Annotated in this window: 101 protein-coding genes, 2 tRNA genes and 1 riboswitch (2 of these 104 running past the window's edge); of the genes, 44 read left to right on the forward strand and 59 right to left on the reverse strand. The window is 71.3% G+C overall.

Features of this window, described 5'->3' with window-relative positions:
* From eno to AQJ54_RS37255, 10 genes are all read right to left on the reverse strand, one after another.
* On the reverse strand, positions 1-1,043 hold the 5' portion of the coding sequence (gene eno, locus AQJ54_RS37210) for a phosphopyruvate hydratase (protein WP_062029974.1). It extends 244 nt beyond the left edge of the window; the window shows 1,043 of its 1,287 coding nt (coding positions 1-1,043); the start codon lies at positions 1,041-1,043; its stop codon lies beyond the left edge, outside the window.
* A 290-nt stretch (positions 1,044-1,333) separates the two neighbouring features.
* A complete protein-coding gene (locus AQJ54_RS37215) occupies positions 1,334-2,017 on the reverse strand; it encodes a LysM peptidoglycan-binding domain-containing protein (RefSeq protein ID WP_062029976.1) in 684 nt (227 codons plus the stop codon).
* Positions 2,018-2,020: 3 nt separating this feature from the next.
* Positions 2,021-2,183: riboswitch (cyclic di-AMP (ydaO/yuaA leader) on the reverse strand.
* A 205-nt stretch (positions 2,184-2,388) separates the two neighbouring features.
* Positions 2,389-3,369: a LysM peptidoglycan-binding domain-containing protein gene (locus AQJ54_RS37220; protein ID WP_062245275.1), complete on the reverse strand. Its 981-nt coding sequence runs from the start codon at positions 3,367-3,369 to the stop codon at positions 2,389-2,391.
* A gap of 192 nt (positions 3,370-3,561) precedes the next feature.
* The gene (locus AQJ54_RS37225; protein WP_062245278.1) at positions 3,562-4,884 is read right to left on the reverse strand and encodes a cytochrome P450 family protein; all 1,323 of its coding nucleotides are present in this window, start codon (positions 4,882-4,884) and stop codon (positions 3,562-3,564) included.
* A gap of 132 nt (positions 4,885-5,016) precedes the next feature.
* On the reverse strand, positions 5,017-6,030 hold the full coding sequence (locus AQJ54_RS37230; protein WP_079070187.1) for a nucleoside triphosphate pyrophosphohydrolase: 1,014 nt from the start codon (positions 6,028-6,030) through the stop codon (positions 5,017-5,019).
* A 219-nt stretch (positions 6,031-6,249) separates the two neighbouring features.
* The gene (locus AQJ54_RS37235) at positions 6,250-6,897 is read right to left on the reverse strand and encodes a SurA N-terminal domain-containing protein (RefSeq protein ID WP_062029982.1); all 648 of its coding nucleotides are present in this window, start codon (positions 6,895-6,897) and stop codon (positions 6,250-6,252) included.
* A gap of 148 nt (positions 6,898-7,045) precedes the next feature.
* Complete coding sequence (locus AQJ54_RS37240; RefSeq protein ID WP_243659629.1) at positions 7,046-7,810, reverse strand: glycoside hydrolase domain-containing protein; 765 nt, start codon at positions 7,808-7,810, stop codon at positions 7,046-7,048.
* Positions 7,811-8,048: 238 nt separating this feature from the next.
* Positions 8,049-9,542, reverse strand: coding sequence for a serine/threonine-protein kinase (locus AQJ54_RS37245; protein ID WP_282959645.1), 1,494 nt, complete (start codon positions 9,540-9,542; stop codon positions 8,049-8,051).
* A 38-nt stretch (positions 9,543-9,580) separates the two neighbouring features.
* Complete coding sequence (locus AQJ54_RS37250; RefSeq protein ID WP_062245283.1) at positions 9,581-10,216, reverse strand: hypothetical protein; 636 nt, start codon at positions 10,214-10,216, stop codon at positions 9,581-9,583.
* 111 nt (positions 10,217-10,327) lie between these two features.
* Positions 10,328-12,478 carry an N-6 DNA methylase gene (locus AQJ54_RS37255; protein WP_062245286.1) on the reverse strand — a complete coding sequence of 717 codons (2,151 nt, stop codon included), beginning with the start codon at positions 12,476-12,478 and terminating at the stop codon, positions 10,328-10,330.
* A gap of 280 nt (positions 12,479-12,758) precedes the next feature.
* On the opposite strand from AQJ54_RS37255, the gene AQJ54_RS37260 reads away from it, so the two are divergent.
* Positions 12,759-13,553, forward strand: coding sequence for a hypothetical protein (locus AQJ54_RS37260; RefSeq protein WP_062245289.1), 795 nt, complete (start codon positions 12,759-12,761; stop codon positions 13,551-13,553).
* A gap of 54 nt (positions 13,554-13,607) precedes the next feature.
* Here the strand turns inward: AQJ54_RS37260 and AQJ54_RS37265 are convergent, their stop codons facing one another.
* Positions 13,608-14,351: a GNAT family N-acetyltransferase gene (locus tag AQJ54_RS37265; protein ID WP_062029992.1), complete on the reverse strand. Its 744-nt coding sequence runs from the start codon at positions 14,349-14,351 to the stop codon at positions 13,608-13,610.
* A 73-nt stretch (positions 14,352-14,424) separates the two neighbouring features.
* A complete protein-coding gene (locus tag AQJ54_RS37270; protein ID WP_107121217.1) occupies positions 14,425-15,144 on the reverse strand; it encodes an HNH endonuclease family protein in 720 nt (239 codons plus the stop codon).
* A gap of 201 nt (positions 15,145-15,345) precedes the next feature.
* On the opposite strand from AQJ54_RS37270, the gene AQJ54_RS37275 reads away from it, so the two are divergent.
* Positions 15,346-15,540, forward strand: a complete 195-nt coding sequence (locus AQJ54_RS37275; protein WP_062245293.1) for an antitoxin — start codon at positions 15,346-15,348, stop codon at positions 15,538-15,540.
* A gap of 303 nt (positions 15,541-15,843) precedes the next feature.
* On the opposite strand, the gene AQJ54_RS37280 is transcribed toward AQJ54_RS37275, so the two are convergent.
* Complete coding sequence (locus AQJ54_RS37280; RefSeq protein ID WP_062245296.1) at positions 15,844-16,440, reverse strand: nucleotidyltransferase family protein; 597 nt, start codon at positions 16,438-16,440, stop codon at positions 15,844-15,846.
* 18 nt (positions 16,441-16,458) lie between these two features.
* A complete protein-coding gene (locus AQJ54_RS37285) occupies positions 16,459-17,370 on the reverse strand; it encodes an SCO6745 family protein (RefSeq protein ID WP_062245299.1) in 912 nt (303 codons plus the stop codon).
* Between the two features lie 106 nt (positions 17,371-17,476).
* On the opposite strand from AQJ54_RS37285, the gene AQJ54_RS37290 reads away from it, so the two are divergent.
* Positions 17,477-18,100, forward strand: coding sequence for a TetR/AcrR family transcriptional regulator (locus AQJ54_RS37290; protein WP_062245598.1), 624 nt, complete (start codon positions 17,477-17,479; stop codon positions 18,098-18,100).
* A gap of 632 nt (positions 18,101-18,732) precedes the next feature.
* Here the strand turns inward: AQJ54_RS37290 and mfd are convergent.
* From mfd to AQJ54_RS37305, 3 genes are all read right to left on the reverse strand, one after another.
* Entirely contained in the window at positions 18,733-22,263 is a 3,531-nt protein-coding gene (mfd, locus tag AQJ54_RS37295) for a transcription-repair coupling factor (protein WP_030317417.1), read from the reverse strand.
* A gap of 363 nt (positions 22,264-22,626) precedes the next feature.
* A complete protein-coding gene (locus tag AQJ54_RS37300; protein ID WP_062245302.1) occupies positions 22,627-25,206 on the reverse strand; it encodes an ABC transporter permease in 2,580 nt (859 codons plus the stop codon).
* Positions 25,203-25,991, reverse strand: coding sequence for an ABC transporter ATP-binding protein (locus AQJ54_RS37305; RefSeq protein WP_062030006.1), 789 nt, complete (start codon positions 25,989-25,991; stop codon positions 25,203-25,205). The genes AQJ54_RS37300 and AQJ54_RS37305 overlap by 4 nt, the downstream gene beginning before the upstream one ends.
* A 449-nt stretch (positions 25,992-26,440) precedes the next feature.
* Here AQJ54_RS37305 and AQJ54_RS37310 point away from each other — a divergent pair, with 449 nt between their 5' ends.
* From AQJ54_RS37310 to AQJ54_RS37320, 3 genes are all read left to right on the forward strand, one after another.
* The gene (locus AQJ54_RS37310) at positions 26,441-27,940 is read left to right on the forward strand and encodes an MFS transporter (protein WP_107121218.1); all 1,500 of its coding nucleotides are present in this window, start codon (positions 26,441-26,443) and stop codon (positions 27,938-27,940) included.
* A 242-nt stretch (positions 27,941-28,182) separates the two neighbouring features.
* Entirely contained in the window at positions 28,183-28,590 is a 408-nt protein-coding gene (locus AQJ54_RS37315; protein ID WP_062245306.1) for a DUF485 domain-containing protein, read from the forward strand.
* Positions 28,587-30,197: a sodium/solute symporter gene (locus AQJ54_RS37320; protein WP_062245309.1), complete on the forward strand. Its 1,611-nt coding sequence runs from the start codon at positions 28,587-28,589 to the stop codon at positions 30,195-30,197. The genes AQJ54_RS37315 and AQJ54_RS37320 overlap by 4 nt, the downstream gene beginning before the upstream one ends.
* 166 nt (positions 30,198-30,363) lie before the next feature.
* Here the strand turns inward: AQJ54_RS37320 and AQJ54_RS37325 are convergent, their stop codons facing one another.
* From AQJ54_RS37325 to AQJ54_RS37335, 3 genes are all read right to left on the reverse strand, one after another.
* Positions 30,364-31,251, reverse strand: coding sequence for a DivIVA domain-containing protein (locus AQJ54_RS37325; RefSeq protein WP_062245311.1), 888 nt, complete (start codon positions 31,249-31,251; stop codon positions 30,364-30,366).
* Between the two features lie 272 nt (positions 31,252-31,523).
* Positions 31,524-34,409: an SUKH-4 family immunity protein gene (locus AQJ54_RS37330; RefSeq protein ID WP_062245313.1), complete on the reverse strand. Its 2,886-nt coding sequence runs from the start codon at positions 34,407-34,409 to the stop codon at positions 31,524-31,526.
* A gap of 9 nt (positions 34,410-34,418) precedes the next feature.
* On the reverse strand, positions 34,419-35,414 hold the full coding sequence (locus AQJ54_RS37335; protein WP_030317434.1) for an SMI1/KNR4 family protein: 996 nt from the start codon (positions 35,412-35,414) through the stop codon (positions 34,419-34,421).
* 325 nt (positions 35,415-35,739) lie between these two features.
* On the opposite strand from AQJ54_RS37335, the gene AQJ54_RS37340 reads away from it, so the two are divergent.
* Entirely contained in the window at positions 35,740-36,312 is a 573-nt protein-coding gene (locus tag AQJ54_RS37340; RefSeq protein WP_079070189.1) for a YwqJ-related putative deaminase, read from the forward strand.
* A 128-nt stretch (positions 36,313-36,440) separates the two neighbouring features.
* Positions 36,441-36,935, forward strand: a complete 495-nt coding sequence (locus AQJ54_RS37345; RefSeq protein ID WP_062245316.1) for an SUKH-3 domain-containing protein — start codon at positions 36,441-36,443, stop codon at positions 36,933-36,935.
* Positions 36,936-37,027: 92 nt separating this feature from the next.
* Here AQJ54_RS37345 and AQJ54_RS37350 read toward each other — a convergent pair whose 3' ends face one another.
* On the reverse strand, positions 37,028-38,335 hold the full coding sequence (locus tag AQJ54_RS37350; RefSeq protein WP_062245319.1) for a sensor histidine kinase: 1,308 nt from the start codon (positions 38,333-38,335) through the stop codon (positions 37,028-37,030).
* A gap of 229 nt (positions 38,336-38,564) precedes the next feature.
* Here AQJ54_RS37350 and AQJ54_RS37355 point away from each other — a divergent pair.
* From AQJ54_RS37355 to AQJ54_RS37385, 7 genes are all read left to right on the forward strand, one after another.
* Positions 38,565-38,639: transfer RNA gene (locus AQJ54_RS37355), tRNA-Gln, on the forward strand.
* 123 nt (positions 38,640-38,762) lie between these two features.
* On the forward strand, positions 38,763-40,211 hold the full coding sequence (glmU, locus tag AQJ54_RS37360) for a bifunctional UDP-N-acetylglucosamine diphosphorylase/glucosamine-1-phosphate N-acetyltransferase GlmU (protein WP_079070190.1): 1,449 nt from the start codon (positions 38,763-38,765) through the stop codon (positions 40,209-40,211).
* 77 nt (positions 40,212-40,288) lie between these two features.
* Entirely contained in the window at positions 40,289-41,269 is a 981-nt protein-coding gene (locus AQJ54_RS37365; RefSeq protein ID WP_030317447.1) for a ribose-phosphate diphosphokinase, read from the forward strand.
* Between the two features lie 198 nt (positions 41,270-41,467).
* Positions 41,468-42,064, forward strand: coding sequence for a 50S ribosomal protein L25/general stress protein Ctc (locus AQJ54_RS37370; RefSeq protein WP_062245325.1), 597 nt, complete (start codon positions 41,468-41,470; stop codon positions 42,062-42,064).
* 73 nt (positions 42,065-42,137) lie between these two features.
* Positions 42,138-42,740 (forward strand): aminoacyl-tRNA hydrolase, encoded by a 603-nt coding sequence (gene pth / locus AQJ54_RS37375; protein WP_062245328.1) that lies wholly within the window; start codon positions 42,138-42,140, stop codon positions 42,738-42,740.
* 62 nt (positions 42,741-42,802) lie between these two features.
* Positions 42,803-43,306 carry a hypothetical protein gene (locus AQJ54_RS37380; RefSeq protein WP_062245331.1) on the forward strand — a complete coding sequence of 168 codons (504 nt, stop codon included), beginning with the start codon at positions 42,803-42,805 and terminating at the stop codon, positions 43,304-43,306.
* A 137-nt stretch (positions 43,307-43,443) separates the two neighbouring features.
* Positions 43,444-44,151 (forward strand): LPXTG cell wall anchor domain-containing protein, encoded by a 708-nt coding sequence (locus tag AQJ54_RS37385; RefSeq protein ID WP_062245333.1) that lies wholly within the window; start codon positions 43,444-43,446, stop codon positions 44,149-44,151.
* A 69-nt stretch (positions 44,152-44,220) separates the two neighbouring features.
* Here AQJ54_RS37385 and ppc read toward each other — a convergent pair whose 3' ends face one another.
* A complete protein-coding gene (gene ppc / locus AQJ54_RS37390) occupies positions 44,221-46,962 on the reverse strand; it encodes a phosphoenolpyruvate carboxylase (protein WP_062245337.1) in 2,742 nt (913 codons plus the stop codon).
* A gap of 308 nt (positions 46,963-47,270) precedes the next feature.
* Here ppc and AQJ54_RS37395 point away from each other — a divergent pair, with 308 nt between their 5' ends.
* The 3 genes from AQJ54_RS37395 to AQJ54_RS37405 are packed head-to-tail and all read left to right on the forward strand — an operon-like array spanning position 47,271 to position 49,239.
* Positions 47,271-48,281, forward strand: coding sequence for an acyl-CoA desaturase (locus AQJ54_RS37395; RefSeq protein ID WP_062030040.1), 1,011 nt, complete (start codon positions 47,271-47,273; stop codon positions 48,279-48,281).
* Complete coding sequence (locus tag AQJ54_RS37400) at positions 48,278-48,958, forward strand: TetR/AcrR family transcriptional regulator (protein WP_030317466.1); 681 nt, start codon at positions 48,278-48,280, stop codon at positions 48,956-48,958. The genes AQJ54_RS37395 and AQJ54_RS37400 overlap by 4 nt, the downstream gene beginning before the upstream one ends.
* Positions 48,959-48,972: 14 nt before the next feature.
* Positions 48,973-49,239, forward strand: a complete 267-nt coding sequence (locus tag AQJ54_RS37405) for a hypothetical protein (protein WP_062245340.1) — start codon at positions 48,973-48,975, stop codon at positions 49,237-49,239.
* A 69-nt stretch (positions 49,240-49,308) separates the two neighbouring features.
* Here AQJ54_RS37405 and AQJ54_RS44230 read toward each other — a convergent pair whose 3' ends face one another.
* Positions 49,309-49,482, reverse strand: coding sequence for a CsbD family protein (locus tag AQJ54_RS44230; protein ID WP_020137821.1), 174 nt, complete (start codon positions 49,480-49,482; stop codon positions 49,309-49,311).
* Between the two features lie 73 nt (positions 49,483-49,555).
* Positions 49,556-50,350 (reverse strand): trans-aconitate 2-methyltransferase, encoded by a 795-nt coding sequence (locus AQJ54_RS37410; protein WP_062245343.1) that lies wholly within the window; start codon positions 50,348-50,350, stop codon positions 49,556-49,558.
* 104 nt (positions 50,351-50,454) lie between these two features.
* Here AQJ54_RS37410 and AQJ54_RS37415 point away from each other — a divergent pair, with 104 nt between their 5' ends.
* Positions 50,455-50,952 (forward strand): MarR family winged helix-turn-helix transcriptional regulator, encoded by a 498-nt coding sequence (locus AQJ54_RS37415; protein ID WP_007382615.1) that lies wholly within the window; start codon positions 50,455-50,457, stop codon positions 50,950-50,952.
* A gap of 147 nt (positions 50,953-51,099) precedes the next feature.
* Here the strand turns inward: AQJ54_RS37415 and AQJ54_RS37420 are convergent, their stop codons facing one another.
* On the reverse strand, positions 51,100-51,867 hold the full coding sequence (locus tag AQJ54_RS37420; RefSeq protein WP_020137819.1) for a LuxR C-terminal-related transcriptional regulator: 768 nt from the start codon (positions 51,865-51,867) through the stop codon (positions 51,100-51,102).
* A gap of 275 nt (positions 51,868-52,142) precedes the next feature.
* Here AQJ54_RS37420 and AQJ54_RS37425 point away from each other — a divergent pair, with 275 nt between their 5' ends.
* Positions 52,143-52,601, forward strand: coding sequence for a GNAT family N-acetyltransferase (locus tag AQJ54_RS37425; RefSeq protein WP_062245347.1), 459 nt, complete (start codon positions 52,143-52,145; stop codon positions 52,599-52,601).
* Here the strand turns inward: AQJ54_RS37425 and AQJ54_RS37430 are convergent.
* The 4 genes from AQJ54_RS37430 to galT form a co-directional block, all read right to left on the reverse strand.
* Positions 52,591-53,379 carry a hypothetical protein gene (locus tag AQJ54_RS37430; protein WP_062245350.1) on the reverse strand — a complete coding sequence of 263 codons (789 nt, stop codon included), beginning with the start codon at positions 53,377-53,379 and terminating at the stop codon, positions 52,591-52,593. The two genes, AQJ54_RS37425 and AQJ54_RS37430, sit on opposite strands and share 11 nt — an antisense overlap.
* Before the next feature lie 88 nt (positions 53,380-53,467).
* On the reverse strand, positions 53,468-54,619 hold the full coding sequence (galK, locus tag AQJ54_RS37435) for a galactokinase (RefSeq protein WP_062245353.1): 1,152 nt from the start codon (positions 54,617-54,619) through the stop codon (positions 53,468-53,470).
* Positions 54,619-55,581, reverse strand: a complete 963-nt coding sequence (galE, locus tag AQJ54_RS37440; protein WP_062245355.1) for a UDP-glucose 4-epimerase GalE — start codon at positions 55,579-55,581, stop codon at positions 54,619-54,621. Before galE ends, galK begins: the two co-directional genes overlap by 1 nt.
* Complete coding sequence (gene galT / locus AQJ54_RS37445; RefSeq protein ID WP_062030054.1) at positions 55,578-56,639, reverse strand: galactose-1-phosphate uridylyltransferase; 1,062 nt, start codon at positions 56,637-56,639, stop codon at positions 55,578-55,580. The genes galE and galT overlap by 4 nt, the downstream gene beginning before the upstream one ends.
* Positions 56,640-56,750: 111 nt before the next feature.
* Here galT and AQJ54_RS37450 point away from each other — a divergent pair, with 111 nt between their 5' ends.
* Both AQJ54_RS37450 and AQJ54_RS37455 read left to right on the forward strand, forming a co-directional pair.
* Complete coding sequence (locus tag AQJ54_RS37450; protein WP_062245359.1) at positions 56,751-58,457, forward strand: sodium:solute symporter family protein; 1,707 nt, start codon at positions 56,751-56,753, stop codon at positions 58,455-58,457.
* Positions 58,458-58,478: 21 nt separating this feature from the next.
* A complete protein-coding gene (locus AQJ54_RS37455; RefSeq protein WP_062245362.1) occupies positions 58,479-58,778 on the forward strand; it encodes a hypothetical protein in 300 nt (99 codons plus the stop codon).
* A 337-nt stretch (positions 58,779-59,115) separates the two neighbouring features.
* Here the strand turns inward: AQJ54_RS37455 and AQJ54_RS37460 are convergent, their stop codons facing one another.
* The 8 genes from AQJ54_RS37460 to rsmI all read right to left on the reverse strand — a co-directional run bounded on the left by AQJ54_RS37460 (position 59,116) and on the right by rsmI (position 67,606).
* Positions 59,116-59,802, reverse strand: coding sequence for a helix-turn-helix transcriptional regulator (locus tag AQJ54_RS37460; RefSeq protein WP_078851945.1), 687 nt, complete (start codon positions 59,800-59,802; stop codon positions 59,116-59,118).
* Positions 59,803-60,056: 254 nt separating this feature from the next.
* The gene (locus AQJ54_RS37465) at positions 60,057-61,859 is read right to left on the reverse strand and encodes an ABC-F family ATP-binding cassette domain-containing protein (RefSeq protein ID WP_062245365.1); all 1,803 of its coding nucleotides are present in this window, start codon (positions 61,857-61,859) and stop codon (positions 60,057-60,059) included.
* A 49-nt stretch (positions 61,860-61,908) separates the two neighbouring features.
* Complete coding sequence (locus tag AQJ54_RS37470) at positions 61,909-62,808, reverse strand: 4-(cytidine 5'-diphospho)-2-C-methyl-D-erythritol kinase (protein WP_062245369.1); 900 nt, start codon at positions 62,806-62,808, stop codon at positions 61,909-61,911.
* The gene (gene rsmA / locus AQJ54_RS37475; RefSeq protein ID WP_062245372.1) at positions 62,805-63,686 is read right to left on the reverse strand and encodes a 16S rRNA (adenine(1518)-N(6)/adenine(1519)-N(6))-dimethyltransferase RsmA; all 882 of its coding nucleotides are present in this window, start codon (positions 63,684-63,686) and stop codon (positions 62,805-62,807) included. The genes AQJ54_RS37470 and rsmA overlap by 4 nt, the downstream gene beginning before the upstream one ends.
* A 54-nt stretch (positions 63,687-63,740) precedes the next feature.
* Positions 63,741-65,063 (reverse strand): resuscitation-promoting factor, encoded by a 1,323-nt coding sequence (locus tag AQJ54_RS37480; RefSeq protein ID WP_062245374.1) that lies wholly within the window; start codon positions 65,061-65,063, stop codon positions 63,741-63,743.
* A 99-nt stretch (positions 65,064-65,162) separates the two neighbouring features.
* Positions 65,163-66,047: a TatD family hydrolase gene (locus tag AQJ54_RS37485; RefSeq protein WP_062245377.1), complete on the reverse strand. Its 885-nt coding sequence runs from the start codon at positions 66,045-66,047 to the stop codon at positions 65,163-65,165.
* A 67-nt stretch (positions 66,048-66,114) separates the two neighbouring features.
* The gene (locus tag AQJ54_RS37490; protein WP_062030070.1) at positions 66,115-66,510 is read right to left on the reverse strand and encodes a hypothetical protein; all 396 of its coding nucleotides are present in this window, start codon (positions 66,508-66,510) and stop codon (positions 66,115-66,117) included.
* A gap of 247 nt (positions 66,511-66,757) precedes the next feature.
* Positions 66,758-67,606, reverse strand: coding sequence for a 16S rRNA (cytidine(1402)-2'-O)-methyltransferase (rsmI, locus tag AQJ54_RS37495; protein WP_062245380.1), 849 nt, complete (start codon positions 67,604-67,606; stop codon positions 66,758-66,760).
* An 85-nt stretch (positions 67,607-67,691) separates the two neighbouring features.
* Between rsmI and AQJ54_RS37500 the strand changes: the two genes are divergently transcribed.
* The 3 genes from AQJ54_RS37500 to AQJ54_RS37510 all read left to right on the forward strand — a co-directional run bounded on the left by AQJ54_RS37500 (position 67,692) and on the right by AQJ54_RS37510 (position 72,940).
* On the forward strand, positions 67,692-69,431 hold the full coding sequence (locus tag AQJ54_RS37500; RefSeq protein WP_062245383.1) for a dolichyl-phosphate-mannose--protein mannosyltransferase: 1,740 nt from the start codon (positions 67,692-67,694) through the stop codon (positions 69,429-69,431).
* Between the two features lie 125 nt (positions 69,432-69,556).
* The gene (locus tag AQJ54_RS37505; protein WP_062245386.1) at positions 69,557-71,179 is read left to right on the forward strand and encodes a penicillin-binding transpeptidase domain-containing protein; all 1,623 of its coding nucleotides are present in this window, start codon (positions 69,557-69,559) and stop codon (positions 71,177-71,179) included.
* 96 nt (positions 71,180-71,275) lie between these two features.
* Positions 71,276-72,940, forward strand: coding sequence for a penicillin-binding transpeptidase domain-containing protein (locus tag AQJ54_RS37510; RefSeq protein WP_062245390.1), 1,665 nt, complete (start codon positions 71,276-71,278; stop codon positions 72,938-72,940).
* Between the two features lie 20 nt (positions 72,941-72,960).
* On the opposite strand, the gene AQJ54_RS37515 is transcribed toward AQJ54_RS37510, so the two are convergent.
* Positions 72,961-73,308 carry an SsgA family sporulation/cell division regulator gene (locus AQJ54_RS37515; RefSeq protein ID WP_030317517.1) on the reverse strand — a complete coding sequence of 116 codons (348 nt, stop codon included), beginning with the start codon at positions 73,306-73,308 and terminating at the stop codon, positions 72,961-72,963.
* A gap of 168 nt (positions 73,309-73,476) precedes the next feature.
* On the opposite strand from AQJ54_RS37515, the gene AQJ54_RS37520 reads away from it, so the two are divergent.
* The 6 genes from AQJ54_RS37520 to AQJ54_RS37545 all read left to right on the forward strand — a co-directional run bounded on the left by AQJ54_RS37520 (position 73,477) and on the right by AQJ54_RS37545 (position 78,296).
* Positions 73,477-74,520 carry an energy-coupling factor ABC transporter permease gene (locus AQJ54_RS37520; protein WP_062030081.1) on the forward strand — a complete coding sequence of 348 codons (1,044 nt, stop codon included), beginning with the start codon at positions 73,477-73,479 and terminating at the stop codon, positions 74,518-74,520.
* A 1-nt stretch (position 74,521) separates the two neighbouring features.
* A complete protein-coding gene (gene cbiQ, locus AQJ54_RS37525; RefSeq protein WP_062030083.1) occupies positions 74,522-75,283 on the forward strand; it encodes a cobalt ECF transporter T component CbiQ in 762 nt (253 codons plus the stop codon).
* Positions 75,271-76,029, forward strand: a complete 759-nt coding sequence (locus AQJ54_RS37530; protein WP_062245393.1) for an energy-coupling factor ABC transporter ATP-binding protein — start codon at positions 75,271-75,273, stop codon at positions 76,027-76,029. The genes cbiQ and AQJ54_RS37530 overlap by 13 nt, the downstream gene beginning before the upstream one ends.
* The gene (locus tag AQJ54_RS37535) at positions 76,026-76,487 is read left to right on the forward strand and encodes a MarR family winged helix-turn-helix transcriptional regulator (RefSeq protein WP_062245396.1); all 462 of its coding nucleotides are present in this window, start codon (positions 76,026-76,028) and stop codon (positions 76,485-76,487) included. The genes AQJ54_RS37530 and AQJ54_RS37535 overlap by 4 nt, the downstream gene beginning before the upstream one ends.
* A 167-nt stretch (positions 76,488-76,654) precedes the next feature.
* The gene (locus AQJ54_RS37540) at positions 76,655-77,101 is read left to right on the forward strand and encodes an organic hydroperoxide resistance protein (RefSeq protein WP_020137792.1); all 447 of its coding nucleotides are present in this window, start codon (positions 76,655-76,657) and stop codon (positions 77,099-77,101) included.
* A 34-nt stretch (positions 77,102-77,135) separates the two neighbouring features.
* The gene (locus AQJ54_RS37545; RefSeq protein ID WP_062245398.1) at positions 77,136-78,296 is read left to right on the forward strand and encodes a serine hydrolase domain-containing protein; all 1,161 of its coding nucleotides are present in this window, start codon (positions 77,136-77,138) and stop codon (positions 78,294-78,296) included.
* 27 nt (positions 78,297-78,323) lie between these two features.
* Here AQJ54_RS37545 and AQJ54_RS37550 read toward each other — a convergent pair whose 3' ends face one another.
* The 6 genes from AQJ54_RS37550 to AQJ54_RS37575 all read right to left on the reverse strand — a co-directional run bounded on the left by AQJ54_RS37550 (position 78,324) and on the right by AQJ54_RS37575 (position 85,183).
* The gene (locus AQJ54_RS37550) at positions 78,324-78,599 is read right to left on the reverse strand and encodes a DUF1876 domain-containing protein (RefSeq protein WP_020137790.1); all 276 of its coding nucleotides are present in this window, start codon (positions 78,597-78,599) and stop codon (positions 78,324-78,326) included.
* Positions 78,600-78,661: 62 nt separating this feature from the next.
* Positions 78,662-81,391, reverse strand: a complete 2,730-nt coding sequence (locus AQJ54_RS37555) for a bifunctional YncE family protein/alkaline phosphatase family protein (protein WP_062245399.1) — start codon at positions 81,389-81,391, stop codon at positions 78,662-78,664.
* Between the two features lie 4 nt (positions 81,392-81,395).
* A complete protein-coding gene (locus AQJ54_RS37560; protein ID WP_062245401.1) occupies positions 81,396-82,745 on the reverse strand; it encodes an ABC transporter permease in 1,350 nt (449 codons plus the stop codon).
* Positions 82,742-83,686 (reverse strand): ABC transporter ATP-binding protein, encoded by a 945-nt coding sequence (locus tag AQJ54_RS37565; RefSeq protein WP_062245403.1) that lies wholly within the window; start codon positions 83,684-83,686, stop codon positions 82,742-82,744. Before AQJ54_RS37565 ends, AQJ54_RS37560 begins: the two co-directional genes overlap by 4 nt.
* A 160-nt stretch (positions 83,687-83,846) precedes the next feature.
* Complete coding sequence (locus tag AQJ54_RS37570) at positions 83,847-84,692, reverse strand: DMT family transporter (protein WP_062030097.1); 846 nt, start codon at positions 84,690-84,692, stop codon at positions 83,847-83,849.
* Entirely contained in the window at positions 84,689-85,183 is a 495-nt protein-coding gene (locus tag AQJ54_RS37575; RefSeq protein WP_062030445.1) for a YbaK/EbsC family protein, read from the reverse strand. The genes AQJ54_RS37570 and AQJ54_RS37575 overlap by 4 nt, the downstream gene beginning before the upstream one ends.
* A gap of 125 nt (positions 85,184-85,308) precedes the next feature.
* Here AQJ54_RS37575 and AQJ54_RS37580 point away from each other — a divergent pair, with 125 nt between their 5' ends.
* Positions 85,309-85,938 carry a GNAT family N-acetyltransferase gene (locus AQJ54_RS37580; protein WP_062245406.1) on the forward strand — a complete coding sequence of 210 codons (630 nt, stop codon included), beginning with the start codon at positions 85,309-85,311 and terminating at the stop codon, positions 85,936-85,938.
* 79 nt (positions 85,939-86,017) lie between these two features.
* On the opposite strand, the gene AQJ54_RS37585 is transcribed toward AQJ54_RS37580, so the two are convergent.
* Positions 86,018-86,623, reverse strand: a complete 606-nt coding sequence (locus tag AQJ54_RS37585) for a TetR/AcrR family transcriptional regulator (protein ID WP_062030100.1) — start codon at positions 86,621-86,623, stop codon at positions 86,018-86,020.
* Between the two features lie 208 nt (positions 86,624-86,831).
* On the opposite strand from AQJ54_RS37585, the gene AQJ54_RS37590 reads away from it, so the two are divergent.
* Positions 86,832-90,113: a S41 family peptidase gene (locus AQJ54_RS37590; protein WP_062245409.1), complete on the forward strand. Its 3,282-nt coding sequence runs from the start codon at positions 86,832-86,834 to the stop codon at positions 90,111-90,113.
* Between the two features lie 144 nt (positions 90,114-90,257).
* On the opposite strand, the gene AQJ54_RS37595 is transcribed toward AQJ54_RS37590, so the two are convergent.
* The 4 genes from AQJ54_RS37595 to AQJ54_RS37610 form a co-directional block, all read right to left on the reverse strand.
* Complete coding sequence (locus AQJ54_RS37595) at positions 90,258-90,452, reverse strand: hypothetical protein (protein ID WP_062030102.1); 195 nt, start codon at positions 90,450-90,452, stop codon at positions 90,258-90,260.
* Positions 90,453-90,539: 87 nt separating this feature from the next.
* Positions 90,540-91,436 carry an SDR family oxidoreductase gene (locus AQJ54_RS37600; protein WP_062245412.1) on the reverse strand — a complete coding sequence of 299 codons (897 nt, stop codon included), beginning with the start codon at positions 91,434-91,436 and terminating at the stop codon, positions 90,540-90,542.
* Positions 91,433-92,380 (reverse strand): alpha/beta fold hydrolase, encoded by a 948-nt coding sequence (locus AQJ54_RS37605; protein WP_062245416.1) that lies wholly within the window; start codon positions 92,378-92,380, stop codon positions 91,433-91,435. The genes AQJ54_RS37600 and AQJ54_RS37605 overlap by 4 nt, the downstream gene beginning before the upstream one ends.
* Complete coding sequence (locus tag AQJ54_RS37610; protein ID WP_062245419.1) at positions 92,377-93,912, reverse strand: flavin-containing monooxygenase; 1,536 nt, start codon at positions 93,910-93,912, stop codon at positions 92,377-92,379. The genes AQJ54_RS37605 and AQJ54_RS37610 overlap by 4 nt, the downstream gene beginning before the upstream one ends.
* A 157-nt stretch (positions 93,913-94,069) precedes the next feature.
* Here AQJ54_RS37610 and AQJ54_RS37615 point away from each other — a divergent pair, with 157 nt between their 5' ends.
* A complete protein-coding gene (locus tag AQJ54_RS37615) occupies positions 94,070-94,690 on the forward strand; it encodes a MerR family transcriptional regulator (RefSeq protein WP_062245422.1) in 621 nt (206 codons plus the stop codon).
* 77 nt (positions 94,691-94,767) lie between these two features.
* Positions 94,768-95,175, forward strand: a complete 408-nt coding sequence (locus AQJ54_RS37620; protein ID WP_062245425.1) for a hypothetical protein — start codon at positions 94,768-94,770, stop codon at positions 95,173-95,175.
* 19 nt (positions 95,176-95,194) lie between these two features.
* On the opposite strand, the gene AQJ54_RS37625 is transcribed toward AQJ54_RS37620, so the two are convergent.
* On the reverse strand, positions 95,195-95,998 hold the full coding sequence (locus tag AQJ54_RS37625; RefSeq protein ID WP_062245428.1) for an exodeoxyribonuclease III: 804 nt from the start codon (positions 95,996-95,998) through the stop codon (positions 95,195-95,197).
* A gap of 29 nt (positions 95,999-96,027) precedes the next feature.
* On the opposite strand from AQJ54_RS37625, the gene AQJ54_RS37630 reads away from it, so the two are divergent.
* Complete coding sequence (locus AQJ54_RS37630; protein ID WP_062245430.1) at positions 96,028-96,513, forward strand: GNAT family N-acetyltransferase; 486 nt, start codon at positions 96,028-96,030, stop codon at positions 96,511-96,513.
* An 89-nt stretch (positions 96,514-96,602) separates the two neighbouring features.
* Here the strand turns inward: AQJ54_RS37630 and AQJ54_RS37635 are convergent.
* From AQJ54_RS37635 to galU, 7 genes are all read right to left on the reverse strand, one after another.
* Positions 96,603-96,676 (reverse strand) — tRNA-Ala (locus AQJ54_RS37635).
* Between the two features lie 73 nt (positions 96,677-96,749).
* Complete coding sequence (gene sepX / locus AQJ54_RS37640; RefSeq protein ID WP_062245432.1) at positions 96,750-98,018, reverse strand: divisome protein SepX/GlpR; 1,269 nt, start codon at positions 98,016-98,018, stop codon at positions 96,750-96,752.
* 172 nt (positions 98,019-98,190) lie between these two features.
* Positions 98,191-98,835 carry a GNAT family N-acetyltransferase gene (locus AQJ54_RS37645; RefSeq protein WP_079070192.1) on the reverse strand — a complete coding sequence of 215 codons (645 nt, stop codon included), beginning with the start codon at positions 98,833-98,835 and terminating at the stop codon, positions 98,191-98,193.
* A complete protein-coding gene (locus AQJ54_RS37650) occupies positions 98,832-99,338 on the reverse strand; it encodes a MogA/MoaB family molybdenum cofactor biosynthesis protein (protein ID WP_062030121.1) in 507 nt (168 codons plus the stop codon). Before AQJ54_RS37650 ends, AQJ54_RS37645 begins: the two co-directional genes overlap by 4 nt.
* Entirely contained in the window at positions 99,335-99,814 is a 480-nt protein-coding gene (gene moaC / locus AQJ54_RS37655; RefSeq protein WP_020137770.1) for a cyclic pyranopterin monophosphate synthase MoaC, read from the reverse strand. The genes AQJ54_RS37650 and moaC overlap by 4 nt, the downstream gene beginning before the upstream one ends.
* Before the next feature lie 61 nt (positions 99,815-99,875).
* Complete coding sequence (gene glp / locus AQJ54_RS37660) at positions 99,876-101,207, reverse strand: molybdotransferase-like divisome protein Glp (RefSeq protein ID WP_062245436.1); 1,332 nt, start codon at positions 101,205-101,207, stop codon at positions 99,876-99,878.
* Between the two features lie 4 nt (positions 101,208-101,211).
* A complete protein-coding gene (gene galU / locus AQJ54_RS37665; RefSeq protein WP_062030125.1) occupies positions 101,212-102,114 on the reverse strand; it encodes a UTP--glucose-1-phosphate uridylyltransferase GalU in 903 nt (300 codons plus the stop codon).
* Between the two features lie 92 nt (positions 102,115-102,206).
* Here galU and AQJ54_RS37670 point away from each other — a divergent pair, with 92 nt between their 5' ends.
* Positions 102,207-102,830: a 5-formyltetrahydrofolate cyclo-ligase gene (locus AQJ54_RS37670; RefSeq protein WP_079070193.1), complete on the forward strand. Its 624-nt coding sequence runs from the start codon at positions 102,207-102,209 to the stop codon at positions 102,828-102,830.
* Positions 102,831-102,917: 87 nt separating this feature from the next.
* Here the strand turns inward: AQJ54_RS37670 and AQJ54_RS37675 are convergent, their stop codons facing one another.
* A complete protein-coding gene (locus AQJ54_RS37675) occupies positions 102,918-105,788 on the reverse strand; it encodes a penicillin acylase family protein (protein ID WP_062245438.1) in 2,871 nt (956 codons plus the stop codon).
* 267 nt (positions 105,789-106,055) lie between these two features.
* Here AQJ54_RS37675 and AQJ54_RS37680 point away from each other — a divergent pair, with 267 nt between their 5' ends.
* From AQJ54_RS37680 to mscL, 6 genes are all read left to right on the forward strand, one after another.
* Entirely contained in the window at positions 106,056-107,648 is a 1,593-nt protein-coding gene (locus AQJ54_RS37680; RefSeq protein WP_062245441.1) for a potassium/proton antiporter, read from the forward strand.
* A 205-nt stretch (positions 107,649-107,853) separates the two neighbouring features.
* Positions 107,854-109,119 (forward strand): MFS transporter, encoded by a 1,266-nt coding sequence (locus AQJ54_RS37685; RefSeq protein ID WP_062245444.1) that lies wholly within the window; start codon positions 107,854-107,856, stop codon positions 109,117-109,119.
* 68 nt (positions 109,120-109,187) lie between these two features.
* Positions 109,188-109,517 (forward strand): FmdB family zinc ribbon protein, encoded by a 330-nt coding sequence (locus AQJ54_RS44235; protein WP_079070194.1) that lies wholly within the window; start codon positions 109,188-109,190, stop codon positions 109,515-109,517.
* A 160-nt stretch (positions 109,518-109,677) separates the two neighbouring features.
* Positions 109,678-110,511 carry an S-methyl-5'-thioadenosine phosphorylase gene (locus AQJ54_RS37695; protein ID WP_062245449.1) on the forward strand — a complete coding sequence of 278 codons (834 nt, stop codon included), beginning with the start codon at positions 109,678-109,680 and terminating at the stop codon, positions 110,509-110,511.
* Between the two features lie 145 nt (positions 110,512-110,656).
* On the forward strand, positions 110,657-111,226 hold the full coding sequence (locus tag AQJ54_RS37700; RefSeq protein WP_062245451.1) for a hypothetical protein: 570 nt from the start codon (positions 110,657-110,659) through the stop codon (positions 111,224-111,226).
* Positions 111,227-111,364: 138 nt separating this feature from the next.
* Positions 111,365-111,820: a large conductance mechanosensitive channel protein MscL gene (gene mscL, locus AQJ54_RS37705; RefSeq protein WP_062030142.1), complete on the forward strand. Its 456-nt coding sequence runs from the start codon at positions 111,365-111,367 to the stop codon at positions 111,818-111,820.
* A 7-nt stretch (positions 111,821-111,827) separates the two neighbouring features.
* On the opposite strand, the gene AQJ54_RS37710 is transcribed toward mscL, so the two are convergent.
* A complete protein-coding gene (locus tag AQJ54_RS37710) occupies positions 111,828-112,010 on the reverse strand; it encodes a hypothetical protein (RefSeq protein WP_062030144.1) in 183 nt (60 codons plus the stop codon).
* A 186-nt stretch (positions 112,011-112,196) separates the two neighbouring features.
* On the opposite strand from AQJ54_RS37710, the gene AQJ54_RS37715 reads away from it, so the two are divergent.
* Positions 112,197-113,418: the 5' portion of a low temperature requirement protein A gene (locus AQJ54_RS37715; RefSeq protein WP_062245453.1), read on the forward strand. Its footprint extends 11 nt past the window's final position; the window shows 1,222 of its 1,233 coding nt (coding positions 1-1,222); the start codon lies at positions 112,197-112,199; its stop codon lies off the right edge, out of view.

Genomic DNA, 113,418 nt, shown 5'->3' on the forward strand with positions numbered 1-113,418 from the left:
AGGGTCTCGGTGAGCGAACCGATCTGGTTCACCTTGACCAGGAGGGCGTTGGCGGTGCCCTCCTCGATGCCGCGGGCCAGGCGCTCCGGGTTGGTGACGAACAGGTCGTCGCCGACCAGCTGGACCTTGTCGCCGAGCTTGTCGGTGATGACCTTCCAGCCGGCCCAGTCATCCTCGAACAGCGGGTCCTCGATGGAGACGAGCGGGTAGGCCGCCACGAGCTCCTCGTAGTACTCCGTCATCTCGGCGGCGGAGCGCTCCTTGCCCTCGAACTGGTACTTGCCGTCCTTGTAGAACTCGGAGGCGGCGACGTCGAGGGCGAGGGCGACCTGCTCGCCGGGGATGTAACCGGCTTCCTTGATCGCCTCGAGGATGAGGTCCAGGGCGGCGCGGTTGGACTCGAGGTTCGGGGCGAAGCCGCCCTCGTCGCCGAGGCCGGTCGACAGGCCCTTGCTCTTCAGGACCTTCTTGAGGGTGTGGTAGACCTCGGTGCCCCAGCGCAGCGCCTCGGAGAAGGACTCCGCGCCGATCGGGGCGATCATGAACTCCTGGATGTCCACGTTGGAGTCGGCGTGCGAGCCGCCGTTCAGGATGTTCATCATCGGAACGGGCAGCAGGTGCGCGTTCGGGCCGCCCAGGTAGCGGAACAGCGGCAGGTCGCTGGCCTCGGAGGCGGCGTGGGCGACGGCGAGGGAGACGCCGAGGATGGCGTTGGCGCCGAGCGAGCCCTTGTTGTCGGTGGCGTCCAGGTCGAACATCGCCTGGTCGATCAGGCGCTGCTCGGTGGCGTCGTAGCCGACGAGCTCCGGGCCGATCTGCTCGATGACCGCGAGGACGGCCTTCTCGACACCCTTGCCCTGGTAGCGGTTGGGGTCACCGTCACGCAGTTCGATGGCCTCGAAGGCGCCGGTGGAGGCGCCGGACGGGACGGCGGCACGACCGGTGCTGCCGTCGTCGAGGCCGACCTCGACCTCGACGGTGGGGTTGCCTCGCGAGTCGAGGATTTCCCTGGCTACGACGACGTCGATGGACGGCACGAGCATCTCCTTCTGCAATGGTGAGCCTGGCGACTAGAGCCTAACCGGCTCCGGGGTATCGGCCACCGTGTGGACCGACCTGTGGACGAAACCGAGAGTAAATTGTTTCTGAACTGAACAAAGACGGATGCGCAAGCGGGCGCAAAGGTCGGGGAGCCGGCGCACAAAAAACCCCGCCCCGGTGCGTACGGGGGAACACGCACCGGAGCGGGGAGCCCGTGGGGACGGGGGGTGGCCCTCACAAGGCCTTCAGTATGAGGACCACGGGTGTGAGGGCGCTGTGGTTCAGGTAGGAATCACTTGAGGTGCAGCTGCTGACCCGGGTAGATCAGGTTCGCGTCCTCGATGATGTCCTTGTTCAGCTTGAACAGCGTCTGGTAGCCGCCCTTGACCTTGTGCTTCGCGGCGATCGAGCTGAGGGTGTCACCCTTGACGACCTTGTACTCGCCGTCGCCCTTCTTGACCTTCTTGCCGGTCGGGGTGGTGACGGTCTTCTTGGCCGCCGGACGCTCGGAGGAGCGGGAGGCGCTCTGCTCGTTCGTCGAACGGGTGCTGGAGCCCGAGTTCGAGGAGCCGGCGGAGGACGAGCTGCTGCCGCCGTTGTACGCGGCGCTGGACAGGCCCGTGCCGCAGACCGGCCAGGCGCCCTTGCCCTGGGAGGCGAGGACCTTCTCGGCGACGGCTATCTGCTGCGCCTTGCTGGCCTGGTTGGCCTGCGGGGCGTAGGCGGTGCCGCCGTACGCGGCCCAGGTGGAGGCGGAGAACTGAAGGCCGCCGTAGTAGCCGTTGCCGGTGTTGATGGACCAGTTGCCGCCGGACTCGCACTGGGCGACGGCGTCCCACTCGGAGGCGGTGGCGGCGGAGGCGTTGCCGGCCGCCATCAGCGGGGCGGCGATGGCGACACCGGTGACGCCGGCGAGCGCGGCGGCGCGGGTGGCCTTGGACGGACGACGGTGCTTGCCCTTGCCGGAAAACAGCATGGTGGATCCCCTCACCGACGCCTGCGAGGTGAGCTGTCGGGTTCGGGCCGGTTGAGTTGCCCGGTCACGCGCACTGCGTGACTTCACCCCAAGCCGGTCCAGCGTGAACTGCTGGGCCCGGCGCTTACCTTGGGTCCCCCGCTCCTGCCTACGGCGCTTGACGCGACGACTGTTCCCGTACGGCCGCTGGCAGGATTCGGCGTTGCGACAGACGGGGCTCGGGTTGCCGAGCGGTGACGACGGTAGACATGCGCTCGGCGGAATTTCAAAGACGATCAGGGCTTCTGAGACTCATCCCACACTTTCACCAAAGTGGACATTCGGCGCGAAGTGTGACGTGAACTCCCGCTGTTTTTCAGGCCTTTTCGGCCCTATTCCACCCCTGTGTCGAGCGTCTGACCGGCGGAGATGTCGCTCGGGTCGGCTCCGATGCGGTCCTTGTTCTTGGCGTAGAGGGCGCGCCATCCGCCGTCGAGGCCAAGGGAGTCGGCGATGGAGGCGAGGGAGTCGCCCTCCTTGACGGTGTACGTACGAGCGGCGTGACGACCCGAGGAGGTGCCCGCGCTCTTCGTCGCGACCTCGTCCCCGCTGTCGCCGCGGTGCTTGCCGGTGCCACTGAGGGAGCCGACGTCCACGAGGGCCGAAGAGCCGCCCTCCTGCCAGGACTTGTCCGCTTCGTCCTCTTCTGGACTGACCACCGGGGAGTCGTCGGGAGACTGTGCGTTTTCTTTACCGGAGGCTTCGGAACCCTTGGTGTCGCTTTCGCCCGACTTGGAGGCGCTTTCACCACTCTTGGACGGGGTGGCCGACGGCGAGGGAGTCGGGGACGAGCCATCCAGGGAGTCGAGCAGACCGGGAGAGTCCTCGGTGCCCGAGGAGTTGGACGAATCAGACGATCCAGATGATTCCGACGATCCGGACGCGGAGGACGAGGGTGTTCCGCTCGCCAGGCCCGTGTCGACGCCGGCCGAACTCGAGTCCTTGCTGAGCCCGGAGAGCAGACCGCAGGTCGGCCAGGCGGCGATGCCCTGGTCGGCGAGGAGCTTCTCCGCCACGGCTATCTGCTGGTTGCGGCTGGCCAGGTCCGCGGTCTTGGCGTACTCGAGGCCGCCGTACTTCTCCCAGTTCTCCTGGGACATCTGGAGGCCGCCGTAGTAGCCGTTGCCGTCGTCGGCGCTCCAGGAGCCGCCGCTCTCGCACTCCGCGACCCGGTCCCAGGTGGTGCCGGTCGCGGCGCTCGCTCCGGACGCCGCGAGCAGGGGGATCGCGATGGCGGATCCCGTCACACCGGCCGCCACGAGCAGCGCCGGAGCCTGACGGGGGCGACGGTGACGACCGTTCCCGGAGAGCATGAAGGGACCTTTCCCGAGACTTCAGAGACCCACGCGGCGAGTGGTACGGACCACCGCGTTGGTCCGTGAACGTATAGGGGTTCGATCACTTGTCACAAGTTAATGCCGCGTAGATCACGTGAAGATCACAGACTTGAGGCCGCGTCATGTTTAGGCCGCCACGCTGTGGGGTTCAGGGGACCCCTCGGTCGATTACCGGACGGGAGTGAACTCCACGGGCAAAGTACGCAGTCCACGCATGATGAGCCCACCCCGCCAGCGCAAATCAGCTGAATCCACCGCGAGTTGCAGATCGGGGAGCCGGGTGAGGAGCGTGGCGAGCGCGGTCTGGCCCTCCAGCCGGGCGAGCGGGGCACCGAGGCAGTAGTGGATCCCGTGGCCGTAACCGAGGTGCTGATTGTCACGGCGGGACAGATCGAGCACGTCGGGGTCGGCGAACCGCTCCGGATCCCGGTCCGCCGAGGCGAGCACGACGAGCACGGGATCGCCGGCCGCGATGTCCCGCCCTCCGATCGTGAGCGGCTCGGTGGCGAACCGCCAGGTGGCGAGCTCGACCGGGCCGTCGTAGCGCAGCAGCTCCTCCACGCCGGTCTCCAGCAGGTCGCTGCGCCCCTCGGCGAGGGACCGCTGGAGCCTCGCACGCTGGTCGGGGTGGGTGAGGAGGGCGTAGGTGCCGTTGCCGATGAGGTTGACGGTGGTCTCGAAGCCCGCGAAGAGAAGGATGAAGGCCATGGCCGCGGCCTCGTTCTCGGTGAGGTGCTCGCCGTGGTCGGAGGCGCGGATGAGCCCGGAGATGAGGTCCTCGCCGGGGGTCGGCTCGTCGGGCAGCGCTTCCCGCTTGCGGTGGATGAGCTCGGCCAGATACCCGCGCATCTTCTTCACGGACCGCGCGACCCCGCCCCGCGGGCCTCCCCCGTGGCGGATCATCATGCCCGCCCAGTCACGGAAGTCGTCCTGATCCTCTCGGGGGACGCCCAGGAGGTCGCAGATCGCGTAGATGGGGAGCGGGAAGGCGAAGTCGTGGATGAGGTCGGCGGATCCCGTGGCCGCGAACCGGTCGATCAGGCGGTCCGTCAACTCCTGCACCCGCGGGGCGAACTCGGCGACCCTTCTCGGCGTGAACGCCTTGCTGACGAGCCGTCGGAGCCTGGTGTGGTCCGGCGGGTCGATGTTCAGCAGATGCGTCATCAGCTCCGCCTTGCGCTCCCCCGGGATGCCGGTCTTCCCCTTGGCGTGCTCCGGCTCGTCGTGGTGCGCCGGGTTCTTGCTGAGCCGCTGGTCGGCGAGCGCCTGCTTGGCGTCGGCGTAACGGGTGACCAGCCAGGCCTCCACCCCGCTGGGCAGCCGCGTCCGGTGCACGGGGGCGTGCTCCCGGAGCCAGGCGTAGGCGGGATAGGGGTCGGTGGCGAACTCCCAGGTGAAGAGCTCGGGGGCGGGGGGTGGGGCGGGGCGCGAGGATGGGGCGGGGTCAGGGGTGGCTGTGGGATCGGAGGCGGCTGTGGGGTGGTCGGTCACTCCTTGACGTTAGCCGGGTTTGGCGGAGGGCCATTCCGGCCACCGGCAACGACGCCCGCCCCTGCCCTGCCCAGCCCCGCCCAGCTAATCCGGGCCCAGCCCAGCCCAGCCCAGCCCCTGTCGCCCTACCGCTCAGCTCTCCTTCTCCGTCTGGCGGATCGCGTCCCGGTACACCCGTGCCGCCGCTCTCAGCGCTGCCTCCGGGTCCGTGCCCTCGGCTTCCGCGCGGGCGGCCAGGGCGAGGAGTTCGTAGCCGATGCCCTCGCCCTTCGGGAGCGGGACCGTCAGTCCCGCCGTGCGTGCGCGTGACGCCAGCTTCGCCGCGAGGGCGAGGCCGGGCTGGTGGAGCGGGACGCCCTCGGTCACCGAGGTGCGCTGCTTCTCCATCGCCTTCATGCGCAGCCAGTGCGCCTTGACCTCCTCGGGGGTGGTGGCCGTCTCGTCGCCGAAGACATGGGGGTGGCGGTGGATGAGCTTGGCGACGATCCCGCCGGCCACGTCGTCGATGGAGAAGGGGGTCTCCGGGTCGTCCTCCGCTATACGGGAGTGGAAGATCACCTGGAGCAGGACGTCCCCGAGTTCCTCGCGCAGTTCGTCGCGGTCGCCCTCCTCGATCGCCTCGACGAGTTCGTAGGCCTCCTCGATCCCGTACTTGGCGAGCCCCTTGTGGGTCTGCTGGGACGACCACGGGCACTCGGCCCGGATGCGGTCCATGACCTGCACGAGGTCCAGGAGCCGGGCGCCGGGCAGGTCGTAGGAGGCGGGGAGCAGCTCCAGCTCGGGCATCTCGACGCGTCCGGAACCGGCCAGGCGGGCCAGCCCGTCGGTGAGCGCCGGCTCTCCCTCTCCCGTGGCCACGACGACCACGGTGTTGCCGCCCGCGCACACGCCGACCAGCTCCTCGGCGGTCGGTGCGGCCTCGTCCACCCGTATCCCCGCCTCCCGCAGGTACGGCAGCTGGGGATGCGCACCGTCCGCGCAGAGAACGCGGTCGGCCGCGTGCAGCGCCTGCCAGGCGGGCCAGGAGAGCAGGCCGGGGGCGACGCGGTGGCTGGTGGTGAGCAGGACGATACGGCCGGGGGCGGGGGCCGTGCGGGGGCCTTGGCCGTGCTGGTCGGGGGCGGGCTCGAAGCCGGTTGCGTTCACAGTTCGAAGCTAACGCACGGCGTCCACGGGGAGATCGAGTTGTCCACAGGGCAGGGGTGGCGGTGTGATCGTACGACCTATGGCCTTGGGTGTGGGTCGGGATGCATCGGCGTGTGGGTCAGGGTGCTTCGGCGTGTGCTCGGGGTGCGTCGGTGTGTGGAATCGGATGCGGGTCGGGTCGGCCGTGATCCACCGCGTCCGGCGTCCCCCACCGCGTCCCTACGCCGTCCGCTCGCCGCCCGCCGCCGTGACCTCCCGTACCCACGGGGTCTTCGCGTCGGCCCGTGCGCTCTTCTGGGCGTCCCACGTGCCGTAGCGCGGGTTGAGGTCGACGTCGAGTTCCTTCGAGGCCTTGGTCAGGGCGCCCCAGAAGGCGGGGTCGCTGGTGTCGGTGCCGAGCTTCGCCGCGAGCTTCTGGGCCTCCAGCTGGAGACGGAGGCTCTCGTCGAGGCGCTCGGGCGCGATGCCGTACTGCTGGAGCCAGGCCGTCTCCAGGCCCTTCGACCCGCCGGCCTGCTCCTCCAGGCCCGCGCGCAGCTGCTGGACCTCCTTGCGGGTCACGCTCACGTGCGCGTCCTCGGCCGCCCGGTGCAGCACCCGGTCGAGGACCATGCCGTGCAGCACGTCCCGGGTGAGGGTGCCGGTCTTGGCGATGGCCTGCGCGTACTGCGCCTCGTCGGTGACGGCCGCCCGCTGCGCGTCGCGGACCTCGGTCACCCGGTTCTCCAGCTGCGCGACGGTGATCCGCTGGCCGCCGACGACGGCCGCAGCCCCGGGATGCGCGTCGTTCGAGCAGGCGGTGAGGAGGGGTGCCGCGCAGGCGAGGGCGGCGGAGAGGACTAGCGCGGTGCGACGACGGCGGTGCAAGGAAGCCTCCCGAGGAGATTGTGCGACGGTGCACAAGGTCTTGCGGTGATCGATGGTAGGCAGGTGACCGGCTCTGGCCAACCCATTCGACCAACGATTCACCGGGACTTCGGGCACCGGCGCGCCGCCCGCGCCGCGCGGGCGGGCCTCAGCCGGTGATCGCCACCGGCCCGTCCCAGGCGTCCCGGTCCACGGTGATCGTGTAGCCGCCCCGCGACTCCTTGCTGTTGACCAGGTACTGGTGACCGCGGCTGTGGTCGGTGTACTGGGTCTTGCCGAAGGGCCAGTCCGCCGTCGTGGTGTTCTGCTTGTCCCACAGCGCGTACCAGAGGTTGCCCGGCAGGTCGGTCTTGTCGGTCGCGTTGGCGATCGCCTTGGCGCTGGAGCTGGTGAAGCCGTAGAAGCCCGCGCGGTAGATCTTGCCGCGCAGGGTCTTGTCGAACGCGCGCACATAGGTGAGCACGGCGTCGTTGCACGCCTTGTTCGTGATGTCGTACGACTCCATGTCGAGGTAGATCGGGCTGCCGGCCTTCATGCCGAGCGCGGAGGCCTTGGCCACCGCGTCCGCGCCGTCCTTGGCGCCCAGGGAGGCGGCGGTGGAGGCGGTGAGCTTCTCGGGGCTGGAGCCCGTCTGGCAGGACGGCTGGGCGCCGACGTACAGCGGGATGAGCTTCCAGCCGACCGCGCTGACCGACTTGACCCAGGAGGCGGTGAGGTTGGGCTGGGCGCAGCCGCGGTTCTTGCCGCCGATGTAGACGGCGGCGGCGCCGTAGAGACCGCCGTGCCAGGCCTTCATCGCGGAGAGGGAGGGGGCGGCGCAGGTGTCGAACGCGCGTCCGGTGTACGTCTTCTGCGCGGGCCAGGCGGTGGCGGCCATCGAGGTCTGCGCAGCGAGGCCGGCCCCGGCGACCACGGCGACCCCGGCGATGCCCCAGGTGACGTATCTGCGCTTCTTCGACTGCCGGTGACCGGACCGGCCGGTCCGGCTGGACCCGGACGGCGCAGACGACTCGGACGACGCAGATGACTCAGATGACTCAGATGACTCAGATGACTCAGATGACTCAGATGACTCGGACGACATGGACGACCCCACCCCTGGTTGTGCTGTGCATGGCTGAAACGCAGCGCAAAGGTACCCGGTGTCCGCTTCAGCCTCGCACCTGGCCCAGCCATTGCAGGGTCCGGCGGACCTCGGCCGCGAGCGGGTGGCCGGGGCCCTGGAGCCGTTCGACGTCGTGCAGCAGCCGCGCGAGGGTGTCGTGGGCGGCCGGACGGTCGCCGAGCGCGAGCAGGAGGTGGCCGATCCGGCGGCGGACGTCATGGGCGAGCTCGGGGTCGCCTGCCACGTACTGGTTCTCGTAGTACGGCAGCAGCGCGCGGTACTCGGCCAGCGCGGCCGCCGGCTCGCCGAGTTGTTCCAGGCACTGGGCGGCGTCGTAACGGAAGCGCAGGGACTGCGGGTCGGCATGGCCGGCCTCGGCGGCGCGTTCGTCGGCGAGGTGGCGCAGTTCGGGCAGCGCGCGCCGGTACTGGCCGTCGTCCATAAGGGTGGCGGCGTACTGCTTGCGCAGGGTGCGGACGACCGGGGAGTTGACGCCGTGCTGTTCGGCGGCCGTGGGCAGGATCGCGCCGAGGATGTCGACGGCCTGGGTGATGCGGCCCTCGCCGAGGAGCCGCTTGACCTCGTCGACCGCACGCGCGACGTCGGGCTTCTCGGCCTTGTCCGGGACGGGCGTGACGGGTGCGGGCTGGGGCGCGGGGGTGCGCGCGCGGTCCGGCCAGGGGGCGTGCGGACGCAGGAAGGGGCGGGTGGGGTCGAGGGGCGCTCCGGTCGGCATCCCGCGCGCGGGCAGCAGCAGCGCCAGTTCCTCGTAGACGTCCTGTGCGGAGGCCGGGCGGTGCTGGGGGTCCTTGGCGAGCAGTCGCAGGACGAGCGCTTCGAGCGTCTCGGGGACCTCGGGGCGGGTGCGGCGCACGGGCAGCGGCGGCTCGTACAGGTGCCGGTGCAGGACGCCGAGGGCCGTGGAGCCGGCGAACGGGACGTCTCCGCTGAGGAGTTCGTGCAGCAGCACGCCGAGCGCGTACAGGTCGGTGTACGGGCCGACCGAGCCGCCCATGGCCTGCTCCGGCGCCATGTAGGCGGGCGAGCCGATCGGCGAACCGGTGTGCGTGAGACGGGTGGTGTCGGTGTCCATGACCGAGGCCACGCCCAGGTCGAGGACGGTGACCGTGCCGTCCTGCTTCACCATGACGTTCCGCGGCTTGAGGTCGCGGTGCACGATCGGCACGGCGTGCACGGCGCTGAGCACGGCGCACAGCTGCGCGGCGACCGCGACCGCCCACTGCCAGGGGTACGGGTCGTGCTCGGCGAGATGGTCGGAGAGGTCCGCGCCGTCGACGTACTGCATGACGAGGAACAGCTCCTCGCCCTCGCTGCCCGCGTCGTGCACGGTGACGAGCCCCGGGTGGTCGACCTGCGCGGTCACCCGGCACTCCCGCACGAACCGGCGGCGCAGTTCGTCCGCCTCCTGCCCGGCCACCTTGTCGGGGCGCAGCAGCTTCACCGCCACGCGCCGGTCGAGCCGCTGGTCGTAGGCCGTCCAGACCTGGCCCATGCCGCCCTGTCCGATGAGCGTGGACAGTTCATAGCGGCCTGCGACGACACGCCCTGTCGCCACGGTCACCTGCCGCCGTCGTGGTGGCCGCCGGTGCTGTCGCCGCCGATGCCGCCGCCCGTGCCGCCCGTGCCGCCGCCGTGGCCGCTGTCGTGCTTGCGCAGGTAGTCGCTGAGCTCGTCGAGTTCGGCGCGCACCTGGTCGATGCGGGCGGGCGCGGGGCGCTGCGGCGGGGGCGGGACGACTCCGGGTGCGGGAACCGGCGGCTGCGGCTGCGGCTGCGGCTGCGGCGTCGACGTGAACGGCGGTGTCGGCTGCGGGTAGCCGTAGCCCGTGTGGACGGTCGGGCCCTGCGGCGGCGGATAGCCCGCGAACCGCCGCTGCTGGTGCACCCGGATGTCCATCACCAGGAAGTACACACTGCTGAACAGGCCCAGGAGCAGGACCAGCGACATGGCGACGTCGGTCCTGTGGTCGGCCTCGGGCAGCGCGCCGACCACCGCGAAGCACGCGATGGACATCGGAAGGCTGGCCCAGGCCAGTACCCAGTCGACGGCCCGTCCGCGCAGGAACGCGACCCGGAACAGGGGCGCGCAGGCGAGCAGGCCGCACGAGAGGAAACCGACGGCGGCGAGCACCACGCGCAGGGTGATGACCGTGCCCGAGTCGCGAGCGGGCGGCGCCGCGCCGTGGCCGTACATGAACGCTCCTGAACCGGGATTCGATGTGGGGTTCGAGCGTATAGGCCGATACCGACAACAGGTCACGGGTTGTACCGAACCGTTGTCGTCCTGATCAGTCGGGTGCGCCACTCAATGGGGCGCGACCGTCCCGTCCGTGAGGCCGTCGTACATCCCGCGCACGAGTTGCTCGCCTAGGCGGCCCGCGTGCCTGAGGGCGCGCTCGAACTCGTCGAGCGCGCGGAAGCGTTCGCCGTAGCGCAGTTGCTCTTCGAGCGGCAGCCGGGGCAGTTGGAGCCGGCGCACGTCCAGGCGGGTCGCGGTGGAGGCGTAGCTGCTGGCCTGTCGGTTGTTGGCGGTGCCGCGCAGGAAGCCGGCGAGGAACCAGGGGTCGAGGGCCGCGGGGTCGGGGCGCAGGAGCACGAGGTTGCGCCCCAGGGCGGCGCCGCCGGTCGCCCCGTCGATCACGCGCGCCACCGAACCCCCGCCCAGCACCGGTACGACGACATCGCCGGGCTCGGTCAGCACGGCCTCCTCGTCGCTCTCGGGGAGCGTGCCGGAGGGGGCGGTCCCGGAGAGGACGTCGTGGTCGGTGAGGACGGCCACACGCGCGTGGCCGCCGCTTCCGCCCGTGCGCAGCACCAGGGCGCCCCCGCGCGCGAGTTCGCCGATGGTGGTGAGCGGCCACCGCGCGGGACGCGCGCCGGCGGCGGGCGGCGGGGTGAGGTCGGCGGTCAGCCGCAGGGTCTCGCCCAGGCGCTCGCGCACGGCCGTGAGCTGTTCGGCCCCGTCCGCGGCGGTGGGCGGCGGCAGATGGCGGGCGGGAGCGAGGTCCACGTCGTCGTCGAGGAGGTCGATGACGGGCAGCGCCCGGGCCAGACCGGGGCGTTCGGCGAAACGGCCGGCCCGGCCGAAGGCCTGCCAGGCGTCGAGGACGGCCTCGCGCACGGCCCGCCAGTCCGGCCCACCGCGTCCCTCGCCCGCGAACCGGCCCACGTCGACGAGCAGCACCTCCGGCTGCGCTGGCGCCTTCTCCGGGCGGCGCAGCACCCACAGATGCAGCGGGATGTTGTACGGCGGTGCCGCCCCGACCGGCAGGGCGATCACGGCGCGCAGGGCACCGCGGCGCAGCAGGTCGGCTCGGATACGGCGGCCCGAGCGGCGGGAGGCGGCGGCGGGCGGCATGAGCAGGACGCCGGCGCCGCCGTCCTTGAGGCGGGCGAGCGCGTGCTGGACCCAGGCGAGCTCGGACTCGGTGCGGGCCGGGAAGCCGTACTCCCAGCGGGGGTCGTAGGCGAGTTCGTCATGGCCCCAGTTGCGCTCGTTGAACGGCGGGTGGCACAGGACGGCGTCGGCGTGCAGGTGGGGGTAGGCGTCGGCGCGCAGGCTGTCGCCGGTGGCGCCGCGGACGGTGGACCAGGTGTGCAGGGCGAGCCGGAGCATGGTGAGCGCGGCAAGTTCGGGGACGCTGTCCTGGGCATGGAGCCGCTGGTCGGGGCGGGTGGCGGCGGCCCGCAGCAGGGCGCCGGTGCCACAGGCCGGGTCGAGGACGGTGCGGGCGGGCCCCACGAGATCGGCCATGAGACCGGCCAGCTCGGCGGGCGTGAGCGTGTACTGGCGCGGGTTGGCGTCCAGATGCCGTCCCAGCAGGAACTCGAAGGTCTGGCGGGCGCCCAGCTCGGCGGCCAGTTCGGCGACACCCCGCAGGAGGGGGGCGGAGGGGAGGAGTTCGGAGGCGGTCGGAGTGCGAAGCGCCGTTCGGGTGTTCACGGCGGCCGAGGTGTTCACAGCGGAGGGGCGAGGGGTGCCCGGCGATCCGTGAACGGTACCGGGAGTGTTCACAGCAGCCGGGGTGTCCGGGACTCCCGAGGCGTCGGCGGCCGGCTCCTCCCCGAAGCGCGGTGTCAGGACGTCCCGCAGCGCTCCGGGCAGCATCGATGCGAGGCGTTCGTCGGAGCCGGCGCTCACATCCAGCCAGACCGGCGGACGGTCGTGGATCAGCAGCAGGGCGCAGCCCGCGTGGGTGAGGGCGGTGACCGGGCCGTCGGGATGCCCGGAGAGCTGCTGCCAGACCCGCTCCCGCAGCGGCACCTCGGCAAGTTTCCCCTGCTTGCGCAGCCACGATTCGACCTCGGCGAGCGCGAAGGACGGGCTGGTCTCGGTGCCGCCGACGGGTCTCGGGAAGTCCGCGTGGCGGCGCCGCCAGTTGCTCACGGCCGCACGGCCCACCCCGGCCAGCCGTGCGATACCGGCGGCGGTCACCTCCGTCGCGTTGTCCCGCACCGCCCGCTCCCCTCGTCGTGCCGCGCCACCCGTGCGGCCCGCGTGTGTCGCCGAGCATACCGACGCATGCAAGATCTACCCCTTCACGGCCGTGTACACATCCCATCTTGTGAATCGTGTTGACTCGGTTCACAGGCTCTGGTCTTATTGACCCAGCGAACGAAGCGGCCGCCGGATCAGGCGGTGGCCATCACGTGAGGAGGGGGTCACCCCTTTCGGCTCGCCTCGCCTCTTCACCGCACTTCACTCCATCTCGCCGTTTCACCACCAAGGAATCGCCATGCGTCGTACCGCACTTGCCGCCCTCTGCATCGCCGCCGCGGCCACCGCAGGACTCACCGGATGCCAGCCGGGCCAGGACACGGCGGACAACGGCACGGGCACGTCCAGCGCGTCCACCGCGACGGGCAAGCCGACCGCCGAGAAGGACCCGTTCGCCGGGCTGACCGGCGGGGAGATAGCCGACCGGGCCGCGAAGGCGACCACCGGCGCCTCCGCACTGCGCATGAAGGGCGACATCCCCGACGAGGAGAGCGGTGGCACCATCAGCCTCGACGTGGCACTGAACAAGAAGGGCGAGTGCGCCGGCACCATCGGCATGGGCAGCAAGGGCCAGGTCGACCTGATCAAGACCGGTGACCTCGTGTACATGAAGTTCAACGAGGCGCTGCTGCGCGAGCAGAGCAAGGGCGAGCCGAAGGCGAACACCGACGCGGCCGTGGCCATGCTGGCGGGCAAGTGGACCAAGACGAAGGCGACGGGCGCGAACGGCAAGGAGTTCGGGGACTTCTGCGACCTGACCAAGGTGCTCGGAGGCGCCGAGGACACCGCCTCCGACGCGAGCCGCGGGAAGACCACCACCGTCGACGGGGCGCCGGCCATCACGCTGCACGAGAAGGACGGCAAGGACCGCTACACCCTGTACGTGGCCACCGAGGGCAAGCCGTATCTGCTGCGGGTCGACAGCACGGCGGGGGCGGACCAGGGTTCGGTCGCGTTCAGCGACTTCGACAAGCCGGTCCCGGCGCAGAAGCCCGCGGGCGACATCCTGGACCTGGACGCCCTGGGCGGCTGAGCCGCCGGTGCCGAGGCGCCACGCCTGACGGCACGGCACCAGGACGCGGCACGCTCACAGGGCGTGCCGCATCCACACGTTGGGCTCCACATACACCGCGTACCCGCGCTCCGGCTCGCACCGCACCGGCACCAGCGCCCCCGGCACCTCGATGTCGCCCCGGGTGTCGAAGGGCAGCCCGGTCCAGTGACGCCACTGCTCCAGCGAACCGGCCACCGTCATCGAGGCGGGCGCCACCGCGTGCACGGCGGCACCGGCCCGGGCGTGCACACGCAGCCAGGGGTCCGCGGGCAGGCCGTCGGGCCGTACGCGACGGGCGTACTCCTCGATGGGCGTGTGCGGTTCCAGGTGCTTGGCGCTGGGACGGACCGGGGCGACGACCTCACTGAAGCCGTGCGCACGGGCGTTGTCGCGCATCGCCGAGAGCATCAGGGCGGACAGGCCCCGCCCCTGGAGCCGCGGATCGACGACGACCGAGACGGCACCGACCGTGTCGGGCCGCACGCCACGGCGCAGGTCCCCGAACGCCCACACCAGCATCTCGTCCCAGCCCCGGGCGGGCAGTTCGCCGCGCCCCTCGGCGTGGAGGGCGAACGGCACGCTGTGGGCGTGCGCGACGACCTCGCCCCGCTCGTCCTCGGCGAACAGCACGTACTCGGGGAGTTCGTCGGAGATCCGTCCGTAGTGGGCGTTGCCCACGGGGTCCTGTGTCACGAACTCCGGCCAGCTGTTGGCCATGCCGAGGACGCGCTCCCGCATCTCGGGACGCTCGGCGAGACTCGACAGCTTCGGCTCCATGCGATCACCGTAATGCGCGGTCCGCGCACCGGAAAGCGCATTTCCCCGCCCGTGGCCGATGCGCTGCGGCCTCTCAGTCCGCGTGGAACCTCGGCGGTGCCGCCGTCGGGTTGCCGCCGGTCGGCAGCTTCTGACCGGGGCAGCCCGAGAGGACCTTCTCCATCGCGGACTTCTCGGCGGCCGTGACCCACAGCTCGTACTTCTTCTTCACGGCGACCTGGGCGGCCACGTAGGTGCACCGGTACCGCTTGTTGGGCGGCAGCCAGGTCGCCGTGTCACCGTCCCCCTTGGAACGGTTGGTGCTCGCGTCGACGGCGATGAGGTTGAGCGGGTCGTTGGCCAGAGCTATGCGCTTGCCGGCGTCCCAGTACTTGGCGCCCTTCTGCCAGGCGTCGGAGAGCGCGACCACGTGGTCGATGTCGACCTGGCTGCGGCCCCGCCGGTAGGTCACCTCCTTGCCCGAGTAGGGATCCGACTCCAGCACGCCGTAGGAGACCTTGCACCTGCCGCGGGTGAACTTCACGTCCTCCAGGTCACGTTTGAGTATGTCGTCGCGGGTGTCGCAGTCGTTCGAGTCCGTGTCGGCCCACGCGGTGCCGAACCTGTCACGGTCGTAACCCGTCTTGGGCGCCCGGCCCTTGACAGTGAGCGACTTGGCGGCGCTGAGCGCAGCACCCGAGGCGCCCCCGGTCTCCTCCGGGCCACCCGACCCTGTGGTCGTCGTCTCCGCCTTGCACCCTGCCACGGCGAACACCATCACGACGGCAGCCGTGACCCCGCCCCTCAGACGCATCACGTGCGCCCCTCCCCTTGCAAACCGGTCCGCCCCCGCAAGGAGCGCCTTCCCTGACAGGGCGTTGCGCACACCGTAGCGATCGGGCGCACCGCGGCACACAGAGATGGGCCGGGAGGCCCTTCCGAGACCCCCTCGAGTGGGCATCAGGGACATAACGGCCGTATCGTCATTCTGAGTCACCTCTGGAAGGAGCTCTGGATGGGCATCTTCGACAGGTTCAAGAGCAACCGCCAGGTCCAGGACAAGGCCAAGGATCTGTCCGACATGGCGGAACGCAAGGCCAACGACCGGACGGGCAACAAGTACGAGAGCCAGGTCGACGACGCGCAGCAGAAGATCGAAGGGTCGCTCGGCATGGACCGCGAACGGCCCGACCGGCCCGACCAGCCGTAGACAGAGGCTCCAAGGCGGGCGGACGGACGCCGGCCTGCCGGGCACGGCCCGAGCGGGCCATTCCGCCGCGAGTTGAACCAGGCTGACCGAGAGGTCGCCCAAGGGCTCCCACGTTCCGCGGGCGGCCTCCCGCGTCCAACTAGCAACGGCCCGCCGAGCCAGAGCAGTTCAGCCGGCTCGAAGCGGCCGGTCACCCCTGGCCGGTCACCTCAGGCGGGTCTCCTCAGCGGCGCCCCCTGGCCGGTCCCCTCAGGCCGGTCACCTCAGCGGCACCCCCTGGCTGGCCACCCCAGCCCGGTCGCCTCAGGTCGGCCACGGCAGCACCGTCAGCTCCGGCCATTCCTCCTTCCAGCGGGCGGCCTTGGACTCGTAGACCTCCCTCGGGGCGAGGACCGGGTTGGGGCGGAGCACGAGGTTGAACACGTCCGAGAGGCCGTGCGGAGCGTAGACGCGCCACTCGCCGCCCGGCTCCAGCCGCACGCCCAGGCAGCAAGTCGTCGCGGCGAAACGGTCGATGGCGGACTCCGTGGAGTCGTAGGGCGGGCAGGGCACGCCGAACTTCCGCTCGTACCAGAGGTGCACCCGGGCCTCGTTGCGGATCTCCACCTCGGCCGGCAGCCCCTCGAACACCTCGCACCCCGCCTTGATCGCGGCGTCCTCGGCCTCCCAGGACAGATCGGTGTCGTCGAAGTAGAAGACGTCGTAGTCCCTGATGCCCTGGGTCGGAGGTCTGTCGGTGACCACGTTCCACACGGTCTGGAACAGGCAGCCCGCCGTCACGTACCAGCCCGGCAGGTCAAGCCTCGCCGCTCCGGCCATGACCTCGGTCAGGACCTCGTTGCGCTCCAAGGCCGAGCGGAATCCGTCCAGTTGTTCCCCGAGAGGGAGTCGTCCGAGCACCCGCCCTGCCTATCACGGTCAGACCCTGCCTATGCCCAGTGTGGTCTCCGAGGGGAGCAGTCCGGAGGAGAGCACCGCGACCCAGAAGTCACCGAGCAGGTCCGCGAGTCGGTCGGTGTCCGTCGCGCCGAGCAACTGCCATGGTTGGGCTGCCAGTTGGTCGGTCTGGTGTTCCACGCGGTGCCGGAGGTCGCGGCCGGCGTCCGTGGCCTCTCCGCTATCGTCGACCAGGCCGCGGGCCGTCAGACGCTCCCGCGCGGCCCGCCATTCGCCCGCGCTCCAGCCCCGGCTCCCGAAACGCTCGACGGAGGCGGCACCGATCGCGGCGAAGGAGACGAGTGACTCGACCGGGTCGAGTCCGGATACGAGCAGGGCCGCTATGTGGCCGTCTCCGCGGTGTTCGCGCAGGATCGTGGCCGCCTGCCACAGCTGGAGGTGCGGGGCGTCGGGCCACTCCAGTTCGGCGTTGGCCGCGGCGAGCGGGCGCCCCGCCGTGTCCACCGACTCGGCGGCCCGCCGGGCGAGTCGGGCGGCCTCCGCCAGCTCGGGGCCGTCGACACGGTCGCCGAAGAGGGCCCGGTAGGCGCGGTCGACGCCCCGCAGCCGGGCCGCCTTCACCGCGTGAGGATCGGCGACCGACCACGCCGAGTCCATGTGCTCGGCGACCATGCGTGGGCTGAAGCTGTAGAAGGCGGAGGCCACGCGCTCGGCGCCCACCGCCCCCAACGGCGCTGCACGCAGGGGGAAGTAGCTCGGCCAGCGCTCCTTCGTGTCGTACCCGAGGGCGGCCGCCTCCTCGAAGACCTCCGGCGCGTAGTACAGCACCGCGTGCAACGGCTCCAGCAGGTGCCAGAGCCGGCGCACCCGGGTCAGATCCACAGCACCGCCGACCGCGTCGGCAGCCGCCGCCTCATCGCCGTAGAGCGACATGACACAACCCCTCCCCCTCGTCCCGCCCCATTCGAACTTGACACTGACTAGATTGCCTCGCCGACTCGAACTTGTCAATGCCTAGATCCCGCGTACTCTGATGTCCATGGCACCCGCGCAGACCACGAAGCCCGACCGGCCCTACCACCACGGCGATCTGCGCCGGGCGATCCTCGGCGCCGCGCTGGACGTCATCGCGGCCGAGGGCCCGGCCGCGCTGAGCCTGCGCGACCTCGCCCGCCGGGCCGGGGTCTCGCATGCGGCCCCGGCCCACCACTTCAAGGACCGCACCGGGCTCCTGACCGCGATCGCCGCCGAAGGCTTCGGGCTGCTGGCGGCCGCGCTCAAGGAAGCCGCGGACCTCAAGGACGCGGGCGTGCGCTACGTCCGCTTCGCCCGCGAGCACCCGGCCCACTTCCAGGTGATGTTCGCGCCCGGGCTCCTGCGCGCCGACGACCTCGAACTCACCACGGGCCGGGCGCTGGCCACCGACGCCCTGCGCAGCGCGGTCTCGGGCGTCCGCGCCGAGGACTTCGGCATCGACGCGCGCCTCGCGGGAGTCGCCGCCTGGTCTCTCGCCCACGGCTTCGCCACGCTGCTGCTCAGCCACAACCTGGACGGCCCGGTCGGCGACAAGGACCCCGAGGAAGTGTTCCGAACCCTGGCCACGACGCTCTTCCGCCGAGCCGGCCTGAGCGGAACCCACGCCGCGAGCGCAGGGCCGATCTGAGCAGCGCGCAGGGCCCCGACTTGAGCAGCGCGCAGGGCCGACTTGAGCGGAGCCCGCGCGGCGAACGGGACGGTTACCGGCTGGACGCCGCCGGAACCGCCGCCGTCCGCGTCCGCGACATCCGCGTGCCTCTGGACTCCGGGCTCACCCTGGACGACGCCCGCGCCTCCCTGCCGTGCGCTCGACGGCGACCTCACCGCCGGTCGGCCCCCGCGACAGCCCTCCGGGTCGCCGCCGAGCGCCCCGCCGTCATGAACGCGCGCAGCACCGCGCCGCTCGCCCTACGAGACCGCCTCACGGCAGCCCTGCGAGACGCCACAGGCACGGCCGCCAACGACACGTGGGTACGGCCAGGGGCCCGACAGCAGGGCCACGCCCCCGCCTCAGACCGGCGCAGCCGAGACCACGGCCCCGCAGCGGACCACAGCCCACGAGACCACGCCTCCGGACCAGACCACACCCCCGCAAGGCCACGCCCCGGCAGCAGACCACACCCCGCAGGGCACACCCCACCGCTCAGCGCCCCGAGGCCACCGCCCCAACCCAGGCCCGCAGCCCCCGAGGCAAAGTCGCACACCTGACTCGCCCCCCCCCGGAGGGCCCCGCCCCACCCCCGCCGACCTGCCCCGCGTTCACGACCCCAGGATCGACGTCAGGAACTCCCCCACCCAGCCCAGCAGTTCGCGGCCGACCAGCGGCTTGCCGCCGACCTTCGCCGTCTTCGGGCGCGGTACCAGCACCTGGTGCACGGCCGGCTTGATGACGGTGCCCGGGTACAGCCGCTTGAGGCGCAGTTCCTGCGACTCCCGCAACTCCACCGGTGCGAAGCGGATGTTGGTGCCCTGGAGGACGATCTCGCCGACGCCGCACGCGCGTGCCAGCATGCGCAGGCCCGCCACCAGCAGCAGGTTCTCCACCGGCTCGGGCAACTTGCCGTAGCGGTCGACGAGTTCCTCGCGTACGGCCTTGATGTCCTCCTCGGTGTTGACCGAGGCGATCGCGCGGTAGGCCTGGAGACGCAGCCGCTCGCCCGGCGCGTAGTCGTGCGGGACGTGCGCGTCGACCGGGAGCTCGATCTTGACCTCCAGCGGCGGCTCCTCCTCGACTCCGCCTTCCAGGGAAGCCCGGTAGTCCGCGACGGCCTCGCCGACCATGCGGACGTACAGGTCGAAGCCGACACCCGCGATGTGCCCGGACTGCTCGCCGCCGAGGAGGTTTCCGGCGCCGCGGATCTCCAGGTCCTTCATGGCGACGTACATGCCCGCGCCCATCTCGGTGTGCTGGGCGATCGTCGCCAGGCGTTCGTGCGCGGTCTCCGTCAGCGGCTTCTCCGGCGGGTACAGGAAGTAGGCGTATCCGCGCTCGCGGCCACGGCCGACCCGGCCGCGCAGCTGGTGCAGCTGGGAGAGGCCGAAGTTGTCGCCGCGCTCGACGATGAGCGTGTTCGCGTTGGAGATGTCGATGCCGGACTCGACGATCGTGGTCGACACGAGGACGTCGAACTTCTTCTCCCAGAAGTCGACGACGACCTGCTCCAGGGCCTGCTCCGACATCTGGCCGTGGGCCGTGGCGATGCGCGCCTCGGGCACGATCTCGCGCAGTCGCGCGGCCGCCCGGTCGATCGACTCGACGCGGTTGTGGATGTAGAAGACCTGGCCCTCGCGGAGCAGTTCACGGCGGATGGCCGCGCCGATCTGCCGCTCCTCGTACGGCCCGACGAAGGTGAGCACCGGGTGGCGCTCCTCCGGGGGCGTGGTGATCGTCGACATCTCGCGGATGCCCGTGACCGCCATCTCCAGGGTGCGCGGGATCGGGGTGGCCGACATGGTCAGCACGTCGACGTTGGCGCGGAGCTTCTTGAGCTGCTCCTTGTGCTCGACACCGAAGCGCTGTTCCTCGTCGACGATGACCAGACCGAGGTCCTTGAACTTGGTCTCGGAGGAGAACAGCCGGTGGGTGCCGATGACGACGTCCACCGAGCCCTCCCGCAGCCCCTCCAGGACGGCCTTCGCCTCGGTGTCGGTCTGGAAGCGGCTGAGCGCCTTCACGACCACCGGGAACTGGGAGTAGCGCTCGGAGAACGTCCCGAAGTGCTGCTGCACCAGCAGGGTCGTGGGGACGAGGACCGCGACCTGCTTGCCGTCCTGCACGGCCTTGAAGGCGGCCCTGACCGCGATCTCGGTCTTGCCGTAGCCGACGTCGCCGCAGATCAGGCGGTCCATGGGGACCGACTTCTCCATGTCCTCCTTGACCTCGGCGATGGTGGTGAGCTGGTCCGGCGTCTCCGCGTACGGGAAGGCGTCCTCAAGCTCGCGCTGCCACGGGGTGTCCGGGCCGAAGGTGTGCCCCGGTGCCGCCATCCGCGCGCTGTACAGCTTGATGAGGTCGGCGGCGATCTCCTTGACGGCCTTCTTCGCGCGCGCCTTGGTCTTCGTCCAGTCGGCTCCGCCGAGCCGGTGCAGGGTGGGCGCCTCACCGCCGACGTACTTGGTGATCTGCTCCAGCTGGTCGGTGGGGATGTAGAGCCGGTCGCCGGGCTGGCCGCGCTTGGCGGGGGCGTACTCGACGACGAGGTACTCGCGCGTGGCGCCCTGCACGGTCCGCTGGACCATCTCGATGTAGCGGCCGACGCCGTGCTGCTCGTGGACGATGTAGTCGCCGGTCTCCAGGGTGAGCGGGTCGATGCTCTTGCGGCGCCGGGCGGGCATCCGGGCGCCGTCCTTGCCGGCCGCCTTCTGCCCGGTCAGGTCGGTCTCGGTGAGCACGGCGAGCTTCAGGGAGGGGTCCACGAAGCCGTACTCGATCGAGCCGCACGCCACGTGCACGACGGACGGGCTCAGGGAGGCGAGCTCCGCGTCGAGACGGGCCGCGATGCCCTCGCCGCCCAGCACCTCGACGGTACGGGCCGCGGGGCCGTGGGCCTCGGTCACGAAGACCGCGCGCCAGCCGTCGGCGAGCCAGCCCTTGGTGTCGGCGAGCGCCTTGGCGGTGTCGCCGCGGTAGGTCTCGGGGGCGTGCATGCCCAGCTTGAGGGTGTCCGCCTCCAGTTCGAGGTCCGCCGCGAACGGCGACACGGACCACCACATCATGTCCAGCTCGCGCGCGCGGTCCCGGACGTCGGCGATGGACCACAGGGAGGCCGCGCCGACGTCGATGGGCGCCTCGCCGCCGCCCGCGGTGGCCGCCCAGGAGGCCTGGAGGAACTCCTGCGAGGTGGCCACGAGATCGGACGCACGCGTGCGCACCCGCTCCGGATCGCAGACGACGGCCATGGCGCCCTTGGGCAGGACGTCGATCAGGAGCTCCATGTCGTCGACGAGGACGGGGGCGAGGGACTCCATGCCCTCGACCGCGATCCCCTCGGCGATCCTGCCCAGCAGTTCGCCGAGCTCGGGGTGCTGCTCGGCGAGGGCACGCGCGCGTGCGCGGACGTCGTCGGTGAGCAGGAGTTCGCGGCAGGGCGGGGCCCACAGGCCGTGCTCGGCGACTTCCAGGGAGCGCTGGTCGGCGACCTTGAAGTAGCGGATCTCCTCGACGTCGTCGCCCCAGAACTCGACGCGCAGGGGGTGTTCCTCGGTGGGCGGGAAGACGTCGAGGATGCCGCCCCGGACGGCGAACTCGCCGCGCTTCTCGACGAGCTCCACGCGCGCGTACGCGGCCGCCGCGAGGGCCTCCACGACGGTGTTCAGGTCGGCGCTCTGGCCGGTGCGCAGGGCGACCGGTTCCAGGTCGCCGAGGCCCTTGACCTGCGGCTGGAGCACGGATCGCACGGGCGCGACGACCACGGAGACCGGGCCGGTCTCGGGGTCGTCGGGGCGCGGGTGCGCCAGCCGCCGCAGGACGGCCAGGCGGCGGCCCACGGTGTCGCTGCGGGGGCTGAGCCGCTCGTGGGGCAGGGTCTCCCAGGACGGGTACTCCACGATCCCCTCGGACGGCAGCAGGGAGCGCAGGGCGGCGGCCAGGTCCTCGGCCTCGCGGCCCGTCGCCGTCACCGCGAGCACGGGCCGGCCGGCCTCACGCGCGAGGGCGGCGATGGCGAAGGGACGGGCCGCCGGGGGGCCGACCAGGTCGACGTGCATGCGGTTGCTGTCCTGGGCGGCCGCGATCGCTTCCGCGAGGGCGGGGTCCTTGACGACGGCGTCGAGCAGACCGTGCAGGCTCATTCGGGGCGGCTTTCGTCCGAGGGGGGCTGGGCTTTGCTTGGGTGCGGCTGGGGGTGGGCAACGCGAAGGGCCCGACACGGGGACCGGCCGGGGGGTCTCCAGCCTACGACGCGGCGCCGACAGCCGCGGGGGCTGTGGACGACGCCGGCCCACCTGGCACACACCCTGTGGACGACGCCAGCCCCCCCCTGGCACACACCCTGTGGACGACGCCGGCCCACCCGGCGCACCCCCTGTGGACAACCCGCCCCCTGGCACCCCGCGCACGGCGACCGCCCTCGCGCACGAAAACCCGGCGCCGAGAAGTCCCCCGTGACTTCTCGGCGCCGGGCGTTCCCCCGCTTCCCCCGTCCCCGGAGGCCGCTACTCGGTCGCGATCGCGTTCAGCACGTTCATCCGGCCCGCCCGGAACGCCGGGATCAGTGCGGCGAACAGGCCCACGAAGGCCGAGCCGATGAAGACCGCGATGATCGTCGGCCAGGGGATGTCCAGGACCTTCAGGCCCTCCAGGGCGAGGAGCTTCTGGGCGGTGGCGCCCCAGCCCATGCCCAGGCCGAGCCCGAGCAGCGCACCGAAGAGGGCGATGACCACAGACTCCATGCGGATCATCCGCCGCAGCTGGCGCCGCGAGAGGCCGATCGCCCGCATGAGCCCGATCTCCCGGGTCCGCTCGACCACCGAGAGCGCCAGGGTGTTCACGACCCCCAGGATCGCGACGATGATCGCGAGCGCCAGCAGGCCGTAGATCATGTTCAGCAGCTGACCGATCTGGTCCTTGAACGCCTCCTTGTAGTCGGTCTGGTCGCGCACGGTGTACTGCGGGTAGTCGTGCAGCGCCGACTTCAGGGACTTGTACGCGGCGTCCTGCTGACCGTCCTTGGCGTTGGCGAACACCAGCTGGTCGAGGGGCATCTTGTCGGCCGGCACGTACTTGGCGAGCGTGGCGATCGACATGTACTTCGAACCCGCGTCGATGACGACGTCGCTGCTGGTGATCGCCCGGACCGTCAGCTCGGCGGTCGCGCCGTCCTTGAAGGCGACCTTGATCTTCGAGCCGAGGTGGACGCCGTGCGCCTTGGCGAACTTCTCGTGCACGGACATCGAGTCGGGCTTGTAGGCGTCGGCGAGCTTGCCCGCCACCGTCTTGGTCCGCAGGTCGCTCGCGTAGGTCGGGTCGGCCGCCGTGATGTCGGTGTCCTTGAGCGTCTTGCCGTCGGGGGTCGTGTAGTCGGCCCGCGCGATCTTGTACTCGGTGACGTGCGCCAGGCCCGGCGTGTCCTTCATGGCCTTCACCGCGGCCGGGGTGACCAGCTGCCCGCTGTCGGACTGGACGATGAAGTCGGTGCCGACGGTCTTGTCGAGCTCGTCGGTGGCCGAGGCGACCATGGACGAGCCGACGACCGCCAGACAGGCGACCAGCGCGAGGCCGATCATCAGGGCGGCGCCCGTGGCACCGGTACGGCGCGGGTTGCGCAGCGCGTTGCGCTCGGCCAGGCGGCCGATCGGACCGAACATCCTGAGGACGAGCGCGCCCAGGACGCGCACCACCCCGCCGGCGAGCAGCGGTCCGATGACGACGAAGCCGATCAGGGAGAGCACCACGCCGAGGCCGAGCCACAGGGAGCCCTCCTTGGCCTTGTCGGCCGCGGAGGCCAGGTAGAGCGCGTAACCGCCCCCGGCGGTCAGCACCGTGCCCACCAGGGCCCGTACGCGGCCCGCCTTGGCGTCGGCCGGGGCACCCGCGTCGCGCAGGGCGGCCATCGGGGAGACCTTGCCGGCGCGGCGGGCCGGGAGCCAGGCGGCGAGGACGGTGACGACCACGCCGAGGAGCAGGCCGACCACCGGGGTCGTCCAGGCGATGGTCAGGTCGCTGGTCGACAGGTGGATGCCCAGGGAGCCCATGAGCTTCATCAGCCCGACCGCAAGGCCGACGCCCGCGCCGACCCCCAGCACGGACCCGAACACGCCCAGGAGTAGCGCCTCGACGAGCACGGACCGGTTGACCTGTCCGCGGGAGGAGCCGACGGCCCGCATCAGCCCGATCTCCCTCGTCCGCTGCGCGACCAGCATCGAGAAGGTGTTGATGATCAGGAAGATGCCGACGAGGAAGGCGATCCCGGCGAAGCCGAGCATCGCGTACTTCATGACGTTCATGAAGCCCTCGACGTCCTTCTGGTTGGCGTCGGCGGTCTCCTTGGCCGTCTGCACCTTGTAGCCGCCGCCGAGTTCGGCCGCGACGTTCTTCTTCAGCTGGGCGTCGGTGACCCCGGAGGCGGCCGTGACGTTGACGTTGGTGAACACGCCCGTCCTGCCGACCAGCGTCTCCTGGGCCGTCTTGGTGTCCAGGTAGAAGATCGCGGCACCGGGGTTGGTGACCTCGAAGGCGGCGACGCCGGAGATCTTCGCCGTGTGCGTGCCGATCGCGCTGATCACGCCGATCTCGTCACCGAGCTTCAGGTGGTGCTTGTCGACGGTGTCCTGGTCGACCATGACCTGGCCGGAGTTCTTCGGCGCCGCCCCGGAGGTGATCTTCATGGTGCGGGCGTCGTTGCCGTTCCAGCTGCCGACGATGGTCGGGCCGCCGCCGGACGGCGAGAGGCTGTCCTTGTCGGCGTCCACGACGGTCACCGAGGTCGAGAAGACGGTCCCCTCGGCCGTCTTCACGCCCTGCGCCTCGCGCACCTTCGTCAGCACCGTGGCCGGCATGACCGGCGGTCTGCCGTTGTCGGAGGTGGTCTCGCCGCTGTCGGAGGCGCCCTTGGCGCTCACCGTCACGTCCGAGGAGGTGGCCGCGAAGAGCTTGTCGAAGGTGGTGGACATGGTGTCCGTGAACACCAGCGTGCCGCAGACGAAGGCGACCGACAGCAGGACGGCGACGGCCGACAGGGCCATGCGTCCCTTGTGCGCGAAGAAGTTGCGCATGGAGGTCTTCATGACGGTCATGACGTGCGCCCCCGGGCGTCGAAGTCCTTCATGCGGTCCAGGACGGCCTCCGCGGTCGGCTTGTGCATCTCGTCGACGATCCGGCCGTCGGCGAGGTACAGCACGCGGTCCGCGTAGGAGGCGGCCACCGGGTCGTGCGTGACCATGACGATGGTCTGCCCGAGCTCGTCGACGGAGCGGCGCAGGAAGCCCAGCACTTCGGCACCCGCGCGCGAGTCGAGGTTTCCGGTCGGCTCGTCACCGAAGATGATCTCGGGCCGGGCGGCCAGGGCGCGGGCCACGGCGACGCGCTGCTGCTGGCCGCCGGAGAGCTGGGTGGGCCGGTGCTTGAGTCGGTCGGAAAGTCCAACTGTCTCGACGACCCTGGCGAGCCACTCCTTGTCGGGCTTACGGCCCGCGATGTCCATGGGCAGCGTGATGTTCTCGAGCGCGTTGAGCGTCGGCAGCAGGTTGAAGGCCTGGAAGATGAACCCGACCCGGTCCCGGCGCAGCCGCGTGAGCTTCTTGTCCTTCAGGCCGGTGATCTCGGTCTCGTCCAGATAGATCTGACCGCTCGTCACGGTGTCGAGTCCGGCGAGGCAGTGCATGAGGGTGGACTTGCCGGACCCCGAGGGGCCCATGATCGCGGTGAACTGTCCGCGAGCGATGTCCACGTCCACATGGTCAAGGGCGACGACACGGGTCTCACCGGACCCGTACGCCTTGACGACCTGCCGCGCTCGCGCGGCAACGGCCGTACGCCCTCCAGTGCCCCCGTGCCTGGTGATGGTCACAGCCGATGTCACGGTATGTCTCCTATGTCGGTCAGCGAAAAAACAGTGAGGACCCAGCCGATCAGCAGGCGATCGGTGCGGTCGCTCGATTACGGCGTCTTGTTACGGCGTCCTGTTACGGCGTTCAGTCTGGTGCGCGGTGCGGTCCGGCGCGCTGGTGCTCAGCACCCTCTTCTACGGGGGAAAACCCCACCCCCGTCGATCCGGCCGCCCCTCCCCCACCGCTCCCCAGCGGCGTAAAGCCAGGTTAAGGACGCACCGTGACCCTTCTCCTCCTCCAGGGGTACGAACCCTCCCCGAGCCGTAGGAGGGAGGTACCCCTAGGGGCAGTCCACCGACGGGTGGAGACGATCTAGGGGTTCGGTCCACCCGCCGATGCCGTCAGGCTGCGCCCTGCCGCGGCGTGAGGGTCAAGTGGGAAGCTGTCGTCCGGCAGATAGATGCAGGGGGAAGGAATCCGGGTGGACGACACCAAGCCGGCCGTGGGCGAATCCGCGCGGCCCGTCTCCACGCACCGGCGCGGAGCCGTCGTGGCGGCCCTGATGCTCGCGATGGCGCTCGCAGCCCTGGACGCCACCATCGTCTCCACGGCGGTCCCGCAGATCGTCGGCGACCTGGGCGGCTTCTCGGTCTTCTCCTGGCTGTTCTCCGGCTACCTGCTGGCCGTGACGGTGACCCTGCCGGTGTACGGCAAGCTGTCGGACACCTTCGGACGCAAGCCGGTGCTGGTGGTGGGGGCGGCGGTGTTCCTGCTCGGCTCCCTGCTGTGCGCGTCGGCGTGGAACATGGGCGCGCTGATCGCCTTCCGGATCGTGCAGGGCCTCGGCGGCGGCGCGCTCCAGGGCACGGTCCAGACGCTCGCCGCGGACCTCTACCCGCTGGAGGAGCGCCCCAGGATCCAGGCCAAGCTGTCCACGGTGTGGGCGGTGGCGGCGGTCGCGGGCCCCGGCATCGGCGGGGTCCTGGCCGCCTACGCCGACTGGCGGTGGATCTTCCTGGTCAACCTGCCCATAGGCGCGGTGGCGTTGTGGCTGATCGCCCGTCATCTGCGGGAGCCGGCCCGCGAAAGCGCCGCCACGCGCGCGCGTGTCGACTGGGCGGGCGCGCTCGCGGTGTTCGCGTGCGGGGGCGTGCTGCTGACGGCCCTCGTGCAGGGCGGGGTGGCGTGGGCGTGGCTGTCGGGGCCGTCCCTGGGCCTGTTCGGCGCGGGGCTCGCCCTGGTGGGCGTCGTGGTCCTGATCGAGCGCCGGGCGGCCGAGCCGATCATCCCCGGCTGGGTGTGGCGGCGCCGGACCATCGCCGCGGTGAACCTGGCACTCGGTGCGCTCGGCCTGCTCATGGTGGCCCCCACGGTCTTCCTGCCGACGTACGCCCAGTCGGTGCTCGGCCTCACCCCGGTCGCCGCCGGATTCGTGCTGTCCGTCTGGACGTTGAGCTGGCCGGTGTCGGCGGCGCTGAGCCAGCACGTGTACCGGCGGATCGGCTTCCGCAACACGGCGATGCTGGGCATCGGTTCGGCCGCCCTGATCCTCTTCGCGTTCCCCTTCCTCCCCTACCCGGGCGCGGCCTGGCAGCCCACGCTGCTGATGCTGCTCCTGGGCGGCGCCCTGGGCCTGTTCCAACTCCCCCTGATCGTCGGGGTCCAGTCGACGGTCGGCTGGGCGGAACGCGGCACGACGACCGCGTCCGTCCTGTTCTGCCGCCAGACCGGCCAGACGGTGGGCGCGGCACTCTTCGGCGCGGTGGCCAACGGCGTCCTGGCGGCCCGTCTCGGCGGCGCGAGCGACCTGGACTCCGTCACGCGCGCGCTGGACGCGGGTACGGCTCCCGAGGCGACCCGCGCGGCCATCGCGGACGCGGTGCACGCGGTCTATCTGGGAGCGGCGGGGGCGGCGGCACTGGCGTTCGTGGTGCTGCTGGCGCTGGCACCGCGCCGCTTCCCGGTGCTCAAGGAGCAGTAGCCCGGAGCGGAGTCCGCGCACCTGACGTAGGCACCCGAGCACACTCCGGCATGGCCAAAAGTCCGAGTTAACGGGGGTAACACCCCAGGTCAGAGAAGTAAGCGCATACCGACCAATCAGTTTGGTGAAAGGGCTGTACAACTCCGAACCGGCCGGTAACGTGCGGGGCTCCGCTCACTCCTCCACCCCCCAACTCCCTGCGGTCCACCGCACTGGACCCGAGCCGCGCAAGGAGCCCCGGGATGTCCTACGACCGCTCCCAGCCCTACCCGACCTACCCCTGGCAGCCCCCCGAACCGCCGCCCGAACCCGCACCCCGGCCGCCGCGCCACCGCTCCCCGATCGGCCACCACAGCGATCTGCGGGTCCTGCGCGGCGCCTACCGCCGACAGCGCCGCATCGCCACCTTCACCGCGCTCGGCTACTTCACGCTCTTCCTGGTCCTGTCCGCCTGCGCACCGGCCTTCATGGCGGGCGGCGGCACCGAGGGACTGCCCACCGGGCTGCTCCTCGCCCTGCTCCAACTCCCCGTCACCTGGCTGGCGATCGCCCTGTACGAGCACACCGCCCGCCGCTCCGTCGATCCGCTGGCCGACCGCATCCGCAAGCAGTCCGAGGTGGACGCCAGGCGCGGGGCGGTGGCCCGATGACCGGCTTCAGCGACTCCGCGCAGGCGATGAGCCTGGTGGCGTTCTCCGCCGTCGCCACCCTCACCCTGCTGCTCTGCGTGATGACCGGCCCGGACCGCGACGACCTCGACGAGTTCTACACCGGGTACAGCTCGCTGTCCCCCATGCGCAACGGCCTCGCCATCGCGGGCGACTACATCTCCGCCGCGACCGTGCTCGGCACCGGCGGGGTCATCGCGCTGTTCGGCTACGACGGTGTCGTCCTGGCCCTCAGCACCGCCCTGTCGCTGATGCTGCTGATGTTCCTGCTGGCCGAACCCCTGCGCAACGCGGGCCGGTTCACCATGGGCGACGCGTTCGCGCGCCGGATGCCGGGACGTGCCGTACGGATCGCCGCGTGCCTGGTCACCCTCGCCGCGCTGCTGCCGCTGATGCTGGTGCAGCTCGCCGGGGCGGGCCAACTGCTGGCGTTCATCCTGGGGTTCGACGGCGACACGCTGAAGACCGGGTTCATCATCGGGCTCGGCATGCTGATGATCAGCTATGCGGCCATCGGCGGCATGAAGGGCACCGCGCTCATCCAGATCCTGAAGATGGTCATGCTGCTGGGCTCGGGGGCCGTGGTCGCCGTCCTCGTCCTGCACCGGTTCTCCTGGGACCCGGGCGCCCTGTTCGACGCGGCGGCCCGGCAGAGCGGGGTGGGACGGGACTTCCTCAACCCGGGGCTGGAGTTCGCGGCCGGGCCATACCCCCGCATCGACATGATCACCTCACAGTTGGCGGTCGTCATCGGCGGGGCGTGTCTGCCGCACGTCACCATGCGCATGTACACCGCCTCCAGCGCGCGTCAGGTGCGGCGTTCGATGTCCTGGGCGGTGTCGTCGGTGGCCGTGTTCGTGCTCGTCATCACGGTCGTCGGGGTCGGCGCGACGGCGATGATCGGGCGGGAGGTGATCGCGGAGGCGGATCCGCAGGGCAACACGGCGTACCTGCTGGGGTCGCGGGCGGCGTTCGGCCCGGAGGTGTCCACCGGGGAGACGTTTCTCTTCACCGCGGTCACCACGGCGCTCTTCCTCACCCTGCTGGCCTCCGTCGCCGGCATGATCCTCGCCTGCGCCAACTCCCTCGCCCATGACGTGTTCGCGACCCGGGCGCGGTCGACGGCACCGCACCGGGAGATCCTGACGGCCCGCGTCTCGGCGCTGGCGGTCGGCGTCCCCACGATCTTCCTGGCGACGCTGATCCAGCACCGCAGCCTCCAGCCGCTGGTGATCCTGTCCTTCTGCGTCGGCGCGTCCGCCCTGGCCCCCGCCCTCGTGTACAGCCTCTTCTGGCGGCGCTACACGCGCACGGGACTGCTGTGCACGCTCATCGGCGGCACGCTGACCGTGCTGGTGCTGATGCCGGGCACGAACCTGGTGTCGGGGTCGCCGGTGTCCGCGTTCCCCGCGGCCGACTTCAACTGGCTGCCGTTCACCACGACCGGCCTCGTCTCGATCCCGGCGGGCTTCGCCTTCGGGTGGCTCGGGACGGTCGTCTCCGGACGGGGCAAGGCGGAGGAGCAGCGGCGGCAGTACGAGGCGGTGGAGGGGTGGATCCTGGCGGGGGCGGTCCGGAGGGAGACGTAGGAGGCCGTCATTCGGCTGCGGGTGGTTCGAGGTTGCTCGCGGCCCCTTGAGCGGGTTCGGTGTAGCTCCTTCAGGGGCGCGGGGCTGTGTTGAATCTGCGGCTACCCGCCGCGCGGGCGCGACCAGCCCCCACTCACCCGCAGCCGAACGACGGACCAGGGCCCCGTCACTCCGTCGTCGCCCTCCCCGTGAGCGCGGTCAGGCTGCTGCGCACCTGGTCCATCTGTGCCTGTACGTCGTCCCAGCACTGCCCGTGCTCGCGGAGGATCCGTTCCGTCTCCCGGGCGACGCGCTCCTCCTCGGCCCGCGCCACGGCGAGGATCTCCGCCGCACGCGCGTGTGCCTCCTCCTCGCACCGCTCCACCGCGGCCTCCGCCTCCGCGAAGTCCCGCTTGGCCGCCGAGAGGAGTTCCTCGGCCCGCGCCACCCGTTCGGCGCCGCGCGCGTCCAGCACGGCCGCACGCTCCTCCTCCGCGCGCTCCAGCTCGGCCACGCGCTCCGCGTACTCCTTGGCCTGCTCGTCAAGCTTGGCGAGGGTGCGCTGCCGTACCTCGCGCACGGCGGCGAGCGCCTCCCCACGCCCCTCCTTCACCTGACGCCTGGCGGCGATCCGGATCTCGTCGGCCTCGGCGCGGGCGGCGAGCAGACGCTGGCGAGCGCGTTCCTCGGCCTCGGAGCGCACGGTGTCGGCATGCGCCTGTGCGGCATCCCGTACGCCGTCCGCGTGCGCCCGCGCCTCGTCCACGAGCCGTCGCGCCTCCTGCCGGGCACCCTCCCGGACGGCCGTGGCCTCGTCCTGTCCCAGCTCGAAGAGCCGTCGCGCACTCTCGCCGAGCGACTCGTACGTCTGCGGGGCCAGGGTCGCCACGACCTCCCGCAGCCGGACCAGCTCCGCCTCCATGTCCCTGGCGAGCACGGTGAGCCGCGCGGCGCGTTCCCACGCCGCGTCGCGGTCCCGGGACAGGGCGGTGGCGAACGCGTCGACCTGATCGGGGCGGTAGCCACGCCCCCGTACGGCCACGAACCCCTGGGGCGACACCGGTGCGCTGCTCATCCTGGGAACCCTCTCCGCCGATACAACCCGAACGGACACAAAATGATGATTTCGCGCACATCTTGATGTATCGGACGGAAATGTTCATAACGCGACACTCCGCGGGCACTCCGCAGGCACTCCGCGCGCACTCGACGGGCCCTCGGCAGACAGGGCACGCTCGTCGCACCCGGTCGTCGCGCCGGGCATCGCCCACGCGAGAGGGCCGGACCCCGGTCGCACGACCCGGATCCGGCCCTCTCACCCACGCGTGGATCAGCGGCGGGGCGGCGTCACAGCAGCCCGTCCCACATCTCCTCGAGCAGCACCGACCACCAGCTCTCCGGCGACCCCAGCGCAGCCGGGTCGAACGAGGCCAGCTGCGCCTGGAAGTCGACGGTCCAGCGGCCCGCCTGCTCCTGGTTGAGGCCGAAGCGCAGCCGCCACATCCGGCCGAGCAGCGCGAGACAGCGCTGGAACTCGGGCAGACCGGTGTTCACGAACTGCGGCGGCACGGGCGCACCACCCGGGCCCGCCTCCACGGGTACGGCGACGATGTTCGCCGTCCCGTACTGCACACAGATCGCCTTGCCGAAGTCGCTGCCCGTGACGAGGTACGAGCCCGCGTCGGAGGCCGGCCGCACCCCGCGTTCGGCGGCGAGTTCCGCCAGCGTCGGCACTGGGCGCCCCGGCTGGGCCTGCGCCCAGAAGAACGGGCCCATGTCCAACGGCAGCCCCGCCACCACCAGCGAGTGCGCGACGACCGGCGGCACGCCCTGGCGGTCCACGGCGATCTGCTCGAACCGGAAGACGCCCGGACCGAACGCGGCCCCGAGTTCCTGGGCGATGCCCTCCGGGGGGATCGGGGGCGCGGCCTGGACCGGCGGCAACGGGGCACGCACCGGTGCCGGGCGAGCGGGACCGTCCGCCACCTGGTGCAACTCGCCCTGGTGGGCCAGCAGTTGCTGCATGCCCTGCTGGCGGCTGGCGTGATCCGTGCCGTAGGGCGCGATGCTGGTGATCCGCGCCTGCGGCCACTGCTCCCGGATCATCCGCGCGCAGTACGCGCCCGGCAGCTCGCAGGACTCCAACTCGGTGTGCAGCTCCAGCACCTGGTTCGGCGGCACGTTCATGGCGCGCAGCTCGTGGAAGATCTGCCACTCCGGATGCGGTGTCCCCGGCGCGGAACGCCGGATCAGCTGCTGCTCCGACCCGTCCTGCGCGCGGTACCGCAGCACGGCCTGGTAGCCGGGACCGACGGTGGGCTGCGACTGCTGGGGATAGCCGTAGGCCGGCGCCGGCGCGGGAGCGGGCTGCCCGGGAGGCGGAGGAACGGCGCCGGGCGGCGGCGCCATCGGGCCGGGGTGAGCCGGCACGGCACCGGGGGGTGCTACGGCTCCTGGCGGCGGGGGCGGTGTCGCGCCGGGCGGGGCCGGGGGCATGCCGGGGGCACCGGGAAAGGGCGGGGCCGTGGACAGGACGGTCTCCGCGTGATGGACGCCGCCGGGCACACCGGGGGGACCCGGAACCTGCGCCGGACCGGGAGCGCCGGGTGGCGGGGGCGGGGGCGGGGTGCCTGGCGCACTTGAGGTACCGGGCTCGTTGGGGAACACCTGCGTTCCGGACGCACCGGGGCCATGGGGGAACGCCGAGCCACCGGACGTGTTCGGGGCTTCGGGAAACGCAGGCCCGCCGGACGTGCTCGGCGCAGCGGGGAACGCGGGTGCACCAGACGTGTCCGGCGCAGCGGGGAACGCAGGCCCGGCAGACGTGTTCGGGGCTTCGGGGAACGCGGAGGCCCCAGGCGCACCCGGACCACCGGAGGCACCCGACGCACCCGGCGTACCCGGACCGCCGGACGCACCCGGCGCACCCGGAAACGCCGGACCACCAGAAGCATTCGGAGCCGCCGAAGCACCAGGAGCCCCCGGACCACCGGACGCACTCGGGGCGCCCGGCCCACCCGACGCCCCAGGGAATCCCTGCGTCCCCGGCGGAGGCGGAGGCGGAGGCGGCGGCACCGGGCCAGATCCGGCGCCGGTGCCCGGGGCAGGCGGCGCGCCCGAGTTCGAGGGCCCCTCGGCCCCCGGCGCCGACACGAACTGGGTAGGCACGTACCCCCCACCCGCGGCGGACGGCGGCGGAGGCGGAGGCGGCGGAGTCGAGCCCCCGCCCTGCGCAGCACGCCCGGGAGGCGCCAACTTGCTGGTGGCGAGATCGGCGATGTCACCGGCACTCGGCGCGGGCGCCGGAGCACCAGGCGCCCCCTGCGGGTACCCGTACGAGGCCGGAGCGGGCGCAGCCGGAGCCACGTCATCCGCACCCGAAGCACCCGAAGCACCCGCCGCCCCCGGAGCACCCGGAGCACCCGAAGCACCCGAAGCACCCGGCCCACCAGAACCCTGCGGATAGCCGTACGAAGCCGCACCCGAAGCCGGAGCCGGCGCACCCACCCCCGGCGCACCCACCCCCGGCCCACCCGACGCACCCGCACCCGGCCCACCCACCGTCTGCGGATAGCCGTACGCCGACCCACCAGCGCCAGACCCACCAGCGCCGGACCCGCCAGCGCCAGCCCCGTCGGCCCCCGCCCCCCTCGCCGCATCCGAGACCTCCGCACCCGCCGGAACCGCGTCCTCCACCCCGTTCCCCGGCGGCGAGAACACCGTGTCCGGCAGCGCCACGGACAGGTCCTCACCCTCACCCCCGTTGGTGTCGGTCCCGGTCCAGGGCCGTGCCGCCGAGGCCGCCCCCGCACCCCCGGCGGAAGAAGCCCCGTCACCGGAGGAGCCGGCGTCGTCCCCGAGCCCCAGCTTGTCCGCCGCGTCCTGCAACCACTCCGGCGGAGTCAGCAGGAACGACGTCTGGTTCAGGTCCACCCGGGCCGCGGGCGCCGGCACCGCGTCCTCGGGGCCGCCGTCCCGTCCGTACTCCTCCTCGTAGCGCCGGATCAGCTCGCCCACCGGCAGCGCGGGCCACAGCGTGGCCTCCCCGCTGTCCCGGGCGATCACCAGCCGCTGGGCGCCACCGTCGGAGCGCGGTCCGTCCGCCCGGTCCTCGGCCCACACCACGAACCCGAGGCCGAACTCCCGTACCCGCACCTCACGGTGCTGGTACGACGGCACGTCCCCGTTGATCCACTCCTCCGCGCGCTCCTGCGCCTGCGCGAACGTCACCATCGCTGAAGCTCACTCCCCCGACACGGAAGAAGACACGGGAACGGAACGGGCGAACCCGCCGTCCACCATCAGGTTCGCCACCGTCTCCAACTCCGGTGGATTACCGGCCAGTCGGGACAGGAACACGTCGAAGTCCGCACCGCACGGCAGCAGCAGCCGCCGTACCCGCTCGGCGGGCGGCAGCGAGGGATCGGTGTCACGGGCGTCGTCGTAGGCGCAGAACCAGACCGAACCGATCTCCTCGCCCTTGACCTTCACGGCCAGCAGTCCGCCCTGGACGAAGCCGATGCCGAGGTAGTCCTTGGTGAGGTGGTCGCGCAGGCACTTGTTGACGTAGACGAGGTCGTTGACCGCCGCCTCGTCCCGCACGGTGAAGAACGGCTGGTCCACCAGCAGCCCCAACTCCGCGTCCAGCGCGGCCCCCACCGGCGCGGAGCCGCCCGCCGCCTTCAGGAACGAGCGGTAGGCGCCCGGCAGCCGGTAGCCGAGGTCCTCCTCGACCCCCAGCACCTGGGACTCGGTCACCGCCACCGACGACTTGGGCAGCCCGAAGTGCGCCGGACGCGTCTCCTGGAGAGGCCGCGTCCCGCGCTTGTTCTGGTCGACGCGGGTCGTCGCGATCCCGCCGTGGTGCCGCAGCAGCGCCTTGACCTCCACCGGGACCAGTTCGAGGCGGCGCGTGCCCACCACGTGGTGCCAGGTCCAGCCGTGCGGTGTCGCCACCGCAGGGACCGTGTCCCACAGGTCGTGACCGGTCGCCGCCAGCGCCGCGTTGGCCGACACGTAGTCCGTCAGCCGCAGTTCGTCGACCCCGAAGCCCTCCGGCGGCTCGGCGATCTCGGCGGCGGCACGCGCGTAGGGCGAGAAGTCGGGGTAGCCGCGCTCGTCCACCCGTACCCCTCTGGGATGACGCGCGGCCCGGACCGGATCCGGGAAATGCACGACCTGCCCGGCATAGGCCGCGTTCGGCGGCGCGGCTTTCTGCCCGAGCCGACCTGTCGTCATCGCTGAAGCCCCCTGCGGCGCTCTGGTACGAGGCGCGGCGGCTCCCCCTCGCGGGGCGGGCCGTCACGCACCGTATCGACTGTCTCGTCCGCCTCCGCGCGTCAACCGCGCGCATCGCGGCGACCACTTGGATCGCGGTGCGAACAGCCTATGCGGTACGACGACGCCGGTCACCGGCCGCCGGTCAGGCCCGCTCCGCTTCCGTGACCAGCCGTCACCCCGCCGTGACAGCGCGGTCGAACCCGGGCGTGTCGCACCGCCCCAGCTTCCGCACCAGCCACGCCGTTTGGCAGTCTGTGACCTCCGGGGGGATGCTCGGGAGGGGATGACGATCATGAACACGACGCAGACGGGACCGCACCCAGGGCCGCAGGACGGCACCACGGCAGGCCTGAACGGCCACCCGCACACGGGTCTCGGCGGCGATCCCCGCATCGGCTGGAGCAGCGCCGAGAGACCCCACGCGCCCGCCCTCCACCACCGCCGCGACGGCATACTGCCCACCGTCGCCGCCGCCCTCTCCGTCCGCGGCGCCACCCTCACCTCGACCGCCGCCCGCGGCGACGAGGCACCGCAACTGCACCCGCTCGTCCAGGACTTCCTCGACACCCTCGGCAGCGACCGGCGCGACCGCTTCACCGGCCGCTGTGCCGAGACCATGCTCATATCCCGGCAGATCGCCGCCGCCGACGCCGCCCGCAGCAAGCGCGCGGCGCGCAAGCCCATGACCAACGGTGAGGCCCGTCGCGCCCTCAAGCAGGCCAAGCTCACCGCCCGCCGCATCCGGGAGGACGGCGACCCGCTGCACGGCAGCTTCGCCGCCCCCTGCCGCGCCTGCACCGCCCTGAGCGCCCACTTCGGCGTACGCATCGTCGACCCGACGACGGACGGCGGCTGACTCCTCCACTCCCCCACCCACCGGCACCACCCGCACCACATCCGCACCACCAGCACCACCGCACCACCCGCAAAACGGCGCCCCGCTCCTCGGCGCCCGCCCATGACCTCGACGAACGCGAAGGGCAGATGCACCCCGACCGCACGCACAGCACCCGTTTCCCCGTCCCCGTCGACGCCGTCCTGCGCGCCGCCGGCTGGCTCCCCGGACGCTGGGACATAAAGCAGGCCGAGATCTGGGCCGACGCCCTGCGCGAGCACACCTCACCGGCCGGACACCGGCACGCCGTGTTCCCCGCGGCGGTCGAGGTCTGGGCCGAGTTCGGCGGACTGCACCTGGCCCCCACCGGCCCCGGCCGCCAGGTCGCCCCCGCCCATCTGCACCTGGACCCGCTGCACGGCCTCCACATGGCCCGCACCCTCGCCGACCTCGGCCGCGCCCTGGACACCGAGGTCTGCCCGCTCGGCGCCGAGACCGACACCCACGCGCTGCTGGCCATCGACACCGAGGGCCGGGTCTACGCCCTCGACCACACCGGCGACTGGTACCTCGGCCCGGACATCGACCAGGCCCTGTCCGGCCTCATAGCCGGCATCGAACCGGCCCGCCTCACCGCGGGCTGACCACAACCGGGCCCCCACCTCCGGTCGAACCGCCCCGCCCCACCGCCGGCCGAGCACAACGGGGCCCCTGTGCCGCCGGGCGAACCAGGCCCCTACGCCGCCGGAATCACCGCCGACACCCGGAAACCCCCCGCGTCCGTCGGCCCCGACACGAACACCCCGCCCAGCGCGGAGACACGTTCCTTCATCCCGACCAGGCCGTTGCCCCCCGAGGGCAGCCGGGCCGAGGCCGGGGACGGGACCTCCGGCGGCGGTTCGTTCTCCACCTGCATCGCGATCTCCGACACCCGGTGCGCCAGCCGTACGTGCGTCTTCGCGCCCGCCGCGTGCTTGTGGACGTTCGTCAACGCCTCCTGCACCACCCGGAACGCCGTCTGCTCGATCTCCGCGGCGTACGCCCGCGCGTCCCCCTCGACGGACAGGTCCACGACCATCCCGGCCGCCGCCGACTGCCCGATCAGCGCGTCCAGGTCGTCCAGACAGGGCCCGTCGGTCTCCTCCACCACCCGGGTCGCCGCGGCCGCCGCCGCCACGCCCACCGCGACCAGCGGCACCGCGTCCCGCTCCCGCCGGCCTGAGCCGTCCCCGCTGCGCAGCACCCCGAGCATCTCCCGGAGCTCGGTGAGCGCCTGCCGCCCCATGTCCCCCACCAGGGCCGCGTTCTTGACGGCCTTCTCGGGGTCCTTGCGGGCGACGGCCTGGAGGGCGGCCGCGTGCACCACCATGAGGCTCACCCGGTGCGCGACGACGTCATGCATCTCCCGGGCGATGCGGGTCCGTTCCTCGTTGCGCGCCCACTCCGCGCGCTCCTCGGCCCGCTCGGCCAGCAGTTGGAGCTCCCGCTCCAGGCTGTCGGCCCGCTCGCGCAGGCTCTCCATGAGCCGCCGCCGCGCGCCGACGTACAGCCCGAGCAGTAGGGGTGGCGCGGTCATCCCGATGGCGGTGGTGATGGAGACGAAGGGGACGAACCAGTCGCCCAGGTCGAGGTCGGCCCGGCCCGGGTCCTGCCGGACCCGCACGAACATCACGATGAGCATCCCGACGAGGGACATGCCGGCCAGGGAGCCGATGATCCGGCGCGGCAGCTCCGACGCGGCGAGCGTGTAGAGGCCGACGATGCCCATCAGGTAGCCCATCTGGGCGGGGGTGATCGCGATGCTCACGAGCACCACCGCGATCGGCCACTTGCGGCGGACGACAAGTACCGATCCGGCCAGCACGCCGAACACGATCCCCGCGGCCGTCGGGATCCCGGCGTCCTCCGCGAACCGGATCCCCTCGAACGCACACTCCACCGCGGACGCCGAGGCCAGGCCCACGTCCAGTACCGCACCGCGCCACCGCACCCACCACCACGGCCCCTGCTGAGCCGTGGTGGAGTCTTCCCCCGTCGTGGTCATGCCTCCAGCCTACGGTCGCCCCGTGCCGGATTTCCGGCGACTTTCGACGACTGGTTCACACCACTTCGAGTGACCGGACGACCACAGTCGTGTGCGACGGGGGCCACAGAAACAGGTGGTGCGTGCGGGAGCGCGCCGATCTACACCGTCGCGTCGGGGGCCGGTGGTACGGCATAGTAGGAGTCGCCACTCGGCCACCTGACCGTTTGTCCGGTTCGGCCAAGTTTGATCCCCCGTGGTGTAATTGGCAGCACCGTGGCTTTTGGTGCCATTTGTCCGGGTTCGAGTCCTGGCGGGGGAGCCACAGCACACCGGAACGGCGCACGGGCCCTGACAGCACTGTCGGGGCCCGCTCTCATGTCGACCGGGAAACGCCCCGGTATCCTGCGGATGTCACCCCACCCTCTCCACAGCCGAAGGGCATCCCGTGAGCGCCATTCGCCCGGCAGCCGTCGTCGTTCTCGCAGCGGGTGAGGGCACCCGTATGAAGTCGGCCACACCCAAGGTCCTGCACGAGCTGTGCGGTCGCAGCCTCGTGGGCCATGTGCTCGCCGCGGCCCGCGAGTTGGATCCCGAGCACCTCGTCGTGGTGGTGGGGCACGCGCGGGAGAAGGTCGTCGCTCATCTCGCCGACACCGACGCCGACGTCCGCACCGCGGTGCAGGCGCAGCAGAACGGCACCGGGCACGCCGTACGGATGGCCCTGGAGGAGCTGGGCGGTGCCGTCGACGGGACCGTCGTCGTGGTGTGCGGGGACACTCCCCTGCTGACCGGCGAGACCCTCAACACCCTTGCCGCCACGCACTCCTCGGACGGCAACGCGGTCACCGTGCTGAGCGCCGAGGTGCCGGACGCGACGGGGTACGGCCGGATCGTGCGGGACCCCGCCACCGGTGCCGTGACCGCGATCGTCGAGCACAAGGACGCCTCCGAGGCGCAGCGGGCGATCCGGGAGATCAACTCCGGGGTGTTCGCCTTCGACGGGCAGCTGCTCGCCGACGCGCTCGGCAAGGTGCGCACCGACAACTCGCAGGGCGAGGAGTACCTGACGGACGTGCTCGGCATCCTGCGTGAGGCCGGGCACCGGGTGGGCGCGGCCGTCGCCGCCGACCACCGCGAGATCGCCGGGATCAACAACCGGGTGCAGCTCTCCGAGGCCCGGCGCATCCTCAACGACCGGCTGCTGACCGACGCCATGCTGGCCGGTGTCACCGTGATCGACCCGGCCACCACCTGGGTCGACGTGACCGTCACCTTCGGCCAGGACGCCGTCGTGCACCCGGGCACCCAGCTGCACGGCTCCACCCACATCGGCGAGGGCGCCGAGGTGGGCCCCAACACCCGCCTCACGGACACGGTCGTCGAGGCCGGGGCCCGGGTCGACAACACGGTGGCCTACAGCTCCCATGTCGGCCCCGGCGCGAGCGTCGGGCCGTTCGCCTATCTGCGCCCCGGCACCCGGCTGGGCGCCAAGAGCAAGATCGGCACGTACGTCGAGACGAAGAACGCGACCATCGGCGAGGGGACGAAGGTGCCGCACCTGTCCTACGTCGGTGACGCCACCATCGGTGAGTACACCAACATCGGTGCCGCGAGCGTCTTCGTGAACTACGACGGGAAGGACAAACACCACACCACCGTGGGGTCGCACTGCCGCACGGGTTCGGACAACATGTTTGTGGCTCCTGTCACGGTCGGGGACGGCTCCTACACCGCGGCGGGGTCGGTGATCACGAAGGACGTGCCGCCCGGTTCGCTGGCCGTGGCCCGTGGCCAGCAGCGGAATATCGAGGGTTGGGTGGCCCGCAAGCGCCCGGGGAGCGCGGCGGCGAAGGCCGCCGAAGCGGCCTCTGGCCAGCACGAGCGCGAGAGCTGACCGGAAACAGGTGCGCCGAAGTCGTCGTACCGTGATAAGTGCACACCCCCGCTGTAGACACCTCTGAGGAGACAGCTGTGACCGGGATCAAGACGACCGGCGAGAAGAAGATGATGTTCTTCTCCGGCCGCGCCCACCCCGAGCTTGCCGAGGAGGTCGCCCAGCAGTTGGGTGTCGGGGTCGTCCCGACCAAGGCCTTCGACTTCGCGAACGGCGAGATCTACGTCCGCTACCAGGAGTCGGCCCGCGGTGCGGACTGCTTCGTGATCCAGAGCCACACGGCTCCGATCAACCAGTGGATCATGGAGCAGCTCATCATGATCGACGCGCTGAAGCGTGCGTCGGCCCGCTCCATCACCGTGATCGTGCCGTTCTACGGCTATGCCCGCCAGGACAAGAAGCACCGCGGCCGTGAGCCGATCTCGGCCCGGCTGATCGCGGACCTGATGAAGACGGCCGGTGCCGACCGCATCCTGACCGTCGACCTGCACACCGACCAGATCCAGGGCTTCTTCGACGGGCCCGTGGACCACCTGTTCGCGCTGCCGCTGCTGGCGGACTACGTGGGGCAGAAGGTGGACCGGGCGAAGCTCACCGTCGTCTCGCCGGACGCCGGCCGGGTGCGGGTCGCGGACCGCTGGTGCGACCGGCTGGGCGCGCCGCTGGCGATCGTGCACAAGCGGCGCGACAAGGACGTGGCGAACCAGGTGACCGTCCACGAGGTCGTGGGTGAGGTCAAGGGCCGGGTGTGTGTCCTGGTCGACGACATGATCGACACCGGTGGCACCATCTGCGCGGCCGCGGACGCGCTGTTCGCGCACGGTGCGGAGGACGTCATCGTGACGGCCACCCACGGTGTGCTGTCGGGTCCGGCGGCCGACCGTCTGAAGAACTCCCGGGTGAGCGAGTTCGTGTTCACCAACACCCTGCCGACGCCGGGTGAGCTCTCCCGCGACCTGGACAAGATCAAGGTGCTGTCGATCGCGCCGACGATCGCGAGCGCGGTGCGTGAGGTCTTCGAGGACGGTTCGGTGACGAGCCTCTTCGACGAGCAGTAAGCGTGCGATGAGCTGTAAAAACGCTTCTGCATGATCGATTTTTCAGCGGCCTCCCCAGCCGAGTAGACTGCCCCAGTTGCTCGGCGAGGGAGGCCGTATCCATGGATACGGCGATCCGTTATCGACGCGCTCTTCGTAGCAGGCCGTTCGTGGCCGGGTGACCCTGTCCGTTACTCACCCATACGAGGAGTGATCCGCATGTCCGAGGTCAAGATCTCCGCCGAGACCCGTTCCGAGTTCGGCAAGGGCGCCGCCCGCCGCATCCGCCGTGACTCCAAGGTTCCCGGTGTTCTCTACGGTCACGGTGGCGAGACGGTCCACCTGACCCTCCCGGGCCACGAGCTGCTGCTCGCGCTGCGCACGTCGAACGTCCTGATCTCCCTGGACATCGACGGCAAGACCAACGAGCTGGCGATCCCGAAGTCCGTGCAGCGCGACCCGATCAAGGGCTTCCTGGAGCACGTCGACCTGCTGCTGGTCAAGCGCGGCGAGAAGGTCACGGTCGAGATCCCGGTCCACACCGAGGGCGAGCTGGCCCCGGGCGGCTACCTGCTGGAGCACGTCCTGAACGCGCTGCCGGTCGAGGCCGAGGCCACCCACATCCCCGAGTCGGTCACCGTCTCCGTCGAGGGCCTGGAGGCCGGCGCCTCCATCCTCGCCAAGGACATCAAGCTCCCGAACGGCACCACGCTGGCCGTCGACGAGGACGCGGTCGTCCTCCAGGTGCTGGCCGCGCAGGCCGAGGAGACCGAGGGCGAAGAAGAGGCCGAGGGCGAAGAGGCCGCCGAGGCCTGAGCCCCAGCGCTCGCCGTATAAGCTCCAGCCGCTGCTCCCTCAGGGGGGCGGCGGCTGTTGCACGTGAGGAGACATGGACGTGACCACCCCTGCCAGCGACCCCTGGCTGATCGTGGGCCTCGGCAACCCGGGACCCGAGTACGCCGCCAACCGGCACAACGTCGGCTTCATGGTGGCCGATCTGCTGGCCCAGCGGATCGGGGGCCGGTTCAAGCGGGCCGGCAAGGCGCAGGCGCAGGTCGTCGAGGGGCGGATCGGGCCGCCCGGACCGGCGAACCGGCGGGTGGTCCTGGCCAAGCCGATGTCCTTCATGAACCTGTCCGGCGGCCCGGTGAACGCGCTCAAGGACTTCTACAAGGTGCCGGTTACGAACATCGTGGCGATCCACGACGAGCTCGACATCGACTACGGCGTCCTGCGCCTCAAGCTGGGCGGCGGGGACAACGGCCACAACGGGCTGAAGTCGATGACGAAGGCGTTCGGCGCGGAGTACCACCGGGTGCGGTTCGGGATCGGGCGCCCTCCGGGCCGTATGCAGGTCGCCGACTTCGTGCTGAAGGACTTCTCGTCGAGCGAGCGCAAGGAGCTGGACTACTTCGTGGACCGGGCGGCCGACGCGGTGGAGGCGCTGGTGACCGAGGGTCTGGAGCGGGCGCAGAGCACGTACAACTCCTAGCCCCGGCCCTCCTCCCCGGCCCGCATTGACTTCCGGCAATGCCATGGCCAATGATCCCGGCCATGCCTGCCACCGCCGCCTCCTCCCGTCCAGCCGCCCGCCAGACCTCGACCGCCGCCCTGCGGTTCGGGAGACTCGCGGCGATGGGGACGGTCACGGTGGTCATCCTGATCGCCGGGGTGTGGGCCTCCTGGGGCAGCGCGCAGTACGTGATGCTGACCAAGGGGCGCGAGCGGGGCACGGTCGAGGTGGAGCGGTGCGCCGGGGACGTGTGCAGCGGGCCGTACACGCCGTCGTCGCACGGGTCGGTGGCGCGGGACCGGGTGGACATCGAGCACACGGTGGCGGTGCGCAAGGGGCAGCGCTACGCGGTCGTGGTCAAGCCCGGTACGCGGGACGTCGTACGGTCCGGACCGGCCGGAGTGCTCTACTCCTGGGTGCCGATGGGCGGGGCGCTGCTGCTCGCGGCGGTGGTCGTGGCGGGCGGGCTGCGCCGGACGCGGTTCGCGTGGGTGCTGGCGGGGTCGGGGGTCGCCCTGCTCACGGCGGCTTTCGTGACGGTCTGAGAGGGTTCGGCGTTCTCTTTTTCTGTGGAGGAACTGAGTGTTGCCTGTTCGTGATTGACCAGAGGTCAGTCACAGCCGCAAGCTGAGCCGCCCCCTCCACATCTTCCCGTTCACTCTCGAAGATGGATAACTGCCCCATGCGTACCCTCCACCGCGCCGGCGTCCTGTCCGCCGTCGCCGCAGCGGCCTTCCTCGTCGCTCCGGTCGCCCACGCCACCCCGCCCGGGGACAACGGCACCGTGAAGATCCACGACGCCGGCACCGGCGAAGAGCTCCGCAAGAACGAGCCGCACGTGTGCACCTTCTACCTGGACGCCTTCGGCTTCGACGCCGTCCAGGAGGTCGACTGGCACATCGAGGCCTGGGCCCCGACGGCCGACGTCAAGGGCAAGACCGTGAAGTCCGGCGAGATCACGCTGGACTCCGACGGCCACGGCCGTACGGAGAACCTGTCGCTGCCCGACGGCCACTACAAGCTGTTCTGGAACTTCGAGGGCGAGAAGGGCGCGGCCAAGCACAAGGTCTTCTGGACGGACTGCGAGGACGAGCAGGGCGGGGGCGGCGGTACGGCCACGCCCACCGCGTCGGCCACGCCGTCCACCTCGGCCACGGTCGGCCCGTCCGGCTCGCCCGGCACCGGCCCGAGCGACCAGCCGAGCACCGAGCCCAGCGAGTCCACCGAGGCCGGGGCCTCCGCGTCGGCCTCCTCCTCCGCCTCCCCGCAGGGGTCCACCGGCGACCTCGCCGAGACCGGCAGCAGCGCTCCGGTCGGCCTGCTCGCGGGGGTCTCCGCGGCGCTGGTGGCGGCGGGCGGTTACCTCGTGGTCCGGCGGCGCCGGGCCTGACGTACACGAGAAGGCGGTGCCCCCCGGGATCGATCCCGGGGGGGGGCACCGCCTTTGTGCGTGCGGAGGTCAGCCGGTGTTGCGCAGGCCGGCCGCCACGCCGTTGACCGTCAGGAGCAGGGCGCGGGAGAGCAGCGGGTCGGCGGGCTCACCCGCGGCGGCCGCGTCGCGCTGGCGCTTGAGCAGGGTCACCTGGAGGTAGGAGATCGGGTCCAGGTAGGCGTCCCGGATCGCGAAGGTCTGCTTCAGGACCGGGGTGGCGTCGAGGAGTTCGGCCTCGCCGGTGATCCGCAGGACCTCGCGGACGGTGAGCTCGTGCTCGGCCTCGATGTCGGCGAAGACGTGCTGGAGCTCGGCCGGGACCAGGGTCTCGACGTAGTGGCGGGCGATGCGCAGGTCGGTCTTCGCGAGCGTCATCTCCACGTTGGAGATGAAGTTGCGGAAGAAGTGCCACTGCTCGTGCATCTCGTCGAGGACGGTGTCCAGGCCCGCCTCGCGCAGCGCCTTGAGGCCCGAGCCGACGCCGAACCAGCCCGGGACGATCTGCCGGGACTGGGTCCAGCCGAACACCCACGGGATGGCGCGCAGTCCGTCGAGGGAGACGCCCGAGCCGGGGCGCCGGGAGGGCCGGGAGCCGAGGTGCAGGTCGGCGAGCTGGTCCACCGGCGTCGAGGCGAGGAAGTAGTTCGGCAGGTCCGGGTCCTCGACGAGACGCCGGTAGGCCGCGTGGGCGGCGTCGCTCACCACGTCCATCGCCGCGTCCCAGCGGGCCAGCGCCTCGTCGGACTGGCGCGGGGCGGTGTGCAGGGCGGAGGCCTGGAGCGTGGCGGCGACCGTCAGCTCCAGGTTCTCCCGGGCCAGCGACGGCACGAGGTACTTGTCGGAGATGACCTCGCCCTGCTCGGTCACCTTGATCTCGCCCTCCAGGGTGCCCCAGGGCTGGGCGAGGATCGCGTCGTGCGAGGGGCCGCCACCGCGGCCGACGGTGCCGCCGCGGCCGTGGAAGAGGCGCAGGCGTACGCCGTACCGGTGGGCGACGTCGCGCAGCCGGCGCTGGGCGCGGTGGATCTCCCACTGCGAGGTGGTGATGCCTCCGAACTTCGAGGAGTCGGAGTAGCCGAGCATGACCTCCTGCACATCGCCCCGGAGCGCGACCAGGCGCCGGTAGGACGGGTCGGAGAGCATGTCCTCCAGGATGGTGTCGGCGGCCTTCAGCTCGTCGGTGGTCTCCAGGAGCGGCACGATGCCGATCTTCGCCCAGCCGGCGTGCAGGTCCAGCAGCCCCGCCTCGCGGGCAAGGACCGCGGCGGCGAAGACGTCGTCGGCGCCCTGGCACATCGAGATGATGTACGACTCGACGACCTCGGGCCCGAAGACCTCCAGGGCCCGCTTCACGGTCTGGAAGACCCCGAGGGTCTTCTCGCCGGCCGCGTCCACCGGCGCCGGAGTGGGTGCCAGCGGCCTGCGGGAGCGCAGCTCCTTCGCCAGCAGCCTGGCCCGGTAGTCGCGGGGCATGTCGGCGTACCGCCAGGACTCCTCGCCGAGCCGGTCGAAGAGCTGGCCGAGGGCGTGGTGGTGGGCGTCGGCGTGCTCGCGGACGTCCATGGTGGCGAGCTGGAGGCCGAACGCGGCCAGGGTACGGATGGTGCGGTCCAGCCGGCCGTCGGCGAAGAGCCCGCCCCGGTGCTCGCGCAGCGAGCTCTGGATCAGGGTGAGGTCCTGGAGCAGCTCGCTGGTGCCGAGGTAGTCGCGGCCGTCCTCGTGCGGGATGCCCTTGGCCAGGCGGGTCTTGGTGTTCTCCAGCTTCTGCCGGATGCAGGTGGCCTTGAGGCGGTACGGCTCCTCGGCGTTCAGCCGCTTGTAGCGCGGGCTGATCTCCGGGAGACGCTCCAGGTCGGCCTTGAGGGACTCCAGGAGTTCCTCGGTGGCGCCGGTGTAGCGGATGGAGTTCGACAGGAAGCCCCGCAGCTCGTCGATGAGCTCCAGGGCGTCGTTGATGCCGTGCTCGTGCTGGAGGATCAGGACGTCCCAGGTGACCTGCGGGGTGACGTTGGGGTTGCCGTCCCGGTCGCCGCCGATCCAGGTGCCGAAGGTGAGGGGGCGGGTGGCGTCGGGGATCTTGACGCCGACGCGCTCCAGCTCGGCGGTGAGGTCCTCCAGGACGTCGCCCACCGCGCCGGCGTGCAGCTCGTCGAGGTAGTAGATGGCGTTGCGGGCCTCGTCGGCGGGCTCGGGGCGCACGACGCGGAGTTCGTCCGTCTGCCAGACGAGGTCGATGTTCTCGGCGAGCCGGGTGTCGTGGCGGCGCCGGTCCGCCTCGATGACCGGCGTCTCCAGAAGGGCGGCGATCCGGCGGAGCTTGTTCAGCACCGAGCGGCGGGCCGCCTCCGTCGGGTGGGCCGTGAAGACCGGGCGGACGTTGAGGTTGGCGACGGTCTGGCGCAGGTGCTCGGGGTCGGCGTCCTTGAGGCGGTCGGCCGTGCGGGCGAGGAGACCGCCCTCGGCGGCGCGCCGGGCCCGCAGCTCACGGCCGCGGTGCACCTGCTCGGTGACGTTGGCCAGGTGGAAGTAGGTGGAGAAGGCGCGCACCAGCTTGGCGGCGGTCTCCAGTTCGGTGCCGCGCAGCAGCTCGGCGGCGGCCTCGCCGTCCTCACGGGTGAGGTGGCGCACCCGCTCGACCAGGTCCAGCAGCTCGGGACCCTCCTGGCGGACGAGGGTCTCGCCCAGGAGATCGCCCAGGCGGCGGATGTCGGCGCGCAACTCACTACCGGTCGACGTGGCGCTCGTAGTCAGGTCGTCGGCACTGCTCACAGGTGCGGCTCCTTGCAGTGTTGAAGCTCGTCCGGGAGGGGAACCCGGAGTGCGGTCGTGCGGCAGCCGCCGCATACGGGCCGGACATCCGGGAAGAAATCAGAGCGGACCGCGCTGTCCGACCGACTCCAAGGATAGGTGTCGATGCGGACGCGCAGACTTTTGGGCTCTTGCCGTGAGACGGCGACGCACTGCCATACTTACGACGCCGTAGGTTACGGAACCGTAGGGACCGCCGTAACGGACCACGGGAAGGATCTCCGCAGCCCGGCACCTGTCTCAACCCTCGACCCCACAGGGGACGCCCCATGACCGCGAGCTCCGATGTGATCGATGACGCCCCGAAGTCGACCGACGGCCCGACACCGCCCTCCGCGACCCTGGGCGGCGAGCAGAAACGCTCGATCGAGCAGATCACGCTGGTCCTCTTCATCACCGTCCCCTTCCTCGCTCTGCTCGCGGCGGTGCCGCTGGCGTGGGGCTGGGGTGTGAGCTGGCTTGACCTCGGTCTGCTGGTCTTCTTCTACTACCTCGGATGCCATGGCATCACGATCGGCTTCCACCGCTACTTCACGCACGGCTCCTTCAAGGCCAAGCGGCCGCTGCGGATCGCGCTGGCGATCGCGGGCTCGATGGCGGTCGAGGGCCCGCTGGTGCGCTGGGTGGCCGACCACCGCAAGCACCACAAGTTCTCCGACGCCGAGGGCGACCCCCACTCGCCGTGGCGGTTCGGCGAGACGGTCCCGGCGCTGATCAAGGGCCTGTGGTGGGCCCACATCGCCTGGATGTTCGACGAGGAGCAGACCCCGCAGGACAAGTACGCGCCGGACCTGATCAAGGACCCGGCGATCAGGGCGATCTCGCGCCAGTTCATCTACTGGACGATGCTCTCGCTGGCCCTGCCCGCCGTGATCGGCGGTCTGGTGACGATGTCCTGGTGGGGCGCGTTCACCGGTTTCTTCTGGGGCTCGCTGGTCCGCGTCTGCCTCCTGCACCACGTGACCTGGTCGATCAACTCGATCTGCCACGCGGTCGGCAAGCGGCCCTTCAAGTCGCGGGACCGCTCGGGCAACGTGTGGTGGCTGGCCGTGCTGTCCTGCGGTGAGTCCTGGCACAACCTGCACCACGCCGACCCGACCTCGGCGCGGCACGGGGTGATGCGGGGGCAGGTGGACTCCTCGGCGCGGATCATCCGCTGGTTCGAGCTGCTCGGCTGGGCGTACGACGTGCGCTGGCCGTCACGCTCGCGTATCGATTCCCGCCGGATCACGGACGGGGACGGCTCCCGGCGCAAGGAGGAGACCGCCGAGGCGGCATGATGGACGCCGTGGCGACCGACTCCAGCAGTACCCCGAGTGACGAAGCGAAGCCGCGGCGTGCCCGGCGCACCCGGATGACGGGTGCCGAGCGCCGCGCGCAGCTTCTGGAGATCGGTCGCACCCTCTTCGCGGCGAAGGGCTTCGAGGCCACCTCGGTGGAGGAGATCGCGGCGAAGGCGGGCGTCTCCAAGCCGGTGGTGTACGAGCACTTCGGCGGCAAGGAGGGGCTGTACGCGGTGGTGGTGGACCGCGAGATGCGGCGGCTGCTGGACATGGTGACGAGTTCGCTGACCGCGGGGCATCCCCGGGAGCTGTGCGAGCAGGCGGCGTTCGCGCTCCTCGACTACATCGAGGAGTTCACGGACGGTTTCCGCATCCTGGTCCGCGACTCCCCGATCCCCCAGTCCACGGGTTCCTTCGCCTCGCTCATCTCGGACATCGCCACGCAGGTGGAGGACATCCTGGGCCGCGAGTTCAAGAGCCGCGGCTTCGACCCGAAACTGGCCCCGCTGTACGCCCAGGCCCTGGTCGGCATGGTCGCCCTGACCGGCCAGTGGTGGCTGGACGTGCGCCGCCCGAAGAAGGCGGAGGTCGCCGCGCACCTGGTCAACCTGGCCTGGCACGGCCTGGACGGCCTGGAGGCGAAGCCGCACCTGATAGGGCGCCGGAAGAGCTGAAGGGGCTGGACGGGATGGCGGAACCGTCGGAGACGGTCTGCCGGGTCTGCGGATACGACGACGGGGTGGAGCCCTTCTGGGAGGGGGGCCGGCCCGACGAGGGGGCCATCTGCCCGTGCTGCGGGAACGAGCCCGGCATGAGCGATGTCAGCGTGATGGGCCTGCGCGGCTACCGCGGCTACTGGCTCGGCCAGGGCGTCCCCTGGAACTCGCCGGGCTCACGCCCCAAGGACTGGGACATCCTGGAGCAGGTCGAGCGCATCCCGGCGGAGTGGCGCTGACCCGTCACCGCCCGCACGACGGCCCGTGCACCTCGTGGTGCACGGGCCGTCGTCGTGTTCTGTCGCGGGTCAGTGCTTGAAGACGTCCTTGGTCTTCTCCTTGGCCTGGCGAGCGTCGCCCTTGGACTGTGCGGCACGGCCCTCGGCTTCCATGCGCTCGTTGCCGACCGCGCGCCCCACCGTCTCCTTGGCCTTGCCCTTGGCCTGCTCCACCTTGGCCTTGGCCTTCTGGTCTCCTGCCACGGTTCTCACTCCCAGCGATGGACGACTTCGCTTTCATCACTGCGGGTGACCCCTGACGGCCCGCTCAAACCCGTCAGTTCTCCTTGCGCGCCACCGCGAAGACGCGGCGGAACGGGAACGGGGTGCCGTGCGGGCCCCTCGGATACGCCTCGCGCAGGGCCGACCGGTACGCGGCCAGGAACCCCTCCCTGGCGCCCGGGTCGTCGGCGAGGGCGGCCAGGAGCGGGCGCAGGCCCGTGCCCTTCACCCAGTCCAGGACCGGGTCCTCACCCTGGAGCAGGTGCACGTAGGTCGTCTCCCAGGCGTCGACCTCGCAGCCCAGGTCGGCCAGCACCGCCAAATACGCCTCGGTCGTGAGCACGGCGTCCTCGTGGCGCAGGGCGTCCGCGAGGCCCGCGGACTCCGCCAGCTCGCGCATCAGGCGGTGGCTCGGGGAGCCGAAGTTGCCGGGGACCTGGAAGGCGAAGGTGCCGCCGGGGGCGAGCCCGGCGATCCACTCGGCGAACCGCTCCACGTGCCCCGGCACCCACTGGAGCGTGGCATTGCTGATGATCAGGTCGTACGGCTGCGCGGGCGCCCAGGTGCGCACGTCCGCGTGGGCGAAGTCGAGGCTCCCGCCGCCGGCCGTGGGCCCCGCGTACTCGACCCGTGCCTTGTCGAGCATCTCGGCCGAGTTGTCGTAGCCGGTGATCCGGGCGGTGGGCCAGCGAGTGGCGAGGAGTGTGGTCACGTTGCCGGGGCCGCAGCCCAGGTCGGCGATCAGGGGCGACCGGCCGGGCAGGTCCGGGACCCTGGAGAGGAGGTCGGTGAAGGGGCGGGCGCGGTGGCCGGCGTGGCGGAGGTACTGAGCGGGGTCCCAGGTCGTCATGGGGCTCAGTGTTCCCGCCTTTTTATCTTGACGTCAAGAGGATCGATATCAAGAGACTCCACATCAAGAGACTTCACATCGACACAACCACTACACTGATCGTCATGGAGGACGAGGTCGATCGGCTGGTCGCTGCGTGGCGCCGGGAGCGCCCTGACCTCGACGTGGAACCGCTCGAGGTGCTCAGCCGGGTGAGCAGACTGGCCCGGCACCTGGACCGGGCGCGCCGGCTGGCCTTCGCCGAGCACAGCCTGGAGCCCTGGGAGTTCGACGTGCTGACCGCGCTCCGGCGCGCGGGGACGCCGTACCAGCTCTCCCCGGGGCAGCTGCTGACGCAGACTCTGGTCACCTCGGGCACCATGACCAACCGCATCGACCGGCTGGCCAAGAAGGGCCTGGTGGAGCGGCTGCCCGATCCGAGCGACCGGCGCGGAGTGCTGGTCAGGCTCACCGAGGACGGCAAGGACCGCGCGGACCAGGCCCTCGCCGGTCTGCTGGAACAGGAACGCGCGATCCTCGCCGAGCTCTCCCGCGCCCAGCGCGGGGAACTGGCCGGTCTGCTACGCCAGTTGACCGCCCCGTTCGACAACATCCCCGGCTAGGCGCTCCGCAGGGAGAGCCGATCGGGTGGTCCCGGGCCGGCGTCGGACGGCGGTGCCGTTGCGACGCGTCGCGCCCGCGCGGCGGAGCCGCCTGCCGGCACAGCCCCGCGTGACGTCGCACCGGCGATAATCAGGCGGCCCAGTCCCCTACGCCAACTGCCCGCCCCGTTCGACGACATCCCCGGCCAGGTCGGCCGGCCCCACACCCGCGCGCCGCGCCAACGCGACGGCGGCCAGGGTGGAGTGGACGCCCAGCTTGCCGAGGACGTTCTGCATATGGGTGCGGACGGTGTGCGGGGAGAGGAACAGCCGCTCGGCGACCGCCTTGCGGCCCAGCCCGGCCACCATGCAGCGCAGCACCTCGCGCTCCCGCGGGGTGAGGGACTCCACCAGGCGCTCGCTCTCGGTGCGGTGCTTGCGGGCGGCGGTGAGCTCGCGCAGGACGCCGGTGAGCAGCGCGGGCGGCAGATGGGTCTCGTCCCGCAGGACCCCCCGGATGACGGTGAGCAGCCGGGACAGCGAGCAGTCCTTGGCGACCCAGCCCGAGGCGCCCGCCTGAAGCGCGAGCGCGGCCCGGCGCGGGTCGTCCTTCTCGGCGAGCACGACGATCCGGACCGCCGGCTGCGCCGTACGGACCCCGGCGACCAGCGAGATGCCGTCGACCAGACCGTCCTCGTTGCCCTCCTGCACGGAGACCGCGGGCCTGATGCCCTGGACGTTGCCGCCCAGGTCGGCGTCGACGAGCAGGACGTCGAAGCGGCGGCCCTCGGCGGCCGCGCGCTCCAGCGAGCGCAGCGCGGCAGGACCGCTGCCGGCCGCGGAGACCTCCACGTCCGGCTCGGCCGCGAGCGCCGCGGCGAGCGATTCGGCGAAGATGCGATGGTCGTCGACGACCAGGACTCGGATGCGAACCACGTAACCCCCTTCCCCGAGCTCTCGAAGAGCAGGGGATACCCCATCGCCATCGTCTGAGGACGACTCGGGAGACGACACCGCCGCGAGTACGACGCCTGAAGCACGATGGCCGCACGGCCGCCGCCGCGCAAGAACTGCTACCCCCACTTCGGGCGCCGTACCCGACTGTCTCGCCCCCCTGCATCAGCACCGGCCCCCACCGGTGCTGTTCATCAGGGTACGGCCGGGGGGCAGGAGCGGAAGGTTATTTGCAGAACTGGCCGTCCGGGGCGTTTATGGTGAGCCGCATGTTTCGTCTGGAGACAGAAGTCGACAAGGCCCGGCTCGATCTGCTCCGCACCCGGCTGCGGGACGCCAACACGGCGGCCTCCCCGGTGCTCCGCGCCCTGCGCGGAACCCCAGGTGAACGGGAACTCCCGCTCCACCTCTGGGTGGTGGACGAGACCGGCGCCCTGGCGGGCGGACTGGTCGGCCACACCTGGACGAGCTGGCTCCACGTGACCTATCTCTGGGTCGACGAACGGCACCGCGGGGCGGGCCTGGGTTCGCAGTTGCTCGCACAGGCGGAGCGAACGGCGCGTCACGAGCGGGGCTGCACCTCCGTGCGCCTGGAGACCTGGGACTTCCAGGCGCCGGAGTTCTACCGGAAGCAGGGGTACGACGTGGTGTGCGTGATCCCGGACTATCCGCCGGGGGTCACGGAGTTCACGCTGACCAAGCGGCTCAGCCCCTGAAGCGCCAGGAGCCCGGATCGTCCGCGGGTTCCAGGCCGAGCTCGCTCGCGATGCCGGCCGCGCGGCGGTGCGAGACGTCGGGGTAGTGCCCGGGGTGCACCTCGACGAAGCCGTTGGGGTCGGCGGCGGCCGTGCGCAGGGCCTCGCGGAGGATGTGCTCCTGCTCCGCCAGCCTGGCCCGCTCCTCCCGTCGGCGGGAGACGGTCGCGCCCCGGCGGGCCGTGGCCGCGACCACGCTGAGCGCGATCAGCGCGAACGCCCCGACGCTCAGCACGTCCCGCGTCGCGTCCAGGTCTCCCGGCATCCGGGGGCGCAGTTCACCCCGGGGGTCGGCGAGCACGGTGACGCGCTGGCCGAGGGCGAAGCTGCCGGACCCGGCCTGGAGGGCGGGGCCGGGGAGCCGGGTGCCGTCGCGGCGGGCGAGGGCGTAATCGTAGGTGTGGTCGGCCCGGCTCTGGTCGGGGTCGAGCCACTCGCGCACGACGGTCGCGCTGATCCGCTCGCCCCGCCGCTCCAGGGTGAGGTCGTCGCGAGCCAGGTCGGCGATGTACACGGCCACCAGGGAGGCGCCCACCACGAGGAGCGCCGCGGACAGGCCGGTCTCGTCGGCGGCGAGTTTCGTCAGCAGCACGGCGAGGAGCACGCCGTGGGCGATCCACAGGGGCACCAGGAGGCCGGAGCCCTGGTGGTCCGCCAGCACGAAGAGGCCGGCGATCGCGGCAAGCGCGTAGCAGCCGATGCCGATCGCCGACAGGATGCGATGACGCCCTCGACTCACGCTCCGAACCTACTGGGGCGTACGTCAGGGTGAGGCCCGGCTTTCCCCAAGTTCGGATCAAGCCGGGCAAAACAGCGGTCAGCCGGTCTCAGGACAGGCGCCGGGCCCCCGCGGAGGGAACCGCCTCGAAGACCCGCGGAGCGGTGAACTCCGCGGCGGCGAAGGCCTCTTCGACCGCCTTGGTGATGGCCGCCACGTCGGTCGCCTCGGCCAGCACGATCGCCGAGCCGCCGAAGCCGCCGCCGGTCATCCGGGCGCCCAGGGCACCGGAGGCGAGGGCGGTGTCGACGACCAGGTCCAGCTCCGGGCAGGAGATCCGGAAGTCGTCCCGCAGCGAGGCGTGGCCCGCGACCAGCACCGGGCCGATCGCGCGGGTCTCGCCCGACTCCAGCAGGGCGACGACCTTCTCGACCCGCTCGTCCTCGGTGACCACGTGCCGCACCAGGCGTACGGCCTCCTCGTCGTCGCCGAGCCGTCCGAGGGCCGCGTCGAGCTCGCCGTAGGGGATGTCCCGCAGCGCGTCGACGCCGAGCAGGGCCGCGCCCCGCTCGCAGCCGGCGCGGCGCTTGCCGTACTCGCCCTCGCTGTGCGAGTGCTTGACCTGTGTGTCGACGACGAGCAGGACCATGCCCTCGGCGGCGAGGTCGAAGGGGATCTGCTTCTGGGACAGGTCCCGGGTGTCGAGGAACAGGGCGTGGCCGCTCTCGCAGCAGGCGGACGCGGTCTGGTCCATGATCCCGGTGGGGGCGCCGACGTAGACGTTCTCGGCGCGCTGGCACAGGCGGGCCAACTGCCAGCGCTGGAGGCCGAGTTCGTACAGGTCGTTCAGGGCGAGCGCGACGACGACCTCCAGGGCCGCCGAGGAGGACAGGCCCGCGCCCGACGGCACCGTCGAGGTGAGGTGGATGTCCGCGCCGGTGACCGGGTGGCCGGCCTCGCGCAGCGCCCAGACCACTCCGGCCGGGTAGGCGGTCCAGTTCCGGTCGCTCTCCGGGGCGAGGTCGTCCAGGCGCAGCTCGACGACGCCGCCCTCGACGTCGCCCGAGTGCAGCCGCAGGACCCCGTCGGTGCGCCGGGAGACGGCCGCGGTCGCGGTGTGCGGCAGCGCGAAGGGCATCACGAAGCCGTCGTTGTAGTCGGTGTGCTCACCGATGAGGTTGACGCGGCCGGGCGCCGACCAGACACCTTCGGGGTCGGTCCCGTACAGCTCGACGAAACCGTCCCGCACCTGCTGTGCCACTACTGCTCCTTCGCGATGTGCTGCGCGAACTCCCAGGCGTCCGCGACGATCCCCGCGAGGTCCGCGCGGGTCGGGTTCCAGCCCAGCTTCTCGCGGGCGGTGGCGGCGGAGGCGACCAGGGTGGCCGGGTCGCCGCCCCGACGGGGGGCCACGATCTCGGGGATCGGGTGGCCGGTCACCTGGCGGACCGTCTCGATGACCTGGCGGACGGAGAAGCCCTCGCCGTTGCCGAGGTTGCAGATGAGGTGTTCGCCCGGCTCGGCCGCCTTCAGGGCGAGGAGGTGGGCGTCGGCCAGGTCGGCGACGTGGATGTAGTCGCGGACGCAGGTGCCGTCCGGGGTCGGGTAGTCCTCGCCGAAGACCGAGATCGCCTCCCGCCTGCCCTGGGCGACCTGGAGGATCAGCGGGATGAGGTGCGACTCGGGGTCGTGCCGCTCGCCCTGGTTGCCGTAGGCGCCGGCGACGTTGAAGTAGCGCAGGGAGACGGCGCCCAGGCCGTGCGCGTTCGCCTCGCTGGTGATCATGAAGTCGACGGCGAGCTTGGAGGCGCCGTACGGGTTGGTGGGCCTGGTGGGCGCCGACTCGACGATCGGCACCTCCTCGGGCTCCCCGTACGTGGCGGCCGTGGAGGAGAAGACGAGCTTCTTGACGCCGGCCTCGCGCATCGCGCCGAGCAGCGCCATGGTGCCGCCGACGTTGTTGTCCCAGTACTTCTCGGGCTTCACGACCGACTCGCCGACCTGCGAGAACGCGGCGAAGTGGAGCACACCGTCGTAGGAGGAGTCGAGCCACTTGGCGGCGTCGCGGATGTCGCCCTCGATGAACGAGGCGCCCGCGGGCACTCCCTCGCGGAAGCCGGTGGAGAGGTTGTCGAGGACGACGACCTCGTGGCCCGCCTCGATGAGGTGCTGGGCCACGACCCCGCCGACATACCCCGCGCCACCTGTCACCAGGTACTTCATGAACTCGCTACCTCTCGCAGTCGCTGTGCCGCGGCCTCCGGCCGGATGTCGTTGATGAAGACGTTCATCCCCGACTCGGAGCCCGCGAGGAACTTCAGCTTGCCGGACGTACGACGGATGGTGAAAAGCTCCAGGTGCAGCGCAAAATCGTCGCGGTTGACGCCCTCGAAGTCCTCCAGCGCACCGAACGGCGCCTGGTGCCAGGCGGCGATGTACGGCGTCGGAGGCTCACCCTCGCCGAAAATCCGGTCGAAGCGCTTCAAGAGTTCCAGATAGACCTGGGGGAACTCTGTGCGGGCCTCCTCGTCGAGCCCGAGCAGATCGGGCACCCGGCGCTTCGGATACAGGTGCACCTCGTAGGGCCAGTGCGCGGCGTAGGGCACGAACGCGACCCAGTGCTCGCCCTCCAGGACCACCCGCTCACCGGCGAGCTCGCTCTCCAGTACGGCGTCGAAGAGGTTCTCCCCACCGGTCGCGTCCTTGTGCGCGGCGAGAGAACGCAGCATCAGGGCGGTGCGAGGAGTGGTGAAGGGGTACGCGTAGATCTGGCCATGGGGGTGACCCAGGGTCACACCGATCTCCGCACCCCTGTTCTCGAAACAGAAGACCTGCTCCACGGAGGGCAGATGAGACAGCTCCGACGTCCGGTCGGTCCACGCGTCCAGGACGAGCCGCGCCTGCTCCTCGGTGAGGTCCGCGAAGGAGGCGTTGTGGTCGGAGGTGAAGCAGACCACCTCGCAGCGCCCCGAGTCGCCGGCCAGCGAGGGGAAACGGTTCTCGAAGACCACGGCGTCGTACGACGAGTCCGGGATCTCGCTGAGGCGCTCACCCTGCGAGGGACACAGCGGGCACTCGTCCTTGGGCGGGTGGTAGGTGCGCCCCTGTCGGTGCGAGGCGATGGCCACGGAGTCGCCGAGCAGCGGATCCCGACGAACCTCGGACGTGGTGACAGTCCGCTCCAGCGGGCGCCGGTCCACGGCGTCGCGGACGGTGTCGTCGCGCAGGTCGTAGTAGATGAGCTCGCGACCGTCGGCCAGCCGGGTCGAGGTCTTCTTCACCGCTGAACTCCTTCACCCAAACATAACTAAACACAAATAACCATAAGCACCCACCAGCGTCAACATCGGAATCAAACAAAGCGCATCAGTCGAGGTGTTCAATTGCTGACTATGCAATCCCCCACAAACGGCGCACACGCCGCACATAACGCATACCTCGCGGCCGAGCTGAGGCTCCCCACCAACTGGCTCGACTACACGATCCTCGGCATCTACTTCGTCGTCGTCCTCGGCATCGGCTTCGCGGCCCGCCGCTCGGTGAAGACGAGCCTGGACTTCTTCCTCTCCGGCCGCTCCCTGCCGGCCTGGATCACGGGGCTCGCCTTCATCTCGGCCAACCTGGCGGCAACCGAGATCCTCGGCATGGCCGCCAACAGCGCCCAGTACGGCGCCTACACGGTCCACTGGTACTGGATCGGCGCCATCCCGGCCATGGTCTTCCTCGGCCTGGTGATGATGCCGTTCTACTACGGCAGCAAGGTGCGCTCGGTCCCCGAGATGCTGCTCCTGCGCTTCGACAAATGGGCCCACCTGCTCAGCTCGGCGCTGTTCGCCTTCGCGGCCATCCTCATCGCGGGCGTGAACCTCTACGCCCTCGCGATCGTGGTCGAAGCCCTCCTGGGCTGGCCGCAGTGGGTGGCGATCGTGGTCGCAGGCGCCTTCGTCCTCGCCTACATCACCCTCGGCGGCCTCTCCTCGGCGATCTACAACGAGGTCCTCCAGTTCTTCGTCATCCTGGCGGCCCTGATCCCGCTGGTCGTCCTGGGTCTGAAGAAGGTGGGCGGCTGGGGCGGCCTCACCGACAAGCTGACGGCGGAGCACGGCGCCAACTTCACCACCGCCTGGGGCGGCACCGGCATCGGCAGCGCGAACCCGCTGGGCGCGAACTGGCTGACGATCGTGCTCGGCCTCGGCTTCGTCCTGTCCTTCGGCTACTGGACGACGAACTTCGCGGAGGTCCAGCGGGCCCTGTCCGCGAAGAACCTCTCGGCGGCCCAGCGCACCCCCCTCATCGCCGCGTACCCGAAGATCTTCATCGTGTTCCTGGTGATGATCCCGGGCCTGGTGGCGGCCGCCCTGATCCCCGGCTTCGGCTCGGCCGACTCGGGCTACCAGTACAACGACGCCATCCCCTACCTCATGGAACAGCTCCTGCCGAACGGCGTCCTCGGCATCGCGGTCACCGGCCTCCTGGCCGCCTTCATGGCCGGCATGGCGGCGAACGTCTCGTCCTTCAACACGGTGTTCACGAACGACATCTGGGGCCGCTACGTGCAGCGGGGCCGGGAGGACGAGTACTACGTCCGCTTCGGCCGCCTGATCACGGTCATCGGCGTCTGCGCCTCCGTGGGAACGGCCTTCCTGGCCTCCTCCTTCTCGAACATCATGAGCTACCTCCAGACGCTGTTCTCCTTCTTCAACGTGCCGATGTTCGTCGTCTTCATCGTCGGCATGTTCTGGAAGCGGGCGTCGGCGAAGTCCGGCTTCTGGGGCCTGCTCGCGGGCACGGTCGCGGCGATGGTGAACTACTTCTGGATCTACAAGCAGGGCATCATCGACATCCCCACCGACCAGGGCGCCAACTTCGTCTCTGCGATCGTCGGCTTCGTGGCGGGTGCGGTGGTGATGGTCGCGGTGTCCCTCTTCACGGCCCCGAAGCCCACGGAGGAACTCCAGGGCCTGGTCTACGGCACGACGTCCCCGGGCATGTCGGAGCCGCCGGCCGCGGGCGACGACGCGTGGTACCGCAGGCCGGCCCTGCTGGGCTGGGGTGCCGTGGTCCTGGCCGCCGCCTGCTACATCCCGTTCTCGTTCTGATCGCGGAGGATTCGAGGAACCATGTCCGAACACGACGTCCAGCGGGAAGTCTCCGAACTCCAGGCCAAGTCGGCCACGGCGGCCCGCATCTTCGACCTGCGCCGCATCATCGGCGGCCTGTTCGTCCTCTACGGCATCATCGTCACGATCGCCGGCATCAACCCCTCCGACTCCTCCCTCGACAAGTCGGAGGGCATCAACATCAACCTGTGGACGGGCCTGGGGATGCTGCTGCTGGGCATCTTCTTCCTGATCTGGCTGAAGCTGAAGCCTGCGGCGCCTGTGCGGGTGGATCCACCGGAGGGTGAGGGGGGCGACTGAGCGCCTAAGGGGGTGCCGGGTCAGGTCGTCGGGCGCCTGCGGGTGCGTTGTGGCTGGTCGCGCAGTTCCCCGCGCCCCTAGGGAGTTGCAGTCGCCCACGGCGCGCAGGGGACGGGGTGGGGGGTGTCCGCCCGCAGCGGCCGGCGTCCGGAACCGGGCCCCTTGGAAGGGACCGAGCCGCCGGACCGAGGACGGACACCCCCCACCCCGGCACCGACCCACCCACTACACGGAACGCGCTACACGAGCCCCCACCGGACAGCAAGGGGCCGCCGCAGGCCTCCAGGGGCGCGGGGAACTGCGCTAAGACGCCCGCCCCCACCGGAGCCGCAGATATTCACGGTCCCGCCGCCGGAGGCACAGGCCCCGCCCGATCCAACAACCCCGTCCGCGCAGCCAACGCCGCCGCCTCCAACCGCGACCCGACCCCCAGTTTCATCAGCACCCGCTGCACATGCGTCCGCGCGGTCGAAGGTGCTATCCCCATCCCCGCCGCGATCAGCCGCGTGTCCTCCCCGTCGGCCACCCGCACCAGCACCTCCACCTCCCGAGGCGTCAGCATCTGGAGCAACCGCTGCCCCTCGTCGTCCGGCTGCGCCGCAGGATTCAGCAGCTCACTGAACGCCCCCTGCAACAACTGCGGCGCCACCGCCGCCTCCCCCGCCCGCGCCTTCATGATCGCCCGCTCGACACCCTCGATCCGCTCGTCGTGCCGCACATAGCCGGAGGCCCCCGCGGCGAACGCGGCGGCGATCCCACGAGGGCTCGGTACCGGCCCCAGCACCAGCACCGCCACCTGCGGCCGCTCCCGCTTGATCTTCACGACCGGGTCGAACATCCCCGGCTCGGCCGGCGTGGCCGTACCCAGCAGGCACACCTCGGGCGCCCGGCTGATCACCAGCTCCGCCGCCCCCGCGGCAGGCGCCGCCGCCGCGAGCACCCGGTGCCCCCGCAGCTTCAGTGCCGAGGCCAGCGCCTCGGCGAGCAATCGGTGGTCGTCGACCACCATGAGCCGAACTCCCATCGAGCAACCCCCCAGTCCCCCCATGGATCCGCGTGAAAGCCCCACTATGGATGCCCACTGATCCGCGCGGACAGAGGCCCTCTCCCAGCCCCCCGCCCTTCATGCCCCCGGAAGCTACACGCTAGTTCGACGTTGCGCTTCCCCTACCGGCGAGAAGTGTCCCGGAAGTGACGAATTCCCGGCTTTCCTGGCGTTCGAGGATGATGTGCGAGACCTTCACGCGCTCTCACGACCGCCACGCGTGCTCACGACCCTCAGGCGTCCTCGGCCAGCTCCAGCCACCGCATCTCCAGCTCCTCCCGCTCCCCCGCGAGATCCCGCAGCTCGGCGTCGAGGGAGGCGACCTTCGAGAAGTCAGTCGCGTTGTCGGCGATCTGCGCGTGCAGCTTGGTCTCCTTCTCGGAGATCTTGTCCAACTGCCGCTCGATCTTCTGGAGCTCCTTCTTCGCGGCCCGCTGATCGGCGGCGCTCTTCTCGGCGACGGGCTTCGCCACCACGGGCGAAGAAGCCGCCGCCGCCTCCTCCATCCGCTGCCGCCGCTCCAGGTACTCGTCGATGCCGCGCGGCAGCATCCGCAGGGTGGCGTCACCTAGCAGCGCGAAGACCCGGTCGGTCGTGCGCTCGACGAAGAACCGGTCGTGGGAGATGACGACCATCGAGCCGGGCCAGCCGTCGAGGACGTCCTCCAGCTGGGTCAGCGTCTCGATGTCGAGGTCGTTCGTCGGCTCGTCGAGGAACAGCACGTTGGGCTCGTCCATCAGCAGCCGCAGCAGCTGGAGCCGCCGCCGCTCACCGCCGGACAGGTCCCCGACCGGCGTCCACTGCTTCTCCTTGTTGAAGCCGAACGTCTCGCACAGCTGCCCGGCGGTCATCTCGCGCCCCTTGCCGAGGTCGACGCGCTCGCGGACCTGCTGGACGGCCTCCAGAACCCGTACGGCGGGGTCGAGTTCGGCGACCTCCTGGGAGAGGTAGGCCAGCTTCACCGTCCTGCCGACCACGATCCGCCCGCCCACGGGCTGCGTCTCGCCCTCGGTCCGCGCGGCCTCGGCCATGGCCCGCAGCAGCGAGGTCTTGCCGGCGCCGTTGACCCCGACGAGACCGATCCGGTCCCCCGGGCCCAGCTGCCAGGTCACATGCTTCAGCAGCACCTTCGGACCGGCCTGGACGGTCACGTCCTCCAGCTCGAAGACGGTCTTGCCCAGCCGGGAGGACGCGAACTTCATCAGCTCGCTGGTGTCCCGCGGCGGCGGCACGTCCTTGATGAGTTCGTTCGCCGCCTCGACCCGGAAGCGCGGCTTGGACGTACGGGCGGGAGCGCCCCGTCGCAGCCACGCCAGCTCCTTGCGGACCAGGTTCTGCCGCTTGGTCTCCTCGGTGGCGGCGATCCGCTCCCGCTCGGCCCGCGCGAAGACGTAGTCGGAGTACCCGCCCTCGTACTCGTAGACGTCGCCCTTCTGCACGTCCCACATGCGGGTGCAGACCTGGTCGAGGAACCAGCGGTCGTGGGTGACGCAGACCAGCGCCGAGCGCCGTTCGCGCAGGTGCCTGGCCAGCCAGGAGATGCCCTCGACGTCGAGGTGGTTGGTGGGCTCGTCGAGGACGATCAGGTCCTGTTCCTCGATGAGCAGTTTGGCCAGGGCGATACGGCGGCGCTCGCCACCGGAGAGCGGCGCGATGACGGTGTCGAGGCCCTGCGGGAAGCCGGGCAGGTCGAGCCCGCCGAAGAGTCCCGTCAGGACGTCCCGGATCTTGGCGTTGCCCGCCCACTCGTGGTCGGCCATGTCCCGGATGACCTCGTGGCGCACGGTGGCCGTGGGGTCGAGGGAATCGTGCTGGGTGAGGACGCCCAGGCGCAGACCGCCGGAGTGGGTGACGCGTCCGGTGTCGGCGTCCTCCAGCTTGGCGAGCATGCGGATCAGGGTGGTCTTGCCGTCGCCGTTGCGGCCCACGACGCCGATGCGATCGCCCTCGGAGACGCCGAGCGAGACACCGTCCAGCAGGGCACGGGTGCCGTACACCTTGCTGACGTTCTCGACATTGACCAGATTGACGGCCATTTCTCTCCTGCCCAGGGGGATCGATCGACCCTCCAGGGTAGTCCGACCGCTACGCCCCCATCACCGTCGCACCCGGCACGGGCCCCGAGGCGGTACGCACCGCCCGGCAGGTGCCCGAGGCGCGCAGGGCGTCCGCGATCTTCGCCGCCGACCCGGGGTCGCGGGCGAGGAACGCCGTGGTCGGGCCCGAGCCCGAGACGAGCCCGGCGAGGGCGCCCGCGGCGCTGCCGGCCGCGAGGGTGTCGGCCAGTTCCGGGAAGAGCGAGAGGGCGGCGGGCTGGAGGTCGTTGGAGACGGCGGCGGCGAGTGCCTCCGGGTCGCCCTTCGCCAGCGCGTCGAGCAGGGCCTCGGAGGCGACGGGCTCGGGGACGTCGAGGCCCGCGGTGAGCCGGTCGAACTCGCGGAAGACGGCCGGGGTCGACAGACCGCGCTCCGCCATCGCGAACACCCACGAGAAGTCGCCGCCGACGTCCAGGGGGCGCAGTTTCTCGCCGCGTCCGGTTCCGAGCGCGGCCCCGCCGACCAGGCTGAACGGCACGTCGCTGCCCAACTCGGCGCAGATGTCGAGCAGTTCCTCCCGGGAGGCGCCCGTGCCCCACAGGGCGTCGCAGGCCAGCAGCGCGCCGGCGCCGTCCGCGCTGCCGCCCGCCATGCCGCCGGCGACGGGGATGTCCTTGGCGATGTGCAGGTGCACGGCGGGCTCGATCCCGTACCGCCCGGCGAGCGCGAGCGCGGCCCGCGCGGCGAGGTTCGTGCGGTCGAGGGGGACCTGGGCGGCGTCGGGGCCCTCGCAGGTGACCCGGAGCTCCTCGGCGGGCGTCACGGTCACCTCGTCGTGGAGGCCGACCGCGAGGAAGACGTTGGCCAGGTCGTGGAAGCCGTCGGGGCGGGCGGCGCCCACCGCGAGCTGGACGTTGACCTTGGCGGGGACACGGACGGTGACGCTCACTGCTGACCGGGCTCCTTGTTCGGGGCGTGCTCGGCGATCCGCGCGAACTCCTCGACGGTGAGCGACTCGCCGCGGGCCTGGGGCGAGACCCCGGCCGCCACGAGGGCCGTCTCGGCCGCCGCGGCCGACCCCGCCCATCCGGCGAGCGCGGCCCGCAGGGTCTTGCGGCGCTGGGCGAAGGCCGCGTCGACCACGGTGAACACCTCGCGCTTCGAGGCGGTCGTCTTGACCGGCTCGGTCCTGCGGGTGAGCGCGACCAGGCCGCTGTCGACGTTCGGCGCGGGCCAGAACACGTTGCGCCCGATCGACCCGGCCCGCTTGACCTCGGCGTACCAGTTGGCCTTCACGGACGGGACGCCGTACACCTTCGAACCGGGCGCCGCGGCGAGCCGGTCGGCGACCTCGGCCTGGACCATGACGAGGGTCCGTTCGATGCTCGGGAAGGTGTCGAGCATGTGCAGCAGCACGGGGACGGCGACATTGTAGGGAAGGTTGGCGACGAGTGCCGTCGGCGCGGGGCCGGGGAGTTCGGTGACCTCCATGGCGTCCGAGTGGACCAGCGCGAAACGGTCCGCGCGGTCGGGCATGCGGGCGGCGATCGTGGCCGGGAGCGCGGAGGCGAGTACGTCGTCGATCTCCACGGCGGTGACGCGGTCCGCCGTCTCGAGGAGCGCGAGGGTGAGCGAGCCGAGGCCGGGACCTACCTCCACGACCACGTCGTCGTCCCGGACGTCGGCGATCCGCACGATCTTGCGGACCGTGTTCGCGTCGATCACGAAGTTCTGGCCGCGCTGTTTGGTGGGGCGTACGCCCAGCGCTGCGGCGAGTTCGCGGATGTCTGCCGGGCCGAGGAGGGAGTCTGGGGAGGGGGTGCTCACGTGGACAGCCTATCTGCGGGCCGGTGGGGGTTGAGCGCGCAGTTCCCCGCGCCCCTAGGTGGGTCCATGCAAGCGAGTCCCACAGTGCGGCCAAGGGCTCGCCCCCCGCCGTACGTACAGCTTCTTCGCCCGGAAGGTCTGTTCCGCCGCCGGGGCGTCCTGGGGGCGGCCGGAGCCGCCGAGGGCCTGCCAGGTTCTCGTGTCGAACTGGTAGAGGCCGCCGTACGTTCCCGACGGGTCCACCGCGTTCGGGCGGCCGCCGGACTCGCAGTGGGCGAGGCCCTGCCAGTTCAGGTGGTCCGCGCCCTGGACGGAGGTCGGCATCGGCCTGGTGCCCACCCGCACCAGCTGGTCCCGGGGCTCCCACACCGTCTCGACCCGGATCCGGCGCGGCCTCTGCTTGACGCCGTTGACGGTGCGCAGGGAGTACGTGACGCGTCGTACGCCCGGCTGCCCCGCCTGTTCGATGACCTCCGTGCCCCTGAACAGGGAGGCGTCCTGGGTCCGTTGCTCGCGGAACGGGATCTGCTCCTCGCGGACCTCCCGCGTCCCGGTGATCCGCAGCACGGTGATGGTCTGGCCCTCGCGCGGGAAGCTCCCCGACGGCACCGACGTGGTGTCCATGCCGCTCAGCGTGACGCCGGCCTCCTCCACGGCCTTCGCCACGGTCGCCGCGTTGGTGCGGATCGTGCGGGCCCGGCCGTCCGCCATGACGGTCACCGAGCGCTCGGTGCGCACGTCGAGGGCGAGCCCCTCCCGCCCGATCCGCCGGGAGCGCGAGGTGGACAGGTACGCGCCCTCGGCACGCACCCCGAGCTGCTTCAGCGCCCCTTCGACGGTCTGCGCCGTCGTCCACACCTCGCGCCGTTGTCCGTCGAGCGTGAGCCGGACGGGACGGCCGTAGCGGACCTCGACCTCGTCCCCGCTGGCGAGCTGTTCGCCGGGGGCGGGCGCGACGACGTCGTGCGCGCCGACCGCCACGCCCTCCTCGGCGAGCAGCTCGGTCACGTCGTCCGCGAAGGTGTGCAGGGTGCGCGGCTTGCCGTCGACGGTCAGCTCGACCGCCTTGTCCTCGGCGACGAACGCGGTGGTGCCGCCGGCGAGGAAGGCGACGACCAGCGCCTGCGGAAGCAGCCGGCGCACGGTGCTGTCTGAGCGCTCGATGTACCGCGCCCTGCGCCGGCGCGCGGCCCGCCGCCCCGAGTGCTGGAGCGGCAGGGTCGGCTCGGACGTCTCGTACGCGGGCCGGTAGGTGTCCTCGTACGGCGGGAAAGGCGTCTCGTACACCTCGTACGGGAGCGTGTCCGCGGTGGAGGGCTCGGGGTACGGCTCGGTGGGGACGTAGGCCTCGTACGTCTCGTACGGCGAATTGCTCACGACGACACGCTCCAGGGGTCCGGATCGGGCCCCCAGAACCTAGCGGAGCGGTCGTCACTCTCCAAAGCGACGCGACTACCCGGAGTTACGTTCGAGCGGTCAGTAACCGAAGGCGCGTGCGGTGTTGGCGGCGAGTGCCGTGGCCAACGCGTCCTCGTCGATGCCGCGCACGGCGGCCAGCGCGCGCACCGTGACCGGAATGAGATAGGGGGCGTTGGGCCGTCCGCGGTACGGCGCCGGCGTCAGGAAGGGCGCGTCGGTCTCCACGAGGAGGAGCTCCGGCGGGGCCACCGCAACCGCGTCCCGCAGGTTCTGGGCGTTCTTGAAGGTGACGTTGCCGGCGAAGGACATGAAGTAGCCCTCGCGGGCGCACACTTCGGCCATCTCCGCGTCGCCGGAGTAGCAGTGGAAGACGGTCCGCTCGGGAGCGCCCTCCTCCTTCAGCACCCGCAGCACGTCCTCGTGGGCGTCGCGGTCGTGGATGACGAGCGCCTTGCCGTGCCGCTTGGCGATCTCGATGTGGGCGCGGAAGGAGGACTCCTGCGCCTCCTTGCCCTCGGGCCCGGTGCGGAAGTAGTCGAGGCCGGTCTCGCCGACGCCCTTGACCTGCGGGAGCGCGGCCAGCCGGTCGATCTCCGCGAGCGCCTCGTCGAGCGCCCCGGTGCCGCCGGGGGTGCGCGCGCCCTGCCGGGACCAGCCGTCCGGGTCGCCGTGGACGATGCGCGGGGCCTCGTTGGGGTGCAGGGCGACGGTCGCGTGGACGGACTCGTACCGGGCCGCCGTCTCCGCGGCCCACTGCGAGCCGCGGATGTCGCAGCCGACCTGGACGACCGTGGTCACCCCGACCGACGCGGCTTTCGCGAGGCCCTCCTCCACGGTCCCGTCCTGCATGTCCAGGTGGGTGTGGGAGTCGGCGACCGGCACCCGCAGGGGCTCCGGGAGCGGCGGTGCCGCATTCTTCTCGCGGGGGCTGTTCGAAGGCATGCCCCGATCCTACGAAAGGGGCACACCCCGCCCGGCGGGAGACCGGGTCAGGCCGGGCCGGTACGGCTCAGCTCGCCTTGCGCTGGAATACGTGCAGCAGGTCGGACAGGTGCCAGTGGTGCCCGTCCGGCTGCGGCGCCCCGTCGGCGGCCGCGGGAACCTCCACGGGACCGGCGGGGGGCGTGCGGTGCTGCCGGTGCGCCGCGTCGCGGGTGGCGGCGACCCGGCCGGGCCGCATGATCCGCACGACGTGGTGGTCGCAGTTCTCGCACGTGGGCCTGGAGAGCGGCGAGGGCACGACCCGTCCGTCCGCCGTGTACTGCACGAACTCCCGGCCGTCGCCGTCGATGTGGTGCTCTATCTCGTACGACTGCTCCCAGCCGTGCCCGCAGCGCATGCAGGCGAAGGAGTAGGACTCGTTGACGACTGCCGTGGCACCGGGGTGCCCTGCGATCTCGCTCATGCCAGCTCCTGTGTGTCCGCTGGTTCGAAGGACGGGTACGTCCCTCACCCCAGTGGACGCCTCAGGGAGGACGAAGGCGACAGACCCTGTCGAGTGTTGAGGCCGATTTGGACTTTCCTTGCCAAACGGACCCGCCACGCCGTGTGGACCTTTGCATTCCGAGACACCGCTTTGCGAGCACATGGGGCGCACGCTCAGACGACATGCGCCCTGCTCAGAGGCAGTGTGACCCACCTCATGCGACCCGTCAGGAAGGGGCGTTCTTCGCCGCGACAACGGCATCGAACACCACGCGCTTGGGGATCCCGGCCTCGACGGCCACCGCGGCGATCGCCTCCTTGCGCCGCTCCCCCGCCTCCTCCCGGACCCGCACCCGACGCACCAGTTCCGCGTCGTCGATCTCCTCGGTCCCCTTCTCGGGCGCCCCCTCGACGACGACGGTGATCTCCCCCCTGACCCCGTCCGCGGCCCACTCGGCGAGCGCGCCCAGCGGCCCCCGCTTGACCTCCTCGTACGTCTTGGTCAGCTCCCGGCACACCGCGGCCCGTCGCTCGGCACCGAACACCTCGGCCATCGCGGCGAGCGTGTCGTCGAGGCGGTGCGGTGCCTCGAAGTAGACGAGGGTCCGCCGTTCGTCCGCGACCTCCCGAAGCCGCGACAGCCGCTCCCCGCCCTTGCGCGGCAGGAACCCCTCGAAGCAGAACCGGTCCACCGGCAGCCCGGACAGCGCGAGCGCGGTGAGCACCGCGGACGGTCCCGGTACGGCGGTGACGCGGACGTCCTTCTCGACGGCGGCGGCGACCAGCCGGTATCCGGGGTCGGACACGGACGGCATCCCGGCGTCCGTGACCAGCAGCACGCGCGCGCCGGCGAGGAGTTCCTCGACCAGTTCGGGGGTCCGGGCGGCCTCGTTGCCCTCGAAGTAGGACACGATCCGCCCCTTGGGCGTCACGCCGAGCGCCTGGGTCAGCCGGCGCAGCCGCCGGGTGTCCTCGGCCGCGATCACGTCGGCCCCGGTCAGTTCCTCCGCGAGGCGGGGAGGAGCGTCCGCGATGTCGCCGATAGGGGTGCCCGCCAGGACAAGGGTTCCAGTCACCCGCCCATCCTCCCAGGGGCGCCGCGAACCGGACGCATCCACCCATGCACGGGACTCACACAGCACGGTTCCCTACGATGGCGCGGTGACCAGTACCGCGTCCTCCACGGACACCCGGCAGGACCAGGCCCCCCAGGACCGGCGGCCGTCGTGGCAGCAGAGGCTGCGCCGTTTCGGCTACACCGCGCAGACCAGCGGCGACGTGCGCGAGCGTCTGGTCCCGCCCTATGTGGCACCCAGCCCGCGGATGTGGCAGGTGCTGGGGGTTCCGCGGGTGCTCTCCGACCGGATCGCGCGCTGGTCGGGCTGGCTCGGGCCGCTGCTGGTGACGCTGGTGGCGGGGATCATGCGGTTCTGGAACCTGGGCAGCCCGAAGAAGGTGATATTCGACGAGACGTACTACGCCAAGGACGCGTGGGCGATCGTCCACCGCGGCTTCGAGCTGAGCTGGGACAAGAACGTCGACAGCCAGATCCTGTCCTCGAACGGGCATGTCCCGCTGCCGACGGACGCCGCCTACGTCGTGCATCCCCCGGTCGGCAAGTACGTCATCGGGCTCGGCGAGCTGATGTTCGGGTTCAACCCGTTCGGCTGGCGGTTCATGACGGCGGTGCTGGGGACGCTGTCGGTGCTGATCGTGTGCCGGGTGGGCCGCCGGATCTTCCGCTCCACCTTCCTGGGCTGCCTGGCCGGGGCCCTGATGACGGTGGACGGGCTGGCCTTCGTGATGGCGCGGACCGCGCTGCTCGACGGTGTGCTGATGTTCTTCGTGGTGGCCGCGTTCGCGTGCCTGGTCATCGACCGCGACCGGGCCCGGGAGAAACTCGCGGCCGCGCTGCCGGTGGACTCGTACGGCCTCGTGCGCCCCGACGCGCACGTCGGGGACACCCTGCGCCTGGGCCGGCGCCCCTACCGCTGGCTTGCGGGCCTGCTCCTGGGCCTGGCCATCGGCACCAAGTGGAACGGTCTGTTCTTCCTCATCGCCTTCGGCATCATGACCGTGCTGTGGGACGTGGGCTCGCGGCGGGTCGCGGGGGCGCGGCGCCCGTACGAGGCGGTCCTCAAGTACGACCTCGGGATCGCGTTCCTGGCCATGGTGCCGGTCGCGGTCGTCACCTACCTCACCTCGTGGATCGGCTGGATCCTCTCCCCGGCGGACGGCAGCGGCGGCTACTACCGCAACTGGGCGGCGACCGACGGCAAGGGTGGTAGCTGGACCTTCCTGCCCGACTGGTGGCGCAGCCTGATCCACTACGAGCACGAGGTCTACAAGTTCAACGTCGGCCTGTCCTCGCCGCACACGTACATGTCCAACCCGTGGAGCTGGATCGTCGACGGCCGCCCGATCTCCTTCTTCTACGAGTCGCCCTCGCCCGGCACCGACGGCTGCCCTGCGGACGCGGGTGAGAAGTGCGCCCGCGAGGTGCTGGCGATCGGCACGCCGCTGCTGTGGTGGGCCGCCTGCTTCGCGATCCTGTACGTGCTGTGGCGCTGGTTCTTCCGCCGCGACTGGAGGGCGGGCGCCATCGCCTGCGGCATCGCGGCGGGCTATCTGCCCTGGTTCAACTACCAGGAGCGCACGATCTTCTTCTTCTACACGATCGTCTTCCTGCCTTTCCTCTGCCTGGCCGTGGCCATGCTGGTCGGCGCCCTCATCGGCCCGCCCCGAGCGACGGACACCCGCCGCGTGGCAGGCGCGACAGCGGCGGGCGTCCTGGTCCTCCTGATCACCTGGAACTTCATCTACTTCTGGCCCCTGTACACCGGCACGGCGATCCCGATCGACTCCTGGCGGTCGCGGATGTGGATCGACACCTGGGTCTAGCAGCCGTCTGTTCACGTACGTGATTGAGCACCCGGGGCGAGGAATCAGAAAACTCTTACCCCGGGTGTCACACCTCCCGCTTAGGCTGCCCACAACAACGGGGACAACGGGGAGGGGGCCAGATCATGGCCAAGGGGGTGAAGGTCGCTGTCGTCAGCACGGTGTTCGCCGTGATGGTCGGCGGGGCCGGGTACGGGGCGTACAACTTCGTGTCGGCGCTGAGCGACGACGGCAGCGGTGGGGTCGGGGACGCCAAGCGGAGCGGGCCGCCCACCGCCGACGAGATCAAGGACGTCTCCCAGGACTTCTTCGCCGCCTGGGAGAAGGGGGACGCGGCGAGTGCCGCCGCGCTCACCAACAACAACACGACCGCCGAGGTGCTCCTGACGGAATACAAGGCGGACGCGCACATCGGCGACGTGAAGATCACGCCCGGCAGGGCGACCGGCGCCACCGTGCCGTACAGCGTCAAGGCGACCGTGTCGTACGGCGGCAAGTCCAAGCCGCTGGCCTACAGCAGCAAGTTGACCGTCGTGCGCGGGGTGACCACCGGCAAGGCGCTCGTCGACTGGCAGCCCTCCGTGGTGTACCCGAAGCTCCAGCGGGACGACCGCCTCGTCACCGGTGAGTCCGCGAACCCGTCCATCGAGGCGGTGGACCGCGACGGCAAGGTGCTGACCAAGGAGAAGTACCCCTCCCTCGGCCCGATCCTGGACGCCCTGCGGGAGAGATACGGCAGCGAGGCCGGCGGCACCCCCGGCATCGAGCTGGTCGTCAAGCACCCCGACCAGACCCCCGACACCTCCCTGCTCACCCTCGCCGACGGCAAGGCGGGCAAGGTGCCGACCACGATCAGCGCGACCGCGCAGGCCGCCGCGGAGAAGGCCGTGAAGCTGTACAAGCAGTCGTCGGTCGTCGCGGTCAAGCCCAGCACCGGTGAGGTGCTGGCCGTCGCCAACAACCGTACGGACGGCTTCAACGCGGCCTTCGAGGGCACCAAGGCCCCCGGCTCCACCATGAAGATCATCACCGCCGCGATGCTCATCGACAACGGCGTGACCTCGATGAACGGCCCGGCGCCCTGTCCGCCGGAGGCCGTGTGGCAGGGGCAGACCTTCAAGAACCTCGCCACCCTCAAGCCCAACGAGAACGCCACGCTCGCCAACAGCTTCATGCGGTCCTGCAACACCGCCTTCATCAAGCTGATCGACGAGAAGCCGCTCACCGACGAGTCGCTGACCCTGGAGGCCCAGAACCGGTTCGGGATCGGCCAGGACTGGAAGACCGGCATCGTCTCCTTCGACGGCAAGGTCCCCGCGGTCAGCGGTCCGGACCGGGCGGCGAACGCGATAGGCCAGGGCCAGGTCCAGATGAACCCGCTGAACATGGCCTCGGTGACGGCCACCGCCATCACCGGCACCTTCCGCCAGCCCTACCTGGTCTCGCCCAAGATCGACGACCGTCAACTGGCCACCGCCAAGGGGCTGCCGTACAACACCGCCTCACAGCTGAGGCAGATGATGCGGCTCACCGCGACGCAGGGCACGGCGGCCAGGGCGATGGCGGGTCTCCGCGGGGACTTCGGCGCGAAGACCGGTTCCGCGGAGGTCGACGGACAGCAGGTGTCCAACAGCTGGTTCACCGGTTTCCGCAACGACGTGTCGGCGGCGGCCATGACCGAGGAGGGCGGCCACGGCGGCGACGCGGCCGGGCCGATTGTCGCAGCTGTGCTACGAGCCGCAGGCTGACGTCACCCCTGTGGGACAGGGACTCTAGTCTGTTGCAGTCGTTGAGGTGTGTGAGGGCAACGGGGACCCTGGAACAGCGCGGAGGAAGCGTAAGTCGTGGGTAACAGAAGGCGCGTCGCCGAGCGACGGAAGACCAGGCCGGCCGTGGTGGCCGGGATGATCGCCGTGGTCGTCGGCGGCGCCGGCATCGGCGTCTACGCGCTGTACGGCGGCGGGGCGGCGGCCGACGACCGGACGCAGACCTCCGCGGCCGACCACAAGCCGAAGGTGAAGACCGGCCCCCTGTCGGCGGCCGAGGTCACCTCCACCGCGACCGCGTTCCTGACCTCCTGGCAGCAGGGCAAAGTGGCCACGGCCGCCGCCGCGACCAGCGACAGCAAGGCCGCCACCGCCCTGCTCACCGGCTGGACCAGGGACGCCCACCTCACCGCGACCACCCTCACCCCCGGCCCCCGTACCGGCGACAAGGTGCCCTTCGCCGTGAAGACGACGGTGGCGTACAAGGGCCTCAGCAAGCCGCTGACGTACGGCAGTTCCCTGACCGTCGTCCGCAACACCAGCACCGGCAAGCCCCAGGTCCACTGGACCGCCTCGCTCGTGCACCCCGACCTGAAGGACGGGGACACCCTGGTCACCGGCGAGTCCGGGACCCCGCCGATCAAGGCGTACGACCGGGACGGCGGCGAGATCACCACGGCCAGGTACCCGTCCCTGGGCACCGTGCTGGACGGGCTGCGCGACAAGTTCGGCAAGACCGCGGGCGGCAAGGCGGGCATCGAACTGCGGGTGATCCGCGCGAAGGACAGCAAGTCGTCCGACAAGACGCTGGCCGAGCTCAGCAAGGGCACCCCGGGCACCGTGAAGACCACCCTGAGCCCGACGCTCCAGGCGGCGGCCGAGCGGCAGGTCACCACACAGGCGCGGTCCTCCGTCGTGGTGCTGCGCCCCTCGACCGGCGAGATCCTCGCGGTGGCCAACGCGGGCCACGGCTTCAACACCGCCTTCCAGGGCTCCCTCGCCCCCGGCTCCACGATGAAGGTCATCACCTCCTCGCTGCTGATCGAGAAGGACCTCGCGTCCCCGGACAAGCCGCACCCGTGCCCGAAGTACTTCACGTACGGCGGCTGGAAGTTCCAGAACGACGACAAGTTCGAGATCAAGGGCGGCACCTTCAAGGCGAGCTTCGCCCGCTCCTGCAACACCGCCTTCATCAGCCAGGCGGGCAAGCTGGACAACGACTCCCTGACCAAGCAGGCCCAGCAGGTCTTCGGTCTGTCCATGGACAACTGGGCGATCGGCGTCCCGTCCTTCGACGGCGCGGTGCCGGTGCAGAGCGCGGCCCAGAAGGCGGCCTCGCTGATCGGCCAGGGCGGGGTGCGGATGAACCCGCTGAACATGGCGTCGGTCGCGGCCACCGTCGAGTCGGGCACCTTCAAGCAGCCCTACCTGGTCTCCCCGAGCGTCGACCACCGCACGCTGGCCACCGCCTCGCGCACGATGTCCCCGGCCACACTGTCGGCGCTGCGTGAGCTGATGTCGTACACGGCTGCCTACGGCACGGCGGCCGAGGCGATGTCCGGGGTCACCGGCAACGTGGGCGCGAAGACCGGCTCCGCGGAGGTCGACGGTCAGAAGAAGCCCAACGGCTGGTTCACCGCCTACCGCGGCGACCTCGCGGCCGCGGGCGTCGCCCAGGCGGGCGGCCACGGCGGCGACACGGCGGGCCCGATCGTGGCGGCCCTGCTGAAGATCGGCGGCTGACCCCGGGTCAGCCCCTCAGGTCAGCTCCGCACGGGGGCGGCGGCCATGTAGGTCCGCCGCAGGAATCTGAGCAGAGCCTTCTGCTCGAACTGCACCACCGACACCCCATGGTCCGAGTGGAACTCCACCACGGCCTGGACCCGGCCGCACGGCCACACCCGCACCTCGCCGCTGCCGGCCGGTGCCCTGAGTCCCTGCTCCAGCAGGGCGCGCGAGAAGGTCCACTCGTCGGTGCCCGGGAGGCCGACCCGTACCGAACGCGGGTCGGTGTCCGGGTCGTAGCGCAGGACGACGGGGATCGCCTCGTCCTCCGCGATGTCCGCGTCAGAAACGATGTGGGCTCGCGCGTACTGTTCGACTACAGACATCGTGACGGGCCTCTCACGCTGCGTAACCTGTGCGGAAGCTGTGCATCCGTTCCCTCTCCAGCGTCGCACATTTCCCGGATTCCGCTCCCGGGACCGAAAGCCCGCGACTTGCTGTTCGTCACCCGACTCTCTTGCAAAGAGTTCGCAACAAGCCACTATCATCGAACGGTGCATGTGCCTGACGGATTCATAGACGCCCCCATCTCGGCCGCGACCGGAGTCGTCGCCGCGGCCGCCGTCGCGGTGAGCCTGCGCGGCGCCCGGCGTGAACTCGACGAACGCACCGCGCCCTTGGCCGGCCTCGTCGCGGCGTTCATCTTCGCCGTGCAGATGCTGAACTTCCCGGTGGCCGCGGGCACCAGCGGCCACCTCCTGGGCGGGGCGCTGGCCGCGATCCTCGTGGGCCCGTACACAGGGGTCCTCTGCGTCTCCGTGGTCCTCCTCATGCAGGGCATCCTCTTCGCGGACGGCGGGCTGACCGCGCTCGGCGTGAACATCACCGACATGGCCGTGGTCACCACGGTCGTCGCGTACGCCGTCTTCCGCGGGCTGGTGAAGGTGCTGCCCCGCGGGCGCGGGGCGATCACCGCGGCCTCCTTCGTGGCCGCCGTGCTCTCGGTGCCCGCCGCGGCCGTCGCCTTCACCCTGATCTACGCGGTCGGCGGCACCACCGACGTCTCGATCGGCAAGGTCGCCACCGCGATGATCGGCGTCCACGTCCTCATCGGCATCGGCGAGGCGACCATCACCGCGCTGACCGTGGGTGCCGTCGTCGCCGTACGCCCCGACCTGGTGTACGGCGCGCGGGGTCTCCGGCAGAAGCTGAAGCTGCGGGTCGGCGGTGAGCTGGTCGACGTGCCGGACACCGCCCCCGTCGCCGCCGCCCGCTCCCACCGCAAGGTCTGGATCACGGGCCTGGTCGCCTCCCTGGTCCTCGCCGGGTTCGTCAGCTTCTACGCCTCCGCCAGCCCCGACGGGCTGGAGAAGGTCGCCGCCGACCAGGGCATCGACGCGAAAACCGAGCAGCACGCCTCGGCGGACTCGCCGCTCGCCGACTACGGCGTCAAGGACGTCGAGGACGCCCGCCTGTCCGGGGGCCTCGCGGGCGTGATCGGCGTCGGCGTGACCGTCGTCGCGGGCACCGGCGTGTTCTGGGCGGTCCGCAGGCGTCGTACGGCCGACGTCTCCCCGGCGAGCACGAGCGGCGTCTGAGATGGGCGCGGGGCACGCACACCGGCTGTACCGGCACGGGCACTCCCCCGTGCACGCCCTGCCGCCGCACACCAAGCTCGCGGCGGTCTTCGCCTTCGTGGTGGTCGTGGTCTCGACGCCGCGGGAGGCGATGTGGGCGTTCGGTCTGTACGCGGTCCTGCTGGGCGTCGTCGCGTACGTCGCCCGCGTGCCCGCCCGGTTCCTGCTGAAGCGGCTGCTGATCGAGGTGCCGTTCGTGGCGTTCGCGGTGCTGATGCCGTTCGTCGCGGAGGGCGAGCGGGTCGAGGTGCTCGGGATGTCGTTGAGCGTGAGCGGTCTGTGGGGCGCCTGGAACGTCCTCGCCAAGGGCACCCTCGGCGTCGCCGCCTCCGTCCTGCTGGCGTCCACCACCGAACTGCGCGAACTGCTCCTCGGCCTCCAGCGGTTGAAGCTCCCGCCGCTCCTCGTCCAGATCGCGTCCTTCATGATCCGCTACGGCGACGTCATCACCGACGAGATGCGGCGGATGCGGATCGCGCGGGAGTCGCGGGGGTTCGAGGCGAGCGGCGTGCGGCACTGGGGCGTCCTCGCGAAGTCGGCCGGCGCCCTGTTCATCCGCTCCTACGAACGCGGCGAGCGGGTGCACCTGGCCATGGTCAGCCGCGGGTACGCCGGTTCGATGCCGGTCATCGACGAGGTGACCGCGTCCCGGGCGCAGTGGTCGTACGCCCTCGCGCTCCCCGTGACCGCCCTTGTCGTCTGCGTGGTGGGATGGACCCTGTGACAGCTTCCCTCGAAGTGACCGGACTGGCCTTCGCCTACCCCGACGGGCACCAGGCCCTGTTCGGCGTGGACTTCTCGATCGCGCGCGGCGAGCGGGTGGCGCTGCTCGGGCCGAACGGCGCCGGCAAGACCACCCTCGTGCTGCACCTCAACGGCATCCTGGGCGGCGGGGTCGGCTCGGTGAAGGTCGCCGGACTGCCCGTGGACAAGCAGCACATGGCGGAGATCCGGCGGCGGGTCGGGATCGTCTTCCAGGACCCCGACGACCAGCTCTTCATGCCGACCGTGCGCGAGGACGTGGCGTTCGGACCGGCGGCGGCCGGGCTGAAGGGGGACGAGCTGGAGGCCCGGGTGCGGACCGCGCTGGAGCGGGTCGGCATGGCGGAGTTCGCCCACCGGCCCCCGCACCACCTCTCCTTCGGCCAGCGGCGCCGGGTGGCCGTGGCGACCGTGCTCGCGATGGAGCCGGAGATCCTCGTCCTGGACGAGCCCTCGTCCAACCTCGACCCGGCCTCCCGCCGCGAACTCGCCGACATCCTGCGCTCGCTGGACGTGACGGTCCTGATGGTCACGCACGACCTGCCGTACGCGCTGGAGCTGTGCCCGCGCTCGCTGATCCTGAGCGAGGGCACCATCGCCGCGGACGGGAAGACCGCCGAACTCCTCACCGACGAGGAGCTGATGCGGGCCCACCGGCTGGAGCTGCCCTTCGGATTCGATCCGCGGTCCGTGACAATGGGCGCGTGACGAACGCAGAGGACGCCGGATCACCGCTCCTTGACGACCAGTTGTGCTTCGCGCTGTACACGGCCCAGCGTGCGGTGACCGCCGCGTACCGGCCGCTCCTCGACGAGCTCGGGCTCACCTATCCGCAGTACCTGGTGCTGCTGGTGCTGTGGGAGCGCGGCGAGACGACGGTGAAGGAACTCACGGGGGCTCTGCACCTGGACTACGGCACGGTCTCGCCGTTGCTCAAGCGGCTGGAGGGCGCCGGGCTGGTCCGCCGGGAGCGGGCGGTGGACGACGAGCGCTCGGTCCGCGTCGCGTGCACGGGGCGTGCGGAGGAACTTAGGGAGCGGGCGGCTGCCGTACCGGGCGCCCTGCTCGCGGCCACGGAGCTCGACGGGGCGGAGGCCGCGCGGTTGCGCGGGGAGCTGTGGCGGCTCGCGGAACGGGCGGGCACGGCGGCGGCCCGCTCCCGCTGACGCCTCACGCACGCCGGCCCCCTCGCGCCCACACCCGCTGACCCCTCGCACACTCCCCGACCTCGGGTTACCCCGGGTTGCCGCCCCCTGACGGCAGACCTCCTCCCTACCGGCCGGTATCTTGTGCACGATGTTCTTGTGCGCACCTGTTCTGGGGGGAGCCAGCCATGAGTGACGACACCGCCGTCGACACCCGCCCGACGAAGATCATGTACGTCGCCGAGGCCACCGCGCACGGCGGCCGTGACGGCTATGTCACCAGCCAGGACGGCCAGATCGAGCTGAAGGTCGCGATGCCGCCGGCGCTCGGCGGGGACGGCAACGGCACCAACCCGGAGCAGCTGTTCGCCGCCGGCTACAGCTCCTGCTTCCACAACGCGCTGATCCTCGTCGGCAACCGCGCGGGTTACGACCTCACCGGTTCGACGGTCGCCGCGAAGGTCGGCATCGGCCCCAACAAGACCAAGGGCTACGGTCTCGCGGTCGCCCTCAGCGTCTCCCTGCCGGTCCTCGACGCGGACCTCGCGGCCAAGCTGGTGGACGCGGCCCACCAGGTCTGCCCGTACTCCAACGCCACCCGCGGGAACATCGACGTGACCATTCTGCTTGGCTGAGGGGGCAGCAGGCAGCAGTGGGAGGAGTGCGGACGTGGACGTGAACGGCACAGTCGCCGAGAGCTTCGAGCCGGTCAGGGTCGCGTTCGCGCGGAACTTCGAGGCGCTCGGGGACCGGGGCGCGGCGCTCGCCGTCTACCGGCACGGGCGCAAAGTGGTCGACCTGTGGGCCGGCACCAAGGACGTCGACGGCACCGGGCCCTGGCAGCACGGCACCGCACAGGTCGTGCGCTCGGCGACCAAGGGTGTCGCCGCCGCCGTACTCCTGCTGCTGCGGCAGCGCGGGGAGCTGGACCTGGACGCGCCGGTGGCCGAGTACTGGCCCGAGTTCAAGGCGCGCGGCAAGGAGCGGGTGCTGGTGCGGCACGTGCTCGACCACCGGGCCGGACTGCCGGTGATCGACCGGCCGCTCACCCCCGAGGAGGCCCTCGACCCACAGCGTGGCCCCGAGGCGGTGGCCGCCCAGGCACCCGTCTGGGAGCCCGGCACCGACCACGGGTACCACGCGCTGACGTACGGCTGGATGCTGGACGAACTGGTGCGCCGGGTGACCGGGATCGGCGCGGGCGAATGGATCGCGCGGGAGATCTCCGGGCCGCTCGGGGCGGAGTTCTGGCTCGGGCTGCCGCAGGCCGAGGAAGCCGCGGGACGGGCAGGACGCGTCGGCCGTGTCGAGGCGCCGGAGCCGACCGGTGCCCTGCGCGCCCGGCCCAGGCGGTCGGTCACCGAGGCCTACCAGGACCCGGACTCCCTCACCCGGCGCGCCTTCGCCGCGATCACCCCGTTCCCCGACCAGAACGAACCGGCGTACCGGGCGAGCGCGCTGCCCGCGACCAACGGGATCGCGACCGCCGACGGGCTGGCGCGGATCTACGCGGCGCTGATCGGCGAGGTCGACGGGGTGCGGCTGTTCGACCCGGCCACGGTGGAACTCGCCCGGGCCGAGGAGTCGTCGGGACCGGACCGGGTGCTCGTCGTGAACACCCGCTTCGGCCTCGGCTACATGCTGCACGGCAGCGCCTCGCCGTTCCTCGGCCCGGGCTCCTTCGGGCACCCCGGCCGCGGGGGCTCCCTCGGCTTCGCCGACCCGGAGACCGGCATCGCCCTCGGCTATGTCACCAACGGCTTCCGCAAGACGGTGACGGCGGACCCGCGGGCGCAGGCCCTGGTCAGGGCGGTGCGATCGGCCCTGTGAGCGCCGGGACCCGGTGCGCGGGCGGCCCTAGACGTTGATCGGGTGGGACGTCCGGCCGGACGCCTCGTCGATCTCGCCGTGCGCCTTGACGAGCAGTTGCATCGCGAGTTCGTTCAGCGCCCGGGCACCGGCGACCTCCTCCCCCACCCTGGGCTGGTTGCTGTCGGTGTGGTGGCGGGTGGCGTGCCCGTGCGTGCGTACCTCGGTGCCGTCCGGCAGCCGGACCATCGCCGCCGCCCGCGTGTGCTGGTCGTCCTCCTGGAACTCCAGCTCGATGTGCCATCCCACAGCGGTGTGTGTCATGACGATCGCCTCCGAAGCGTGTGTTTCCAGGGTGCTCCTCGGCGGGCGGCGGCGCACGGGGGTCAGCCGTCGGACTCCGCCGAGGGCAGGTAGGCGCCGGGGACGTCGTCGGGGGCGAAGACCTTCTTGTCGCCCGGGTAGGGCTTGGTCCAGTCGTGGGTCTGATACCACGTGTAGCGGTTCATCTGCTCGTTGTTGGCGTAGTCCGGCACCGCGTGCGGGCCGGTCAGGCGCTGGTGCGAGGCCCAGGCCCTCCACTGTGCCGCGAGCGGCTGCTCGGCCTTCGGCACGGCGGCGGACGTCGGCGCGGGGGCCGCGTCGGTGTCCTGCGCGGCCGGGGTGTCGGCGCCGCAGGAGGGCGTCGGGCTCACGCCGAGGGTCAGCGAGGTGCGGTTGGGCACCGCGGTGAACGGGGTGGTGTCCGCCTTCGGGGTGAAGGCCCCGTACATCGGGGTGGCCGCGCTGTCCTTCTGGTTCATCGGCTGGATCCCGAGGATCTGCTCGATGGTGCGGATCATGGTGATCTGCGTGTAGTAGTGGCTGTCGACCGTGCCGTGCTGGGCGTACGGGCTGATGATCTGGACCGGGGCCCGGTGGCCGTCGACGTGGTCGAGGCCGTTCTGGGAGTCGTCCTCGACGACGAAGATCGCCGAGTCCTTCCAGTACTTGCTGTGGGAGATCTCGTCGACCATCCGGCCGACCGCGAGGTCGTTGTCGGCGACCTCGGCGGCGGCGTTCGCCGGGCCGCCGGTGTGGTCGTTGGAGAACCAGAACATGTTCAGGTTCGCCGGGCCGTTCTTCTCGAAGTCCTGCTGCCAGATCTGTTCCTTGTAGATGTCCGGGACGCTGAGGTCGAACATCGGGAAGCCCTGCACGGAGACCTTGTTGAGCGAGGGGATCGCCGAGCCGGTCTGGATGGGGTACTGGGTCGGCGCCCCGGTCGCGGCCATGGTCTTGGTGTCGCAGTACAGGTTCTGCCAGGTCGCCCCGGCCGGCTTGGACTCCGTCGACTGGAACTCGCCGAAGTCCTTGACCGACTCGCCGGCCGCCTGCGCCCCGGTCCACAGGAACCCGGACTTCTGGTGGCCGAGGACGTCGTTCTCGGTGTCGTAACTGCGCGTGTACTCACCGGCGGAGGACTCGGTGTACTCCGGGTTGTCCGACTGCATCAGCCAGTTGTGGCCCTCGGCGGAGTTGGTGCCGATGTCGTAGAAGTTGTCGTAGAGGCCGAACTGCTTTGCGAGGGCGTGCTGGTTGGGGGTGACGTTCGCGCCGAAGGTGGTGAGGGCCGGGTCGCCGTCGCCCTGGGGCAGGTCGCCGTAGACCTGGTCGTAGGTGCGGTTCTCCTTGACCAGCAGGAAGACGTGCTTGATGGTCGAGGGGTCGCCGAGGCGGGCGGGGACGGGGACGGGCCTCGCGCTCCTGGCGTTCTTCGCCATGAGGACCGAGCCCGGGGTCCAGCCGTTCTGCTGGAAGACCTTGGCCGTCTGGGACCTGATCACGAGGTCGCTCGGCAGCGTGAACTCCGTCAGGCTGGAGGTCGTGTCGTGGGTGCCGTGGCCGCTGGCGGTGGTGGGACGGCGGGCGTCGATGCCCCGGGTGTTGGAGACCACGACCTTGCCGCCGGCCGTGGTGATCTCGGCGGGGAAGTAGTCGGTGGGCAGCAGGCCCACGTAACTGGCCGGTTCCTGCGGGGACTTGTAGCGGTAGACGGCGACCGCGTTCGCGCGGCCCAGGGTCACCAGGAGGCGGCCGTCGTCGGTGAGGGTCACCGCGTCGGGCTCGTAGCCGACCTTCGCCTCGGGCCACGGCTGGGTGGCGATGGTCTGGACGACCTTGTCCTTGCGGGTGTCGATCACCGAGACGCTGTTGTCGGCGGTGTTGGTGACGAACACCGTGCCGTGCTTGGCGTAGACGGCGGTCGGGTGCAGACCGACGGGGAGGGTCCGGACGTCCTGGCCGCCGCGCGTGTCGATGACGCTGACCGTGCCGGTGGTCGAGGCGCCGGTGTCGGGGTTCGCGGGCACCTGGGTGCCGTACGAGTTCATGGTGGTCTCGCCGGGCTTCGCCGGGCGGCCGCCCTCGTTGCTGACGTACAGCTTGCCGTCGACCAGGGCGATTCCGCGCGGGGCGGTGCCGACGGACCAGGTCCGCTGGACGGCTCCCGTCGCCGCGTCGAGGGCGACGACCGTGTTCTGGCCGTTGACCGCCGCGTACACGGTGGAGCCGTCGGGCGAGAAGACGGCCCCGCCCACCAGGGCCTGCTGGGAGCCGACGGTCGGGATCGGGACGGCCACCGGGTCGGCGAGGGTGCCGTCGGCGTTCACCGTGAACTTGGTGTAGCCGGTGGCCTGTCCGAGCCACAGCTGCTTGCCGTCGGGCGAGTAGACCGGGCCTTCCTGGCCGACGGCGGCGCTGCCGATGCGCAGGTCGTCGGCCGCGTTGGCGCCGATCTTCTGCTTCACCTGACCGGTCGCCAGGTCCATGATGACCAGGGCCGCGTCGCCGTCGGCTACGGCGGCCGCGAGGTGGGTGCCGTCCGGGCCGACCGTGGACGACATGATCTTGCCGTCGTCGATGACGGTCCGGCTGCCGTACGGCTTGAGGTACTGGTCGCTGGAGATGACCTCGCCCTTGACGGTGTCCTGCGCGACCTGCTGGGTGCCGAACTGGTAGGTCGAGGCGACCGCGGTGCCGGTGACGCCCAGGGCGACCGCGATGCCGGCCGCCACCAGCAGGGTCCGGCGTCTGGCGGCCGGCTGCTTCTCCCTGATACGGCGCGTTACGTGCATGGACCTATCCCTTCGAGGTGGTGTCGAGCAGGTCGACGTTTCCGTCGAACTGCCACAGCGGGTTCGGGGCGTCCCCGGTCTCGGTCCGCACCAGGAAGTAGCCGTTGACTTCCTTCGGACCGTCCCCGTCGGCCACGTACCGGCCGTCCGATCCGACGTCGAGTTGGTAGATCGCGGTCCCGGCGACCGCGGTCCCGGGCAGGTGCCAGGTCACGACACACCGCCAGTCGTTGCCCGGCCCCTCCTGCGCGGCCTGTCCGTCGCTCTTGGTGCAGGCCGCGGAGGCTCGCAGTTGGTCCTCGGTGACGGCGGGGCGGTGCAGTTGGCCGGTCTGCATCCGGTAGAGGTGGGCGAACGCGGTGGCGAGGGAGCGCTGGACCTTGGCCTGCCGGATGCCGTCCGCGGGGACGGCCACGGCGATCACCGCGACGCTGAGCGCCAGCAGACCGGCGAGCGGGAGCAGCCCCGCGGTGAACGCGCGGCGCCCGGCACCGTCGTAGGCGAGGTTGGTGAAGTCCCGCCGCAGAAACAGGAGATGAGCCAGCATGGTGGCGAGCGCGGTCCACACCAGGGAGACGGCGATCCCGACCAGGAGCGGGGCGAGCTGGGCGGGGCCGGTGAACAGGCCGTTCCAGGTGACGTAGGCGTTGCCGGGCAGGGCGAGGCGGACGGCGACGGGCAGGGGCAGCATCTGGGCGACCGACATCGCGAGCGCGAGGAGCGGCGGCAGCAGCAGGCCCGTCGGGGAGCGGCCGAGGGCGACCGACCCGAGCAGCCCGATCGCGGCGAGGGCGAGGGTGGGGGCGAGGGCGGCGGTCCAGGCGAGGAGGACCCGCGCGGCCGCGTCGCCGGGTGCCAGGAGGTGTCCGTCCAGGCCGACCAGCGGCTGGTCGCCGACCGCGGTGAGCCCGCCGACCGTGCCGGAGACGGCCAGTCCGGCCACCAGCAGCAGGACGACGGTCAGGCTGGCCAGCGCCTTCGCGGCGAAGATCCGCCGCGGCGAGCGGACCGCGACCAGCAGGTGCCGCCAGGTGCCGAGCCGGTCCTCGGCGGCGAACACGTCACCGGCGACCACCGAGGTCAGCAGCGGCAGCGCCCAGGTGCCCGCGAACCCGAGGATCACCAGCGGCCCGGCCCAGCCGGTGGCGTGCATCCAGCGGCCGAAGAGGGTGTCGGAGGGCAGGGTGCTCTGCTGCGACACCCCGGCGACGAAGAGTCCGGGCGCGATCCAGCAGGCGAGGAGCAGGAGCCGGACGCGCCACTGGGAGAGGAGCTTGCGCAGTTCGAAGCGGTAGACGCGGGAGACCGGGACCGCGGGGGCGGTGGTGGTCTCCCGGATCGCGGTGGCTGTCATCCGTCCGCCTCCCGGGACGCGGTGAGCTCCAGGAAGGCCGCTTCCAACGGCGAGACCACGGGGGCCAGTTCCCGTACGGCGATCCCCGACGTCACGAGCCGCGCGACGAGTTCGTCGAGGGCGGGCACCCGGGCGCGGACGACGACCAGCCCGGCGTCCTGTCGTACGGCCGCCTCGGCGTCGACGATCCGGACCCCGTCGGTGCCGTCGGCCAGCCGGCGCGCGGCCTCCGGGTCGGAGGTCCGTAGCCGGTAGTCGAGCGCGCGGCTGTCCGTGGCCAGCTTGCCGAGCGGGCCGGAGAACACGACGCGTCCGGTGGCGAGGAGGGTGACCTCGGAGCAGAGCGCCTCCAGGTCGTCCATGCGGTGGCTGGAGACCACGACGGCGGTGCCGTCCGCGGCGAGCCGGTCGAGCACGCCGTGCACATGCCGTTTCCCGGCCGGGTCCAGGCCGTTGGCGGGCTCGTCGAGGACCAGCAGCCGCGGCCGGGTCAGCAGCGCGGCGGCGAGCCCGAGCCGCTGGCGCATGCCGAGGGAGAAGCCGCGGGCCCGTTCGTCGGCGACGGCGGTGAGTCCGACCTCGTCGAGCACGTCGTCGATGTCCGCGGTACGTTGCCGTCCGCCCCGGAGCCGGGCCAGTGCGGCGAGGTTCTGCCGGGCGGTGAGCGAGGGGTAGAGACCGGGTCCGTCCACGAAACCGGCGACCGCGTCGGGGGCGGCGAACTCCCGTCCGACCGGGGCCCCCAGGATCTCCAGGGAGCCGCCGTCGGCGACGGCCAGCCCCAGCAGCAGCCCGAGCAGGGTCGTCTTACCGGCCCCGTTCGGCCCGACCAGACCGTGGATCTGACCCTGCGTCACGTCCAGGTCGACACCGTCGAGCGCGACGACGTCCCCGAACCCCTTGCTGATCCCACGGGCCCGGACCGCGTGCCGTGTGTCCATGAGTCCCCTCTTCCGAGTCCTCAGGGACCCTAGGGACGGCACACGACAGCGGCACGGAAGACTGACTGAACGCTCAGGGAACGAACCGTCAAAGCCTCGGCAAGCAGGCCAACGAACGGCAAACGCCGACCCGCACCGGGCCGGACCCCCAGGGGCCCGCCTAACCGGCGTGCAGCATCAGTCCGATCCCCGCGACCAGCAGACCCGCCGCGACGATCCTCGGCGCCCCGAACCGCTCCTTGAAGAAGACCGCGCCGATGGCCGCGCCGACGATGATCGAGGACTCGCGCAGGGCCGCGATCGGGGCGAGTTCCGCTTTCGTCTGGGCCCACAGGACCAGGCCGTACGCGGCCACGGAGAGGGCTGCGCCCAGGAGACCGACGGGGGCGAACGGCCGCAGAACAGGGACGAACCGACCGCGCCAGCGGGTGAGGGCGTACGCCGGGATCACCACGCCCGGCGCCACCATCAGCCAGGCGGTGTAGCCGAGGGAGGAGCCGGAGGCGCGCACGCCGAGTCCGTCGACGACGGTGTACACGGCGATGCTGAGCCCGGTCGCCAGCGCGGCGCCGATCGCCGCCCAGTCGGGCCGCCGCCCGCGCAGCCCCCACAGCGCGACCCCGGTGAGTCCCGCGCAGGACAGGGCGATCCCGGCGGCGGCCCAGCCGTCGGGCACCTCGTGGGCGAACAGGGCGGCGAGCACCGTGACGACCAGGGGCGCGGTGCCGCGCGCGATCGGATAGGCCTGCCCGAAGTCGCCGAGCCGGAACGACTTCATCAGCAGCGCGTAGTAGGCGATGTGGACGCCGGAGGAGACGAGCAGATACGGCCAGGACCCGGCCGCCGGGACCGCCGCGAAGGGGATGATCGCGAGCCCGATGAGCATGCCGCCGCCGGAGATCAGCGTGAACCCGACCAGCTTGTCGGTGATCCGGTGCGCGATGGCGTTCCAGCTGGCGTGCGTGACGGCGGCCAGCAGGACGGCCGCGGTGACGAGCGGGGTCACGAGGTGTGCTCGCGGACGTCCACGAGGGTGGCTCCGGCGTGCGCGACGAGGTCCTTGGGCGCGATGGGGAACACGGCGTGCGGATTGCCGGCGGCGGCCCACACCAGGTCGTGGTCGAGCAGCGCCCGGTCGGCGAGGACCCGGGTCCGCGTCCGGTGCCCGAACGGCGGCACGCCCCCGATGGCGTAGCCGGTCGTCTCCCGTACGACGTCCGCCTTGGCCCGGGTGACCTTGTCGGCACCGAGCTCCCGGCGCACCAGCTCGACATCGACGCGCGAGGCCCCGTCCATCAGCACGAGCACCGGCACCCCGTCGGCCGCGAAGATCAGCGACTTGCAGATCTGCCCGAGCTCGCAGCCGACCGCCGCGGCGGCCTCGGCGGCGGTCCGGGTCGCGTCCGGGAAGCGGCGGACCTTCGCGTTCAGCTCGTCGAGCCCCAGCTCCCTCAGGGCCTCGGCGAAACGGGGGTGGGCGGCGTCTGCGGTCGTCATGTCCGTCACGCTAGCGGTCGGTGTACGGGCCACGCGACCCTGTTGTCGCACGGCCCGTTCCCGCCCCCCGAAGTGCGGGACCACGACCCGTTCCCGCTCCCGCTCCCGTCGTGCAGGATGCTGCGATGACCCCGACTCCCGGCATACGCGCCTACGGCCCCCAGGACCGTGCCGCCCTCGACGACATCTGCGTCCGCACCGCGCACGCCGGCCAGGACGCGCGCCCCTACTACCGCGACCCCGGTGTCTTCCCGGCGGCCTTCGCGCAGCCGTACGCGCATCTCGAACCGGACCTGGTCTTCGTGCTGGACGACGGCGAGGGGCGGGCCGTCGGGTACGTCGTGGGGACCGCGGACACGGCCCGGTTCGTGGCGGACTACCGCGCCCAGTGGATTCCGCTCGTGTCCGACCGCTATCCGAGGCCCGCCGGGCCGCCGCGCACCCCGGACGAGGAGATCGTGGCGCTGCTGCACGACCCGGAGCGGATGCTGGTGCCCGAAGTCGCCGCCTATCCGGCCCACTTGCACATCGACCTGCTGCCCGAGTGGCAGGGGCGCGGGTACGGGCGGGCGCTGATGGGCAGTCTGCTGGGCGCCCTCCACGAGAAGGGCGTGCCCGCCGTGCACCTGTGCATGCTCTCCGCCAACACCCCCGCCCGCGCCTTCTACGACCGTCTCGGCTTCCACGAGATAGCCGTACCGGATCCCGGACCGGTCACCTATCTGGGCCGGCCCACGGCAGTGGAGAGCTGGTGAGCGGGTCGGTAGGGCGGGTCGATCGTGGAGCCGGTAAGGCGGGTCGGTCGTGGAGCCGGTGGGGTGGGTCGGTCGCGGGTCAGTCGCGGGTGACGCCCAGCGCCGGGAGGACCACGGCGTCGATGTACGAGATGAGGTAGGCCTGGGTCGGCGGCAGCTCGTCGATCATCGTGCGGGCGGCGAACCCGCCGAGCATCATGTGGATCATGAAGCCGATGGCCGGGTTGTCGGCGCGTACTTCGCCCCGGTCGACGGCCCGTTGCACGATCCGGTGGAACACCGCCATCTCGGGCTCGATGAGGTGCTCTCGGAACGCCTGGAGGAGGTCGGGGTTGCCGTGGATGGCCATGGCGAGGCCGCGCATGAGCGCGGAGTTCTGCTCCAGCTGGCAGTCGTCCGAGCGCAGGGTGAGGGCGTGCAGGTCCCCCCGGAGCGACCCGGTGTCGATCTCCTCGAGAGCCAGGCCGCCGGGCTTGGAGTGCCGCACCGCCTTCGCCACCAGCTCGGCCTTGCCGCCCCACTGCCGGTAGAGCGTGGCCTTGCTGGACCGGGTGCGCGCAGCGACGGCGTCCATGGTCAGGGTGTCGTACCCGACCTCCCGGAGCAGTTCGAGGACGGCCCCGTAGAGCTCGGCCTCGCGCTCGGGGGTGATACGGCTGCGACGTGCTGTCGTGACCTCGGTCATGCCACTCACCCTTCCGGCTCCGGACATCGAACGACACTGTTTCGTACGACACGAATGTAGCGCATCCACAAGCGAAACGAAACGGTTTCGTTCGTGTGATGGGTCACCTCTCGGTCATCCCTCGGTCACTCACGAGCCACCCCCACACGTCCGTCCGGGCGATTTTTCACAAGTTGCTCGGGTGCATCCCCCGGAAAAGCATGGGGAGGTGAGCTACCTGCGCCTTCCCCACCTGAGCGGCGACCTGCTGTGCTTCGTCGCCGAGGACGACCTCTGGCTGGCCCCCCTCGACGCCCCGGGCCGCGCCTGGCGGCTGACCGTGGACCGCACCAAGGTCGGCCACCCCCGCTTCTCCCCCGACGGCACCCGCATCGCGTATACGAGCTGGCGCAGCCTCGTGCCCGAGATCCATCTGGCCGAGGTGGACGGCGGACCGGCCCGGCGGCTCACCTACTGGGGCTCCTCGGACACCCAGGTGACCGGCTGGACCCCGAACGGCGAGATCCTCGCCGTCGCCTCCCACGGCGAGCCCTTCTCCTACTTCACCTGGGCGTACAAGGTCCCCACCGACGGCTCGCCCGGCCGCAAACTCCCCTGGGGCCCGGTCTCCGACATCCAGGTCGCCGACCGCAGGACCCTCCTGCTGACCGGCACCCCGCCGCACGAACCGGCCGCCTGGAAGCGCTACCGGGGCGGCGCCACCGGCCGGCTCTGGCTGCACGGCGAACGCCTGCTGCCGGACCTGAAAGGCCACCTCCACTCCCCCATGTTCGTCGGCGACCGGATCGCCTTCCTCTCCGACCACGAGGGCGTCGGCAACCTCTACTCCTGCACGCCCGACGGCTCCGACCTGCGCCGCCACACCGACCACGACGCCTTCTACGCCCGGCACGCGGCGAGCGACGGCACCCGGGTGGTGTACCAGTGCGGCGGCGACCTGTGGATCGTGGACGACCTCGCGTCGGCGGAGCCCCGCAGGCTCGACGTACGACTGAGCGGGCCGCGCGCGGGACGCCGTACGTACCAGGTGCCCGCCGCCCAGCACGTGGACGGCATCTCGGTCGACGAGACGGGCCGGGCCAGCGCGGTCGTCGTCCGCGGCAGCCTGTACTGGCTGACCCACCGGGACGGTCCCGCGCGCACGATCACCGACACACCGGGGGTACGGGTCCGGCTCCCGGAGATGCTCGGTTCCGTGGGCCAGGTCGCGTACGTGACGGACGCGGAGGGCGAGGACGCCGTCGAGATCGCCTCCCTGCCCCGGGCGACCGGCGACCGCGCGCCCCGGCGCCTGGCCTCCGGCGGCCTCGGCCGGGTCCTGGAGCTGGTCTCCGACCCCCGGGGTGAACGCCTGGCCATCGCCTCGCACGACGGCCGCCTGCTCCTGCTGACCGTGCCTGACAGTGCGGCTGACACCGCGGGCGCGGAGGACTCCGCCGGGGACGTCACCGACCCGAACGCCACGGAGGACTCCACCGGGCAGGTCACCGAGCTGATCCGATCCGTCAACGGCCCGGTCCGCGACCTCGCCTTCTCCCCGGACGGCAACTGGCTGACGTGGTCGCACCCCGGCATCGGCCGCTCCCTGCGCCAGATCAAGATGGCCCGCATCAAGGATCGTCTGATCGTGGACGTCACCAACGGCCGCTTCGAGGACGAGAACCCGGTCTTCACCAGGGACGGCCGCTACCTGGCCTTCCTCTCCTGGCGCGGCTTCGACCCGGTCTACGACGTCCACACCGGCGACCTGTCCTTCCCGCTCGGCTGCCGCCCCTACCTGGTCCCGCTGTCCTCCGCGACCCCCTCCCCGTTCGCCCTCAACCCCGAGGGCCGCCCGGCCGCCGGGGGCCTGGACCCGTTCCCCACCGACGAGGACGGCGACGGGGCCGCCGTGACCGTGGAGACCGAGGGCCTGGAGAGCCGGGTCACCCCCTTCCCGGTCCCCGCCTCCAAGTACTCGGCGCTGCACCCGGTCGCGGGCGGCGGCCTGGTCTGGCTGCGCTGGCCGATCTCGGGCGCCCTCGGCGAGACCTTCGTCGACCCGGACGACACCTCCGAGCGCCCCACCCTCGAACACTTCGCCGTCGGCAAGGCGAAGAAGACCGAACTCGTCGACCACCTGGACTGGTTCGCGGTCAGCGGCGACGGCTCCCGGCTGGTCCTGGTGGACGAGGGCGAGTTGCGCGCGACCCCCGCGACCGAGTCCGGCGACAGCGACTCGACCGTCTGGATCGACCTGCGCCGCATCCTCCACGAGGTCGACCCGCCCGCGGAGTGGCGACAGTCGTACGAGGAGGCGGGCCGGCTGATCCGGGCCTACTTCTGGGACCCCGGGATGTGCGGCATCGACTGGGACGCGGTCCTCGACCAGTACCGTCCGCTGCTCGAACGGGTCGCCTCCCCCGACGAGTTCGCCGACCTGCTGCGCGAGGTCCTCGGCGAACTGGGCACCTCCCACGCCTACGTCACGCCCGCCCGCCGCAACGAGGGCCCGCCGCACTACCAGCGCCGCCAGGGCCTGCTGGGCGCCAACTTCGAGCTCAGAGAGGGCGGTTGGACGGTCCGGCGGATCCTCCCCGGCGACTCCTCGGACTCCAGGGCCCGCTCCCCGCTGGCCGGCACGGGCATCCGCGAGGGCGCGGTCCTCACCCACGTGGACGGCCGCCCGGTCGATCCGGTCGCGGGCCCGTACCCCCTCCTCGCGGCGGCGGGCGGTACGACGGTGGAGCTGACCTTCACCCCGGCCGCGGGCGAGGGCGGCTCCCGCCGGGTCGCGGTGGTCCCCCTCGTCGACGAACGCCCCCTGCGCTACCAGGACTGGGTGGCCAAACGCCGGGCCGTGGTCCGGGAGTTGAGCGGCGGCCGCTGCGGCTACCTGCACATCCCGGACATGGGCGGCTCGGGCTGGGCCCAGTTCAACCGGGATCTGCGCATGGAGGTCTCCCGCCCCGCCCTGATCGTCGACGTCCGCGGCAACGCGGGCGGCCACATCAGCGAACTGGTGGTGGAGAAGCTGACCCGCACCATCCTCGGCTGGGACCTGACGAGGAACGCCCAGCCGGTGTCGTACGCCTCGAACGCCCCGCGCGGTCCGGTGGTCGCCCTCGCCGACGAGGCGACCTCCTCGGACGGCGACATGATCACGGCCGCCTTCAAACTCCTGAAGCTGGGGCCGGTGGTGGGCCAGCGCACCTGGGGCGGGGTGGTCGGCATGACCGGCCGCCACCAGCTCGGCGACGGCACGGTGATCACGGTCCCGATGAACGCGGCCTGGTTCGACGCGTACGGCTGGTCCATCGAGAACGAGGGAGTCACCCCGGACCTGGAGATCCAACGCACCCCGCTGGACTGGGCGGAGGGCAGACACGCCCAACTCGACGACGCGGTGACGCTGGCGCTGACCTTGCTGGACACGAACCCTCCGGCGACACCGCCGGACTACCGGGACGTACCGAACAGGGCGAGGCCGAAATTGCCGCCGAGATCTTGAGACGGGGCGCGGGGCGGCTTTTTGCTTTTAAGGGGCGCGGGGAACTGCGCGAGAAGCCCCACCGAGCCGCACCCGACAACGCACCCCAAAAAAACGCAGGGTGCCCTCCAACAACCAGAGGGCACCCCACACTTCAAGCCGCAACTACATGTCGTAGTCGGGGTCCATCCGCTCCTGCTCCTCGCGCCGCATCCGCTCGGACTCCTCGTCCCGCATGCGCTCGCCGTCCTGCTCGCCGCGGCGACCCCGCTGGGCCTGCTCCCGGCCCTCCTGGGCCTTCTGCTTGGCCTGCTGCTGCCACTGCTCGGACTTGTCCTGGAACTGGTCCTTGATACCCATGTGGGTTCACTCCCGTGGGGGTGAGGGAAGAGCCCCGGTCCGGGGCCTCGACCAGATTCACACGGCCGGACAAAGAACGCATTTCGATCAACTACGGTGCGTAGCGCGACTCCCCGCGCGCGCTTCCTCGTCCGCCGCCCCACCTGCGCCGACGAGCCCGGTGCGGATGCCCTCCAACCGCTGTCCGAACCGCCGCATCTCCCGCTGTCCGACGGTCCCGATGAGCCCCGGCAGAGCCCCGCGCAGGCCCTGCATCCCGCGCAGCCACCCCTGCCCGTACACATGGCTGGAGCGCCGCTCGATCCCGGCCACGATCCGCTCCACGGCGGGCCCCAGCGGATACGTCTTGTTGGCCGGCCACGGCAGCCGCTGCCGCAACTCCCGCATCACGTCGTCCTGGTCGGCCCCGCGCACCATGTCGGTGTCGGTCCACGACAGGTACCCGACCCCGACCCGCACCCCCCGGTAGCCCACTTCGGCCCGCAGGCTGTGCGCGAACGCCTCCACACCGGACTTGGACGCGCAGTACGCCGTCATCATCGGCGACGGCGTGATCGCGGCGAGGGAGGCGATCTGGAGCAGGTACCCCCGGCTCTCGACGAGCGCCGGGAGGAACGCCCGTGCGGTGACGGCCGATCCGATGAGGTTGACCTCGATCACCCGCCGCCACGCCTCGGGATCGGAGTCGACGAAGGGCCCGCCGGTCGCGACCCCCGCGTTGGCGACCACGATGTCGACCTTCCCGAACCGCTCCTTCACCTCCTCCGCGACCCGTGCCATCGCCTCGTGGTCCGTCACGTCGGCGTACCAGTGGTCGCTGTCGCCGTGCAGCCGCTCGGACAGCTGCTTGAGCGCGTCCGGTTCGAGACCGACCAGCGCGACCTTCGCGCCGCGCGCGGACAGCTTGCGGGCGAGCAGCTCGCCCACGCCCCGCGCGGCCCCCGTGACGACCGCGACCTGTCCTTCCAGACCGACCCTGCTCATGCGCCCTCCCTGACCTGGACGTAGCTGCTGACGAGTTCCCGGATCCGCGCGCTGACCAGCTCGGGCGCCTCGACCGGCGTCATATGGCCGAGCCCGGGCAGCTCGGTCACCCCGAGATTGTGGGGCAGCGCGGCGGCCAACCGGTGTGCGTGCACCGGCGGGGTGAGCCGGTCGGCGGTCCCGACGAGGACGGCCGTGGGCGCGGTGAGCTGCCGTACGCCCTGGTCCAGGTCGAGCAGATCGAGCACCTGCGACCAGGCGTGGCGCACCTTGCGCGGACACGCGTGCACGATCCGCGCGCACGCCTCCACCATGTGCGGGGCCGAACCGGGGCCCATCGTGCCGTACTTGAGGATCCGCAGCGCGAGCGGTGTGACCGGGCCGAGCGGCGCCCGCGCCCCGAGGACGTGCCGGGTCAGCCAGGTGCGCAGCCGCCCGGCCCGGATCGGCACCACGGTCGACTCCGCGACCAGCCGCGACGACCCGGTGCTGCACAGCAGCACGGCCGCCGCGTGCTCCCGGAACGCCGGCCGGTCCGCCGCGGCCATCACCGTCATCCCGCCCATGGAGTGACCGACGACGACCGCTTTCTCGTCCGCCGCGAGGGTGGCCTCCAGTACGGCCACGAGATCGTCGGCGAGGGCGTCCGCACTGCACGCCGGGCTCGCCGGACTGCGTCCGTGGCCGCGCTGGTCGTACGCGATGACCCGGTGGTCGACGGAGAGTTCGCGGATCTGCGCGGCCCAGAAGGCGGTGGAACAGGTCCAGCCGTGCGCCAGCACCACCGGGGGCGCGCCCTCGGGGCCGTGCACCTCGACGTGCAGCCCGGCGCCGTCGGCGGAGGTCACGCTCAGTTCACCGGCCGGGACGGGCGGGGCGTACGGCCCGGAGTCGACATGGGCGAGCCGGCTCGTACGGCGGCCGGCAGAGGCTGCTCGGCTCATACGGCGGCCTCCGTGCTCTCGTCCTGGACGGCGCCCTTGTCCTGGGCCGCGCTCCTCTGCCCTGCCGGCCGCAGCACCTCGTACTCGGCGAGGTCCACCCGCCGGGTCGCCCGCCGGAACTCGGTCGTCGTGCCCGGCCAGATCGTGCTGTTGCGGCCGTTCGCGTCCAGGTACCAGCTGGTGCAGCCGCCGGTGTTCCACACCGTGCGCTTCATGCGCTCCTGCACCCGGTGGTTCCAGTCCCGCACGGCGGCGGGCCGGGCGTCGAGGGCCACCCGGCCGCCGAGCACGTCCAACTGCCGTACGAAGTCGGCCAGGTAGTTCAGCTGGGACTCGATCATCAGGATCATCGAGGAGTTCCCGAGCCCGGTGTTGGGTCCGATGACCGTCATCCAGTTGGGGAAGCCGGCGGCGGAGGCACCGCGCAGCGCCTCCATACCGCCCTTCCACGCCTCGGCGAGGGTCCGCCCGTCCGCGCCGACGACCCGGTCGGCGATGGGCATGTCGGTGACGTGGAAGCCGGTGCCGAAGACGATCGCGTCGACCTGGGCCTCGGTGCCGTCGGCGGCGACGACCTTCGACCCCTCGACCCGGCTGAGGCCGCTCGCGACGACGTCCACGTTGGGCTGGGCGAGCGCCGGGTAGTACGTGCTGCTCAGCAGGATCCGCTTGCAGCCGATCCGGTAGTCGGGGGTGAGCTTGGCCCGCAGCGCCGGGTCCTTGATGGCACGGGCCATGTTCCGCTTGGCCAGCTGCTCGACCGCGCCGAGCTGGCCCGGGTGCTTGGTGAAGGCCTGGACCTGCAACTCCCTGATGCCCCACAGCAGTCCGCGCCGGGCCTGGGTGGTGAAGGGCAGTTGCCGGTGCAGCCGCCGCTCGGCGCCGCTGATCGCCCGGTCCATGCGGGGCATCACCCAGGGCGGGGTCCGCTGGAAGAGGGTGACCTTACGGGCGAGGGGCTGGATCGCCGGCACGATCTGGATGGCCGAGGCGCCCGTGCCCACCATGGCGACCCGCTTGCCGCGCAGGTCGTAGTCGTGGTCCCAGCGGGCGGAGTGGAAGACCTTGCCGGCGAACGAGTCCAGGCCGGGGATGTCCGGGATCTTCGGATCGGACAGCGGCCCGGTGGCGGAGACGACGAAGTCGGCCGACAGCCTGCCGCCGGAGGTCTCGATGTCCCACCGCAGCGCCTCGCTGTCCCAGGTCATCCGCAGCACCTCGGAGTTGAGGCGCAGGTGCGGCCGGAGCCCGAAGACGTCGGTCACGTGCTCCAGGTAGGCACGGATGTGCTCCTGCCCGGAGAAGGTGCGCGGCCAGTCGGGGTTGGGCGCGAAGGAGAAGGAGTACAGATGGGACGGCACGTCGCAGGCGCACCCCGGATAGCTGTTGTCCCGCCAGGTGCCGCCGACGCTGCCGGCCCGCTCCAGCACGACGAAGTCGGTGAAGCCCTCCCGCCGCAGCCGTACGGCGGCCCCCAGCCCACCGAACCCGGATCCGACCACCGCCACCCGCACATGCTCGTGTTCGGCCATGCCGACGCCTTCCCTGCGACTCTGCCAGTGAACACTGGCGCAATGGGAGGATAGAGCGGCTCCGTACCGATGGGTAGGGGTCGGGAAGAAGGAAGTTACCGGGAGTACGACATAGGGTGCGGGCGTGGCAGAAGACGGAGGACGACACGAGTACCGCATGGAGGAGCTGGCCCGCCTGGCCGGCATCACCGTGCGCACCCTGCGCTTCTACCGCGAACGCAAACTGATCGCACCGCCCCGCCGCGAGGGCCGTATCGCCTGGTACGACGACCACCACCTGGCCCGTCTTCGCACGATCGCGGCGCTGCTGGAGCGGGGTCACACCCTCACGGGCATCGCGGAACTGGCGGAGGCCCTCGACCACGGCCGCGATGTCGCCGACGTCCTGGGGGTGGCCCCTCCCACCGAGGAGGAGCCGGTCCGCCTCACGCCCGAGGAACTCGCCGCCCGCTTCGAGGGCGAGGTCACCGCGGAGAACCTGGCGGCCGCCCTCGACCTCGGCTACCTCGGCACCGACGGCGACGAGATCGTCCACATCAGCCGCCGCCTCCTGGACGTCTCCTCGGCCCTGGTCCGCGAGGGCATCCCCCTCGCGGAGGTCCTGGCCGCCGGCAGACAGGTCCGCGAACACGTCGACGCCCTTGCCGAGATGTTCGCCGACCTGGTCCTGCGCCACACCACCGAGAACGACCTCCACCGGCTGCGCCCCCTGGCCCGGAGCGTGGTGGAGGCGGAACTGTCCCTGGCCCTGGACCGGCGGCTCAGGAAACGGGACTGAGGGGCCGCCGAGGTACTCAGGCCGGGCTGAGTACCGACGCTCTGGGCGGGGACGGGACGAGCGGAAACACTCGGAGCATGCGAAACCGACCTCTGAGAAGCGTTTCCCACGTGGTGCCGACCCTGGTGACGGCCGGCGTGTCGATGGCGGCGTGGGCTGCCTGGCTGGGCTGGGACCAGCGCTACGACGTGCAGCCCGACGGCACTTCGACCGGTCCGTACGAGGCCTGGCAGGTGATCGGGCTGGTGGTGACCCTGCTGGTGGCGGTGTACTGGGCGGCATCGCGCCGCCACGGCAAATCGGCTGTGCTCGGCACCACGACCGGCCTCACCCTCGCCGCCTTCCTCGACTGGTCGGACGACTCCACCGGCCAGTTCATGGTGGGCGTGATGATGGTCATGCTGGGAAGCCTCGCCGCGACCGCCCTCGTGACCAACGTGATCACCTCCGTGAGACGGCCGTCGGCGCAGACGCCGCCCGCGTGACGCACCGCCACGACCCAGGTCACACGTCGAAGACGACCGTCACGGGCGCGTGGTCCGACCAGCGCTCGGCGTGCGTGGCGGCCCGCTCGACGTACCCCTTGACGGCCTTGGCGGCGAGCCCGGGCGTGCAGACGTGGAGATCGATGCGCCATCCGCTGTCGTTGTCGAAAGCCCGCCCCCGGTAGGACCACCACGAGTACGGCCCCTCCATGTCCGGATGCAGCGACCGTACGACGTCCACGTACCCGCCGTCCTCGAGGTCGAGAACCCGGCTCAGCCAGGCGCGCTCCTCCGGCAGGAAGCCCGAACTCTTCTGGTTGGAGCGCCAGTTCTTGAGGTCGGCCTGCTGGTGGGCGATGTTCCAGTCGCCGCAGACGACGACTTCGCGGCCGTCGGCGGCGGCACGCTCGCGCAGACCCTTCAGGTACGTCAGGAACTCGTCCATGAAGCGGACCTTCTCGTCCTGCCGCTCGGTGCCGACCTCGCCGGAGGGCAGGTAGAGGGAGGCGACCGTGACACCGGGCAGGTCCGCCTCGACGTAGCGCCCACTGGTGTCGAACTCGGCCGACCCGAAGCCGACCTGGACCCGGTCCGGCTCACGGCGGGAGTAGAGGGAGACACCGGCCCGCCCCTTGGCGGCAGCCGGCGCGTGCGTCACGTGCCAGCCCTCGGGAGCGCGGACCGCGTCGGGCAGCTGCTGCGGCTCGGCGCGTACCTCCTGAAGGCAGAGCACATCGGCGGAGGTGTCCGCGAGCCACTCCACGAAGCCCTTCTTCGCGGCGGCACGCAGCCCGTTCACATTGGCGGAGGTCACAGTGAGCACCCCGGCACGATACCGGCACACTGGAGGGCATGATGATCCGCCGTGTCCCCTTCGACCACCCCGACGCCGTCAAGCTCAACGACCAGGTCCAGGCCGAGTACCACGTCCGCTACGGCGACGGCGGCGACGCCACCGAGCTGGCCCCGGCGGACTTCCAGCCCCCGAACGGCGTGTACCTGATCGCGTACGACGCCCTGGACAGCCCCGTCGCCACGGGCGGCTGGCGGGCCCAGGACGCCAACGGCGAGGGCAACCTGGACGGCGACGCCGAGCTCAAGCGGATGTACGTGATCGAGCAGATGCGCGGCCGCGGTCTCGCCCGCCGCGTGCTGTCCGCCCTGGAGGAGGACGCCCGCGCGGCCGGCCGCCTGCGCATGGTCCTGGAGACCGGCACCAAGCAGCCCGAGGCGATCGCGCTGTACACCTCCAGCGGCTACGAGCCCTGCGCCAAGTTCGGCTACTACCGCGACTACGAGGACAGCCGCTGCTTCGCGAAGCCGCTCGCGCGCGGATAGAAGCAGCTCGCGCGCGTGGATAGAGGCTCGCCCGCGGATAGATGACAGAAGACCCGCTCCTGAATGCAGGAGCGGGTCTTCATGATGCGTGGACCTGAGGGGATTTGAACCCCTGGCCCCCTCGATGCGAACGAGGTGCGCTACCGGACTGCGCCACAGGCCCTTGCAACGAGTGAAACTCTAGCATCCCCGTCCGGGTGCTTGGAAATCCGTTCCCGGCTGGTCAGGGACGGGGGTCACTCGTTGGCCGCGCGCGGCCGTTCGCCTTCCTCGTACTGGTCGAAGAGGGGGGTGCGGCCACGCTCGCGTGCCCGGCGGGCGGAGGCGGCGCGGCGGGCGTCGGTGCGGCCGTCCGCCGTGGGCCTGTCGTCCGCGTCCTCGGACAGCTCCTCCGGTGCCCCGTCCTCGGCGACGGGCGCCGCCTCGTGCTCCGGGGTGACCGTGCTGGAGCGTGCCGAGCTCCAGGCGTCGGGCGCCCCGAGGTCCACGTCCGCGGTGGCCCGCGGCGCGACCGGCGCGGTCACGTAGGTCGGCAGCGGAACCGGTACCGGGTCCCAGCTGTCCCCGTGACCGGGCCTGCGCTGCCGCTCACGCTGCTGGTCGACCCACTCGGCGTGGTCGGTCTGCTCGACGAGGGCACGCCGGTCGGCGGCGAGGGCGGAGAGCCCGGGGTCGGTGACCTGCTCTGGTCCTCCGTCCGGTTCGTCGGCGTCCACATCGGTGCCGACGGACGCCCGCCGGCGCGGCTGACGGGCCCGCTCCCGCAGGTGCTGCGCGGCGGCCTCGGCCCGGCGCCGGTCCATCTGGTAGGCGAACCGGCGGCGTTCCTGGGAGCGCAGGTAGGCGATGTACGCGCTGAGCATCACCGCGGGCACCCCGGGCGCCCACAGGAAGGCGAGTCCTCCGACGGCGGCGACGATCGCGCCGAGTGTGAACGCCGCGAAGAGCATCACGGTGGTACGCCGTCGGCGCGCGAGGGACTTGGTGCGCCGGGCGCGCGCCGCGGCCGCTTCCGCGGCGGCCGTGCGCCGGGCGGCGGACACGGGGGGCTGCTTGCGGGTGGGGACGCCACCGTCGTGCGCCGCCTCTCGTCCCGCGTCCCGCCCTGCTTCCCTTGCCGCTGCTTCCCTCGCCGCTGCTTCCCTTCCCGCGTCCCGCGCGGACTCGCGCGCGGGCTCCGGGGGGCGTCCCATGGACGGCGGCTGGGCCGTCGCCTTGGCCTGTGGACGGGTCGGGGGCATGGCGAAGGCCCGGACGTCCACCGAGTCGGTGACGGCGTCCGGATCGTCGGCGCCGTCCTCCCCCTCGTCGGTGGAGCGCGCGCGCAGGTCCTTGGCGTATCGGCGCTCCATGCCCGCCCGTCCGGACAGCAGCCGGATGGCGGTGCTGAAGCGTTCCGTCGGACGGGCCTCGTTCAGCTCGTCCTGCCTACGGAGCCACATCGGCACCAAGTAGGCGGCCCAGGCCCCGACAATGACTGCGTAGATGAGGCCGCTGCTGCTCACGCCTCACACGGTAGAGGGGTTTGCGTGAGGCCATCTGCCAATTGAGCCGGTGTGTCGCACGATCTGGCTGATATTTCGAGCTTTTTTTGCGACCGATCCGATCAGCAGACCGCCTCAGCCGTGAATTCAATGCCCCGAGACGGTCATGCACCGATCATTCTCGAACACTCATTCAATTTCCGGGACCTGTACCCGGAACCTGCCTGCCGGCGCGGGCCCGCTGCCAGCGTCTGAGCAGTCCGTCCGGCACCTCTTCCGCGGTGAGCGCGAACACGAGATGGTCCCGCCAGGCCCCGTCGATGTGGAGATAGCGCGGCCGCAGCCCCTCCTCGCGGAATCCGAGTTTCTCCACGACCCGTCGGCTCGGTCCGTTCTCCGGGCGAATGCAGACCTCGATGCGGTGCAGACCGACGGTGCGGAAACAGTGGTCCACGACGAGCGCCACGGCGGTCGGCATCACCCCGCGCCCGGCGACCGACTGGTCCACCCAGTAACCGACGTGCCCCGAGCACATCGAGCCCCAGGTGATTCCGGCGACCGTCAACTGCCCGACCAGCTGTCCCTGGTACTCGATGACGAACGGCAGCATCCGGCCGGCGTTCGCCTCGGACCTGAGGTGGCGGACCATCTGCCGGTAGGTCGGCCGGTGCGCGATCGGACCGCTCGGCGTGGGCGGCGGAATCGTCGCCTCCCAGGGGCGCAGCCAGTCCCGGTTGCGCCGGTTGACCTCACGCCACAGGCGTTGGTCGCGCATCCTTATCGGCCTCAGGACGACGTCGCCGTCCGCCAGTACGACGGGCCATGACGGGCTGTTCAGCTCGCACCCCCCTCGCCGGAGCCGGGTCTGGCGTGGTCGCCGCCGCGGATCTGGTCGACGGCGTGCTTCAACAGGGGCTCCAGGACGGCGAGTCCGTCCTTCACCCCGCCGCTGGAGCCCGGCAGGTTGACGATCAGTGTGCCGGCCGCCACTCCGGCCAGGCCCCGGGAGAGCGCGGCGGTGGGCACCTTGTCCCGCCCGAAGGCACGGATGGCCTCCGCGATGCCGGGCACCTCGTACGCGATCACCGCGCGGGTCGCCTCGGGGGTGCGGTCGGTGGGTGAGATGCCGGTGCCGCCGGTGGTGACGACGACGTCGTAGCCCGCTTCGACGCCCGCGCGCAGGGCGGCTTCCACGGGGTCCCCGTCGGGGACGACCTGCGGGCCGTCGACCGCGAAGCCGAACCGCTTCAGGCCGTCGGCGATCAGCGGGCCGCCCTTGTCCTCGTAGACACCGGCGGCGGCCCGGTTGGAGGCGGTGACGACGAGAGCCCGGTACGTCATGACCGGCTCCAGTCGCCCGACTTGCCGCCCGTCTTCTCCTCCACCCGCACGTCCGTGATGACCGCTCCCTTGTCGACCGCCTTGACCATGTCGATCACGGTGAGCGCGGCGACGGAGACCGCGGTGAGGGCCTCCATCTCGACACCCGTGCGGTCCGTGGTCTTCACGGTGGCGAGGATCTCCACGGCGTCGTCCGCGACCGACAGATCCAGTTTCACACCCGACACCGACAACGGGTGGCACAGCGGGATGAGGTCCGGGGTGCGCTTGGCGCCCATGATCCCCGCGATCCGCGCGGTGGCCAGCGCGTCACCCTTGGGGACGCCCTCGCCGCGCAGCAGCTCGATCACCCGGGGCGAGACGAGGACCCGCCCGCTCGCGCGCGCGGTGCGTGCGGTGACGTCCTTGCCGGATACGTCGACCATGCGGGCGGCACCCGCTTCGTCGATGTGCGTCAGTCGGTCCTGCGTACTCATGGTTGTGCGTCGCTCCCGGTCCCGGCGTTGTGCGCGACACGGTACCGCCAACCTCGGGTGCTCAGCCGAGCAGGACCACTTCGACCTCGGTGCCCGGCTCCACGGACTCGACGTCCTCCGGTACGACGATCAGCGCGTCGGCCTGCGCGAGGGCGGCGACCAGGTGGGAGCCCGCGCCGCCGACGGGGGCGACCGTGCCGTCGCCGTCGGCGTACGCACCGCGCAGGAACTGCCGGCGGCCCTTGGGCGAGCTCAGCGCCTTGTCCGCCCTCAGGGTGGCCCGGGTCCGCGGGCGGTGGAGGTCGTCGAGACCCATGAGGGCGCGGATAGCGGGGCGGACGAACAGCTCGAAGGAGACGTACGACGACACCGGGTTGCCGGGCAGGGCGAGCAGCGGGGTGTGGTCGGGGCCGATGGTGCCGAAGCCCTGGGGCTTGCCGGGCTGCATGGCGAGCTTGCGGAAGTCGACGCCGCTGCCTGGTTCGTCCTCGTCGCCCACGGAGGTCAGCGCCTCCTTGACGACGTCGTAGGCCCCGACGCTCACGCCGCCCGTGGTGACCATGAGGTCGGCGCGGACGAGCTGGTCCTCGATGGTGGAGCGCAGGGTCTCGGCGTCGTCGGCGACGGCGCCCACCCGGTAGGCGATGGCGCCGGCGTCCCGGGCGGCGGCGGTGAGGGCGAAGCTGTTGGAGTCGTAGATCTGGCCGGTGCCGAGGCTCTCGTCGGGCTGGACGAGTTCGCTGCCGGTGGACATGACGACCACGCGCGGGCGCGGCCGCACGCGGACGGTGCCGCGGCCGATGGCGGCGAGCAGGGCGATCTGGGGCGGACCGAGGACCGTGCCGGCGTCCAGAGCGCGGTCACCGGCCCGGACGTCGCTGCCCTGGGCGCGTACGTGCGCGCGTGCCTCCGCGGACCGGTACACGTGCACGTGCCCCTCGGCGCCCTCGGGGGCGAGGCTGCGGGCGCGCATCCCGGTGACCGGGCCCTCGCCGAGGCCGCCGTCGGTCCACTCGACGGGGACGACGGTCTCGGCGCCGGGCGGCAGCGGGGCGCCGGTCATGATGCGGGCGGCCTGGCCGGGCCCGACATGGAGCAGGTCGACGGCCTGGCCCGCCGCGACGTCCCCGACGACGTCGAGGACGGCCGGGAACTCCTCGCTCGCGCCCGCCACGTCCGCGACCCGTACCGCGTACCCGTCCATGGAGCTGTTGTCGAACGGCGGGAGGGACACCGGGACCGTGACGTCCTCGACCAGGACGCAGCCCTGGGCGTCGAGCAGTTGCAGCTCGATGGGTTCGAGGGGGCGGACGGTCGCGAGGATGTCCTCCAGGTGTTCGTCCACCGACCAGAGGTCGTCCTGGTCGGCGGGACGGGGCGCGGCGCTGCTCAAATCCCTACATCTCCTCGGCTACGAAGCTGCGAAGCCAGGTCCGGAACTCCGGGCCCAGGTCTTCACGTTCGCACGCGAGTCTGACAATGGCACGCAGATAGTCGCCGCGGTCACCGGTGTCATAGCGGCGGCCCTTGAAGACCACGCCGTGCACCGGGCCGCCGACCGTCTCGTCCTGGGCGAGCTGCTGGAGGGCGTCCGTGAGCTGGATCTCGCCGCCGCGGCCGGGCTCGGTCTTGCGCAGTATCTCGAAGATGTGCGGGTCGAGGACGTAGCGGCCGATGACCGCGTAGTTCGAGGGGGCGTCGGCCGCGTCCGGCTTCTCGACGAGACCGCCGACCTTGACGACGTCGCTGTCCTCGGTCTCGGCCACGACGGCACAGCCGTAGAGGTGGATCTGCTCGGGGGCGACCTCCATGAGCGCGATGACGCTGCCGCCGTGCTGCTCCTGGACCTCGATCATCCGCTGGAGGAGGGCGTCGCGGGCGTCGATCAGGTCGTCGCCGAGGAGGACGGCGAAGGGCTCGTGGCCCACGTGGGGGGCCGCGCACAGGACGGCGTGGCCGAGGCCGCGGGGGTCGCCCTGGCGGACGTAGTGCATGGTGGCGAGGTCGCTGGACTCCTGGACCTTGGCGAGCCGGCCGGCGTCGCCCTTCTTCTGGAGGGCGGACTCGAGCTCGTAGTTGCGGTCGAAGTGGTCCTCCAGGGGCCGCTTGTTGCGTCCCGTGATCATGAGGACATCGTCGAGGCCCGCCGAGACGGCCTCCTCGACCACGTACTGGATCGCCGGCTTGTCGACGACCGGCAGCATCTCCTTGGGAGTGGCCTTGGTTGCCGGCAGGAAGCGGGTGCCGAGCCCGGCTGCCGGGATGACAGCCTTGCTGATCCGAGGGTGCGACAGAGTCATGGCCGCAACCCTATCCGGTGCCTTTGCCTGGAATCTGAGGCTCCGGTTAATAAGCTCTCATATGAGCGTATTGAAAGGGTACGGGTGCAACTTTGAGCCACATCGGACGTCCCACCAAGCCTGACAAGCAAGGGTTGCGGCGAGAATACCTGGCGGTGAGGAGCAGGTTGACGGCCGATGACGTGCGGGAAGCCGCCTCCGCGCTGTCCGGCCGGGCCCTGGGCCTGCCCGAGCTGGCGCAGGCGCGCACGGTCGCGGCGTACGTCTCCGTCGGGAGCGAGCCCGGCACCCTCACGCTGCTGGACGCGCTGCGCGAGCGGGGCGTGCGCGTCCTGCTGCCCGCCCTGCTGCCGGACAACGACCTGGACTGGGGCGCCTACACCGGCGAAGGCTCGGTCGCGCGGGTCCAGCACGGGGGAAAGATGGCACTCTTCGAGCCCGCCGGCGAGCGCCTGGGCCCGGACGCGGTGACCGGCGCCGACGTGGTGCTGCTGCCCGGCCTCGCGGTGGACGGGCGCGGGATGCGCCTGGGGCGCGGCGGGGGGTCGTACGACCGGGTGCTCGCGCGCCTGGAGCGCGCGGGCGCACGACCGGCGCTGGTGGTGCTGCTGTACGACACCGAGGTCGTCACCGAGGTCCCGGCGGAGGCGCACGACCGGCCGGTGCACGTGGTGGTGACGCCGTCGGGCGTGCGCCGCTTCCCCGCCCCGGAGTGACCGGCCCGGCATGGCCGCCCCGGCATGAGCAAGGGCCCCTCCACGCGCGTGCGTGGAGGGGCCCTTGCTTCGGTCCTGCGGCCGTCCCTACGGCTTCAGGACCAGGGTGTCGCTCGTGCTCTTGTCGACGGCCGCGTCCGAGAAGGACCAGTCCAGCAGCTCGCCCTTGGCCCACTTGCCGGTCTGGTCGGTGTAGTGCGCGCTGTAGGCGTGCCCTGAGGCCCCGGTGAGGTTGATCCACTTCGACTTGTCGAGGTCGCCGAGGTTGACCACCATGCGCATCGACGGCACCCAGACGACGCCGTAGCCGCCCGCAGCGTTCCAGCCGGTGGCGTTGACCGTGGCCTCGCCGCCGCTGAGCTTCCAGGGGCCCCGGTTGAGCGCGTACTGGACGATGTCGGGGCCCTCGATGCCCAGGGTCTGGTTCTTCAGGAACAGGCGGTGCAGCCGGCCCCAGCTCCAGGTGTCGATGTCCTTGCCGAGCTTGGCGGTCAGCTCCCAGCGGGCGTCGATCATGGCGCGCTTGAACAGTTCGTCGCGGTTGGTGGCCGCGGGCCGGTCGCCGACGCCCTTCGGGGTCTTCCACCAGTCGCTGTTCTGGTCGTTCATGAGGTTGCGCACGACCTCGAACCAGCGGTCGCCGCCGTCCGGCTGCGCCTCGTCGGCGTCGCGCTGACCGCACTCGCGGACCTTCTGCGTCTCGTCCACGGGCCCGGTGCTGTTGACCGGGTCGACCCACAGGCACTGGCCCTTGACCCGCAGCTCCTTGGGCAGCTTGTTGCCGAAGGCGAGCTTGAGGATGTTGCGCCAGACCGCGTTGAAGTAGGCGGCCGCCGCCGAGTCGGCGTCCTGGGTGTAGTCCCAGCCCTCCAGCAGCTCCTGCGCCTGGCGGACTTCCTTGTCGTCCATGTCGATCTTCAGCAGCTTGGGGACCAGCAGCTTGGCGATCTCGCTGCTGTTGTCGAGCTGCATCTGGCGCATGTCGTCGGTGGAGATCTTGCCGCCGCCCTTGATCTTCTGCTCGATCAGGTCGGTGATGCGCTGGCTGCGGGTGCCGTAGCCCCAGTCGGTGGTGAGCGTGTAGGGGTACTTGTCCTTGTCGACCACGGCCTGGTTGGCGGTCACGATGTAGCCGCGCGACGGGTTGTACTCGTAGGGCAGCTCGTCCTGCTGGATGTACTTGCCGGTCCAGCGGTACTTCGGGTCCCAGCCGGGCGCCGGGAGGGAGCCGTCGTCGCCCTTGGCGCGGATCGGGATGCGGCCCGGCAGGGTGTAGCCGATGTTGGTGGCGTCGGCGTAGACGAGGTTCTGGGACGGGACGTCGAACAGGGCCGCCGCCGCGCGGAAGTCGCTCCAATTGGACGCCTTGTCCATCGCGAAGACGGCGTCCATGGTGGTGCCCGGGTCCAGCGCGGTCCAGCGCAGGGCGACGCCGTAGCCGTCGCCCCGGTCGGGGGCCGCGTTGTCGACGGTCGCCTTCCTGCCGACGTTCACCAGCTCGTCGGAGCGGTCGGAGAGCAGGGGGCCGTTGTTGGTCTCCCGGACGACGATCTTCTTGGAGGCGCCGCCGGCGACCTTGATGGTCTCCTCACGCGTGGTGAAGGGAACCGTCTTGCCGTCGTACAGGTAGCCGTCCCCGGAGAGCTTCTCCAGGTAGAGGTCGGTGACGTCGACGCCGGAGTTGGTCATGCCCCAGGCGATCTTCCCGTTGTGGCCGATGACCACGCCGGGCATGCCCGCGAAGGTGTAGCCGGTGACGTCGTACTGGCACTTGCTGGACAGGCTCCGGCAGTGCAGGCCCATCTGGTACCAGACGGACGGCAGCGAGGCCGACAGGTGCGGGTCGTTGGCCAGCAGCGGGTGCCCGGTGATGGTGTGCTCGCCCGCCACGACCCAGGAGTTGGAGCCGATGCCCTGTCCGTTCACGCCGACGGCGGTCGGGACGTTGTTCAGGACCTCGGAGAGGCCCGACAGCTGGCTCTGGAGGGCCGAGGCGGCCGTACCGGAGCCGACGGAGGACGACGTGCCGGTGGTACCGCCCAGAGACGTCCCCGTGCCGCCCGTGGAGGTCCCGGTACCGCCCGTGGACGTCCCGGTGCCCCCGGTCGACGTCCCGGAGCCGCTCGTGGAGCCGCCGGAGCCGGACAGGCCGTTGTCCTTGGAGCTGCCGTTCTGCTCGAACGTCCCGGTGAGCTCGTTGTACTGGCCCTCCTGGACGATCGCCTTGTTCCGGCTGTACGGGTACTGCGGGTACAGGTCGGCGATCTGCTTCGGGCCGAGGCGGCTGGTCATCAGGGCGCGGTCGATCTCGTCCTTGACGTTGCCGCGCAGGTCCCAGGCCATCGCCTTCAGCCAGGCGACGGAGTCGACCGGGGTCCACTGCTCGGGCTTGTAGTCGTTGACGAAGCCGAGCGCCGCGTACTCCAGGGAGATCTGCTTGCCGCTCTTGCCCTTGAGGTAGGCGTTGACTCCCTTGGAGTAGGCCTGGAGGTACTTCTTGGTGGAGGCCGACAGCTTGGTGTCGTACTCCTTCTTCGCCACCCGGTCCCAGCCCATGGTGCGCAGGGCCTCGTCGTCGTCGACCGTCCCCTTGCCGAACATCTCCGACAGCCGCCCGGCGGTCAGGTGCCGGCGTACGTCCATCTCGTAGAACCGGTCCTGCGCCTGGACGTAGCCCTGCGCCATGAACAGGTCCTCGTCGGAGGAGGCGTAGATCTGCGGGATGCCGTAACTGTCGCGTTTGACGTCGACCGGGCCCGACAGGCCCTGGAGCTCGACGGAGCCCTTGGTCTGCGGGAACGACGCGCGCACGGTGCTCACCGACCAGTAGCCGCCGTAGGCGACAGCGCCGACGAGGGCCAGGACGAGGACCAGCACGATCAGACGGGCTCTGCGCCCCTTCTTCCTGCCGGACTTGCCGGGCTGCTGACCCGAGGAGGCGGTGGTGGTGGGGGGCATCGCTGTCCTTGCTGTCCTAACGCGAGCGGCAGGGCGGGCTGGTGCATTCGGCTCAGAACCTGCGTGACGCAGGCTCTGCGCGCTGGAGCAACCATAGGCGCAGCGCCTGAGGGCACTTGACGCGGAGTCGGGAACCAACGCGGACGAGCGTTCGATCTTGCCTCGCCGAGCGTCAAGAAATCGTCAAGAGTTAGGTAAGGTAACGAAGTACTTGGATGCGGAGTCCCACCACTTCGTGTCCTATGTACGTGAGCTCCCGCGCGCGTGATGCGCGTGAGCCAGGGAAGGGAACGGCCGCTGACTGTCCACCACCTCAACCAGCTCCTGCTCGTCTGCTCGCTCGTCCTGCTCGTCGCCGTGGCAGCGGTCCGGATCTCCTCGCGCAGCGGGCTCCCCAGCCTGCTCGTGTACCTGGGGATCGGCATCGCCATGGGCCAGGACGGCATCGGCGACATCCACTTCGACAACGCCGAACTGACCCAGGTCATCGGATACGCGGCCCTGGTCGTGATCCTGGCCGAGGGCGGCCTCGGCACGAAGTGGAAGGAGATCAGACCGGCTCTGCCCGCGGCGACCGCGCTGGCGCTGGCCGGGGTCGCGGTGAGCGTCGGGGTCACGGCGACGGCCGCGCACTACCTGATCGGGCTGGAGTGGCGGCAGGCGCTGATCATCGGGGCGGTCGTCTCCTCGACGGACGCGGCGGCGGTGTTCTCGGTGCTGCGCAAGATCCCCCTTCCCGCGCGCATAACCGGCACCCTGGAGGCCGAGTCCGGCTTCAACGACGCCCCCGTGGTCATCCTGGTCGTCGCCTTCTCCCAGGCCGGTCCGGTCGAACACTGGTACCGGCTGATCGGCGAGATAACCCTCGAACTGGCCATCGGTGCCGCCGTCGGCATCGCGGTGGGCTGGCTCGGCTCCTGGGGCCTCCGGCACGTCGCCCTGCCCGCCTCCGGCCTCTACCCGATCGCGGTCATGGCGATCGCCGTCACCGCCTACGCGGCGGGCGCGCTGGCCCACGGCAGCGGCTTCCTCGCCGTCTATCTCGCCTCCATGGCGATGGGCAACGCCAAGCTGCCGCACTGGCCCGCCACCCGCGGGTTCGCCGACGGCCTCGGCTGGATCGCCCAGATCGGGATGTTCGTGCTGCTGGGCCTGCTGGTCACCCCGCACGAGCTGGGCGACGACGTCCTGCCCGGGCTCGTCATCGGCCTGGTGCTGACCATGGTCGCGCGACCTCTGAGCGTGGTGCTGTGCCTGACGCCGTTCCGGGTGCCCTGGCAGGAGCAGACCCTGATGTCCTGGGCCGGGCTGCGCGGCGCCGTGCCCATCATCCTGGCGACGATCCCCATGGTGAACGGCGTCGACGGCAGCCGGCGCGTCTTCAACATCGTCTTCGTCCTGGTCGTCGTGTACACCCTCGTGCAGGGCCCGACACTGCCCTGGCTGGCCCGCAAGCTGCGCCTCGGCGGCGACCCGGAGGCCGCCGACCTCGGCATCGAGTCGGCACCCCTGGAGCGGCTGCGCGGGCACCTGCTGTCCGTCGCGATCCCCGAGGGGTCGCGGATGCACGGCGTCGAGGTCCACGAGCTGCGGCTGCCGGCCGGAGCCGCCGTCACCCTGGTCGTACGCGACGCAAAATCGTTCGTTCCGCTGCCCACGACCGTGCTGCGGCGCGGGGACGAACTGCTCGTCGTCACCACCGACCCGGTCCGCGACGCCGCCGAACGACGGCTCCGCGCGGTGGGCCGCGGCGGCAAGCTGGCCGACTGGCTGGGCACGGGCGGCGGCACCGGCGGCGGCAGGGGCGGGGGCCACGGCGGCGGTGGTGGCGGCGGTAGCGGCGGCGGCGGCTCAGGTTAAGGCCGTGTTTCGCGCCCCCTGTACGATGGGGGCGCACCCCTGATCGAACCAACTCTGCCTGACGCAGAGCTGGCGCGACCGTATGGCGGCCGGGACGTCCTTCGTGACGTGGTCTTCGGCATCTACCGCAGTCCGCGCAAGAGGACAGCTCTCGGTGCCGCCCCTGACCGGCGCGGCGCTACCAGGCGGCAGAAAGGCACGGGCCGTGGCATCCACGGTCACCTCCTCCCGCCCCGGATACGGGCAGCTGCTGCGCACCCGCGGCGCCTGGACGTTCCTGCTCCCCGGCTTCGCGGCACGCCAGCCGTTCGCGATGCTCACCCTCTCCCTGGTGCTGCTCGTGCAGCACACCACCGGCTCCTACGGCGCGGCGGGCGCCGTAGCGGCCGTCACCGGCGTCTCCATGGCACTCTTCGCGCCCTGGAGCGGCCGTCTCGCGGACCGCTACGGACAGCGGGCCGTGCTCGTCCCCGGTGTCCTGGTGCACACCCTGGCCGGCCTGTCCCTGACGGCGCTCGCCCTTTCCCACGCCCCCCTGTGGGCGCTGTTCGCGGCGGCCGTGCCCACCGGCGCCTCGGTGCCGCAGATCGGGCCCATGGTGCGCGCCCGCTGGGGCGTGAAGCTCCAGGACTCGCCCCTGATGACCACGGCGGCGGCCTTCGAGTCCGTCACGGACGAGCTGACCTTCGTCTTCGGCCCGCTGCTGGCCACCGCCCTGTGCACGGCCGTCCACCCTGCCGCGGGCCTGCTGACGGAGGCGACCCTGACCCTGCTCGGCGGTCTGCTGTTCGCCGCGCAGAAGAGCACCCAGCCGCCGGTCGTGCTCGGCGAGCACGCGCGCGTGGAGCACGCCTCGGCCCTGCGCGTGCCCGGTGTGCGGGTCCTGATCGTGACCTTCCTCGGCATCGGATCCGTCTTCGGCGGCATGCAGGTCTCGCTCGCCGCGTTCAGCGAGTCGATCGGCGAGCCCGGCCTGAACGGCGTCCTGTACGGCGTCTTCGCCGCCGGCAACATGCTCTCCGGCCTGGTCTGCGGCGCCATCGCCTGGAATGTGGCCCCGCAGCGGCGCCTCGTCATCGGCTACGGCGCCCTCGCCCTGACGGCCTCCGGCCTGTGGGCGGCGCACTCCGTGCTCGTCCTCGCGGGCCTCGGCCTCCTGGTCGGCATGTGCATCGCGCCCGCCCTGATCACCGGGTACACCCTGGTGGAGAACCTGGTACCGGCCGGCGCCCGCACCGAGGCCTTCACCTGGCTCACCGGGGCGGTGGCCCTCGGCCAGGCGGCCGCGGTCACGATCGCCGGACAGCTGGAGGACCGCTTCTGGGGCGGCGCCGGGTTCCTGGTGCCGATGGCCGGCACCCTGCTCGCCCTGGCGACCCTGCTGGCGCTGCGTTCCCACCTGGTCGGGCGGCCCCGCGGCCGTACCGTCGCACGTGGTGTGGGTCACCGAGTGCCGGTGGCAGTGGACTGATCCCCGGGAATACGTCACTATGGACCCTCGTTAGCACTCATTGAGTGAGAGTGCCAGGAGGAAGACAAGTGCCGACCTACCAGTACCAGTGCACCGAGTGCGGCGAGGGCCTCGAGGCGGTGCAGAAGTTCACCGACGACGCTCTGACCGAATGCCCCAACTGCCATGGTCGCCTCAAGAAGGTGTTCTCCGCGGTCGGCATCGTCTTCAAGGGCTCCGGCTTCTACCGCAACGACAGCCGCGGCTCCTCGTCGAGCAGCTCCCCGGCGTCGTCCTCGAAGTCGTCGACGTCCAGCTCCTCGAGCTCGTCCGACTCCTCGTCGTCGGCCTCTTCGTCCTCCTCGGACTCGAAGTCGTCGAGCACGGGCACCTCGTCGAGCAGCAGCTCCGCCGCGTAAGCCGCACTTCCGGGACCCTGTCGTCGTACGACGACAGGGTCTTCGGCGTTGCCGAAGGCGTACTCGGCGGTCCCGGAGGGGTTCGCGGCGGTCCGGGAGCGGTTCGTGACGTTCCCGGAGCCGGTCACCGCGGGTTTTCGGGGCCGGATACTGTGCGGGCATGGCGAACGCAGAGATCGGCGTAATCGGCGGGTCGGGCTTCTACTCGTTCCTCGAGGACGTGACCGAGGTCCAGGTGGACACCCCCTACGGACCGCCCAGCGACTCCCTCTTCCTCGGCGAGGTCGCCGGGCGGCGGGTCGCCTTCCTGCCCCGGCACGGACGCGGCCACCATCTGCCGCCGCACCGGATCAACTACCGGGCCAACCTGTGGGCGCTCCGGTCGGTGGGGGCACGGCAGATCCTCGGCCCCTGCGCGGTGGGCGGACTGCGCCCCGAGTACGGTCCGGGCACGCTGCTGGTGCCGGACCAGCTGGTCGACCGCACGAAGTCCCGGGTGGGCACCTACTTCGACGGACTGCCGCTGCCGGGCGGCGGGGTGCCCAACGTGGTGCACGTGTCCCTGGCCGACCCGTACTGCCCCGCCGGGCGGGCGGCCGCGCTGAAGGCGGCTCGCGGGCGGGACTGGGAGGCGGTGGACGGCGGCACGCTCGTCGTGGTCGAGGGGCCGCGGTTCTCCACCCGCGCCGAGTCGCTGTGGCACCAGGCGCAGGGCTGGTCGGTGGTGGGCATGACCGGCCACCCGGAGGCCGCCCTCGCCCGTGAACTGGAGCTCTGCTACACGTCGTTGACCCTGGTCACCGACCTCGACGCGGGCGCCGAGACCGGTGAGGGCGTCTCCCACGACGAGGTGCTGCGGGTGTTCGCGGCGAACGTGGACCGACTGCGGGGCGTGCTCTTCGACGCGGTGGCGGCGCTGCCGGCCGCGGACGAGCGGGACTGCCTGTGCGTGAACGCGCTGGGCGGGATGGATCCGGGGTTCGAACTGCCGTAGCGAGGAAGGGGATCCGGGCGGACGCTCCCGTTCGGGTGAGGGAGTTTTCCACAACCGGTGGACTGTCCACCGGCCCCGGCGGGATCCGCCGCGAAGCCTCATCGTGGGACCGCAAGCCGATCCCTCGACGCTGGTGGAGGTCCCCATGCCCTTCGTGCCCTTCGCTCCTTCCCCCTCCTCCCCGCCCTTCTCCCCCTCCCCTCTCGCCGCGCACCCGCCCGGCACCGACACCCCGCCGACCTGCGAGGTACCGCACTTCGCTCCGGTGCGGGTGCGCGGTGGGCGGTATCAACTGCGGCAGCTCGTACGGCACCGACGGCGTGCCGTGGCCGTCGGACTGGTCGTCACCGCGGCCGCGCTGGTGGCCGCCGGCCCCCGGGACGCCGACGGGGCACGCGGACATCCGGTGGTCGCCCCCGTACGCGAGCACCGAGCCGTCACGACCGTGTCGGCACCGGTGCGGATCGCCGACGCGGCGACGGTGCGGCTGCTGCGGCCCGGGGACCGGGTCGACGTGATCGCCGCGGAGGAGACGGCCACAGGGGGCGGCGACGCGCAAGTGATCGCGCGTGGGGCACGCGTGTCGAAGGTGCCGGAGGCGCTGGAGGGTGCGGGCGACAGCGGGGCCCTGGTGGTGCTGTCGGTGCCGCGTTCCACGGCGGCACGTCTCGTCGGGGCGAGTTCCACGGCACGGCTGGCGGTGACACTGTGTTGAGCCGCGTGGTCAGCCTGTTGCGCCGGCTCCTGTCAAGTCGCCCTTTCGAGCAGCCCAATTGGACAGGGTCGCCTCAGGTTGACGTAGGTTGCGGAGCTGTTTGTTCCACAACCTGTACGTACGAGAAGAGGCCTGCGGGTGAGCGAGAAGAAGCCGAGCGTCTGGGAGGGCTTCAAAGCCTTCCTGATGCGCGGGAACGTCGTCGATCTGGCAGTCGCGGTGGTCATCGGCGCCGCCTTCACCAACATCGTGAACTCGGTGGTGAAGGGGATCATCAACCCGCTGGTCGGGGCGATCGGGACCAAGAACCTCGACCACTACAGCTCGTGCCTGAGCTCCTCGTGCGAGGGCCAGCAGGGCATCACGATCCTGTGGGGCTCGGTGCTCGGCGCCACGCTCAGCTTCGTGATCACCGCGGCCGTCGTGTACTTCCTGATGGTGCTGCCGATGGCGAAGTACCTGGCCCGCGTGGAGGCCCGCCGGAAGGCGAAGGAGGGCACGCGCGAGGTCATCGAGGTGACCGAACTGGAGGTCCTCAAGGAGATCCGCGACGCGCTGGTCGCGCAGCGGGGCTCGGGGCACCGGGAGCCGTAGCGGCGGCTCAGATGTGGTGGGGCGGCTTCTCGTCGAGGAAGCGCTTCAGGTCGGCCGCGCTGTCCCCGTCGGACCGCGGGCGGTCGCCCCAGCCGCGGTCGGTGTCGTCCGACGACTGCTGGTCCAGCGGATCGTCGAAGACAAGCCCGGGCTTCGGCTCGGCGGGGTCGGGGGTGGGGGCGGAGGTCATGTGTCCAGGGTACGGGGATCCGCGGTGCGGCTGGGCGGGGCACGGTCCGGCGCACAGTTGCCGGAGTGACAGGCCTCCATCCCGACCTGCCGGCTCACCGACACCCGTGGCCCCAACGCCCGTGAGCTCGACATCCACGCACCCATCCATGAGCGTTTCCGGTCGGTATCTGCTGTGCTTGGGTCCATGACGTCCAGCCCGCCCCACAGTCCACTGCGCAGACTCACGGCCCGCGGCCGGGACGAGGCCCACCGGGTCGCGTCGCCGCTGGAGCTCTTCTTCGACCTGTGCTTCGTCGTCGCCATCGCGCAGGCCGGCGTCGCCCTGGTGCACGCGGTCGCCGAGGGCCACGCCGGCGAGGGCATCCTCAACTACGCGATGGTCTTCTTTGCCATCTGGTGGGCCTGGATGAACTTCACCTGGTTCGCCTCGGCCTACGACAACGACGACGCGCTGTACCGGGTCGTCACCCTGGTGCAGATCGCCGGTGTCCTGGTGCTGGCGGCCGGGGTGTCCAGGGCGTTCGAGCAGCACGAGTTCCTGGCCGTGTGGCTGGGCTATCTGATCATGCGGCTGGCGTTGATCACGCAATGGCTGCGGGTGGCGTGGTCGAGCGACGGCGCGGAGCGGACGATGGCCCTGCGGTACGCGTTCGGCGTGCTGCTGTGCCAGGTCGGCTGGCTGGGACTGCTGGTGCTGCCCGAGGGCGGGCGGCCCTGGGTCTTCCTGGTGATGGCGGTGCTGGAGATGTGTGTGCCGCCGTTCGCCGAGCGGGACCATCCGACGTCGTGGCATCCGCACCACATCGCGGAACGCTACGGGCTCTTCACGATCATCGTGCTCGGTGAGACGATCGCCGCCGCCACGGTCGCCGTGAAGTCCGGTATCGACGAGCACGACGCGCTGGGGGAGCTCCTGCCGATCGCGGCGGGTGGACTGCTGATCATCTTCGCCGCCTGGTGGATCTACTTCGTGGTGCCCATCCATGACCGTCTGCGCTCCAACAGACAGGCGTTCCTGTGGGGTTACGGCCACTACGTGGTCTTCGCCTCCGCCGCCGCGATCGGGGCGGGCCTGGAGGTGGCCGTGGAGCAGGCGGTCGGCAAGGCGCACATCTCGACGCTCGCCGCGTCGGCCGCGGTGACCCTGCCGACGGCGCTCTACCTGCTCACCGTGTGGCTGCTGCACTCCCGGTTCTTCAAGGTGGGCATCACACAGCAACTGGTGCTGCCGGTCACCGCGTTGCTGGTGATCTGCTGCACCTTCCTGGGCGAGGGGGCAGTGCTCGCGGCGGGCGTCGTGGCGGGGCTGGCGGTGGTGACCGGGACGACGCTCACCTCGCGCAGGGCGGCCCGGGAGAGGGCGGACCGGACCGACGACGGGGCCGAGGTCGGGGCCGGACGGGGAC

This window comes from Streptomyces griseorubiginosus, assembly GCF_001514195.1.
Classification (GTDB): domain Bacteria; phylum Actinomycetota; class Actinomycetes; order Streptomycetales; family Streptomycetaceae; genus Streptomyces; species Streptomyces griseorubiginosus.

Bases quoted from the DNA above. Each gene is read 5' to 3' on its own strand.
- AQJ54_RS37215 (WP_062029976.1), bottom strand. From the start codon at position 2,017: ATGCTGTTTTCCGGCAAGGGCAAGCACCGTCGTCCGTCCAAGGCCACC.
- AQJ54_RS37220 (WP_062245275.1), bottom strand. From the start codon at position 3,369: ATGCTCTCCGGGAACGGTCGTCACCGTCGCCCCCGTCAGGCTCCGGCG.
- AQJ54_RS37250 (WP_062245283.1), bottom strand. From the start codon at position 10,216: ATGTACGGCCACGGCGCGGCGCCGCCCGCTCGCGACTCGGGCACGGTC.
- AQJ54_RS37260 (WP_062245289.1), top strand. From the start codon at position 12,759: ATGCGTCGTACCGCACTTGCCGCCCTCTGCATCGCCGCCGCGGCCACC.
- AQJ54_RS37265 (WP_062029992.1), bottom strand. From the start codon at position 14,351: ATGGAGCCGAAGCTGTCGAGTCTCGCCGAGCGTCCCGAGATGCGGGAG.
- AQJ54_RS37270 (WP_107121217.1), bottom strand. From the start codon at position 15,144: ATGCGTCTGAGGGGCGGGGTCACGGCTGCCGTCGTGATGGTGTTCGCC.
- AQJ54_RS37275 (WP_062245293.1), top strand. From the start codon at position 15,346: ATGGGCATCTTCGACAGGTTCAAGAGCAACCGCCAGGTCCAGGACAAG.
- AQJ54_RS37285 (WP_062245299.1), bottom strand. From the start codon at position 17,370: ATGTCGCTCTACGGCGATGAGGCGGCGGCTGCCGACGCGGTCGGCGGT.
- AQJ54_RS37290 (WP_062245598.1), top strand. From the start codon at position 17,477: ATGGCACCCGCGCAGACCACGAAGCCCGACCGGCCCTACCACCACGGC.
- mfd (WP_030317417.1), bottom strand. From the start codon at position 22,263: ATGAGCCTGCACGGTCTGCTCGACGCCGTCGTCAAGGACCCCGCCCTC.
- AQJ54_RS37300 (WP_062245302.1), bottom strand. From the start codon at position 25,206: ATGACCGTCATGAAGACCTCCATGCGCAACTTCTTCGCGCACAAGGGA.
- AQJ54_RS37315 (WP_062245306.1), top strand. From the start codon at position 28,183: ATGTCCTACGACCGCTCCCAGCCCTACCCGACCTACCCCTGGCAGCCC.
- AQJ54_RS37320 (WP_062245309.1), top strand. From the start codon at position 28,587: ATGACCGGCTTCAGCGACTCCGCGCAGGCGATGAGCCTGGTGGCGTTC.
- AQJ54_RS37325 (WP_062245311.1), bottom strand. From the start codon at position 31,251: ATGAGCAGCGCACCGGTGTCGCCCCAGGGGTTCGTGGCCGTACGGGGG.
- AQJ54_RS37330 (WP_062245313.1), bottom strand. From the start codon at position 34,409: ATGGTGACGTTCGCGCAGGCGCAGGAGCGCGCGGAGGAGTGGATCAAC.
- AQJ54_RS37335 (WP_030317434.1), bottom strand. From the start codon at position 35,414: ATGACGACAGGTCGGCTCGGGCAGAAAGCCGCGCCGCCGAACGCGGCC.
- AQJ54_RS37340 (WP_079070189.1), top strand. From the start codon at position 35,740: ATGACGATCATGAACACGACGCAGACGGGACCGCACCCAGGGCCGCAG.
- AQJ54_RS37345 (WP_062245316.1), top strand. From the start codon at position 36,441: ATGCACCCCGACCGCACGCACAGCACCCGTTTCCCCGTCCCCGTCGAC.
- AQJ54_RS37350 (WP_062245319.1), bottom strand. From the start codon at position 38,335: ATGACCACGACGGGGGAAGACTCCACCACGGCTCAGCAGGGGCCGTGG.
- AQJ54_RS37370 (WP_062245325.1), top strand. From the start codon at position 41,468: ATGTCCGAGGTCAAGATCTCCGCCGAGACCCGTTCCGAGTTCGGCAAG.
- pth (WP_062245328.1), top strand. From the start codon at position 42,138: ATGGACGTGACCACCCCTGCCAGCGACCCCTGGCTGATCGTGGGCCTC.
- AQJ54_RS37380 (WP_062245331.1), top strand. From the start codon at position 42,803: ATGCCTGCCACCGCCGCCTCCTCCCGTCCAGCCGCCCGCCAGACCTCG.
- AQJ54_RS37385 (WP_062245333.1), top strand. From the start codon at position 43,444: ATGCGTACCCTCCACCGCGCCGGCGTCCTGTCCGCCGTCGCCGCAGCG.
- AQJ54_RS37395 (WP_062030040.1), top strand. From the start codon at position 47,271: ATGACCGCGAGCTCCGATGTGATCGATGACGCCCCGAAGTCGACCGAC.
- AQJ54_RS37400 (WP_030317466.1), top strand. From the start codon at position 48,278: ATGATGGACGCCGTGGCGACCGACTCCAGCAGTACCCCGAGTGACGAA.
- AQJ54_RS37405 (WP_062245340.1), top strand. From the start codon at position 48,973: ATGGCGGAACCGTCGGAGACGGTCTGCCGGGTCTGCGGATACGACGAC.
- AQJ54_RS37410 (WP_062245343.1), bottom strand. From the start codon at position 50,350: ATGACGACCTGGGACCCCGCTCAGTACCTCCGCCACGCCGGCCACCGC.
- AQJ54_RS37415 (WP_007382615.1), top strand. From the start codon at position 50,455: ATGGAGGACGAGGTCGATCGGCTGGTCGCTGCGTGGCGCCGGGAGCGC.
- AQJ54_RS37425 (WP_062245347.1), top strand. From the start codon at position 52,143: ATGGTGAGCCGCATGTTTCGTCTGGAGACAGAAGTCGACAAGGCCCGG.
- galE (WP_062245355.1), bottom strand. From the start codon at position 55,581: ATGAAGTACCTGGTGACAGGTGGCGCGGGGTATGTCGGCGGGGTCGTG.
- AQJ54_RS37450 (WP_062245359.1), top strand. From the start codon at position 56,751: ATGCAATCCCCCACAAACGGCGCACACGCCGCACATAACGCATACCTC.
- AQJ54_RS37455 (WP_062245362.1), top strand. From the start codon at position 58,479: ATGTCCGAACACGACGTCCAGCGGGAAGTCTCCGAACTCCAGGCCAAG.
- AQJ54_RS37460 (WP_078851945.1), bottom strand. From the start codon at position 59,802: ATGGGAGTTCGGCTCATGGTGGTCGACGACCACCGATTGCTCGCCGAG.
- AQJ54_RS37465 (WP_062245365.1), bottom strand. From the start codon at position 61,859: ATGGCCGTCAATCTGGTCAATGTCGAGAACGTCAGCAAGGTGTACGGC.
- AQJ54_RS37485 (WP_062245377.1), bottom strand. From the start codon at position 66,047: ATGCCTTCGAACAGCCCCCGCGAGAAGAATGCGGCACCGCCGCTCCCG.
- AQJ54_RS37490 (WP_062030070.1), bottom strand. From the start codon at position 66,510: ATGAGCGAGATCGCAGGGCACCCCGGTGCCACGGCAGTCGTCAACGAG.
- AQJ54_RS37505 (WP_062245386.1), top strand. From the start codon at position 69,557: ATGGCCAAGGGGGTGAAGGTCGCTGTCGTCAGCACGGTGTTCGCCGTG.
- AQJ54_RS37515 (WP_030317517.1), bottom strand. From the start codon at position 73,308: ATGTCTGTAGTCGAACAGTACGCGCGAGCCCACATCGTTTCTGACGCG.
- cbiQ (WP_062030083.1), top strand. From the start codon at position 74,522: ATGGGCGCGGGGCACGCACACCGGCTGTACCGGCACGGGCACTCCCCC.
- AQJ54_RS37530 (WP_062245393.1), top strand. From the start codon at position 75,271: ATGGACCCTGTGACAGCTTCCCTCGAAGTGACCGGACTGGCCTTCGCC.
- AQJ54_RS37540 (WP_020137792.1), top strand. From the start codon at position 76,655: ATGAGTGACGACACCGCCGTCGACACCCGCCCGACGAAGATCATGTAC.
- AQJ54_RS37550 (WP_020137790.1), bottom strand. From the start codon at position 78,599: ATGACACACACCGCTGTGGGATGGCACATCGAGCTGGAGTTCCAGGAG.
- AQJ54_RS37555 (WP_062245399.1), bottom strand. From the start codon at position 81,391: ATGCACGTAACGCGCCGTATCAGGGAGAAGCAGCCGGCCGCCAGACGC.
- AQJ54_RS37560 (WP_062245401.1), bottom strand. From the start codon at position 82,745: ATGACAGCCACCGCGATCCGGGAGACCACCACCGCCCCCGCGGTCCCG.
- AQJ54_RS37565 (WP_062245403.1), bottom strand. From the start codon at position 83,686: ATGGACACACGGCACGCGGTCCGGGCCCGTGGGATCAGCAAGGGGTTC.
- AQJ54_RS37575 (WP_062030445.1), bottom strand. From the start codon at position 85,183: ATGACGACCGCAGACGCCGCCCACCCCCGTTTCGCCGAGGCCCTGAGG.
- AQJ54_RS37580 (WP_062245406.1), top strand. From the start codon at position 85,309: ATGACCCCGACTCCCGGCATACGCGCCTACGGCCCCCAGGACCGTGCC.
- AQJ54_RS37585 (WP_062030100.1), bottom strand. From the start codon at position 86,623: ATGACCGAGGTCACGACAGCACGTCGCAGCCGTATCACCCCCGAGCGC.
- AQJ54_RS37595 (WP_062030102.1), bottom strand. From the start codon at position 90,452: ATGGGTATCAAGGACCAGTTCCAGGACAAGTCCGAGCAGTGGCAGCAG.
- AQJ54_RS37600 (WP_062245412.1), bottom strand. From the start codon at position 91,436: ATGAGCAGGGTCGGTCTGGAAGGACAGGTCGCGGTCGTCACGGGGGCC.
- AQJ54_RS37605 (WP_062245416.1), bottom strand. From the start codon at position 92,380: ATGAGCCGAGCAGCCTCTGCCGGCCGCCGTACGAGCCGGCTCGCCCAT.
- AQJ54_RS37610 (WP_062245419.1), bottom strand. From the start codon at position 93,912: ATGGCCGAACACGAGCATGTGCGGGTGGCGGTGGTCGGATCCGGGTTC.
- AQJ54_RS37615 (WP_062245422.1), top strand. From the start codon at position 94,070: ATGGAGGAGCTGGCCCGCCTGGCCGGCATCACCGTGCGCACCCTGCGC.
- AQJ54_RS37620 (WP_062245425.1), top strand. From the start codon at position 94,768: ATGCGAAACCGACCTCTGAGAAGCGTTTCCCACGTGGTGCCGACCCTG.
- AQJ54_RS37630 (WP_062245430.1), top strand. From the start codon at position 96,028: ATGATGATCCGCCGTGTCCCCTTCGACCACCCCGACGCCGTCAAGCTC.
- AQJ54_RS37650 (WP_062030121.1), bottom strand. From the start codon at position 99,338: ATGACGTACCGGGCTCTCGTCGTCACCGCCTCCAACCGGGCCGCCGCC.
- moaC (WP_020137770.1), bottom strand. From the start codon at position 99,814: ATGAGTACGCAGGACCGACTGACGCACATCGACGAAGCGGGTGCCGCC.
- galU (WP_062030125.1), bottom strand. From the start codon at position 102,114: ATGACTCTGTCGCACCCTCGGATCAGCAAGGCTGTCATCCCGGCAGCC.
- AQJ54_RS37675 (WP_062245438.1), bottom strand. From the start codon at position 105,788: ATGCCCCCCACCACCACCGCCTCCTCGGGTCAGCAGCCCGGCAAGTCC.
- AQJ54_RS37680 (WP_062245441.1), top strand. From the start codon at position 106,056: ATGCGCGTGAGCCAGGGAAGGGAACGGCCGCTGACTGTCCACCACCTC.
- AQJ54_RS37695 (WP_062245449.1), top strand. From the start codon at position 109,678: ATGGCGAACGCAGAGATCGGCGTAATCGGCGGGTCGGGCTTCTACTCG.
- AQJ54_RS37700 (WP_062245451.1), top strand. From the start codon at position 110,657: ATGCCCTTCGTGCCCTTCGCTCCTTCCCCCTCCTCCCCGCCCTTCTCC.
- AQJ54_RS37710 (WP_062030144.1), bottom strand. From the start codon at position 112,010: ATGACCTCCGCCCCCACCCCCGACCCCGCCGAGCCGAAGCCCGGGCTT.